The organism is Winogradskyella sp. HaHa_3_26 (assembly GCF_019278425.1).
GTDB classification, from domain to species: domain Bacteria; phylum Bacteroidota; class Bacteroidia; order Flavobacteriales; family Flavobacteriaceae; genus Winogradskyella; species Winogradskyella undariae.
Genome location: NZ_CP058981.1, coordinates 3,209,216 through 3,324,558, shown reverse-complemented (window position 1 = coordinate 3,324,558; position 115,343 = coordinate 3,209,216). Strand labels below are relative to the sequence as shown.

Annotated in this window: 98 protein-coding genes and 1 tRNA gene (2 of these 99 running past the window's edge); 47 read left to right on the top strand and 52 right to left on the bottom strand. The window is 32.4% G+C overall.

Annotated elements, in window-relative coordinates; all coding sequences use genetic code 11:
- From H0I32_RS14360 to H0I32_RS14335, 6 genes are all read left to right on the top strand, one after another.
- Positions 1-359 carry the 3' portion of a TIGR00730 family Rossman fold protein gene (locus tag H0I32_RS14360; protein ID WP_173588533.1) on the top strand. It extends 328 nt beyond the left edge of the window, so 359 of the gene's 687 nt are visible here — the last part of the coding sequence; its start codon lies beyond the left edge, outside the window; it ends in the stop codon at positions 357-359.
- Positions 360-597: 238 nt separating this feature from the next.
- On the top strand, positions 598-3,438 hold the full coding sequence (locus tag H0I32_RS14355) for a metalloprotease (protein ID WP_179314343.1): 2,841 nt from the start codon (positions 598-600) through the stop codon (positions 3,436-3,438).
- 304 nt (positions 3,439-3,742) lie between these two features.
- Positions 3,743-6,154, top strand: coding sequence for a thiamine pyrophosphate-dependent enzyme (locus tag H0I32_RS14350; protein ID WP_179314344.1), 2,412 nt, complete (start codon positions 3,743-3,745; stop codon positions 6,152-6,154).
- A 130-nt stretch (positions 6,155-6,284) separates the two neighbouring features.
- Positions 6,285-7,139 carry a polyphosphate kinase 2 gene (gene ppk2 / locus H0I32_RS14345; RefSeq protein ID WP_173588530.1) on the top strand — a complete coding sequence of 285 codons (855 nt, stop codon included), beginning with the start codon at positions 6,285-6,287 and terminating at the stop codon, positions 7,137-7,139.
- A gap of 17 nt (positions 7,140-7,156) precedes the next feature.
- Positions 7,157-7,966: a polyphosphate kinase 2 gene (gene ppk2, locus H0I32_RS14340; RefSeq protein WP_173588529.1), complete on the top strand. Its 810-nt coding sequence runs from the start codon at positions 7,157-7,159 to the stop codon at positions 7,964-7,966.
- Positions 7,967-8,041: 75 nt separating this feature from the next.
- The gene (locus tag H0I32_RS14335) at positions 8,042-8,518 is read left to right on the top strand and encodes a hypothetical protein (protein WP_179314345.1); all 477 of its coding nucleotides are present in this window, start codon (positions 8,042-8,044) and stop codon (positions 8,516-8,518) included.
- A gap of 109 nt (positions 8,519-8,627) precedes the next feature.
- Here the strand turns inward: H0I32_RS14335 and H0I32_RS14330 are convergent, their stop codons facing one another.
- Positions 8,628-9,791 (bottom strand): class I SAM-dependent RNA methyltransferase, encoded by a 1,164-nt coding sequence (locus H0I32_RS14330; protein ID WP_173588527.1) that lies wholly within the window; start codon positions 9,789-9,791, stop codon positions 8,628-8,630.
- A 201-nt stretch (positions 9,792-9,992) separates the two neighbouring features.
- Here H0I32_RS14330 and H0I32_RS14325 point away from each other — a divergent pair, with 201 nt between their 5' ends.
- From H0I32_RS14325 to H0I32_RS14315, 3 genes are read left to right on the top strand one after another with little or no spacing between them, the layout of a single operon-like run.
- Positions 9,993-10,724 carry a class I SAM-dependent methyltransferase gene (locus H0I32_RS14325; RefSeq protein WP_179314346.1) on the top strand — a complete coding sequence of 244 codons (732 nt, stop codon included), beginning with the start codon at positions 9,993-9,995 and terminating at the stop codon, positions 10,722-10,724.
- Between the two features lie 8 nt (positions 10,725-10,732).
- Positions 10,733-11,407 (top strand): ZIP family metal transporter, encoded by a 675-nt coding sequence (locus H0I32_RS14320; protein ID WP_179314347.1) that lies wholly within the window; start codon positions 10,733-10,735, stop codon positions 11,405-11,407.
- The gene (locus H0I32_RS14315; RefSeq protein ID WP_179314348.1) at positions 11,408-11,836 is read left to right on the top strand and encodes a DUF4268 domain-containing protein; all 429 of its coding nucleotides are present in this window, start codon (positions 11,408-11,410) and stop codon (positions 11,834-11,836) included. It abuts the gene before it with no gap.
- 152 nt (positions 11,837-11,988) lie between these two features.
- On the opposite strand, the gene H0I32_RS14310 is transcribed toward H0I32_RS14315, so the two are convergent.
- The 11 genes from H0I32_RS14310 to H0I32_RS14260 form a co-directional block, all read right to left on the bottom strand.
- The gene (locus H0I32_RS14310; protein ID WP_179314349.1) at positions 11,989-14,418 is read right to left on the bottom strand and encodes a fibronectin type III domain-containing protein; all 2,430 of its coding nucleotides are present in this window, start codon (positions 14,416-14,418) and stop codon (positions 11,989-11,991) included.
- Between the two features lie 228 nt (positions 14,419-14,646).
- Positions 14,647-17,160 carry a GEVED domain-containing protein gene (locus H0I32_RS14305; RefSeq protein ID WP_179314350.1) on the bottom strand — a complete coding sequence of 838 codons (2,514 nt, stop codon included), beginning with the start codon at positions 17,158-17,160 and terminating at the stop codon, positions 14,647-14,649.
- Positions 17,161-17,391: 231 nt separating this feature from the next.
- Entirely contained in the window at positions 17,392-18,210 is an 819-nt protein-coding gene (locus H0I32_RS14300; protein ID WP_173588521.1) for an enoyl-ACP reductase, read from the bottom strand.
- Positions 18,211-18,273: 63 nt separating this feature from the next.
- On the bottom strand, positions 18,274-18,534 hold the full coding sequence (locus H0I32_RS14295) for a hypothetical protein (RefSeq protein WP_179314351.1): 261 nt from the start codon (positions 18,532-18,534) through the stop codon (positions 18,274-18,276).
- Between the two features lie 9 nt (positions 18,535-18,543).
- On the bottom strand, positions 18,544-20,196 hold the full coding sequence (gene recN, locus H0I32_RS14290; RefSeq protein ID WP_179314352.1) for a DNA repair protein RecN: 1,653 nt from the start codon (positions 20,194-20,196) through the stop codon (positions 18,544-18,546).
- 124 nt (positions 20,197-20,320) lie between these two features.
- Positions 20,321-21,208, bottom strand: a complete 888-nt coding sequence (locus H0I32_RS14285; protein ID WP_179314353.1) for a DUF4835 family protein — start codon at positions 21,206-21,208, stop codon at positions 20,321-20,323.
- Positions 21,201-22,421: a bifunctional phosphopantothenoylcysteine decarboxylase/phosphopantothenate--cysteine ligase CoaBC gene (gene coaBC, locus H0I32_RS14280; protein WP_173588517.1), complete on the bottom strand. Its 1,221-nt coding sequence runs from the start codon at positions 22,419-22,421 to the stop codon at positions 21,201-21,203. The genes H0I32_RS14285 and coaBC overlap by 8 nt, the downstream gene beginning before the upstream one ends.
- A gap of 15 nt (positions 22,422-22,436) precedes the next feature.
- Positions 22,437-22,763 carry a DNA-directed RNA polymerase subunit omega gene (locus tag H0I32_RS14275; RefSeq protein ID WP_173588516.1) on the bottom strand — a complete coding sequence of 109 codons (327 nt, stop codon included), beginning with the start codon at positions 22,761-22,763 and terminating at the stop codon, positions 22,437-22,439.
- An 11-nt stretch (positions 22,764-22,774) separates the two neighbouring features.
- Positions 22,775-23,575, bottom strand: coding sequence for an outer membrane protein assembly factor BamD (locus H0I32_RS14270; protein ID WP_173588515.1), 801 nt, complete (start codon positions 23,573-23,575; stop codon positions 22,775-22,777).
- A 108-nt stretch (positions 23,576-23,683) separates the two neighbouring features.
- On the bottom strand, positions 23,684-24,568 hold the full coding sequence (gene dapA / locus H0I32_RS14265) for a 4-hydroxy-tetrahydrodipicolinate synthase (RefSeq protein ID WP_179314354.1): 885 nt from the start codon (positions 24,566-24,568) through the stop codon (positions 23,684-23,686).
- Positions 24,568-25,086, bottom strand: coding sequence for a DUF6913 domain-containing protein (locus tag H0I32_RS14260; RefSeq protein ID WP_179314355.1), 519 nt, complete (start codon positions 25,084-25,086; stop codon positions 24,568-24,570). Before H0I32_RS14260 ends, dapA begins: the two co-directional genes overlap by 1 nt.
- Before the next feature lie 103 nt (positions 25,087-25,189).
- Between H0I32_RS14260 and H0I32_RS14255 the strand changes: the two genes are divergently transcribed.
- Both H0I32_RS14255 and H0I32_RS14250 read left to right on the top strand, forming a co-directional pair.
- On the top strand, positions 25,190-25,915 hold the full coding sequence (locus H0I32_RS14255) for a 5'-nucleotidase (RefSeq protein ID WP_317166997.1): 726 nt from the start codon (positions 25,190-25,192) through the stop codon (positions 25,913-25,915).
- Between the two features lie 3 nt (positions 25,916-25,918).
- On the top strand, positions 25,919-26,833 hold the full coding sequence (locus tag H0I32_RS14250; RefSeq protein ID WP_179314356.1) for a bifunctional metallophosphatase/5'-nucleotidase: 915 nt from the start codon (positions 25,919-25,921) through the stop codon (positions 26,831-26,833).
- Between the two features lie 200 nt (positions 26,834-27,033).
- Here H0I32_RS14250 and H0I32_RS14245 read toward each other — a convergent pair whose 3' ends face one another.
- The 5 genes from H0I32_RS14245 to H0I32_RS14225 form a co-directional block, all read right to left on the bottom strand.
- Positions 27,034-27,735 carry a hypothetical protein gene (locus H0I32_RS14245; protein ID WP_179314357.1) on the bottom strand — a complete coding sequence of 234 codons (702 nt, stop codon included), beginning with the start codon at positions 27,733-27,735 and terminating at the stop codon, positions 27,034-27,036.
- Between the two features lie 140 nt (positions 27,736-27,875).
- Entirely contained in the window at positions 27,876-29,870 is a 1,995-nt protein-coding gene (gene ligA, locus H0I32_RS14240) for an NAD-dependent DNA ligase LigA (RefSeq protein ID WP_173588509.1), read from the bottom strand.
- 57 nt (positions 29,871-29,927) lie between these two features.
- Positions 29,928-30,509, bottom strand: coding sequence for a TIGR00730 family Rossman fold protein (locus H0I32_RS14235; protein WP_173588508.1), 582 nt, complete (start codon positions 30,507-30,509; stop codon positions 29,928-29,930).
- Between the two features lies 1 nt (position 30,510).
- Complete coding sequence (gene prmC / locus H0I32_RS14230) at positions 30,511-31,383, bottom strand: peptide chain release factor N(5)-glutamine methyltransferase (protein ID WP_256928774.1); 873 nt, start codon at positions 31,381-31,383, stop codon at positions 30,511-30,513.
- A gap of 2 nt (positions 31,384-31,385) precedes the next feature.
- Positions 31,386-31,877 (bottom strand): GNAT family N-acetyltransferase, encoded by a 492-nt coding sequence (locus H0I32_RS14225; RefSeq protein ID WP_179314359.1) that lies wholly within the window; start codon positions 31,875-31,877, stop codon positions 31,386-31,388.
- Between the two features lie 61 nt (positions 31,878-31,938).
- Between H0I32_RS14225 and H0I32_RS14220 the strand changes: the two genes are divergently transcribed.
- The 5 genes from H0I32_RS14220 to H0I32_RS14200 all read left to right on the top strand — a co-directional run bounded on the left by H0I32_RS14220 (position 31,939) and on the right by H0I32_RS14200 (position 35,601).
- Complete coding sequence (locus H0I32_RS14220) at positions 31,939-32,397, top strand: LEA type 2 family protein (RefSeq protein WP_179314360.1); 459 nt, start codon at positions 31,939-31,941, stop codon at positions 32,395-32,397.
- A gap of 2 nt (positions 32,398-32,399) precedes the next feature.
- Positions 32,400-33,446 (top strand): bifunctional diaminohydroxyphosphoribosylaminopyrimidine deaminase/5-amino-6-(5-phosphoribosylamino)uracil reductase RibD, encoded by a 1,047-nt coding sequence (ribD, locus tag H0I32_RS14215; protein ID WP_179314361.1) that lies wholly within the window; start codon positions 32,400-32,402, stop codon positions 33,444-33,446.
- An 84-nt stretch (positions 33,447-33,530) separates the two neighbouring features.
- Positions 33,531-34,148 carry an HAD family hydrolase gene (locus H0I32_RS14210; protein WP_179314362.1) on the top strand — a complete coding sequence of 206 codons (618 nt, stop codon included), beginning with the start codon at positions 33,531-33,533 and terminating at the stop codon, positions 34,146-34,148.
- Positions 34,145-34,996 carry an EamA family transporter gene (locus tag H0I32_RS14205; protein WP_179314363.1) on the top strand — a complete coding sequence of 284 codons (852 nt, stop codon included), beginning with the start codon at positions 34,145-34,147 and terminating at the stop codon, positions 34,994-34,996. The genes H0I32_RS14210 and H0I32_RS14205 overlap by 4 nt, the downstream gene beginning before the upstream one ends.
- A complete protein-coding gene (locus H0I32_RS14200) occupies positions 34,993-35,601 on the top strand; it encodes an IMPACT family protein (protein WP_394366315.1) in 609 nt (202 codons plus the stop codon). The genes H0I32_RS14205 and H0I32_RS14200 overlap by 4 nt, the downstream gene beginning before the upstream one ends.
- Here the strand turns inward: H0I32_RS14200 and H0I32_RS14195 are convergent.
- Complete coding sequence (locus tag H0I32_RS14195; protein ID WP_179314365.1) at positions 35,596-36,003, bottom strand: acyl-CoA thioesterase; 408 nt, start codon at positions 36,001-36,003, stop codon at positions 35,596-35,598. The two genes, H0I32_RS14200 and H0I32_RS14195, sit on opposite strands and share 6 nt — an antisense overlap.
- A 196-nt stretch (positions 36,004-36,199) precedes the next feature.
- Between H0I32_RS14195 and dnaA the strand changes: the two genes are divergently transcribed.
- The 3 genes from dnaA to H0I32_RS14180 all read left to right on the top strand — a co-directional run bounded on the left by dnaA (position 36,200) and on the right by H0I32_RS14180 (position 38,922).
- Entirely contained in the window at positions 36,200-37,627 is a 1,428-nt protein-coding gene (gene dnaA, locus H0I32_RS14190) for a chromosomal replication initiator protein DnaA (RefSeq protein WP_173588499.1), read from the top strand.
- A gap of 12 nt (positions 37,628-37,639) precedes the next feature.
- Positions 37,640-38,098 carry a low molecular weight protein-tyrosine-phosphatase gene (locus H0I32_RS14185; protein ID WP_179314366.1) on the top strand — a complete coding sequence of 153 codons (459 nt, stop codon included), beginning with the start codon at positions 37,640-37,642 and terminating at the stop codon, positions 38,096-38,098.
- Between the two features lie 107 nt (positions 38,099-38,205).
- Positions 38,206-38,922 (top strand): SAM-dependent methyltransferase, encoded by a 717-nt coding sequence (locus tag H0I32_RS14180; protein WP_179314367.1) that lies wholly within the window; start codon positions 38,206-38,208, stop codon positions 38,920-38,922.
- Between the two features lie 88 nt (positions 38,923-39,010).
- Here H0I32_RS14180 and H0I32_RS14175 read toward each other — a convergent pair whose 3' ends face one another.
- The 5 genes from H0I32_RS14175 to dapF form a co-directional block, all read right to left on the bottom strand.
- Positions 39,011-39,667, bottom strand: coding sequence for a peptidoglycan-binding protein LysM (locus H0I32_RS14175; RefSeq protein WP_179314368.1), 657 nt, complete (start codon positions 39,665-39,667; stop codon positions 39,011-39,013).
- A 117-nt stretch (positions 39,668-39,784) separates the two neighbouring features.
- Entirely contained in the window at positions 39,785-40,660 is an 876-nt protein-coding gene (locus tag H0I32_RS14170) for a DUF2279 domain-containing protein (protein WP_256928773.1), read from the bottom strand.
- Between the two features lie 31 nt (positions 40,661-40,691).
- A complete protein-coding gene (gene mltG, locus H0I32_RS14165) occupies positions 40,692-41,735 on the bottom strand; it encodes an endolytic transglycosylase MltG (RefSeq protein ID WP_179314370.1) in 1,044 nt (347 codons plus the stop codon).
- Between the two features lie 2 nt (positions 41,736-41,737).
- Positions 41,738-42,262, bottom strand: coding sequence for a GNAT family N-acetyltransferase (locus H0I32_RS14160; protein WP_173588493.1), 525 nt, complete (start codon positions 42,260-42,262; stop codon positions 41,738-41,740).
- On the bottom strand, positions 42,256-43,029 hold the full coding sequence (dapF, locus tag H0I32_RS14155; protein WP_179314371.1) for a diaminopimelate epimerase: 774 nt from the start codon (positions 43,027-43,029) through the stop codon (positions 42,256-42,258). Before dapF ends, H0I32_RS14160 begins: the two co-directional genes overlap by 7 nt.
- Before the next feature lie 177 nt (positions 43,030-43,206).
- On the opposite strand from dapF, the gene H0I32_RS14150 reads away from it, so the two are divergent.
- From H0I32_RS14150 to H0I32_RS14070, 17 genes are all read left to right on the top strand, one after another.
- Positions 43,207-44,616, top strand: a complete 1,410-nt coding sequence (locus H0I32_RS14150) for a trypsin-like peptidase domain-containing protein (protein WP_179314372.1) — start codon at positions 43,207-43,209, stop codon at positions 44,614-44,616.
- Between the two features lie 138 nt (positions 44,617-44,754).
- Entirely contained in the window at positions 44,755-46,203 is a 1,449-nt protein-coding gene (locus tag H0I32_RS14145) for a glyceraldehyde-3-phosphate dehydrogenase (RefSeq protein WP_179314373.1), read from the top strand.
- Between the two features lie 225 nt (positions 46,204-46,428).
- Positions 46,429-47,037, top strand: a complete 609-nt coding sequence (locus H0I32_RS14140) for a tRNA (guanine-N1)-methyltransferase (RefSeq protein ID WP_179314374.1) — start codon at positions 46,429-46,431, stop codon at positions 47,035-47,037.
- A gap of 216 nt (positions 47,038-47,253) precedes the next feature.
- Entirely contained in the window at positions 47,254-47,793 is a 540-nt protein-coding gene (gene hemG, locus H0I32_RS14135; protein WP_179314375.1) for a menaquinone-dependent protoporphyrinogen IX dehydrogenase, read from the top strand.
- Positions 47,794-47,892: 99 nt separating this feature from the next.
- Positions 47,893-48,570 (top strand): tRNA (guanosine(37)-N1)-methyltransferase TrmD, encoded by a 678-nt coding sequence (gene trmD / locus H0I32_RS14130; RefSeq protein ID WP_173588487.1) that lies wholly within the window; start codon positions 47,893-47,895, stop codon positions 48,568-48,570.
- Between the two features lie 18 nt (positions 48,571-48,588).
- Entirely contained in the window at positions 48,589-48,909 is a 321-nt protein-coding gene (locus H0I32_RS14125) for a hypothetical protein (protein WP_173588486.1), read from the top strand.
- A 147-nt stretch (positions 48,910-49,056) separates the two neighbouring features.
- Positions 49,057-49,407 carry a 50S ribosomal protein L19 gene (rplS, locus tag H0I32_RS14120; RefSeq protein ID WP_173588485.1) on the top strand — a complete coding sequence of 117 codons (351 nt, stop codon included), beginning with the start codon at positions 49,057-49,059 and terminating at the stop codon, positions 49,405-49,407.
- A 746-nt stretch (positions 49,408-50,153) separates the two neighbouring features.
- The gene (locus H0I32_RS14115) at positions 50,154-50,729 is read left to right on the top strand and encodes a pentapeptide repeat-containing protein (protein ID WP_173588484.1); all 576 of its coding nucleotides are present in this window, start codon (positions 50,154-50,156) and stop codon (positions 50,727-50,729) included.
- 147 nt (positions 50,730-50,876) lie between these two features.
- Positions 50,877-53,099, top strand: a complete 2,223-nt coding sequence (locus tag H0I32_RS14110) for an NADP-dependent isocitrate dehydrogenase (RefSeq protein ID WP_179314376.1) — start codon at positions 50,877-50,879, stop codon at positions 53,097-53,099.
- Positions 53,100-53,246: 147 nt separating this feature from the next.
- Positions 53,247-55,622, top strand: coding sequence for a TonB-dependent receptor (locus H0I32_RS14105; protein ID WP_179314377.1), 2,376 nt, complete (start codon positions 53,247-53,249; stop codon positions 55,620-55,622).
- A 3-nt stretch (positions 55,623-55,625) separates the two neighbouring features.
- Positions 55,626-56,441 carry a DUF4249 domain-containing protein gene (locus tag H0I32_RS14100; protein WP_179314378.1) on the top strand — a complete coding sequence of 272 codons (816 nt, stop codon included), beginning with the start codon at positions 55,626-55,628 and terminating at the stop codon, positions 56,439-56,441.
- A 204-nt stretch (positions 56,442-56,645) separates the two neighbouring features.
- Complete coding sequence (murQ, locus tag H0I32_RS14095; RefSeq protein ID WP_179314379.1) at positions 56,646-57,461, top strand: N-acetylmuramic acid 6-phosphate etherase; 816 nt, start codon at positions 56,646-56,648, stop codon at positions 57,459-57,461.
- Complete coding sequence (locus H0I32_RS14090) at positions 57,445-57,684, top strand: DUF6095 family protein (protein ID WP_179314380.1); 240 nt, start codon at positions 57,445-57,447, stop codon at positions 57,682-57,684. The genes murQ and H0I32_RS14090 overlap by 17 nt, the downstream gene beginning before the upstream one ends.
- A gap of 120 nt (positions 57,685-57,804) precedes the next feature.
- Complete coding sequence (locus H0I32_RS14085; protein WP_179314381.1) at positions 57,805-58,290, top strand: glutathione peroxidase; 486 nt, start codon at positions 57,805-57,807, stop codon at positions 58,288-58,290.
- A 6-nt stretch (positions 58,291-58,296) separates the two neighbouring features.
- Positions 58,297-58,761 (top strand): TspO/MBR family protein, encoded by a 465-nt coding sequence (locus tag H0I32_RS14080; RefSeq protein ID WP_179314382.1) that lies wholly within the window; start codon positions 58,297-58,299, stop codon positions 58,759-58,761.
- Between the two features lie 56 nt (positions 58,762-58,817).
- The gene (locus H0I32_RS14075) at positions 58,818-59,285 is read left to right on the top strand and encodes an SRPBCC family protein (RefSeq protein WP_173588476.1); all 468 of its coding nucleotides are present in this window, start codon (positions 58,818-58,820) and stop codon (positions 59,283-59,285) included.
- 27 nt (positions 59,286-59,312) lie between these two features.
- A complete protein-coding gene (locus tag H0I32_RS14070; protein ID WP_179314383.1) occupies positions 59,313-60,617 on the top strand; it encodes a cryptochrome/photolyase family protein in 1,305 nt (434 codons plus the stop codon).
- Positions 60,618-60,831: 214 nt separating this feature from the next.
- Here the strand turns inward: H0I32_RS14070 and murA are convergent, their stop codons facing one another.
- The 3 genes from murA to H0I32_RS14055 form a co-directional block, all read right to left on the bottom strand.
- Complete coding sequence (gene murA / locus H0I32_RS14065) at positions 60,832-62,148, bottom strand: UDP-N-acetylglucosamine 1-carboxyvinyltransferase (protein WP_179314384.1); 1,317 nt, start codon at positions 62,146-62,148, stop codon at positions 60,832-60,834.
- A 6-nt stretch (positions 62,149-62,154) separates the two neighbouring features.
- Positions 62,155-62,817: a DUF4290 domain-containing protein gene (locus H0I32_RS14060; RefSeq protein ID WP_173588473.1), complete on the bottom strand. Its 663-nt coding sequence runs from the start codon at positions 62,815-62,817 to the stop codon at positions 62,155-62,157.
- Between the two features lie 97 nt (positions 62,818-62,914).
- Positions 62,915-63,208 (bottom strand): DUF493 family protein, encoded by a 294-nt coding sequence (locus H0I32_RS14055; protein ID WP_173588472.1) that lies wholly within the window; start codon positions 63,206-63,208, stop codon positions 62,915-62,917.
- Positions 63,209-63,287: 79 nt separating this feature from the next.
- On the opposite strand from H0I32_RS14055, the gene H0I32_RS14050 reads away from it, so the two are divergent.
- The 5 genes from H0I32_RS14050 (at position 63,288) to H0I32_RS14030 (ending at position 67,839) form a co-directional block, all read left to right on the top strand.
- Positions 63,288-63,830, top strand: a complete 543-nt coding sequence (locus H0I32_RS14050; RefSeq protein ID WP_173588471.1) for an AAA family ATPase — start codon at positions 63,288-63,290, stop codon at positions 63,828-63,830.
- A complete protein-coding gene (locus tag H0I32_RS14045) occupies positions 63,830-65,725 on the top strand; it encodes an ATP-dependent DNA helicase RecQ (RefSeq protein ID WP_179314385.1) in 1,896 nt (631 codons plus the stop codon). The genes H0I32_RS14050 and H0I32_RS14045 overlap by 1 nt, the downstream gene beginning before the upstream one ends.
- A complete protein-coding gene (fmt, locus tag H0I32_RS14040) occupies positions 65,722-66,681 on the top strand; it encodes a methionyl-tRNA formyltransferase (protein ID WP_179314386.1) in 960 nt (319 codons plus the stop codon). Before H0I32_RS14045 ends, fmt begins: the two co-directional genes overlap by 4 nt.
- A 199-nt stretch (positions 66,682-66,880) precedes the next feature.
- Positions 66,881-67,153, top strand: coding sequence for an HU family DNA-binding protein (locus tag H0I32_RS14035; protein WP_173588468.1), 273 nt, complete (start codon positions 66,881-66,883; stop codon positions 67,151-67,153).
- Between the two features lie 131 nt (positions 67,154-67,284).
- The gene (locus tag H0I32_RS14030) at positions 67,285-67,839 is read left to right on the top strand and encodes a YqgE/AlgH family protein (protein ID WP_173588467.1); all 555 of its coding nucleotides are present in this window, start codon (positions 67,285-67,287) and stop codon (positions 67,837-67,839) included.
- A gap of 151 nt (positions 67,840-67,990) precedes the next feature.
- Here H0I32_RS14030 and H0I32_RS14025 read toward each other — a convergent pair whose 3' ends face one another.
- Together H0I32_RS14025 and H0I32_RS14020 are read right to left on the bottom strand one after the other, a co-directional pair.
- The gene (locus tag H0I32_RS14025; RefSeq protein ID WP_173588466.1) at positions 67,991-68,842 is read right to left on the bottom strand and encodes an aminotransferase class IV; all 852 of its coding nucleotides are present in this window, start codon (positions 68,840-68,842) and stop codon (positions 67,991-67,993) included.
- 153 nt (positions 68,843-68,995) lie between these two features.
- Positions 68,996-69,388 carry an START-like domain-containing protein gene (locus H0I32_RS14020; protein ID WP_173588465.1) on the bottom strand — a complete coding sequence of 131 codons (393 nt, stop codon included), beginning with the start codon at positions 69,386-69,388 and terminating at the stop codon, positions 68,996-68,998.
- A 178-nt stretch (positions 69,389-69,566) separates the two neighbouring features.
- Between H0I32_RS14020 and H0I32_RS14015 the strand changes: the two genes are divergently transcribed.
- Positions 69,567-69,640: transfer RNA gene (locus tag H0I32_RS14015), tRNA-Met, on the top strand.
- Positions 69,641-70,145: 505 nt separating this feature from the next.
- Here H0I32_RS14015 and H0I32_RS14010 read toward each other — a convergent pair.
- The 6 genes from H0I32_RS14010 to H0I32_RS13985 all read right to left on the bottom strand — a co-directional run bounded on the left by H0I32_RS14010 (position 70,146) and on the right by H0I32_RS13985 (position 79,172).
- Positions 70,146-72,449 (bottom strand): T9SS type A sorting domain-containing protein, encoded by a 2,304-nt coding sequence (locus H0I32_RS14010; protein ID WP_179314387.1) that lies wholly within the window; start codon positions 72,447-72,449, stop codon positions 70,146-70,148.
- A gap of 106 nt (positions 72,450-72,555) precedes the next feature.
- The gene (locus tag H0I32_RS14005; protein ID WP_218747079.1) at positions 72,556-74,193 is read right to left on the bottom strand and encodes a tetratricopeptide repeat protein; all 1,638 of its coding nucleotides are present in this window, start codon (positions 74,191-74,193) and stop codon (positions 72,556-72,558) included.
- Positions 74,194-74,475: 282 nt separating this feature from the next.
- Entirely contained in the window at positions 74,476-74,838 is a 363-nt protein-coding gene (locus tag H0I32_RS14000; RefSeq protein ID WP_173588462.1) for a hypothetical protein, read from the bottom strand.
- A gap of 164 nt (positions 74,839-75,002) precedes the next feature.
- A complete protein-coding gene (locus H0I32_RS13995) occupies positions 75,003-76,811 on the bottom strand; it encodes a cytochrome-c peroxidase (RefSeq protein ID WP_246293635.1) in 1,809 nt (602 codons plus the stop codon).
- A gap of 12 nt (positions 76,812-76,823) precedes the next feature.
- Positions 76,824-78,344 (bottom strand): alkaline phosphatase PhoX, encoded by a 1,521-nt coding sequence (locus H0I32_RS13990; RefSeq protein WP_179314389.1) that lies wholly within the window; start codon positions 78,342-78,344, stop codon positions 76,824-76,826.
- A gap of 315 nt (positions 78,345-78,659) precedes the next feature.
- Complete coding sequence (locus tag H0I32_RS13985; RefSeq protein ID WP_179314390.1) at positions 78,660-79,172, bottom strand: DUF421 domain-containing protein; 513 nt, start codon at positions 79,170-79,172, stop codon at positions 78,660-78,662.
- Positions 79,173-79,381: 209 nt separating this feature from the next.
- Between H0I32_RS13985 and gntA the strand changes: the two genes are divergently transcribed.
- The 3 genes from gntA (at position 79,382) to H0I32_RS13970 (ending at position 80,922) form a co-directional block, all read left to right on the top strand.
- Positions 79,382-80,074, top strand: a complete 693-nt coding sequence (gene gntA / locus H0I32_RS13980; RefSeq protein WP_173588459.1) for a guanitoxin biosynthesis heme-dependent pre-guanitoxin N-hydroxylase GntA — start codon at positions 79,382-79,384, stop codon at positions 80,072-80,074.
- Between the two features lies 1 nt (position 80,075).
- The gene (locus H0I32_RS13975; RefSeq protein WP_179314391.1) at positions 80,076-80,687 is read left to right on the top strand and encodes a DUF1989 domain-containing protein; all 612 of its coding nucleotides are present in this window, start codon (positions 80,076-80,078) and stop codon (positions 80,685-80,687) included.
- A gap of 73 nt (positions 80,688-80,760) precedes the next feature.
- Complete coding sequence (locus H0I32_RS13970; RefSeq protein WP_173588457.1) at positions 80,761-80,922, top strand: hypothetical protein; 162 nt, start codon at positions 80,761-80,763, stop codon at positions 80,920-80,922.
- 98 nt (positions 80,923-81,020) lie between these two features.
- Here H0I32_RS13970 and H0I32_RS13965 read toward each other — a convergent pair whose 3' ends face one another.
- The 14 genes from H0I32_RS13965 to H0I32_RS18145 form a co-directional block, all read right to left on the bottom strand.
- Entirely contained in the window at positions 81,021-81,365 is a 345-nt protein-coding gene (locus H0I32_RS13965; protein ID WP_179314392.1) for a hypothetical protein, read from the bottom strand.
- Between the two features lie 423 nt (positions 81,366-81,788).
- Positions 81,789-82,151 carry a hypothetical protein gene (locus H0I32_RS13960; RefSeq protein WP_179314393.1) on the bottom strand — a complete coding sequence of 121 codons (363 nt, stop codon included), beginning with the start codon at positions 82,149-82,151 and terminating at the stop codon, positions 81,789-81,791.
- 65 nt (positions 82,152-82,216) lie between these two features.
- Positions 82,217-82,504, bottom strand: coding sequence for a GIY-YIG nuclease family protein (locus tag H0I32_RS13955; protein WP_179314394.1), 288 nt, complete (start codon positions 82,502-82,504; stop codon positions 82,217-82,219).
- Between the two features lie 436 nt (positions 82,505-82,940).
- A complete protein-coding gene (locus H0I32_RS13950) occupies positions 82,941-83,855 on the bottom strand; it encodes a phospholipase D family protein (RefSeq protein ID WP_179314395.1) in 915 nt (304 codons plus the stop codon).
- Between the two features lie 82 nt (positions 83,856-83,937).
- Positions 83,938-85,131, bottom strand: a complete 1,194-nt coding sequence (locus tag H0I32_RS13945) for a PD-(D/E)XK nuclease family protein (RefSeq protein ID WP_179314396.1) — start codon at positions 85,129-85,131, stop codon at positions 83,938-83,940.
- Positions 85,132-85,156: 25 nt separating this feature from the next.
- The gene (locus H0I32_RS13940; protein WP_179314397.1) at positions 85,157-88,162 is read right to left on the bottom strand and encodes a type I restriction endonuclease subunit R; all 3,006 of its coding nucleotides are present in this window, start codon (positions 88,160-88,162) and stop codon (positions 85,157-85,159) included.
- A 217-nt stretch (positions 88,163-88,379) separates the two neighbouring features.
- On the bottom strand, positions 88,380-88,523 hold the full coding sequence (locus tag H0I32_RS13935; protein ID WP_179314398.1) for a DUF1737 domain-containing protein: 144 nt from the start codon (positions 88,521-88,523) through the stop codon (positions 88,380-88,382).
- A 13-nt stretch (positions 88,524-88,536) separates the two neighbouring features.
- The gene (locus H0I32_RS13930; protein ID WP_179314399.1) at positions 88,537-89,784 is read right to left on the bottom strand and encodes a restriction endonuclease subunit S; all 1,248 of its coding nucleotides are present in this window, start codon (positions 89,782-89,784) and stop codon (positions 88,537-88,539) included.
- Positions 89,785-89,790: 6 nt separating this feature from the next.
- Positions 89,791-91,797 carry an ATP-dependent nuclease gene (locus tag H0I32_RS13925; protein ID WP_179314400.1) on the bottom strand — a complete coding sequence of 669 codons (2,007 nt, stop codon included), beginning with the start codon at positions 91,795-91,797 and terminating at the stop codon, positions 89,791-89,793.
- 3 nt (positions 91,798-91,800) lie between these two features.
- Positions 91,801-93,423, bottom strand: a complete 1,623-nt coding sequence (locus H0I32_RS13920; protein ID WP_179314401.1) for a type I restriction-modification system subunit M — start codon at positions 93,421-93,423, stop codon at positions 91,801-91,803.
- A 307-nt stretch (positions 93,424-93,730) separates the two neighbouring features.
- Positions 93,731-95,479, bottom strand: coding sequence for a hypothetical protein (locus H0I32_RS13915; protein ID WP_179314402.1), 1,749 nt, complete (start codon positions 95,477-95,479; stop codon positions 93,731-93,733).
- A 442-nt stretch (positions 95,480-95,921) separates the two neighbouring features.
- Positions 95,922-96,722, bottom strand: coding sequence for a hypothetical protein (locus H0I32_RS13910; protein WP_179314403.1), 801 nt, complete (start codon positions 96,720-96,722; stop codon positions 95,922-95,924).
- Between the two features lie 904 nt (positions 96,723-97,626).
- A complete protein-coding gene (locus H0I32_RS13905; RefSeq protein WP_256928771.1) occupies positions 97,627-103,095 on the bottom strand; it encodes a choice-of-anchor L domain-containing protein in 5,469 nt (1,822 codons plus the stop codon).
- 208 nt (positions 103,096-103,303) lie between these two features.
- Positions 103,304-103,429, bottom strand: a complete 126-nt coding sequence (locus tag H0I32_RS18145; protein ID WP_411292369.1) for a hypothetical protein — start codon at positions 103,427-103,429, stop codon at positions 103,304-103,306.
- On the opposite strand from H0I32_RS18145, the gene H0I32_RS13900 reads away from it, so the two are divergent.
- On the top strand, positions 103,420-103,563 hold the full coding sequence (locus tag H0I32_RS13900; protein WP_179314404.1) for a hypothetical protein: 144 nt from the start codon (positions 103,420-103,422) through the stop codon (positions 103,561-103,563). The genes H0I32_RS18145 and H0I32_RS13900 overlap by 10 nt on opposite strands.
- Here H0I32_RS13900 and H0I32_RS13895 read toward each other — a convergent pair.
- From H0I32_RS13895 to H0I32_RS13880, 4 genes are all read right to left on the bottom strand, one after another.
- On the bottom strand, positions 103,544-105,445 hold the full coding sequence (locus H0I32_RS13895; protein WP_218747078.1) for an OmpA family protein: 1,902 nt from the start codon (positions 105,443-105,445) through the stop codon (positions 103,544-103,546). The two genes, H0I32_RS13900 and H0I32_RS13895, sit on opposite strands and share 20 nt — an antisense overlap.
- A 20-nt stretch (positions 105,446-105,465) precedes the next feature.
- Positions 105,466-106,371, bottom strand: a complete 906-nt coding sequence (locus tag H0I32_RS13890; protein ID WP_173588453.1) for a type IX secretion system membrane protein PorP/SprF — start codon at positions 106,369-106,371, stop codon at positions 105,466-105,468.
- 35 nt (positions 106,372-106,406) lie between these two features.
- Entirely contained in the window at positions 106,407-110,426 is a 4,020-nt protein-coding gene (locus H0I32_RS13885; RefSeq protein WP_179314537.1) for a choice-of-anchor L domain-containing protein, read from the bottom strand.
- Positions 110,427-110,554: 128 nt separating this feature from the next.
- Positions 110,555-113,620, bottom strand: a complete 3,066-nt coding sequence (locus H0I32_RS13880) for a T9SS-dependent choice-of-anchor J family protein (protein WP_179314538.1) — start codon at positions 113,618-113,620, stop codon at positions 110,555-110,557.
- Between the two features lie 608 nt (positions 113,621-114,228).
- Between H0I32_RS13880 and H0I32_RS13875 the strand changes: the two genes are divergently transcribed.
- A protein-coding gene (locus tag H0I32_RS13875) for a tetratricopeptide repeat protein (protein ID WP_179314539.1) crosses the window boundary here: on the top strand, positions 114,229-115,343 show its 5' portion. Its footprint extends 637 nt past the window's final position; 1,115 of the gene's 1,752 nt are visible here — the first part of the coding sequence; it begins with the start codon at positions 114,229-114,231; the stop codon falls past the right edge of the window.

The window sequence follows — 115,343 nt, the reverse complement described above, 5'->3', positions numbered from 1 at the left end:
ACAATCCTTATATCGACTCAGATAAAAGTCTTGATTTTGATTACTTCTTTGTAAGAAAAGTAATGTTTGTAAAATACTCTCAGGGCTTTGTAGTCATGCCTGGTGGTTTTGGAACTTTAGATGAACTATTTGAAGCTATTACGCTAATACAAACTCATAAAATTGAAAGTTTCCCTATTATATTAGTAGGAACTGAGTTTTGGGGCGGTTTGTTAGACTGGGTAAAAACAACTCTTGTAGCTGCTAAAAATATTAATGAAAAGGATTTAGATTTAATTCACCTTGTTGATACTCCTGCTGAAGTTATAGCCATCTTAGATGACTTTTATAAAGATTATGACCTTAGTCCTAACTTCTAAGAAAACCATATTTCTATTCATTACTTATTGAAACATTCAAATTTTTATGATTTTTTCAATAAGTAATGCATATAGAATTGTCAAATTTCACAAAACATTAACTTGGACACTACGCTAACAAATCATATACTTGCTATTCAAGTTAATAAAGTAGTTTTAAAAATGAATCGCTAGCCATTAATAATATGGTCAGTTCAAAAAAAACACTTTTAAATCTTTATAATTCAAAACTCTATAATTGAACAAGCTACATTACATATCTGTACTTTTCATTGTTTTCAGCACTACTCTTATTGCTCAAAACATAATTGATATTAATGCAAATGTTAGTGTAGAAACTAAAACGATTGCAATAACGCAAGCCATCGTTTATAAAAATGAATCTAAAGACACCTTAAAAACAATTTATCTTAGTGATTGGAACAACAGTTACTCTACTAAATCTACACCGTTAGCAAAACGTTTTGAAGAAGGGTTTAGTACCAAATTTCATTTAGCAAAAGATGAACAGCGTGGGTTTACCACAATAGCATCTATAAAAAATCCTACAGGTAATTCTCTAAACTTTGAACGTTTAGAATCTCATATAGATGTCATAAAAGTAGATTTACTTCACCCTGTTTTACCAGGAGAATCTTACAGAATAAGTCTTAACTATCAAATTACACTTCCTGATGCCACTTTCACGAATTACGGAGTTACAAAAGAGCAAGATTTCGATTTAAAATATTGGTACATAACTCCTGCTGTTTACAACGGTAAATGGAATTATTATAGCAATAAAAACTTGGATGATTTATTTGTTCCTAAAGCAGATTTATCAATAAACATTACATATCCTAAAAATTATAAAGTAACCACTGAGCTTGATTTTAATACTACTAGTTTTAATAACACAGAAAATACAAAAACCACTATTTTAAGTGGAGAAAACAGAATAGAAACCTACTTATCACTTCATAAATCACCAACATATAGTTCTGTTCAAACTGATGATTTTTTATTAACTACAAACATTAAAGAAAAAGGATTAATAGGACCACAAAAAGCTTTAATTACAGATAAAATTACACAATACTTAACTAAACATCTTGGTAAATATCCGCACAAAAAGTTATTAGTTACCTCTATAGATTATCAAAGAGATCAGCTTTATGGATTAAATCAGTTGCCTTCATTTTTTAGACCTTTCCCAGATGAGTTTCAATATGAATTAAAACTACTTAAAACCTCATTAAAAAAATATATTGATAATATTCTATTACTTAACCCAAGAAAAGAGCATTGGTTAAGTGAAGGGCTTCAGGTTTATTATTTAATTAATTATGTTGAAGAGAATTATCCTGATATGAAACTGCTAGGAACCTTAGCTGATGTTTGGGGAATTAGAGCTTTTCATGCTGCAGATTTAGATTTCAATTTTCAGTATTTTCTATATTCTATGGAAATTGCAAGAAAAAATAGAGATCAGCCTTTAACCACTTCTAAAGATTCTCTTACCAAATTCAACACCAATATTGCAGGTAAGTATAAAGCAGGTGTAGGACTTAACTACCTAGATCAATTTACAGACGATATTAATTTACCTGATCATCTTACTGAATTTTTAAAAACCTATCAATTAAAAACAGTTTCTCTTAATGATTTTGAAACCTATATAAGTTCTAAAACAACAAAAGACATTCGTTGGTTTTTTACTGACTATTTGGATACGCGCAAAAAAATAGACTTTAAAATTTCGTCTATTAAAACTTTAGAAGATTCTTTACAATTAACTCTAAAGAATAAAAGAGATAACACTATGCCAATATCAGTTTTTAAACTAAAAAACGATTCTGTAATTGGCAAATTATGGGTAGAAAATATAGAAGGTAAAAAGACAATAACTTTACCTAAAGATAGTACTGATAAATTTGTTCTCGATTATGATAATGTTATCCCAGAATATAATCAGCGTGATAACTATAAAGCTGTAAACGGTTCTTTTTTAAACAATAAGCCTTTGCAATTTCGTTTATTTAAAGACATCGAAGACCCTAATTACAATCAGATATTCTTTATGCCTTTGGTAGAATTTAATAATATTTATGATGGCTTAACCTTAGGTACAAAAGTATACAACAAGACCATCTTAAGAAAGCGTCTTAATTATAGGTTCTCACCACAATACGCAACAAAATCTAGAACACTTACAGGCTCTACGTCCATTTTTTACTCACACAATATTGAAGATCAAAATCTATACGATATTACCTATGGGATTTCTGCAGGTTACCAATCTTTTGCTAAAGATGCCTTTTTTACAAGAATAAGACCTTCTATATCATTAAGTTTTAGAAATGACGATTACATAAGATCTAACCAAACCGATCAAATTTCTGCGAGATATGTAAGTATTAAAAGAGAATTGGGAGATGATGCTACTGTTATTTTAGATGAACCAAATTATGGTGTATTTAGCTTAAGGTATTCACATTCTAATCCAGGAGTTATTAATTATTCTAAATTATTTACAGACATACAGATTGCCGATAAGTTTAGTAAAGTTACTTTTAATTACGAATTTAGAAAGCTCACTAAAAGCAATAGAAATATTAACTTTAGATTTTTCGCAGGTTATTTCTTAGAAAATAATACGAATCCTAATTCTAATTATTTCAGCTTTGCCTTAGACAGACCAACCGATTATTTATTTGATTTCAATTATTTAGGACGCTCTGAAGCTGCCGGTTTATTTAGTCAACAAATTATTATTGCAGAAGGAGGATTTAAATCTAAATTAGACACACCATTTGCAAATCAATGGATGACTACAGCTAATTTTAGCACGTCCATTTGGAGATATATTCAAGCTTATGGAGATCTAGGTTTGGTAAAAAACAAGTTTACAAATCCTCAATTTGTTTACGACTCAGGCATACGCCTTAGCCTTGTTGAGGATTATTTTGAAATCTACTTCCCTATTTACTCAAATTTAGGTTGGGAAATTGCACAACCTCAGTACAGTCAGCATATACGTTTTATGTTCACCGTTGACCCACAAGTACTTCTAGGACTCTTCAGAAGAAAGTGGTATTAATACATTCTTAATTAAGCGTTAAAATAAACTCTTACATTAAATTATTTTCAATAAAAACGACATATTAATAAGAATTCATCAACAACATAACACAAATCTATATTGTGTAAAATTTTTATTTTTTGTACTTTTGCAATAAGCTAGATAAATTATAAAATACAGATTCTACTTCTAAAAATAGTTTTGGTTTAGAATCGAAAACTCTAATTCATATATAATTATATGTTTTCAATTCGTTTTAAAACGAACTATTACATTAATCTAAATTATTTATCTAGTATTATACAAAAAAACGTTTCCAATAATGAATACAGATTCTAAGACTAAAACAGAGATTACTTTTGACGATTTTAAAACGGAAGTTTTAAACGATTACAAACTGGCAGTTACTAGCCGAGAATGTAGTTTATTAGGTCGTAGAGAAGTACTTACTGGTAAGGCAAAATTCGGAATATTCGGTGACGGAAAAGAAATCCCTCAAATCGCATGGGCAAAAGCCTTTAAAAATGGTGATTTTAGATCGGGTTATTATAGAGATCAAACCTTTATGATGGCTATTGGTGAGTTAACCATTGAGCAATTCTTTGCGGGTTTATATGCCGATACCGACCTAAGTAATGAACCAATGTCTGCAGGTCGCCAAATGGGAGGCCATTTTACAACACATAGCTTAGATGAAAACGGACAATGGAAAAACCTCACTGAACAAAAAAATTCAAGTGCAGATATTTCTCCAACTGCAGGCCAAATGCCAAGACTTTTAGGTTTAGCACAAGCTTCTAAAATATATAGAGAAGTTGATGGTATAGACACTACTAAATTCTCTAAAGAAGGAAATGAAATTGCTTGGGGAACTATTGGTAACGCGAGTACAAGTGAAGGTTTGTTTTTTGAAACGATAAACGCAGCAGGTGTATTACAAGTGCCAATGGTAATTAGCATTTGGGATGACCAGTACGGAATTTCAGTACACGCAAGGCACCAAACAACAAAAGAAAACATTTCTGAAATATTAAAAGGATTTCAGCGCAATGAAAAAGAAAAGGGTTACGAAATTTTTAGAGTAGATGGATGGAATTATCCTGAACTTATAGACACTTACCAACGTGCCGCTAAAATCTCTAGAAAAGAACATATCCCTGTAATGATTCATGTTCAAGAATTAACGCAACCACAAGGACATTCTACTTCAGGATCTCATGAACGTTACAAAAATCAAGAACGTTTAAAATGGGAAGCAGAATACGATTGTAATGCTCAAATGCGTCTTTGGATGATTGCAAATAATATTGCAACAGATGAAGAATTAACAGCGCTAGAACGCAGTATTAAAAAAACCGTAAGAGAAGGTAAAAAAGCAGCTTGGGCAGCCATAATTAATCCTATTATAGCAGAGCGAAAAGAAGCGCTTGTTTTATTAGAAAACTTAGCAACCTCTAGTACTAATAGTGCTTTTATTACAAAATTAAAAAACGAATTAGAAAGCTTTAATGAGCCATTAAGAAAAAACATCCTTTCTGCAACAAGAAAGGCATTACGCTATGTTGTTTCTGAAACATCACCAGAAAAAGTAGCACTTCAAAATTGGATTACAAACTATTTTGAAATTATACAACCAAAATACAGTTCGCATCTACATAGCCAGTCAGAACAAAGTGCTTTAAATCAAACTGAAATACTCCCAACTTACGATCCTTTAACTGAAGAAGTTGATGGACGTGTGGTTTTAAGAGAAAATTTTGATGCAATTTTCAGCAACTATCCTGAAGCTTTAATTTTTGGAGAAGACGCAGGCTATATCGGAGATGTAAATCAAGGACTAGAAGGACTTCAAGAAAAACATGGAGCACTTAGAGTTGCAGATACGGGCATTAGAGAAGCTACAATTATCGGACAAGGAATTGGGATGGCAATGCGTGGACTAAGACCTATTGCTGAGATTCAGTATTTAGATTACATTATGTATGCGCTTCAAATTATGAGTGATGATTTGGCAACTGTTCAATACAGAACAAAAGGACGCCAAAAAGCACCATTAATTGTAAGAACAAGAGGGCACCGTTTAGAAGGTATTTGGCACTCGGGCTCACAAATGGGCGGGATTCTAAACTTAATTAGAGGAATCCATTTATTAGTGCCAAGAAACATGACAAAAGCAGCAGGTTTTTACAACACACTTCTAGATAGTGATGAACCTGCCTTAGTTATAGAATGTTTAAATGGTTACCGTTTAAAAGAAAAATTACCAAATAATATTGGTGAATTTAAAACTCCAATAGGTGTTGTAGAAACAATTAGAGAAGGTAATGACATTACTTTAGTCTCTTACGGTTCTACGCTACGTCTGGTAGAAAAAGCTGCAAAAGAATTGGTACAAGTAGGCATTGATGCAGAAATTATTGATGTACAATCGCTATTACCTTTTGATATTAATCATGATATTGTGAAAAGTATTTCAAAAACTAATCGTGTAATGATTATCGACGAAGATGTATCTGGTGGAGGTTCTGCATATATTTTAAATGAGATATTAAATAAGCAAAATGCTTTTCAATATTTAGATAGCTCACCAAAAACATTAACATCTAAACAACACCGACCAGCTTATGGTACAGATGGTGATTATTTTTCTAAACCATCAACCGAAGATATTTTTGAAGCAGTTTATGACGTTATGAATGAATCAAACCCTTCAAACTATCCTAAACTGAGATAACAATCTTATTTACAACAAAAAAAACCTTCCTTTAATTTAAAAGAAGGTTTTTTTTTGTAGAATAATATTTCAAATTTTATCATTAATTTATTTTTTATAACTTTCACACTCAATTATTAACCCACAACATATGCTTACAGAGGAAATTCTTAATACGTTTAAAAAGAAGGCCGATTTGGTCGATTATATTGAAAAGCACCAAGATGATAACCCAACATTTAAAATTGCTTTAGAAAAATATGCTTATGAACAAGAATTACTCCCTTTACAAGCAGAACTGGTAGATTTTCAACATTGGGTACAAAAAGAAAAGAAAAAAATAGCCATTATTTTTGAAGGTAGAGATGCTTCAGGAAAAGGAGGAACAATTAAACGTTTTACAGAACACCTTAACCCAAGAGCTCGTAGAATTGTTGCCTTAAACAAACCGACTGAGATAGAAAAAAGTCAATGGTATTTTAATCGCTATATAAAAGAACTTCCTAATGCCGGAGAAATTGTTTTCTTTGACAGAAGTTGGTATAATAGAGCTGTTGTAGAACCTGTTATGGGCTTTTGTTCTAAAGAACAGTATAACCGCTTTATGATTCAAGTACCAGAATTTGAACATATGCTCTACGAAAATGGAACTATAATAATTAAATTTTGGTTTTCTGTATCTAAAGAAGAACAACAACGTCGGTTTGAAAAACGCTTAAAAAGTCCTCTCAAAAAATGGAAATTTAGTCCTGTTGATGAAAAAGGCCAGGAACTTTGGAATGAGTTTACAACTTACAAAAATCAAATGTTCTCTAGAACTCACAATTCATTCAGTCCCTGGGTCGTTATTAAATCTAACGACAAAAAACGTGCACGATTAGAGAGTATTAAATATGTTTTAAGCATGTTTGATTACGATAATAAAGGAAGTAATTGCAAATCACTTTTACCAGATCCCAATATTGTACAGCGTTATTTTAGAAACACAGATCAACTTGACCAATAATAAAATTCTCTTTAAAGATGACCGAAAAAAACTTACAACTTCTAAATACAAAAAAGGGAATTGAAGCCTTATTGCGCCAAAAGCAACTAAATATTGAAAAAACGCTTAACAATGTAAAATATGAAAAGCGCCTAGAAAAGCTTCAAGAAGAAATGCTTATTCTTCAACAGTGGGTTGCTAAGAATAATAAAAAGGTAATTATTCTTTTTGAAGGAAGAGATGCCGCAGGAAAAGGTGGTGCTATAAGACGTGTTATTCAACATTTACCGCCACGTGCCATCCGTGTTGTAGCTTTACCTAAACCAAATGAAACCGAAATGGGACAATGGTATTTTCAACGTTATATAAACCGCTTACCTAATGATGGTGAAATTGTATTTTTTGATAGAAGTTGGTATAATAGAGCTGTTGTAGAACCTGTTAATGGATTTTGTACAAAAAAAGAGTACAATATCTTTATGGGACAAGTGAATGAATTTGAAAAAATGATTCAAGATTCTGGTATCTATTTACTTAAACTCTATTTTTCTATAACAAAGAATGAACAAGAGCGAAGATTTAAAGACATTGTAAGTACACCTATAAAAAAATGGAAATATAGCGATGTAGATAGGCGTGCTATTTCATTATGGGATGAATACACAAAATATAAAGAGGTTATGTTTGAAAAAACACAAGTTTCAGCACCTTGGAAGGTTATAAAAGCCAACCGTAAAACTAATGCAAGAATCACTGCTTTTGAATATATTTTAAAAAAAATACCCTACGAAACTAAAGACCTAGATGGAATTAGACATAAATCCATGAAAAAACTTTTGAATGAATAAAATAAAGTAATTGATTTCAATAAAATTAGAGAAGGCATTATTGCCTTCTTTCTTTTTTAACATTAATTTTATAAAATGAAGATAGAATCTATTGTCACTATAAAAAAAGAGTTAAAACACCTTTCTCAAGAAGAGCTCTTAGAATTATGCTTACGTCTAGGGAAATTCAAAAAAGAAAATAAAGCACTACTCACCTATTTATTATTTGAATCTCATGACGAAGAAGGATATATAGCGAGTGTAAAATTAAGCTTAGACGAATTATTTATAGGCATCAACACAGATAGTTACTTCTATATGAAGAAAACAATCCGTAAAATTTTAAGGGAAATTAGAGTTTATAGCCGCTATTCTTTAAAGAAAACCACAGAAGTAGAGCTTCTACTCTATTTTTGTGAGCAAATGAACACTCTAAAACCTTCTATTCATAAAAATATAACCTTAAGCAATTTATATGAACGTCAAGTATTGTCTATTAAGAAAAAAATAAGTGTGCTACATGAAGATTTACAATATGACTATAACCTACAACTAGAGGAATTAGAAAACTAAAATAGACTTCATTACTACCAACTATAACACAAATTTACATTGAGGAATCACTGAGATTGATAAAGCGATTCCTCTAAAACAAAATTACTAACTGATTATCTATTTAAGACTAATCAACTTGCTTCTTAGTCTTTTTACTTCCTTCGTACATTTCGTATTTTACTAACCTAGCTTCAAGTTTAGCATTAAATACTTTTATCTTTCTTGAAGGTCTTAATCCTACAAATTTTAAAGCTTCAAGATTAGAAGTGATTAACCAAGCGTTGGTATTTGGGTAACCATGCTTTAAAGTAGAACCAATATCTCCGTAAAATTCTTCAACATTTAAATTATCTAAACGTTCTCCATACGGAGGATTAAAAACCATATGTAGTTTCTCATCACCTGATTTTTGAGTTTTGAAAAAATCTTCATGCTGAATATGTACAAATTCATCTAAATGAGCATTCTTCATATTTTCCTTAGCTTTAACAACGGCTGAAGGAGATTTATCGTAACCTAATATTTTATGATGAAAATCTCGTGTTTTCTTAAGTAACGATTCTTCTATTTTTTCAAATAAATCTACATCCCAATCTTCCCAACGTTCAAAACCAAACTCTTTTCGCATTAAATTTGGAGGAATATTACAAGCAATCATCGCTGCTTCTGCTAACATAGTTCCACTACCACACATCGGATCCATAAAATCAGATTGACCATCCCAACCGCTCAACATTATTAATCCTGCTGCTAAAACTTCATTAATCGGTGCAATATTGGTAGCCGATTTGTAACCACGTCTGTGTAATGATTCTCCAGAAGTATCTAGAGAAATTGTACAACGTTGGCGATCTATGTGGACATTAATTTTTAAATCCGGAAAACGTAAATCTACATCAGGACGTACACCTTCTTTTTCTCTAAAACGATCTACAATAGCATCTTTAGTTTTTAAAGCTGTGTATTGCGAATGTGTAAACACACTATTATGAACCGTAGCATCAACCGCTAAAGAACCTGTAGCCTTTAAATATTCTTCCCACTTCATATTCTTTACGTTTTTGTAAAGATCCTCTTCTCTTGTCACTCTAAAAGAATGGATAGGTTTCAATATTTTAATAGCTGTCCTTAGACCAAGGTTTGCTTTATACATAAAACCTTTATCGCCTACAAAACTTACATTTCTAACTCCTTTTTCTACTTGCGTAGCACCGAGTTGTGTAAGTTCATTTGCTAAAATATCTTCGAAGCCAAATAAAGTCTTGGCTAACATCTTGTAATTATTGTCCATGAGTTCCGTCAAATAAATTGCAAAAATACGCTATTTTTGCAGGATGACATCCTAAAACATCAACTAGGATATATCATTATAAAACTTAAACTAAAAATGATGATCTTTTTTTTAGCTACAAAGAGGTTATACGCACGTTATAATCGTAATGATTACTAATTATATTAACTAAAAAGGCTCCTATTTTCATAGGATATAAATATGACTAAATCAGCAGAACATTGGTACGCATCATGGTTTGACACACCTTACTACCATATTTTATATAAAGATAGAGACTATACAGAAGCTCAAAATTTTATGGATAATCTTACGGATTATCTTAATCTACCGGAACAAGGCAAAATTTTAGATTTAGCATGTGGTAAAGGAAGGCACTCTGTGTATCTAAATTCTTTAGGATATAATGTTACAGGAGTTGATTTATCTGAACAAAGTATTACGCATGCCAAACAATTTGAAAATGAAACTTTAGAGTTTAAGGTTCATGATATGAGTAAGCCATATCCTGAAACTTTTGATGCCGTTTTTAACCTATTTACTAGTTTTGGTTATTTTGATGATGAAAAATGTAATCTTGAAACCATTAAGTCTATAAAATTAGAATTAAATGAATTTGGTTTTGGTGTCATTGATTTTATGAACACAAACTACATTATTGAAAATTTAATTCCCGAAGATGTAAAAACTGTTGATGGAATTGATTTTCATCAAAAACGTTCTGTAAAAGATGGCTATATTCTAAAGGATATTAGTTTTGAAGCAGATGGACAACATTTTGAATTTCAAGAACGCGTAAAGGCATTCACCTTAAAAGATTTTGAAAAACTTTTTGAAGAAGCAGGTGTATATTTGTTAGATGTATTTGGAGATTATAAATTACATAAATACCACTCACAAACATCTGAACGCATGATTATGATTTTTAAGTAAATTACTACATGAATAGTTATTTATTACCTCTACTCGCGGTTATTATAGGTGTCGTTATTGCTTTATTAACTAAAAAGCAAAAACCAATTTACACCAAATTACTACTATCATTTAGTGGTGCTTTTTTATTAGCGCTAACACTTTTTGATTTGTTACCAGAAGTCTATGAACATGTAGAAGCCAAACTTACAGGTTTGTATATTATGTGTGGTATTCTGCTTCAAATTATATTAGAATTCTTTTCTAAAGGAGCAGAACATGGGCATGTGCACATTCATAAAAATGATAAAATGTTTCCTTGGATGCTTTTTATCAGTTTATGCATTCATAGTTTCTTAGAAGGTTTTCCTATTCATAAACACAATGATATGGTTTATGGTGTTTTAATACATAAAATACCAATCGCCATATTAATTACTACGTTTTTACTAAAGTCTAGTTATAGTAAATTTCAGATTGTAACATTTTTGGTTATTTTTTCTGCTATGACTCCTATTGGTACATTGATTTCAAACCATTCTAGCTTAATGACGACTTATGTAGATGTTATAAATGCCTTTGTTATTGGTATCTTTTTACATATTTCTACTACTATTTTGTTTGAAACAGGTGAAGGGCATAAGTTTAACTTATCTAAACTTGTAGCTATTTGCTTAGGAATATTAATCGCTTATTTTATTTAAATGTTTTCAAAAGAAGAATCAAGATTATTAAGACAAGAATTCTGGATTAGTTTCGGAAAATCATTCCCTAGAAAATGGCTTTTATATGATACAAAAATCAAAGGGTTTTCATTTAAATTTTATTTCGATACAAAGTCAGCTTTAATTGCCTTGGATATTGAAGATGATTTAGAAAACCGAATTAAATATTGGGAAAAACTAACATCTTTAAAAGGGATTTTAAAGAGTGACTATTTACCTGAAATTATTTTTGAAGAAGAATATTTACTTGAAAACGGTAAAGAAATCTCTCGTATTTATCTACCATTAGATCAAAAAGTATCAATCCATAATAAAAACACATGGCAAGATGTTATGGTCTTTTTTAATGAGAACATGGATTTACTTGAAGGTTTTTTCCATGAATACAGCGATATAATTAAGGATTAATCATTTTAAATATCCAAAAACTTATTAAAATTCTTATTTAAAAAGAACTTTCAAATAAGTTATTGATTAATATATACTTTAAAATTGACTCATAAAAAAGAGGCTGTCTATATATAGACAGCCTCTTTAAATTATAATAGGTTTTAATTAAACTATTGCTTAATCACTCTTATTGTTTCTGTAGCATTACCAATTGTTACTCTAACAAAATAAGTACCTGTTTGTAAGTTAGACATATCTAAATCACTATCAACAGTATTTGGAGTAGCTCTTAATACTTCTTGACCTAACATATTATACATTACTACCTGCTCTATTGTATTTTGAGCATTTAATGTTAATGTATTTTTTACTGGGTTAGGGTAATATGTAAAAGTAGCTTCACTTTCAAAATCATTTACAGATAATGCTGCGTTACTAACCTCAAATACTCCTACATGAAAATCATAATCAAATGAATCATCAGTTTCACCATCAGATGCAAAGAATGCAAACTTTACACTACCAACCATGCTACTTAAATCTACAAGATAATCTGTACCCGTTACTAATGGTTGATTGGTAACATTCCAAGTTGTAATATTTGTCCACGTTACACCATCATCTGAAGTCATTAATAACTGTACTTCATCATCCGACCCCATAACATCAGTATTTGTTTCTGTACTTACCCCTGAGGATCTATAATCTGTGACAGCAACTTTAACCAAAAGTGCAACTGCTCCCATAGCATCTAAATCAAAAGAAGGAGAAACCAACCATTCTCTATCATCGTTGTCGTAAAGATTAATTACATTACTATCTATTATATCTCCATTATCTGTAGTAAAAGCTCTACCACTTTTCCAGTCTGAAGCACCAAAGCCAGAAGGTCCATCTATAACTTCTCCTATGCCTGCTTCTTTCCAACATAAATCTGGAACATTAGAAGACATATCTGCAGTATAGTCTACTGAAATTGCTTCGCAAGGTGTTTCAAATTCAAAAGGACCTACCCATATTGATAAATCACCACCAGTACAATCAGCCTGAACATAAAATTGATAAACCGTTGTTTCTGTTAAACCAGATTTAGTAAATCCACTTGCAACACTAACGTCTGTAGCAGTACCTGTTGGTACCTCACCAGAAACAACAACCTCTACATTATATAAAGACGTAGTACCATTTTCAGTCCAAGATAAATCTGCTGTAGTTGTTGTAATATTTGTAGCACTTAAATCTGAAGCTTCTAAACAAGAAGGTATAGGCTCAACAACAATATTATCTATATTATATGATTTATAATCCGCTGTTTGCCCATGCTTAAAGCCCAAATACATATCTGTACCTGCAGGAATGTTTACAATAAAACTTTCATAATCTGATGTTAATAAAGTAACTGTTTCAATTTCTGTGAAGGTTGTAGGATCTGAAGGATCAGTTAGTGTACCAACAATAAATTCATTTGCTAAACTGCCATCTAAATCAAATCTAACTCTATTATCACCTGAGGATAAATCTGTAGTTTGAGGACTTACTAAAATGTAATCTCCAGAAGAATCATAACTATTATACATATAAAATGAGTTACCATCAGTAGAGTTCACATAACCATAACCTAAACCACCATCTATAAATGACCAACAATTTGGTACAGTAGAATTATTTGATGTACCTGCAGCTGTTAAATCAAAGTTTTCAGAGTAAGGTACAGTGAACAATTCACAGTCTGTTGCAAAAGTAAATGGACCAGCCCATCCACTTAAATCTCCACCTGTACAGTCTGCTTGAACATAATAAAAATAGCTTGTACCTGAAGTCAATCCTGTTTTTGTAAATCCGTTAGCAATACCTGTATCTGTTGCAGTACCAGTTGCAGCTTCACCTGCTTCTAAGACTTCTATATTATATGAAGTTGCTGAACCATTTTCAGTCCAAGCTAAACCTGCTGTAGTTGTTGTAATGTCAGTTACTGTTAAATCAGAAGGAACTGGACAAGTCTGATTAATACCATTTAATATAATATTTGGTATATAAAAAGGCATCTGACTTGCTGTTTCTGGACTAGCAGGATCAAAAACTGAACTATCCCTATATGAAACAATTGATTGTACTGAAGAAACAGCCGTTGATAAGAAATCATCACCTGAACCATCATAACTTGGGGCTGTTTCATTTACTGCAATCACAAGGTTATCTGTACCATTATAGTTAAAATCTGTAATATCAATGTTTATCCACTCTGAACTTCCTGCTCCAACAACAGTTATTGTTCCCTCAAAAACCTGAGTTAAAGTACTTACATCTACCCAATCAGTGTTTGATGTGAATTCAGTTTTTGTAGTATATCCTATAAAAACAGTCCATTCTTTTGAAGCATCAATTGTAGAATTTCCATCAAATTGATATGAAATGTCCGTAATTGTGCCATTAGCATTAATTTGATTAGATGTATAAATTGTTTGTGAATAGCTATACCCAAAATATGGATTTATAGGAAGATTTTGGGATTGATTTGTGCCATCACCTATTTGTACTTGTGCATTAGATTGCCAACAAAAGGTTACTAATACAAATAACATCAATGTAATTTTTTTCATAAATTTATATAATTAAGTTAGTATTCTTTAAAAATATGTTAAATCATAAAAAGAAAACTATCATTTAACAATGTAATCGACTAAGCGAAAATATCAAAGATAAACGGCATTAATAGAAATAATGATTAAGAGAAAGTCATTTTTACTTTAATTAACTCTTAATTTATAACAATAAAAAAAGCCGCTAAATTAGCGGCTTTTAATAAAAAATTATAAAGGTTAATTAAACTATTGCTTAATCACTCTTATTGTTTCTGTAACATTACCAATGGTAACTTTTACAAAATAAGTACCTGTTTGTAACTGCGACATATCTAAATCACTATCAACAGTATTAGGTGTTACTCTTAATACTTCTTGACCTAGCATATTATACATTGCCACTTGCTCTATTGTATTTTGAGCATTTAATGTCAATGTATTTTTAACTGGGTTTGGATAGTAAGTAAATGTACTAATAGCAAAATCTGAAGTAGAAAGAGCATTCTCAACAGTTATTTTATAATCTTCAACTTCTCCTCTTCCATTGCCAAAAGAACAAGCGTCATTATCACCAGGTTCATTATCATTCCAATCAATAAGCACTCTCATTCTATAATCGCCATCGGCTGTTCCTGCAGGTACTTCTATTGTTCCTGTAAAAGGCCCATTTCCATAAGCTGTTGTTGTAAACATAACTTCAGAAATATCAAAAACATAATCATTGTTCCAATCTACCCATATAGCAGCACCAACAGAACCTCCTTCGATTTCTAAACTAAAGTCAAAGCTTTCTTCTGGAGCAAGACTAACGGTATGTGTATCAAAATAATTACCATAGTTATCCGTTGCAAAACCAGAAGCAGAATTATCAATATTCACACCAGAAGCATCTGTTGTAGTGAAAATATCAATATATGTACTAGCATTTGTTCCGGAAGGAAAGCAATAACCTACATTGAATGTAAATGGACCTGCCCACGCACTTGTATCACCACCTCCACAATCAGATTGAATATACAAGTCATACAATGTATTTTCAGTCAATCCAGAAACTGTTGTGGTAAGACTAGTTACATTACCAGAATCTATAGTACCAATACCTTGCTCATTTCCAACAGGAACGACTTCCCAATTATAACTTTCAGGCGTTCCATCATCAGGAGTTCCCCAGCTTAATTCAACTGAATCAGGAACAACAAAAGCAGCACTAAAGCTTTCTGCTTCTGGTGCAAAACACGTTGGCGCTGGATAAACACAAAGTTCAAAATCTATAGAACTAGAATTATAAGTAGCCACAGAAATCAAATACGTTTCACCTGCCGTAAGAGTTTCATCCAGTGAAGAGGAATAACAACTTGAATTAATTTGAGTTAAACTACCACAACTACCAGAATAAATAGATAAATAAGTAGATGATGTAGCTGAAACTAAAGTTCTTTCTACATTATAAACACCAGATGTTGTAGGTGTAAACTCATACCAAACTTCGTTATATAATGTTGAGCAACTATAATCTGCAGAGTTAGTAGCACTCTCCGTTGTTCCTGCTACTGAATTATTACAAGATGCATCAGACTCATTAATGACAATAGCATTAGCACAGTCATCATTAGCTGGTGGTGGTGCTGGTGTTCCTACACAGATATCAAAGGTAGTCTTAGTAATAGAATATCCATAAACTCTTACTAAGTATGTATTTCCAACTGTCAATTCTGAAACACTAAAAGAATTGGGATCAGAATCCTCAACAACAACTAAATTGGCACAATCTCCAGTAGCATCATAAAGTCCCATTGCCATATCAACATTAGTTCCTTCAACTGCAACCACATTGTTTAGCTTAATTTCATGTGATGTCGAAGTAGCTACAAAACTAAACCAAACATCATCATCAGGAGTACCTACAACATCATCTTCTTGAGAAGAAGCTGTAGCACCATAATTTGTTCCACTTGTTACTACAGCACACTCTAAATCAGCATTTACTGTTAATGCTATGGCATTATCACAATCGTCATTTGCTGGAACTGGTGGTGGGCATGTAAACTCAAATGTACCGACAAATGAATCACAAAATACACCATCAAGAACATCTAAAGTAATCGCTACTTCTTCTCCACTAGTATAAGGTCCTGCTATAATAGTACCTACAACTACTGGATATGTGTTTGTTCCATCGTCAAAAACACTACCTGCATCACCAGCATCAGATACCACTATTTCTACATTATATGTTCCTGTTCCATCTGGGTTACAGCTATCTTCTACTGCTATAGAACTGTCAATTGTTGGTCCTGTACATGTTGGTGGGGGACCACAAATAATATTTGCTTCCCAACCTGTTTCTTGAACTGAAGAATCAGAAGAAAACTCAATAGTTAACGCACCAGATGCATCTGTAGATGTAAATGAATCCCCTAAATTAATCCTATAGCTGTCACCTGGATCACCTCCGTCACCACTTACTTCTCCACACAAAGTCTCAGCTAAAATAGGATAAGTATTATCTGGGCCATTATAGATAGTTAAATAATCATAACATCCGCCAGAAGTACTATTTGATTCAATATCAACATATGTAAATACAAGCGTTACAACATCTCCAGAGTTTTCAGGTGTAATAGTTGTAGAAGATGATTCATTAGAACCATAACTAGCTTCTATTCCTCCAGAATCCATAAATACTTCGCCACAAACCTGGGCGTTACTTGCATAACCTACAAGTAACATTGCAAAAAACATTAGCGTAATTTTTCTCATTTAAATAAAAATTTTAGTTAGTAATTCTCTAAAAATATGTTAATTATTTAGAACAATCTTAGCTTTAACTTTTGAATCGTTTAAATGAAGAAAACATCGACAAAAAAAACACTAATAAACTAAAGTGTTAAATATTTAACACAGTTTTTAGTTCTGTATTAAAATTAAGAAGCATAAAAAAGCCGTTATGAATAAACATAACGGCTAAAAGTATATAGATTATTAAACTTGTTATTGCTTATCTACAAAGGCTTCCATAACAGCATCACTAACTCCCATATTACTAAAACCACCATCATTATATAAGTTTTGTAATGTAACACGTTTTGTTAAATCACTAAATAATGTTATCGTATAATTAGCACAGTCCATTGCTGTAGCGTTTCCTAACGGAGACATCTTATCTGCATAGGCAATAAAGCCATCAAATCCTTTAACTCCACTACCTGCAGTGGTTGGTGTTGGTGACTGAGAAATTGTATTAACACGAACTTTTTTATCTTTTCCGAAGAAATAACCAAAACTACGCGCTACACTTTCTAAAAAAGCTTTGTTATCTGCCATATCATTATAATCTGGAAAAACACGTTGTGCAGCCATGTAAGTTAAAGCAACAATACTTCCCCACTCATTCATTGCATCTGCCTTATAAAGTGTTTGCATTACTTTATGAAAAGACATTGCAGAAACGTCTGTTCCTTTTTGTGTCCAAGCATAATTTTGATCTGTATAATGCTTTCCTTTTCTCACATTAATAGACATACCAATAGAGTGTAAAACAAAATCAATTTTACCTCCTAAAATCTCCATAGATTGCTCTACTAAGTTTTTTAAGTCTTCTTCTGATGTAGCATCAGCAGGGATTATTTGTGATCCTGTTTTTTCTGCAAGTTCATTAATTTGGCCCATACGCATTGCTACTGGTGCATTTGTTAAAACAAACGTTCCTCCTTCTTCATGCACACGTTCTGCTGTTTTCCAAGCGATAGAATTTTCATCTAATGCTCCAAATATGATTCCTCTTTTTCCTTTTAATAAATTATAAGACATGTTATTTTTTTATTTATTGATAAGCTATATTAAGAGTTCAAAGTTAATAAAACTTTAAACTTATTAATCGGTTTTAATTTCTAAATCTTTAATTACATCATTCCGCTCATCCAACCAATGACCGTCACTATATGTAATGACACCAAATTCTTTATGATAATATTTATCTCCGTTTTGTAAATTTTCATTATTCGGAAAAATATAATCAGGAATGCATTCATCATTAACAATGATGTGATTAACATCACAAGGATCTTCATCATCATTACAAGACACTGATAATAAACTTGTAATAAAACACAGAATTAGAAAATAATTTTTCATCTCTAAAAGTTAATTCAACAATTCTTTTGCATGCGCCATGGCAGAATCTGTAATTGCTAAACCGCCTAGCATCTGAGCAATTTCTACCACACGTTCGTCTTCTGTTAATTTCTTTAGATTTGTGTGAGTAACGTCGTCTATATCTGTTTTAAAAACTTTAAAATGCGAACTTCCCTTGGCAGCAATCTGTGGTAAATGCGTAATTGTAAACACTTGCATTGTACGACTCATCTGCTTCATTATATCTCCCATTTTGTTAGAAATTTCTCCAGAAACTCCGGTGTCAATCTCATCAAACATTATGGATGGCAATTGTACATATTCTGCTAAAATAGATTTTATAGCTAACATAATACGCGACAACTCACCACCTGAAGCTGATTTTTTAAGTTCATTGAAACTAGAACCTTTATTTGCCATAAATAAAAATTGCAAATTATCTTTTCCGTTTTTAGCAAAATGATCAAGTGCTTCTAACTCTACTTTAAATTTAGCATTTGGCATACCTAACTCAGCAAGAATAGCTTCTAATTTAGAAACAAATACAGGAATGACCTTTTTTCTGTTTTTATGTATTTTTAAAGCTATATGATTTAACTTATCATTAGCTTTTAAAATTTCTTGCTCTTTATCTGCTATAGATTGATCTAAGCTTTCTGTATTATTAATTTTTAATTGTAATTCGTTTCTAATTTCAATTAACTCATTAATATCTAAAACAGAGTGTTTTTGAAATAGGTTATTAATTATCTGAAGCTTACTATTAATACGTTCTAGTTCTTGAGGATCTGATGATAATTTTTCTTCTAAATCATCAATTTCTATAAGAATATCATCTAACTCAATACCGATACTAATAATTCGTTCCTTTAAGTTTTCATATGAAGTACCAAAAGTTGCAATTTTAGACAATTCTTGTTTTACTGAATTAAGCTGATCTGTAACTCCTAAATCTTCAGCACTTAATATTGCTTTTGCACTTGTTAACTTCTCTCCTATTATTTCAACATTATTTAATTCTTCAAATTGTGCTTCTAAATCTTCAAGATTTATTTTCTCTAAATTAATTTCATTTAATTCTTTAGATAAAAAGAGGTTATAATCGTATTCTTTTATCAATTCAGATTTAGATGATTTTAATTCTTCTAAAGATTTCTCAAGTTTTTTATAAACTTTTAATTGTTTAGAAAATTCACCTAAATTCAATTTATTTGCAGCCAAAGCATCAATAACCTTAAATTGATAATCGTCTTGCGTTAATTGTTGTGTTTGCTGCTGTGAATGGATGTCAATAAGATTACTACTTAATACTCCTAAGCTTTCTAATGTTACTGGTGTATCATTTATAAATGCTCTAGATTTTCCTGATGGTAAGATTTCTCTTCTTATAATGGTTTGCACATCATAATCTAAATCTAAAGCTTTAAATAGAGTTGTTAAATCATAATTAGCAACATCAAAAACAGCTTCTATTACACATTTCTCCTTGGCATTTTTTACCTGACTTAAATCGGCGCGTTTTCCTAAAACTAATGACAAACCTCCTAAAAGAATAGATTTACCGGCACCTGTTTCTCCTGTAATAATAGTTAAACCATTATTAAATGATACTTTTAACTCATCTATGAGCGCGTAGTTTTTTATGTAAAGTGATGTTAACAATCGTCTATAATTTAATATTGTAAAATTAATATTTTACGGATTAGTAAAACACAAAAAGAATTTAAATATTCTATCTTAACAAGAAGAATAAATTGGTCATATAAACACGTAAATAATGTGTGTTTTAAAACTTAATATTTCTCCATTTTTGAGAGTGAATAGGCGCAATTTTATTTAAGATATCCACAGCGTCAGTAATATTAACACTTGGTCCTCCTGATAAAATATCCATAATTTCATCTGCTTTTGCATCGAAAAAGACGCGCATTAAATAAGAATTTGGTCTTAGGCTATGTACTTTATTTAAATCTTCTAATGATGCAATGATTTGAGACTTGCCTTCTTTAGCACCATTATTCATTAAATCTAATCCTTCAATATGATATTTGTACATCGCCGATCTCATACCTTTATATATCGGAGAGGTTAGATTGTTTATTAAAGAAAAACGAGACTGTAATCCGTCTTCTAATTTCCAACCTTGACCACTTAACTGTTGTGAATAACTTGCTATTGTTTGTGCCTGATTAAAATATTCATCACCTCCATTTAGTTCAAAAGAATCTGCATCCATTCCTAAAATCATATACACATGAAATGATAAGACTGAAATTAAATTAGATTCGAATTGCGTTGGATTAAAAACTAAATTTTGAAATTCTAAATATTCGAAATTAAAAGTTCTATCATTATAATTATAAACAGGTGTACTGTAAGTAGAATTAAAAACGGGTCTTGATGAAGATACTTGAAGCGTAGCAGAAAATAAATTGTTACTCTGTTCTGTAACATTAATTACCATACTGCAATTAATACGCTCTTGCTGACCAAACTTTTTATCTGTCCATTTAGTATTATTTACAAACTCTGTAAGCTGATTACCTAAAGTTTTAAAAATAACATCATTTTCATTACCTGTCTGTTGAGCTAAAACAGTTACTGTACAATTCAATTCCTGTGCTATAACAACAGAACTGCATAAAAAAGCAAATAATAAAAATAGGTTACGCATGAGTTTGTTTTAATATAAGGTGCATTAAATCTTGAGCAACTTCTGCTTTTGATTTTAGTTCATTTTCAATAACAACATTAGCTGATGTTATAAATGTAACTTTATTTGTTGACACTCCAAAACCTGCGCCTTTATCTTGTAATGAATTAAGCACAATAAGATCTAAATTTTTAGATTCTAATTTTCCTTTTGCATGTTCTAATTCATTGTTTGTTTCTAGAGCAAAGCCAACTAAAAATTGATCTTTTTTAATTTCACCTAGTGACTTTAAAATGTCTTTAGTTTTTTCTAACTCAATAGTAAACGTTGAATCTTTCTTTTTTATTTTCTGAGTAGCAACATTCTTAGGTTTGTAATCTGCAACTGCAGCAGATAAAATAGCAATATCTGATGTATTGAAATGTTTATGCACTTCGTTATACATATCTTCTGCACTAACCACAGATTTTATACTAACAAGATTGCTGATTAAGGTTTGATGCGTTGGCCCAGATACTAAAATAACTTCTGCTCCTAAATTTGATGCTGCTTTAGCGATTTCAAATCCCATTTTACCACTAGAATGATTTCCTATAAAACGTACAGGATCTATAGCTTCATGTGTTGGTCCGGCTGTAATTAAAATACGCTTGCCTTGCAATGGTAATTGATCTAAAACATCCTTCTCTATAAAACTAAGTATATCCTCTGGCTCAGCCATACGACCTTCACCAACTAAACCACTCGCTAATTCGCCAGTGCCAGCAGGAATCATTTTATTTCCGTAAGAGATTAATTTTTCGAAGGAGTTTTTTGTAGATTCATGTTTATACATATCCAAATCCATTGCCGGAGCGAAATAAACAGGACATTTAGCAGAAAGATACACCGCTAAAAGTATATTATCACAAACACCATTGGCCATTTTAGCCATAGTATTAGCTGTGGCAGGAGCAATAACAAAAAGGTCTGCCCAAAGCCCTAAATCTACGTGGTTGTTCCAAACTTCATCATCTTCATTTTCATCTGATTCACCAACAAAAGTGGAACATACAGGATTTTTAGATAATGTTGAAAGCGTAAGAGGAGTTACAAATTCTTTAGAAGCAGGTGTCATAACGACTTTAACGTTAGCACCTGCTTTAATGAATAATCTGACTAAATTAGCAGATTTATATGCGGCAATACCAGCGGTAATACCTAATAAAATATTTTTATCCTTAAGAATAGACATCTAAGGCTTTTTTATTTATGACTGAGTATCATCAGCATTTCTGTGATAAATTTTATTATCAAGCCATTCTTGAACAGCTAAAGCATGAGGTTTTGGCAATTTTTCATAAAACTTAGAAACTTCAATTTGTTCTTTGTTTTCGAAAACTTCCTCAAGACTATCATTATAAGTTGCAAACTCTTCAAGTTTGTCAATTAACTCTCTTCTGATATCTGTATTAATTTGTTCAGCACGTCTAGCAATTACAGAAATGGCTTCATAGATATTATCTGTTGGAGCATCAATTTCGTTCTTATCATAAGTTATTGTACTTACTGGTGCATGTGTCTTTTTTAAATCCATCATTATAATGTTCAACTTTTAGTAGTAAACGTATTTAATTGTTGTTGTAATTCCTCTTTCATTTCAATCGAAATCTCCGAATGATCCGAATTTGGATATGCTTTTATTAAAGCGTCATAATAAGATATCGCATCTTTAATTCGTTCTTCTTTTAAGTAATTCACACTTAAAATAGCTAAATTATATGCAGAATCATATCTATAATAAAAAGCTTCACTTCTTAAAGAAGCTCCTGGAAACTCAAGTAAAAAATTATTAAATGATTTAATTGAAGCTTTATATTCAGCAATCGTATTATATTGTTTAGCGATTTCAAACGCTTTTTTCTCTAATTTAAAATCTAGTTCTTTAACTAAAGTATTAGCTTCATCTAAATATTGAGAGTTTGGATACCTATTTACAAATAATTGTAACTTCTCAATAGCCTCAATAGTTTCTTTCTGCTCTTTAGAATAAACTGGAGAATTAAAATAATATCCTTTAGCTGCTAAAAATGCTGCTTGTTCTGCTTTTTCACTTTTAGGATAGATATCTGCAAATTTATCAAAGTGAAAACTTGAAATATAATGATCCCCTAGTTGATAAGAACACATGGCATGCATGAATGTTATTTTCTCCGCTTGTGGTTTCCCTCTATACTGTTGAAGAATTTGTTCTAATAGTTTGTAAGACTTGCTCCACTTCTCAGCATTGTATAGCTCTGTAGCCATATCATACTTAGCAGCTGTATCTTCAGATTTCAGTGCTTTTTGATAATCGCTACAAGAAACAAAAAAGATACTTATAAGTAATATGTAAATTCCTCTCTTCATAAATATTAAACAGTGTGCAAAAGTAAACATTATTAACGGATTTTAAAAACAATTATTATATGCTAAAGTAAGCCTTGTAAATAGGCCTAAAATCAATTTATATAAAATTTAACTTTTACCTAAAACTTTTAGCTCAGATTCTATTTTAGATTTTAACTGATCTGTAGCTTCTACAAGAGGTAAACGCACATCTGGTTTTGAAATATTTAAAGCACTTAAAACAGCTTTAATTCCTGAAGGATTATTTTCAGAAAAAATAAGAGCAGTTATAGGCATTAATTTAAAATGAATATCATAAGCTTCTTTAGCTTTACGTGCAATACCTAATCTTATCATTTCAGAAAATTCTTTAGGTAAAGCTTGCCCTATTACAGAAATAACACCAGACCCACCAGCTAAAGCAACGCCTAAAGCTAAATCATCATCACCAGATAAGATTAAAAAGCCTTTTGGTTTAGATCTTAATAATTCTAAATATTGATGCACATTATTTCCTGCTTCTTTTACAGCTACAATATTATCAAAGTCTTTTGCTAATCTTAAAGTTGTTTCTGGAGACATGTTTGATGCCGTTCTACCAGGAACATTATATAAAATAATAGGTTTTGGTGCTACTGCAGAAATCGCTTTAAAATGCTGATAAATCCCTTCTTGTGTAGGTTTACTGTAATAAGGAGTTACAGATAATATACCATCTATAGTTGAGAAATCTGTAGATTTAATTTCTTCAATGACACTCAAAGTATTGTTTCCACCAATTCCTAATACCAATGGTAATCTTCCATTATTAATTTTAGAAATAAATGTTATAAGTTCTTTTTTTTCTGCTGGCGTAACCGTTACACTTTCTCCTGTTGTTCCGCTTATTACTAAATAGTCTGTACCATTAGCAATATTATATTCTACTAAACGCTCTAAAGCATCAAAATCTATGCTTAAATCTGCATTAAATGGTGTAATTAAAGCAACACCTGTCCCTATAAATTTGGTCATTATAATTTTTTTAAAATATTTAAGTATTTTTTTAATTCTTGTTTAAAAATATTGATATCCTTTAAATCTACATCAATTATTAAATCATATAAACGTTCATCTTCTGATGAAATTCCTACTTTAAAAGCAGCTTTAGATGCTGCGGTTATTAAATTTAACTGTGAAACATCATTTTTATAAAAGCATATTAACAAATCAAAAGGCGTATTAATAAAAGTCTCTAAATCCGCATTTTTTATTTTCCCTTTCCATCCAAAATCTTTAGGACTAAAATGAGCATTCCATTTATTATGCTCTAATTTATCATCTAAAGTAAAAGCTACAATTTTATGCTTAGTCGAATTTAATCCTAATTCTTTAAAATAAACTCTGAAAACTTCAAATTCATGAAATTCACTTGAGTTAAGCAGAACGGCAACGGTCTTTATTTTATTACTATTAACATTAGATTGACGTGTAGTCAATAATTTGTTAATATATTTTCGATTAGATTTTTCTTTAAATGCTTTTAAAATCATTTACCTTTACATTTCTGCAAATTTAATAAAAGCACTCATATATTATTACAAACTTCATATAAGTTATTCAATGATACTTAAACATATTTTTAAACTCTGCTTATTGTTGCTCATTTTTTCTTGTGCATCACCTAAATTATCAAAAATAGAAGGAAAACGTATTGTTATAGATAATGACATAAAATCTGATCAAGCAATAGAAGATTACATCAAACCTTATAGATTACATGTTAATAAAGATATGGATAGTGTTATTTCTTATGCACCAGAAACATATACTAAAACGGACGGTAAATTAAATACAGCTATTGGAAATTTAATGGCTGATGCAGTTTATAGCGAAGGAAATATTATTTTTAATAAACGAACTCAAAAGAATATTGATTTTGTTTTACTTAATCATGGTGGTATTCGTTCTATAATTTCTAAAGGAAATATTACAACAAGAACAGCTTTCCAGGTAATGCCCTTTGAGAACTCTATTGTTGTAGCGGCACTAAAAGGAACACAGATTAATTTAATGATGGAGTACCTATCTAAAGCAAAACGTGCCCATCCGATATCAAGTCAATTACAATTAACTTTAGATAAAAATGATGCTGTGAGTTCTGCTACTATTAATGGAGAACCTATAGATAGTAACAAAATATATTATGTTGCCACCAACGACTACCTTTATGATGGTGGTGATGGAATGACATTTTTTCACCCAAATGAAGGGTTATATTCCTTAGACTACAAAATAAGAAATATTCTTATTGATAATTTCAAAAAGAAAGATACTATCAATCCTAAACAAGATCAACGTTTTATTAAATTAGAAGATTAAATTATGAAAAGAAGAGATTTTATACAAAAATCAACTGCAGCAACTGTTTTAGCAGGTGTTGGAGCTCTAAGTTTACAGTCTTTTAGTTCATCTAAAACGAAAAAAATCACCATTTTACATACTAATGATGTACATAGCCATATTGATCCTTTTGGACCTGAAGATGGTCGAAATGCTAACAAAGGAGGAGTCGCAAGACGTGCAACATTAGTTGAATCTATAAGAAAAGAAAACCCTAATACCTTATTATTAGACGCTGGTGATATTTTTCAAGGAACACCTTATTTTAATTATTACGGTGGTGAATTAGAGTTTAAACTAATGAGCATGTTAAAATATGATGTTGCCACTATTGGTAATCATGATTTTGATAATGGTATTGATGGTTTATATAATCAAATTCCTCATGCTGATTTTGAATTTGTTTCTGCAAATTACGACTTTTCAAATACAGTAATGGATACACATGTTAAACCTTACAGAATCATAAGTAAAGATCGTATTAAAATAGGCATATTTGGTTTAGGTATTGAACTCGATGGATTAGTTGGTAAAGACATGTATAAAGAAACTGTTTACCATAATCCGATAGAAAAAGCACAAGATATGTCTCGCATATTAAAAGAAGAAGAATCTTGTGATCTAGTGATTTGTTTATCACATTTAGGTTATGAATATAAAAATAGCCCAAACAAAGTTAGTGACATAAGTTTAGCGAGAGCAACAAAAAACATAGACCTTATTATCGGTGGGCATACGCATACTTTTTTACCGAAACCAACAATTGAAAAGAACAGCCTAGGTAAAGATGTGCTTGTAAATCAAGTGGGATGCTTTGGTCTTTATCTTGGTAAAGTTGATTTTTACTTTGAACCAGGGAAAAAAGTAGCTTCAGAAGGTGTATCTATTGTGGTTTGATGACCATATTGAATTTCATAGGGTCAAAAAAAGTTCTTATGTAATTATATGATTACAAATTCCGCTTCTAAATTGAAGAATTACAATAAAATATGAATAATTCATATTACAAAAACTTTATTTATAAAGGCTGAAAACATATTGATTAAGCCATAAAGCACAAAATCAATAATTTAGTAAGTATAGTATGTGTTTTATTTCTATAAAACATCCAAGTCTTCATCACTATATTCTGTAATCGGATCAGTAACAGGATGTTGTGATTGAATGTAGAAAAACGAAAATGCGACTACTAGAAATGTAGAATAAACGAAACCTAAAATATTAATATCTAAAATATAAAAATAGGCTAACTGAATTATTTCTGAAAAGACCATAAATATAGCTCCTATTAAAAAAAGCATAGATTTATTATTATTTCGATACATATAATTAATCAATGCAATTGATAAAAGCATCATTATAACTGCATTATAAAAATACTCAAGTATATATTCATAATAAGTAAAAGCACCTTCTGTAGTACTTGAAATTAACGTCACACAAAAAATATCTAGAATCACTAAAATTACTATAGGAACAGTCAATTGAGACAAAACTGCTTTCAAATTAAAGTGAATAAACATCTTTATGATAAGTAAAGTATAAGACAATATACAAAGCATATTAGCTACATAATAGAGATAATCTGGCTCTCCGTCTTCAACCATTGGCATAAACCAAATTATAAAACTTATAATATGTGCAGATGTAAACAGTAATAAAAATGATGAGAATAGTTTTGACTTATTCTCTGTCCAGCCCAAATAAAGATATGTGAGCAAAATAAATGCTAATGTTCCTACAGCATCTCCCTCTACTTCTAAAGCTAAGCTTTGAAGAAGTATATATACAGACCCCAAGAGCAATATAATTATTTTTAAAATTCTATGTACTAACATTTAATTAACCCCTTAATTACAACAACAAATATAAATATTTTTAACACATTAACGCATATTAACGTATTTAATCGATAAAATATTTGTATTAACGTAAGAATTTACTTGAAATCAGCTAAAAACGCCTCTTCTGTTAAAATACTGATACCCAAACTCTCTGCTTTTGTACGTTTACTCGGCCCCATTTTATCTCCTGCAATTAAAAAGCTTGTTTTAGATGAAATAGACGAAGACACTTTGCCGCCATTATCTTCTATTAGCTTTTTAAGCTCATTTCTAGAAATTGTTTCAAATACTCCTGATACTACAAATGTTTGTCCTTTTAGTTTTTCTGTTTGGTTGGCTAATTTATCTGCTGATATTTCTAATTGCACACCAAAACTTCTTAATCGTTCAATAATCTGTTTGTTTTCTTCAGAACTAAAAAACGCAACAACACTTTGCGCAATACGTTCTCCTATTTCATCTACTGTCACTAAATCTAATATAGAAGCAAACATTAAAGCATCAATAGATTTATAATGCTTAGCTAGTTTTTTAGCCACTGTTTCTCCTACATAACGAATCCCTAAAGCAAAAAGCACACGCTCAAACGGAATTTGCTTCGAAGCCTCAATACCATTTACTAAATTAATGGCACTTTTCTGTGCCATACGCTCTAATGGAATCACTTTCTCTACCGTTAACTCGTATAAATCAGAATAGTTATTTATAAGACCTTCTTTAACTAATAAAATCACAGTCTCACCTCCTAACCCATCAATATCCATCGCTTTTCTAGAGATATAATGCTGAATTCTTCCTGCAACTTGAGTTGGACAGCCATTATAATTAGGACAATAATGTTTTGCTTCTCCTGCTAATCTTACGAGTTCAGTATCACATTCAGGGCAATGCTTAATGTATTCTGTAGGCACAGAGTTTTCTGGACGTTGCGTTAAATCTACCGCAATAATCTTTGGAATAATTTCACCGCCTTTTTCTACAAATACAGTATCTCCTATTCTTATATCTAATTTCTCTATTTGGTCTGCATTATGAAGCGAAGCGCGCTTAACAATAGTCCCAGCCAATTGCACGGGTTCTAAATTTGCTACAGGCGTAATTGCTCCTGTACGCCCTACTTGGTATGTAATTTCGTTTAATAAAGTAGAAACCTGTTCGGCTTTAAACTTATAAGCCATAGCCCAACGTGGTGCTTTAGAGGTAAACCCTAATTCATCTTGTTGGTGCAAATTATTTACTTTTACCACAACGCCATCAATTTCAAATGGTAAATTGAATCGATGCTCGTCCCAATAACTAATGTATTCTAAAACTTCATCAATTGAATGTACTAATTTAGCTTCTTGTGGCACTTTAAATCCCCAAGATCTCGCCTTTTCTAAGCCATCAAATTGCGATTCTAAATTCAGGTTATTACCAATAATACTGTATAATAAACATTCTAAAGGGCGTTTAGCAACTTCTGCACTATCTTGTAGTTTTAAACTTCCTGAAGCTGTATTTCTAGGATTCTTATAAGGTTCTTCTTCATTTTCAACACGTTCTTCATTCATTTTTAAGAAGCCTTCAATAGGTAAAACAATTTCACCTCTAATATCAAAACGCTCCGGAAATTCGCCTTTTAATTGCAAAGGCACCGTATTTATCGTTTTAATGTTCGCTGTAACTTCATCGCCTTGCACACCATCACCACGTGTTACCGCTCTTAATAATTTTCCGTTTTCATAAGTTAAACTTATGGAAGCTCCATCGTATTTTAATTCACAAGTATAACCAACATCACCATCAACCATTTTTTTAACGCGGGCTTCCCAGTCTAATAAATCTTCTTTAGAATATGAATTATCTAAAGAATACATTCTAGAATCGTGAACCGTTGTTTTAAAATTCTTGGTCACAGAACCACCTACACGTTGACTTGGTGAATTAGCATCAAAAAACTCTGGATGCGCTTCTTCTAAAGCCTGAAGTTCTTTTAATTTAATATCAAAATCGTAATCACTGATCGTTGCATCATCTAAAATGTAATAATTATAGTTATGCTGACGTAATTCTTCGCGAAGTGTATTTATTTTCTCTTGTGTATTCATTCTTTAGGGATGTGTGCTATTAATATTAAAAAGGTTAATTTCTGCTTACGCCAGAATTTAAAGCCCTTCCTTATTTAACCATTTTGGTGCTGGCAATGGTTTGTAATTATTCATTTTTTCTAATAAACCTTCAATAGTGCTATCTACAACAACGGCTTCTAAATTTTCTTGAGATAAGAAACCACGCTTTACCATCATTTTACTTTGCTCAATTAAAGCGTCGTAATAACCATTGGTATTTAAAATACCGATAGGTTTGGTGTGTAACCCGAGTTGTCCCCAAGTGGTGATTTCAAAAAACTCGTCCATGGTTCCAAAACCTCCAGGAATTATAATAAAACCTTCACTCTTTTCATACATAATCACTTTACGGTCGTGCATATTATCCGTAACAATTAATTCAGAAAGTTTTGTATGTACAATTTCTTTTGTTTTTAGGAAGTTTGGAATAATTCCGATAACATTTCCATTATGCTTTAAAACGCCTTCTGCTACTTTTCCCATAAGGCCAATTTTAGCAGCACCATAAACTAAAGTAATATTTTTATGCGCTAAAGTTTCTCCTAATTGGTAGGCTTCATTTAAGATTTCAGGATCGTTACCTTCACTACTTCCACAAAAAACGGCTATACTTTTCATATTATAATTTTCTTCCTTTAAGCATTCTATCATTTCCATTTAAATCTTTCAATAACGCTACATCTTCAAAATGCTTTTCTTCTAACAAAGCTTTCGTCTCTTCTCCGAGATATTGATTAATTTCAAAATAAAGAACACCCTTTGGTTTTAATTTTTGAATTGCGAAGTTAGTAATGGCTTTGTAAAATAACAAAGGATTATGGTCTTCTACAAACAAAGCTAAATGAGGTTCGTTTTCTAAAACGTTAGGCAGAATTTCTTCTTTTTCTAATTCTCTTACATAAGGCGGATTAGACACAATAACATCGAAATAAGATTCGCCTTCAAATTGAGATATAGAATTATAATCTAGAATGCTAGCTTCTACAAATGTAATATTCACTTTGTTGAGTTCCGCATTTTGCTTTGCCATATTTAGAGCCTCACGACTCACATCTAACGCATAAACTTGAGCATTAGGTAATTTTTTAGCCAAAGAAATTGCAATACAACCAGAACCAGTTCCGATATCTAAAATCTTAATTTTAGCAGCCTCACTTTCCTTTGCATGAGATTTAATAATTAAATCTACTAATTCTTCGGTTTCTGGTCGTGGAATAAGAACATTTTTATTCACTTTAAAAGTCAAACCAAAAAACTCTGTTTCCCCTAATAAATATTGAATCGGTTTTTGTGCTTTTAAATGCTTTATTGCTTTAATAAAAAGTTTTGTTTTAGAATTTTCAATCTTAAGTTCAGGCTCTAAAGTCAATTGAATTCTAAGAATATTCAAATAATGTTCAGAACACAAATAGAAAAAGCTTCCCACTTCGTTCTTTCCGTAAATAGCATCTAATTCTGAATGAAATTTATTTTTAAGGTCTAATAATCTCACAACTACAAATCTTTTAGCATCCAAACGGTGCATGAATAATGTCCGGTATTCCCCATTGGTTTTTCAATAGATTTAAAACCTACTTTTTCATAAAGTTTTCTAGCGTCATCCATGTAAGGCATCGTTTCTAAATAACATTGATCAAAACCAGATTGCTTAGCAAAATTGAGACATTTAGCCATCATTTCACTACCTAAACCTTTTCCTCTAGCTTCTGGCATAAAATACATTTTTTGTAATTCGCATATATTACCATCGTAATTATCTAAAGGCGAAATTCCAGCACCTCCAATAATTTCATCTTCATCTTCTACTACAAAATAAGCTTTCTTTGCCTCTTCATAGGTTTCTGTCATACAATCTAATGCAGAATCTTCATAAGCCGTGCCCACTTTAGGAACACCCATTTCTATTAAAACACTCCTTACCGCTTTTGCAATTTTAGGATTATCCTTGGCTTCAATTTCTCGAATAACAATAGTATCTTTACGCACTAAATTTTGATTTTTAAGGCTGAATTATTTTCGGCATGAAGATACATATAAAAAGAATTTTATGTCAAAAAGACTCTTAATGTTTTCCTTAATTTTTACACTCCTATTTAACTGTTCTTTTACCAAAAAGCCTGAATTTGTTAGGTTAGAGAATATTGAAGTTATAGATTCTAATTCTAAAAACATCACGATTAGAGCTGAAGCATTATTTCTAAATAAAAATGATGTTGGCGGTACTTTAAAAACCGACGACCTCAAAGTATACCTTAATGATTTAGAACTGGCTTCTGTAATTTCGGATGAATTTGATGTTCCTAGAAGGAAAAATTTTACCATTCCGCTAACGGTTAAAGTAGCGACAGCAAGCCTTACTAGTGATAAAAACCTAGGAAGCCTTTTAGGTAGTTTACTAACCCAGAGTTTAAAATTACATTACAAAGGCGCTATAAAATATAAGATTATGGGATATTCTTCAACCTATACCGTTAATGAAATCCAGGATGTAAAAATAAAATTCTAAAATTGACTACTCACGAAACATACATAAATCGCTGTTTACAAATTGCAAAAAACGGATTAGGAAGCACAAGACCCAACCCAATGGTTGGCGCTGTCATTGTGTATAATAACACTATAATTAGCGAAGGTTTTACCTGTGAATACGGTGGAAACCACGCTGAAGTTAACGCAATTAACGCCGTAAAAGACAAGTCGCTTTTAGCAAAAAGCACCATTTATGTCACTTTAGAACCTTGTAGTCATTTTGGAAAAACACCTCCTTGCAGTGATTTAATTGTATCTCATAAAATTCCGAATGTGGTTATTGGCTGTATCGATGATAATCCGGAAGTTGCAGGAAAGGGAATAGCAAAATTAAAAGCTTCAGGTTGTAATGTTACTGTTGGTGTTTTAGAAACAGAATGTAAGGAACATCACAAACGCTTTTTTACCTTTCATAATAAAAAGCGTCCTTATATTATATTAAAATGGGCGGAAACCAAAGATGGTTTTATTGCACCAAAAACTAGAGACGAGCAAAAACCAGTTTGGATTACTAATCCTTATTCGCGTCAGCTTGTGCACAAATGGCGAGCCGAAGAACAAGCTATTTTAGTTGGAACGAATACGGTTTTAGAAGATAATCCGAGTTTAACCGTTAGAGATTGGACAGGCAAAAATCCGATTAGAGTGGTTTTAGATAAGGATTTAAAACTCAATACAGATGCTAGTATTTTTAATGATGAGGCCGAAACGATTGTAATAAATTCAGAGAAGAACAAATCTCAAAGCAAGAAAATAGAATTTATAAATTGGGACTTAAAAGACGCAATAGCGAAACAAATCTGTGACGTTTTACATCATAAAAACATCAATTCTATAATTATTGAAGGTGGTGCAAAAACATTACAAACCTTTATTGATGAAGAGCTTTGGGACGAAGCACGAATTTTTGTTGGTCATTCTCAATTTAATGAAGGCACAAAAGCACCTGAACTAAAAGGACAATTAATTTCTGAAACTGATATTTTAGAGGATAAGCTAAAAACAATAAGACCTAACAGGTTTTAAAAACCTAACAGGTATTTAAATAAAATTAATAGATTACAATAACAAAAAAAGCATTTAGACTCTACTAAGTGCAACCAAGAATAAATGAGTAAAATTAAAACACTAATTTTCGATTTTGGCGATGTATTTATCAATTTAGATAAGCAAGGCGCTATGCAAAATGCTTTAGATTTATTTCAAATTGAAGCGTTAGATGCAGAAATGAATGCAACCAATGAACTTTATGAAGTTGGAAAAATTTCGACCTCAGAATTTGTTGATTTTTATAAAAGTAAATTTTCAAATATAGAAGAAACACAACTCATTGACGTTTGGAATTCTATCTTGAAAGATTTTCCGAAATACAGATTAGAATTTATTCAAAATTTAGCAGAACAAAAAAAGTACACGCTTATACTGTTAAGCAACACCAATGATTTACATATTGATTCTGTAAAATCTACAACACCATTCTTTCAGGAATTTAAAGCTTGCTTTGATGTCTTTTATTTATCGCAAGAAATTCATTTTAGAAAGCCAAATACTGATATTTTCGAATTTGTGTTAAAAGAAAATAATCTTATAGCTAACGAATGCCTCTTTATTGACGATACTAAAGATAATACAGACACTGCTGCAGCAATGGGTTTTCATACTTGGAATATAGACGAAACCAAAGAAGACATTATTACACTTTTTGAAACTAAAAAAGAGCTTTTTTGATATACTTACTCATTAGTATTTTATCTTCTACTGCAATTTTTGTGGTATTTAAACTATTGAAGAAATTTAACATTGACACCTTACAAGTTATTGTTATCAATTATTTTGTTGCCTTCTTTTGTGGATTCTTTTTATACGAAGACAACATTAACCCTACCGAAATAGTTCAATCTAATTGGTTTGTAGCCGCTATAATGTTAGGATTTCTATTTATAGCGATATTTAACGTTATGGCACTAACGGCTCAGAAAAATGGCCTTTCAGTAGCCTCCGTTTCTAGTAAAATGAGTGTTATTATTCCTATTGTATTTGGTATTTTAGTTTTCAAAGAAAGTATAGGCATTCAAAAAATCTTAGGAATTATATTAGCTTTAGTTGCCGTATATCTTACTTCAATAAAACAGAAAGAAAATGGTATTCTAAAACAATCTATTTACTTACCTATCATTTTATTTTTAGGTTCTGGCACAATAGATACTTCTATCAATTATTTTGCACCAGATGATAACATTCCTTTATTCTCAGCAACAATATTTGCAATGGCAGCTGTAATTGGCGTATCGCTTTTAATTTTTAAAGCTTTAAAAAACAAAAGCATTTTTAAATTAAAATGCATTCCTTTTGGCTTCGCTTTAGGTATCGTTAATTATGGATCTATACATTTTTTATTAATGGCCTTACGTGTTGAAAACACAGAAAGCTCTACTTTATTTACAATAAATCATATTGCAATTTTAGCACTCTCTACATTAATCGGTTTAATATTCTTTAAAGAAAACATCTCTAAGAAAAACTGGATTGGTATTATTTTAGCCTTAATTGCAATCTTATTAGTCACTTTAGCATAATGGAAGACGATATTTATAAAACAATTACAAAGCCTGCTCAAGGCGAATTATTTAAAGACAAAAACAGTAAGTTCTACGGCTTTGCTTTTCCTGTTACCAATGAAGAACAAATAAAGCAACATTTAGAAGCCGTTAAAAAAGAACATTATGCAGCCAGACATTGGTGTTACGCCTATCAAATTGGAACAGAAACGATACAGTATAGAGCTAATGACGACGGGGAACCAAATAATTCTGCAGGAATGCCAATTTATGGTCAAATTCAATCTTTTGAAGTTACTAACATTTTAATTATAGTTGTACGTTATTACGGCGGCGTAAAACTTGGTGTTGGCGGATTAATTAACGCTTACAGAACAGGTGCACAATTAGCGCTTGAAGCTTCAAAAATTGTTGAACGAACAATAAACAAAGAATTCCAACTTCAATTTGAATATAAAAATATGAGTAAAGTGATGCGCATTTTGAAAGAAAATGACGTAGAAATTACAAATCAAAAATTGGAACTCGATTGTTTGTTAGAAATATCTGTCAGAAAAAACCACAGTTCAAAAATATCTGATCTCTTTTCACAATTTTTCGGTGTTGACATCAAAGAATTATAACGAGTAATTTTGTAGTTGGTCTAAAATATATTTTGGACATCTTGTAGGTCTATTCCTTTCCTTGTTAATAAATGCCAAAACGGTATTTCCTGTCGCTAGCAAAACGTCAGATTGGTTACGTAATTCGTACTCAAATTCAATAGACGCAGTTGGCATTTTTTTAAGTGTAGTTTTCACTGTAATTACATCATCATAACGCGCTGAATTTTTATAATTTACAGATAGAGAAACAACAGGAAGCATTACTCCATCTGCTTCCATATCACTATAATTAAGCCCAAACTCCCGTAACCACTCGGTTCTTCCTACTTCAAAGTACGCTGCGTAATTAGCATGGTACACAACTCCCATCTGATCAGTTTCCCCATAGCGAACTCTTAATTTAGTTTCATTATAATCCATAGTATATACATTTATTTGGTAATAATTTTGTAAATTTAAAAAGTATTAAACATGGGAAAAAAAATCCAAATATTCATTAAAATTATATTTTTTTTTTAAGAATTTTGTTCACATATTTGTGCTGTTAAAAACTACAAGAGAATTCACTTCTCTTTTTTTTTGCTAATCTAACTATCAATAAAATTTAAGTTAACGAATGGATATCACCGCGCAATCTGTATGGAGTAATTGTCTCGCTTTTATAAAAGATAATATACAACCACAGGCCTATAAAACTTGGTTTGAACCTATAGATGCGGTAAAACTTTCGGGTAATGCATTAAGTATACAAGTACCTAGTAAGTTTTTCTACGAATGGTTAGAGGAGCACTATGTTAAAATATTAAAAGTATCTCTAAGTAAAGAATTAGGTGAAGGTGCTAAATTGGTGTACGTAATCAGAATGGAAAACACCTATGGTAACAAACAGCCATTTACAGAAAAGATTCCAAGTTCTAACCGATCTGCATTAAAATCTCAAGATGTTGATGTTCCTTTTAATAACAAAAGTCCAGAACTTAGAAATCCATTTATAATTCCTGGAATTAGAAATGTTAAGATAGAATCGCAACTTAACCCAAGTTATAGTTTTGAAAACTTCTTAGAAGGAGATTCTAATAGGTTGGCTAGAAATGCAGGTATTGCTGTAGCAAATAAACCAGGGGGAACTTCTTTTAACCCACTATTAATATTTGGTGGTGTTGGTTTAGGTAAAACACACTTAGCACATGCTATTGGTGTTGATATTAAAGATAAATATCCTGAAAAAACAGTTTTATATATTTCTGCTGAAAAATTCACGCAACAATATATAGACTCTGTTAAGAAAAATAATAGAAATGATTTTATTCACTTCTATCAAATTATAGATGTACTTATTATAGATGACGTTCAATTCTTATCTGGTAAAACAGGTACACAAGATGTTTTCTTTCATATATTTAATCACTTACACCAAAACGGAAAGCAAGTTATTTTAACAAGTGACAAAGCTCCTGTAGACATGCAAGACATTGAACAACGTTTATTATCACGTTTTAAATGGGGACTTTCTGCAGAATTACAAACTCCGGATTTTGAAACTAGAGTTTCTATTTTAAAGAACAAGCTTTATAGAGATGGTGTTGAAATGCCTGAAGATATTATAGAGTATGTTGCAAAACATATTAAAAGTAATGTTAGAGAGCTAGAAGGTGCTATTATTTCATTAATTGCACAATCATCATTTAACAAAAAAGAAATTACAATAAGCTTAGCAAGAGAAATTGTAGAGAAGTTTGTTAAAAACACAAAACGAGAAGTTTCGATTGATTACATACAGAAAGTAGTCTCTGATTATTTTCAAATGGATGTAAACACACTACAATCTAAAACTCGTAAACGTCATATTGTACAAGCCCGTCAACTAGCGATGTTTTTTGCGAAAAAATATACAAAAGCATCTTTAGCTAGTATTGGTTCTCAAATAGGACAACGTGATCACGCTACTGTATTGCATGCTTGTAAAACTGTCGATAATTTATCTTCAACAGATAAACAATTTAGAAAATACGTTGAAGATTTATCTAAAAAATTAGCGCTTTAATTCCTCTTTATTATGATACGTATTTTAATGGTGTGCTTGGGTAATATTTGCCGATCGCCATTAGCTCATGGAGTAATGCAATCTAAACTCACTGAAGATCATTTTTATGTAGATTCTGCCGGAACAGCCGCTTATCATATAGGTAATTCTCCTGATAAACGTTCTATTGCTGTTGCTAAAAATAACGGCTTAGATATTAGTACTCAAAGTGCACGGAAATTTAGTGTTTCAGATTTTGATACTTTTGATTATATCTATGTCATGGATCAATCAAATTACTCTGACATTATCAGTTTATCTCGAAATGCAAATGACACTAAAAAAGTGAAGTTATTTTTAGATATCAATACTTCAATTCAAAATAAAAACATGCCTGATCCTTATTATGGAGATCATAGTGATTTTGAATATGTGTATAATCTTATTAATGAAACTTGTGATATCTTGGCCAAACAATTAAACCAAGATTAACATCATAAATACTTTTAAAACATCATTTTCGTAAATTAGTACCAAAGCAATTTATAATCATATAATTTAATAGACCTAAACTCTATTAATATAAAAGTTTCTTATACATGAGCACTAACAAAGGTAAATTATATCTTATACCTACAAGATTAGGTGATAATCCGCCGCTTGAGGTATTACCAATTTCAATAAAAAAAATAGTTGAAGAACTCGATTATTACATTGTTGAAAATGAAAAAACAGCTCGCCGGTTTATAAAACGTATATCACCTAATAAATCACAACCTAGTTTAAAACTTCAGGTTTTAAATAAATATACTACAGTAGAAGAACGAAATACATTTTTAAACCCATGTTTAGAAGGAATTTCTATCGGGTTAGTTTCTGAAGCTGGTTGCCCTGCTATTGCAGATCCTGGCGCAGACATTGCTAATTTAGCACACCAAATGGATATTAGAGTTGTACCACTTGTTGGACCATCTTCTATTTTATTAGCTTTAATGGGCTCTGGTATGAATGGACAAAGTTTTACATTTAATGGTTATTTACCTATTGATAAAAGTGAACGCAAATCAAAATTAAAAACCCTAGAACGTATATCTGCTGAACATAATCAGTCTCAAATTTTTATTGAAACACCATATAGAAATATGAAGATGCTTGAAGATCTTGTTAGTATTCTTCATCCTAACACTAGAATTTGTGTAGCATGTGATCTAACTTTGCCTACCGAATATATTAAAACAAAGATTGCAAAGGAATGGAAAAACAATAAAGAAGATTTTCATAAAAGACCTTCAATATTTATCATCCATAAGGATTAACTAATATTTACACATAAAAAAAAGCTCTAAATTTTAAATTAATTATTGAAATTTAGAGCTTTTTTTTTATAAATGATACAGACAATACTTAAAGCATTACTCGTGCTTTTTTGTCTGGTGCAATCATTGAAGTATCATAACCAGAAAACTTCTTCATATAATATTTTACAGAAGAACCGTAGGCATCAGAAAAGTTTTGAACACCATAACTTCTTAAAAATTTCTTTACACTTCCTGGTCCAGCTAAATGTGCTGCTGCTAAAATACCAGATTCAGTAATCTTAACACCTCCAATTTTTTTACCTTCAAAACGTGTAATATCTTTTCTAAGTACCCACTTGTTACGTTCTGCATTTGCTATAAATGCTTTTTCTTGTAATTCTGGATTATATAAAAATTGATTAGGATCATATATCCCTATCACTTTTAAGGTTTCTGCACCAAATTGATACTTCCCTAAATATCCTAAAGTGTTTACTGTAAAATAATCTCCTCTAGATTCTTTAAAAGCTAAAGCTTCTTTAAAGCCTTCAAATGATTTTCCTAAATATGGAGTAAACACATTAGGTTTTACAGAATGTTCTTTAGTCACTGCCACTAAATTTTCTGAAACAGTAAAATCTAAATCTAGTCCTTCTGTAGAATAGATATCAGGATTTAATGCAGAATCTGGATACAAGGCCAAAGCCATAAGTAAACAAATTGAAAATGGTAATAAAATATTCTTAACGCTATTTTTAATCATAACAGCTAAATTTTAATAGCAAGATTGTTAAAAAAACCCTCTCGCAAAATTCGCGTGCAAATATACGACATATTTTCAATTACTGAAAATCAATCGATTAAGTGTTAATTTTTTAACTTAAAAGTAGATATAGTGCCACTTTACCCGACCATCGTCGTTCATTTCTATCGTCGGAAAAGGGATCTTAATAACATTAAAAACGTCAAATAAAGTTTTTAAGAAGTGAGAATTTGTTTCAATTCGACTTAAATCAATGTCTAAACTTAGATAATATTGTCGTTTTCTATTCTGATTTAAAAACAAAGGATCATTAGCTTCTCCTGTTAACATTCCATCAGCTCCATAACCAAAAGCTAAGTTTAACCAATTAGGAATTGTTTCTGTTTTTAAGAATGAATTAATGTTTGCACTTAACCAATAAGTTTGTCCATTGTAATCTTTAAGAAATTCTTCAGTAATACCACTTCCTAATTTATTAGGTCGCTGTTTTGCAAATTCTGTTTGATGAAAAGAGTACTTTAAAACCAAACGTTGTTCGTCCCAAAGTAATTCTTGGCCAATATGTAACCCTGAGCCTAAAGTATTCGCTGCAATATCTGACCAAGAGAATCCCCATTCTTCAGAAAAACCATCCAAAACTTCAACAGCGGTAAGAAAACCAAACCCTAATGTAGAACCATAAATTAATTGGTCTTTTTTACTGACTCCTGCCCATTTTAAGGTATTAGATCCAAGCCTACCTAATTGATAAGACGAAAACATATGTCCCATTTTATCCATCTGTAACCACTCTTCACTATCGTTTAATACTTTAAAATTAGAACGTGGATAATCTGCATACCATAATTGATTTAAACCAATCAATGTGATGGTCGCCAGTGAAGCTTCAGTAATAAAAACCGTATTTCTACGCGATTTATTAAGGGTGTCACTAGGTTTTAAAAACTGATTAAATTTAGATTGTGAATAAAGCGAATTGCTGACTAATAACAAAAAAACTATATAGCCAAAAAAACGATTCACCTTATTTGTTAATTCCTTGAGAAGACAAGTATCTATGATATTCTCTTGCATTATTATTATGTTGCCCTAATGTTTTTGCGAACTTATGATATCCTAAACGTTTTGCGTCTGCCGCAAAATAAAGGTAACTATGAGATTCAGGATTTAAAACCGCTTTTATAGCAGATAAATCTGGCATAGCAATTAGCCCTGGAGGCAAACCTAAATTTTTATATGTATTATAAGGAGAGTCAATATCTTTATGAATATTTAAAACACGTCTAATAATTGTGTTTTGATATTGTGGCAATTGATAAGCTGCAAACTTTAAAGTAGGATCTGCCTGCAATGGCATACCAATACGAAGTCTATTTAAATATACACCTGCAACTCTTGGTTGTTCATCAGCTTGCTTAGATTCTTCATGAACTATTGAAGCTAAAGTGATCACTTCATTTGGTGTTAAATTCAGTTTTTCCGCTTTTGCCTTTCTTGCCTCTGTCCAAAAACGGTTGTATTCTGTTAGCATTCTATCTCTAAAAGTTTCGGCAGATGTATTCCAGAAAAACTCATAGCTATTTGGTAGATACATGCCTAAAGCTGTAGCTTTAGAGAAACCATTTTTAGATAAAAATGATTGATCAGACATTGCTTTAAATAAAGACAAACTATCAGCTTCAATTTGCATACTTACTCTTCCTGCTAAGTCTTTTAAACTATGCTGATTATTAAATGCAATCTTAATAGGAAGATTTTTACTTCGGATTGAATTAATAATATCATTATTATTCATCCCCTTAGAAATAGCAAAACGTCCTGCTTTTATATTTGACGTATATTTTTTCTGTTTAGCTAAAGCATCAAAAGCATTAATATCTGCCAAAAGTGGTTCTAACTGAGATCTAACCATAGAATAATTAGCATTGGTTGGCACAAAAATATATGCTGCCTCGTTTTCAAAACTTGTATTTGGTGAAAACATAGCATTATAAATATAATAAGCAAATCCACCAAAAATCATTAAACCAATAAGAGCTACTGCCCACAGAACTTTTTTAATATACATAGTTAATTATTAATCTGTTGTAAAATATACTCGTTGGTATAATTTTCACCATCGAAACTCCAATCTTTTTTTAATCCTATAATTTTAAAGCCATTACCTTCAAATAAGTTTAAACTAGCTAAATTATTTTCCGAAATATTAGCATATACTTGATGTAAATGTAAAGTTTGAAAACAATAATCTACAAGTAATTTTAAAGCTTCTTTACCATAACCTTGATTTCTATTTTCTTTATCTTGAATCAAGATACCTATGCCTGCACGTTTATTTTTTATGTCAAAATCAAACACATCAATTAATCCAATAGTATTGTGTTTATGATCACAAATTGCTAATCTTAATTGTTTAGCTTCAAAAATATCTTGCTGTGCATTTTCTAGATATTGCTTTATTAAAAATCTAGAATAAGGTGTTTGTGTATCACTTAACGACCAAAGCGCTGTGTTATTTTCAATATTATACACAAAATCGAGATCTTCGGGTTCTAATGCTCTTAAATAAATATCAGTTCCTTTAAGGCTTACCATACAAATTCACCTTTAAAAACTTGCTCAGCAGGACCAACTAACCAAATGTTATTATAGCCATTTTCACTGCTATTAAAAGACACTTTAAGTTTACCACCTTCAGTATCTAAATTTACAATTTGAGCTTTAGTTTTTTCACTCTTATGCATTGCTAATGCCACAGCTGTTACACCTGTACCACAAGATAAAGTTTCGTCTTCTACGCCACGTTCGTAAGTTCTCACTGCAAAACAATCTGACTCTAATTGTGTAACAAAATTCACATTAGTTCCTGCTTCATTATAAGGTTCGCCATATCTAATTTTAGCACCATTAGCTTTTACTTCAAAAGTTTTTAAATCTGAAACAATTTCTACATGATGAGGAGATCCCGTATCTAAAAACAAATGATTATCAAATGACTCAATTACAGAAACATTTTGCATTTGAAGATGTACCAAACCATTTTCAACTTTAGCTTTATGAAGTCCGTCAATAGCGATAAATTCAGTTTCATTATCAATGATACCTAAAAATTTAGCGAAAGCCACAATACAGCGTCCACCATTACCACACATCGTACTTTCGTTACCATCTGCATTATAATAGACCATTTTAAAGTCTACATTTTCATCATTTTCTAATAGTATAAAACCATCTGCTCCAATGCCAAAACGTCTATCGCAAATGGTTGCTATACGTTTGGTATCCTTTTTGTTTATGAATTGTAAACGGTTGTCTACAATTACAAAATCGTTCCCTGTTCCTTGATATTTATAAAATGTCATATGTAAAAATAATGCACAAATATAAGCATATTAGTCTGTATTTTGCGATGTTAATAGGGCGTTAAATTTGGCGTTAAAAACCCGTTAAAATCAAAATCGAAATCAATAAATTTCTAATTTTAATCGTTCATTAAACATAAATAATAATTAAATAGTTAAACTTAAATCTGAAAAATTATGAAGAAGATTATAACATTGGTGTTTGTTTCTGCATTAGGTGGTCTATTAACTTTAGGTGGCTACAAATTTTTTGTCGAAAATGACACACAACTTTTATCCGTTGATCAGTCGTCTGATTATCCTGTATTTGTACCTACTAATAATTCAAATTCTATTAATGTAAGTAAAGTTGCTACACCAGATTTTGTAAACGCAGCAGAAAAATCTTTAGATGCCGTTGTTCACGTAAAAAATACATCTGTAATATCCTCTCCAACTACAATGCAAGATTTGTTTTATGGTAGACAATCGCAACATGCACAAGTAGGAACAGGAAGTGGAGTCGTTATTTCTCCAACAGGTTACATTGTAACCAACAACCATGTTATTAAAAATGCTAATGAGATTAGTATTACATTAAACAACAATAAGTCTTATATCGCTGAATTAATTGGAACTGATGAAACAACCGACATTGCCTTATTAAAAATTGAAACAGATGAAGATTTACCTTTTATGGCATTTGGAGATTCTGATAATGCTAAAGTTGGAGAATGGGTTTTAGCCGTAGGAAATCCTTTTAACTTAACCTCTACTGTTACTGCTGGTATTATTAGTGCAAAAGCAAGAGATTTATCTGGGCAAAATATGCAATCTTTTATTCAAACTGATGCCGCTGTAAACCCAGGAAATTCAGGTGGTGCTCTAGTAAATACTAATGGTGATTTAATAGGAATTAATACCGCTATTTCATCTCAAACAGGATCTTATATTGGTTATTCGTTTGCTGTACCAAGTAATATTGCGCGTAAAATTGTGAATGATATCATGGAATATGGTAATGTACAAAATGGTATTTTAGGAGTTGTTGGAGGGGCTTTAAATAGTGCTGCTGCTAAAGAATTAGGAACTGATATTACTGAAGGTTTTTATGTTAGTGATGTACAAGAAGATACAGGTGCTGATAAAGCAGGAATTAAAGAAGGTGACATTATTAAAAAAATTGATAAAGTTAAAATCCATAAATTCTCTGACTTAACAGGCTATTTAAAAACAAAAAGTCCAGATGATGTTGTTAATGTAACTTTATTAAGAGATGGTGATGAAGAAGTTATGCCAGTAACATTATTAAAACCTACAAGTTACACTTTACCAACAATTGGACTTATTAAAAATCCATCAGAAAAAGACTTAAAACGTTATGACTCAGAATATGGTGTTAAAATTTCTGAATTAGATGAAAATTACAAATCTAATTGGATTAGAAGTGGTGTTGAAGAAGGAAGTATAATTACTCGAATAAATGGTAAAAAATTATACAATGTTGAAGATGCTCAAACAGCAATAAAAACACGTCGTTATAATGAACCGCTTCAAATTGAAGTAATCAATAAAAATGGAGAAAAAGTAGTATACAATTTTAGATAAATAAAGCTCTTCACTTTATAAAAAACCCTTTCAAAATATTAGATTTTGAAGGGGTTTTATTTTTGATAAAAGGATTTACGAAAACGTTTGAAATATGCTATTTTTGCGCAAAATCTAAATCACTTAAACCAAGAAAACATGGGATTTAATGCCATTTACGAAAAAGAATTAGCATTTCAAGCCGATCGCCGCAGAGCAACTGTAGAATTTATTAAAATTGTTAGCGATTTATGGTATGATAAATCAATAGAATTGGTCTTGTTTAGAAACCAATTAATTGATAGAAATGTGAGCGAAATATTAAACTTGCACGAGTATGCGGGGAAGTTTGTTCAAAAACCTATTTCTATTTTCGATTCTGTTGAAATTGCACAAGCCATTAGCGCTTTAAACTTACCACCTGCTAAATTAGATATCGGAAAGTTAACTTATGAATATCATTTAGAAGATCAAAAATATGGTAATGCTACAGCTTTTATTACCTCTAAATTAAAAGATGCAAAAGATAACAAAGGCATTGAGCCAAAAGATGTTGTTCTCTATGGATTTGGTAGAATTGGTCGTTTGGTTGCAAGAGAATTAATGACGCGCACAGGAAAAGGAACACAATTAAGACTAAGAGCTATTGTTACTCGAGGTACTGTTGATAAAACTGTTCTAGAAAAACGAGCTTCTTTATTAAGAAATGATTCTGTACACGGAGATTTTTCTGGAATTGTAAATATCGATGTTAAAAATTCTGCTCTAATTATAAACGGTACAACTGTTAAAATTATTTCTGCAAATGCGCCAGAAGATATTGATTATACTAATTACGGAATTAATAATGCTCTAGTTATCGATAATACAGGTGCGTTTAGAGATAAAGAGGCTTTAAGCAAACACCTAAAATCTAAAGGTGTAGAAAAAGTATTAATTACTGCGCCTGCAAAAGGAATTCCAAATATTGTACATGGTGTTAACCATTTAGAGCACCACCCTGATAAGGTTCAGATTTTCTCAGCTGCGTCTTGTACAACTAATGCTATTACACCTGTTTTAAAAGTTATTGAGGATTCTTTCGGCATTAAAACTGGACATTTAGAAACCATTCACGCCTATACTAACGATCAAAATTTAGTAGATAATTTTCACGGTAAATACAGACGCGGTCGTGCTGCTGCATTAAATATGGTAATAACAGAAACCGGAGCTGGTAAAGCAGTCAGCAAAGCGCTTCCTTCTTTAGAAGGTAAATTAACGTCTAATGCAATTAGAGTTCCTGTACCAAATGGATCTTTAGCTATTCTTAACTTAGAATTAGAAAAAGAAACCTCAGTAGAAAGCATCAATACTATTATGAAAAAATATGCTTTAGAAGGTGATTTAGTTGAGCAAATTAAATATGAAATGAGCGATGAGTTAGTTTCTAGCGATATTGTAGGCTGCTCTGCACCTTCAATTTATGACAGCAAAGCAACGATAGTTAGAAAAGATGGAAAAAATGCTATTCTCTATATATGGTATGATAATGAATACGGCTATAGTCATCAAGTTATTCGTTTAGCAAAATATATTGCTAAGGTTAGACGTTATTCTTATTATTAGAGCTTTTTTAAGTTCTTTAATTTATTATTAGAGCTTTTTTAAGTTCTTTAATTTAAAAAAAAAAAATAAAAAAAATTAAGATCTAAATTAAATTGTGCATCGTATATAATTAGCCTTACCTAATATGTAGGGCTATTTGTTTTTATAATTGTTATATGAAGTCTTCATAAAATCATTATCTTGGCATACTTTTTTAAACTAACACAACCATAAATTAAACCTAAGATGAAATTCTTAACCAAACTTGCTTTTATTCTTTTAGTTACACTTAATTTACCCTCAATATCTGCACAAACAGATGATGATCAAGATGAAAAATTATCTCTTAATAGTGGTACAATTGACAACCAATTTGAATACGTTATTCAAAAATCTGGAAAATTTCAAGAATATAAAGTTGTTAAAAGAACTTGGTTATTCTCACTAAAGGCTCATGTGCTAGATTCATTAAAAGCAGTACATAAAGATTTAACAGATACACAAGCTGTAGTTACTAAACAAGCTGATGAAATTGAAAATCTAAAATCTAATCTATCAAATACAGAATCTACATTAAACGCTACTAATGACGAAAAAGATAATATTTCTTTATTTGGAATACAAACCAATAAAGCGAGTTATAAAGTTTTAATGTGGGCCATTATTGGTGGACTTCTAGCTTTATTATTATTATTTATTTATAAGTTTAAGGGAAGTAATTCTGCTACGCGTGAAGCGAAATTTAAACTTACAGAAGTAGAAACTGAATTTGAAGAACACAGACGTAATGCATTAGAAAGAGAACAAAAAGTAAGACGCCAATTACAAGATGAATTAAATAAGCATAAATCTTAATAAGCTTCTTAAATCAAAATTTAAATCCGCAATTGAATTGCGGATTTTTTTTGTGCCAAAAATTTATTCTTTAGGTAATTTTACTTCCATTTTTTAAGCTTTATAAATTCACAATATCTAAAAAAACGATTATTTTTATCTATTATATGAATCATAGATCCCCTCAATATAATATCTCTCATTTTATATAAAACATCTACTGAGTAAATTAATATTATGACACAAAAAATTGGAATAATTTATTCATCTGTTGATGGACAAACCAAAAAGATTTGCGAAAAATTATGCGCTCATTTTAATAATCAAAAAATTGAAGTTGAACTGTATTCAATTGAAACTTTTAATGAAGATATATTAGAGTTCCATACGTTAATAATTGGGGCAAGTATTAGATATGGTAAGCACCATAAAAAAGTCTATGAATTTATACAGAAAAACATAATAATTCTCAATCAAATAACGACAGCTTTTTTCTCTGTTAACCTTGTTGCAAGAAAAGAAGATAAAAATTCTGCTAATACAAACCCTTATCTTATTAAGTTTTTAAACACTATTGATTGGAAACCCGATATTTTAGAAGTATTTGCAGGGAAATTAGATTATAAATCATATCCTTTAATTGATCGATTAATGATTAAATTAATCATGAAATTAACTGGGGGTCCCACAAAATCTGTCCAACCTATAGAATACACAAATTGGAAAAAAGTAGATGATTTTGGATTAAGAATCCAAAAAAGTCTTGAAACAAAATAACAAGAAGCCTATAATACAGACACTTTAAACAATCTCTATAAAATATAGAGATATTAATCGCACCAATTATATATCTTCGCATCCTTATATAATTGAATTATGCGTATAGATATTATCACTGTATTACCAGAACTTTTAAAAAGTCCGTTTGAAGCATCAATCTTAAAACGTGCTATTGAAGCAGGTCTAGTGGAAGTACACTTTCATAATTTAAGAGATTACGCTACTGGTGGTTACAAATCTGTTGACGACACTCAATTTGGAGGAGGTGCAGGTATGGTAATGACTATAGAGCCTATAGATAAATGTATTTCTAAACTACAAAAAGAACGTCATTACGACGAGCTTATCTATATGACGCCAGATGGTGAGCAGCTTAACCAAAGTATAGCGAACCAAACGTCTTTAAAAGAAAACATTCTTATTTTATGCGGACATTATAAAGGAGTAGATCAGCGTGTACGCGATAAATTTATAACTCGCGAAATATCTATCGGAGATTATGTGTTATCTGGAGGTGAATTAGGCGCTGCTGTTTTATGTGATGCAGTAATTAGATTAATTCCTGGTGTTTTAGGAAATGAAACTTCTGCCCTAACTGATTCTTTTCAAGATAATTTATTAGCACCACCAATTTATACAAAACCTAGAGAATATGATGGAATGAAAGTTCCTGAAGTATTATTTAGTGGAAATTTTCCTAAAATTGAAAAGTGGAGAGAAGAACAAGCTTATAAAAGAACTTTAGAAAGACGACCAGACCTTTTAGAAGATTAATTACTAAATTTATATAGAATGCTTAGTTCTACTGAAATGCTTTTTACAATAGGTTCAATTATTAGTGTTTTTTCAACTCTTATTATATTAATGGCCTCAATTATTCTTTTTATAAAGAAGAAGACTCTAGCAACATGGATCATTTTAATAGGTACTATCTTAGTATTTGTTACTTACATCGGAAATATAATTCTTAACGTTTTTGCAAGCAGAGGGAATATGGATACTTTATTACTGTTACAAGGTGTTTCTAACATCATTCAGAGTTTATCTTATTTAATATTTACTGTAGGATTAACAATCCTTGCTATAACAGAGTTTTCAAAAAAGAAACCATGAGGTTGTAATTGTCTTATCATTTTAAAAATAATGCACTAAAGTATTGTCTATATTATAAATATCATTACTTTTGCAAACCAATTTAGACCAACCTCTGGCGAGAACCGTGAATGTTGCTTTAAATCAAACTATTATAAATAAAATAAAATGAGTTCTTTAATAAAATTTGTACAAGACGAATTTGTAACCCGTAAAGACTTTCCAGAATTTAGTGCTGGTGATACAATCACAGTATACTACGAAATTAGAGAAGGTGAAAAAGTACGTACACAGTTTTTTAGAGGTGTTGTATTACAACGTAAAGGAAGTGGATCTTCTGAAACGTTTACAATCCGTAAAATGTCTGGAACAATTGGAGTAGAGCGTATCTTCCCAGTTAACTTACCTGCTTTACAAAAAGTAGAAGTTAACAAACGTGGAAAAGTACGTAGAGCTAGAATTTTCTACTTTAGAGGTCTTACTGGTAAAAAAGCAAGAATCAAAGAAGTTAGAAGATAATTCCAACTTATATATTACAATAAAAAAGCCTTCTGAAAAGAAGGCTTTTTTGGGTTATTAACTTTTGTTAATAAGTACAGTTCATAAACTATTGATATATAAAATGTTAAAAAAACAAAGAAATCTATAAAATTTATGTAAATTAGTATAACAATTAAAAACATGAACTGATTGGTTTTTAATAATTGTTCTAATTAGTATTTAATTGTTATCGAAGATTCGTTCTTTATGTATTGAGGTTGTTTTTAGAGGTTACATTGCAGTTGCGTAAGCAAGTATTTTAGCAATAGACCATGAAACTTAATAATAACATGCTTTTTTAACTAGTATATTATTAAGGTGGAAAGCTCAGAAAATTTAGCGTGAGTGAAAATAAACACTAAAAATGAGCAATGCTTTATTCTAATATTTATTTAGTTGAATAACATAGATACTGCATCAAGAAAAACAAACCTAAGAAACAAAGTCATATCAAGTCAATACATTTTGAAAGATATGAAATGTTTCGAATTGGAAACAGAAACTCTTGAACCAAAAAGGTTTATGACATTGTCCATACAACTGAAATAGCAAAAGCTACAAGGTTTTGTAAGTACTGTTTCTAAAAAAGCCATATAACACAGATATTTCTGAGTGATATGGCTTTTTGTTTTTAATATATTGCAAATTGATGTTAGAATAATATCCTAGTAAATTCACATAACCTACTAAGTTTACTTACCAAATTGTTTTCGTATTCTTGTAATATGAATCTACCTCCCATAGACGAACAGCATTTTAAGGCAATAGATTATACAAAAAAAACCTTGCCAAAAACAGAATACACAGATTGTACATTTACTAATTGTAATTTTGAAAATTCAGACCTTTCAAATATCACTTTTTTAGAATGCGATTTTACAGACTGCAATTTTAGTAATGCCAACGTAATGAACACCACTTTTAGCGCTATAACTTTTAAGGGTTGTAAGATTATGGGCGTTCTATTTCAAAACTGTAACACTTTTTTGTTATCCTTTAATTTTACCAATTGCATTCTAAATCTAAGTAGCTTTTATCAATTAAAAATAAACCATACTAAGTTTAACTCTTGTACAATGCAACAAGTAGATTTTACAGAATGTGAAGCTAAACAAGTCGTTTTTAATGATTGTGATCTAAAACAATCTATATTTCAATTAACAAATATTGTACAATCAGATTTCTCAACGGCTTTTAATTTTGCTATTAATCCTTCAACAAATCAAGTAAAACAAGCTTCTTTTTCTAAAGAAAATATCTCAGGTTTATTATACAGCTATAATATTAAGATAAAAGACTAAATTTAATATTTTAAGAGTTTATTTGCTAATTTCATAAAATTAAACACTCTTAAGTAACAATCTTATACGTGTAAAAATCAAACGTTTTCGTATATTTGCTCAGCTCAATTTCGAGCACAATTATATTCATTTTTATTATCAAGACTTATGACGAAAACAGCAAAGATTGTTTATACAAAAACGGATGAAGCACCAGCTTTAGCAACACGTTCATTTTTACCGATTGTGGAAGCATTTACAAAGTCTTCAGGTATTGTTATAGAAACAAAAGATATATCATTAGCAGCTAGAATTTTAGCTACTTTTCCTGATTTTTTAACAGACGATCAAAAAGTAACAGATGCTTTAGCAGAATTAGGCGAATTAGCTAAAAAACCTGAAGCAAACATTATAAAATTACCAAATATCAGTGCATCAGTACCACAACTTATTGCTGCAATTGAAGAATTACAAGCTAAAGGATTTAAAATCCCTAGTTACCCAGATGAGCCAAAAGACGATGCGGAAAAAGAAATTAAATCGCGTTACAATAAAATTAAAGGAAGTGCTGTAAACCCAGTACTTAGAGAAGGAAACTCTGACAGACGTGCTCCAAAAGCTGTTAAAAATTACGCTAAGAAAAACCCACATAGTATGGGGGCTTGGTCTCCAAATTCTAAAACACATGTTTCAACAATGTCTAAAGGAGATTTTGCTCATAATGAGAAATCTGTAACTTTAGACGAAGCGACTTCAATTAACATTGTACATACAGACGCTAAAGGAAATAAAACAAACTTAAAAAGTGATTTAGGTTTATTAAAAGGTGAAATTATCGATGCAACGATAATGAGTAAAAAAGCCTTAATTGAATTTTTAGAAGAACAAGTAGAAGATGCTTTAGATAAAAGTGTTTTGTTTTCTTTACACATGAAAGCAACCATGATGAAGGTGTCAGACCCTATCATTTTTGGTCATGCTGTACGTGTATTCTTTGATGATTTATTCAAAAAACATGGGAAAACTTTTGAAAAAATTGGTGTCGATGTAAACAATGGATTTGGTAACTTACTTGAAAAATTAAGCGAACTTCCAGAAGAAAAAAGAGACATTATTAGAGAAGATATTCGTTTTGCATTAACTCATGGAGCAGATGTTGCAATGGTAAATTCTGAAAGAGGAATTACAAATCTTCATGTACCTAGTGATGTTATAATTGATGCTTCAATGCCTGCAATGATTAGAACTTCTGGTCAGATGTGGAATGCAGAAGGGAAACAACAAGATACTAAAGCAGTAATACCAGACAGTAGTTATGCTGGTGTTTACAGTGCAACAATCGATTTCTGTAAAAAGAATGGTGCTTTCGATCCAACAACAATGGGAACTGTACCAAACGTAGGACTTATGGCTCAAAAAGCTGAAGAATATGGTTCTCACGATAAAACTTTCGAGATTGCTTCTAAAGGAAAAGTAGAAGTTATTGATGCTGATGGTAAAGTGCTTTTAACTCATAAAGTAGAAGAAGGTGATATTTGGAGAATGTGCCAAGCTAAAGATGCACCAATCCAAGACTGGGTAAAACTTGCCGTTACAAGAGCAAGAGCTTCACAGACACCTGCTGTTTTCTGGTTAGATAAGAAAAGAGCACATGATGCTGAATTAATTAAAAAAGTAAACTTATACCTTAAAGATCATGATACTGAAGGTTTAGATATTAGAATTCTTTCTTTAGTTGATGCAACTAATTTTACATTAAAAAGAATTAAAGAAGGAAAAGATACTATTTCTGTAACAGGTAACGTACTTAGAGATTACTTAACAGATTTATTTCCAATTTTAGAAGTTGGTACAAGTGCAAAAATGTTATCTATTGTGCCATTAATGAATGGTGGTGGATTATTTGAAACTGGAGCTGGTGGATCTGCACCTAAGCATGTTCAACAATTCCTTGCTGAAGACCATTTACGTTGGGATTCTTTAGGTGAATTTTTAGCGTTAGCTGTTTCTTTAGAACATTTTTCTCAAGTAAACTCTAATGATAAAGCGAGTATTTTAGGTAAAACTTTAGATGATGCTTCTGATAAATTATTAGAAAACAGAAAAGGACCTTCAAGAAAAGTGAATGAATTAGACAACAGAGGAAGTCATTTTTATTTAGCACTTTACTGGGCAGAAGCTTTAGCAAACCAAGATAAAGATGCTGATTTAAAAGCTGAATTTACAAGTATCTTCAATGCTTTATCTTCTAAAGAAGAAGAGATTGTTAAAGAACTTATTGATTGTCAAGGTGAGTCTGTTGATATAGAAGGATATTATCTTCCAAATGAAGATTTGATTTCTAATGCTATGCGTCCAAGTAAAGCTTTTAATGCTATCATAAATGCATAATTAATATTATAATATTGATATACTAAAAAGCTTCCTTCGGGAAGCTTTTTTTATTTATTATATTTATTCTTTATTTCATGTAACAAACAGTTACGTCAATCGTCAAACGTAAAATACCCCATCAATCAATTAGATCATTCATAAATTATGATATTAGTTCTCAAAAGAATCCTTTATCTTTTTTTACTCTTCCCTATTCTACTTCAAGCTCAAGAAAATTTCACTCTTAGCGGTACAATAGCAGATAACCAAAGTAACGAAACACTTATTGGTGTTAATGTCATTATTCCCGAGCAACAAACCGGAACTGTTACCAACGAGTACGGCTTCTACTCTATTACATTACCTGCCGGAACCTATAACATTAAAATAAGTTACTTAGGATTTAAAACAATTTCCGAAACGTTAATCCTTGATGACAACCTTACAAAAAACTATAAACTTGACGAAACTACTGAAAGTTTAGATGAAGTTGTTATTACTGATAATATTGAAAGATTAAACATAAAAAAACCGCAAATGAGCGTCAATTCTTTATCCATAAAAACGATAAAGAACATGCCTGTTGTTTTAGGAGAAGTCGATGTTATAAAATCTATTACCCTTTTACCTGGTGTTACCAATGCTGGCGAAGGCTCTTCAGGCTTTAATGTTAGAGGTGGTGCTGCTGATCAAAATCTTATTCTTTTAGATGAGGCTACAATTTTTAATTCGTCTCACCTTTTTGGGTTCTTTTCGGTTTTTAACCCTGATGCTATAAAAGACATTAAATTATATAAAGGCGGAATACCTTCTAAATACGGTGGCCGTATATCTTCTGTCCTAGATATTTATCAGAAAGAAGGGAATAGCAAGTCTTTTCATATGAATGGTGGAATCGGACTTATATCTAGCCGTCTATTAGCTGAAGGTCCAATTAAAAAAGACAAAGGTTCCTTTTTAATAGGTGGCCGTAGCAGTTATGCACATCTTTTCCTCCCCCTTTTTGACTTAGATAATATTGCTTATTTCTATGATGTCAACACAAAATTAAGTTACAACATAAACGATAATAATAACATTTATCTTTCGGGTTATTTTGGCCGTGATGTTTTTAAGTTTTCTGACACTTTCGAGAATACATTCGGAAATTCAGTAGTTAACTTTAGGTGGAATCATCTTTATTCAGACAAAATATTTTCAAATTTATCACTTATTTATTCAGACTATTACTACGGATTAAAATTAGATTTCGTTGGCTTTGACTGGGTTTCAGGTATAAAAAACGTCAACCTTAAATACGACTTCAAACATTACATCAGTAATGATTTTAAACTAGAATATGGTTTAAATAGTATGTATTACAAATTTAACCCAGGAGATATTCAACCTATTAATGACGATTCGGGTATTAACCCATATAAACTTATTGATAAATATGCATTCGAAAATGCCATTTACATAGATGCAGAACATAAAATAAGTGATAAATTATCGGTTAGTTACGGCGCCAGATTAAGTATGTTTCATCGATTAGGGCAAGATGAATTAAATGTATATGAAAACGATAGTCCATTAATATTTAATGAAACTTTTGGCATTTACGAAAAAGCAGATCCTATAGGTACAGAGACTTTTAGTAAAAATGATGTTATAGAATCTTTTGCAAACCTTGAGCCTCGTTTAGCTATTGCTTATCAATTAAATAACAAATCTTCGGTAAAAGCAAGTTATAATCGTATGAGTCAATATTTACATTTACTATCTAACACAAGCTCACCAACTCCTTTAGATGTTTGGGCTCCAAGTGGAAAATACATTAAACCCCAGTTATTAGATCAAGTTGCTTTAGGGTATTTTAGAACATTCAATAACAATGCTTATTCCTTAGAAGTCGAAAGTTTTTATAAAACCATAGAAAATCGAATTGATTACATTGATGGTGCCGATTTAATTGCAAACGACGCTATAGAACAAGTGATTCTTAATGGTGAAGGGCGCGCTTATGGTTTAGAGGTTCTTTTCAAAAAAAATGAAGGCAAGTTTACAGGTTGGGTTGCTTACACATTATCAAAATCAGAACAAAGAACACCTGGAAGAACAGCCATTGAAACTGGAATTAACAACGGACAATGGTACAACACACCTTACGATAAAACACATGATATTTCTATTACAGGCAGTTATGAGTTAAACAAAAAATGGTCATTTAGTTCTAATTTTATTTTTCAAACTGGGCAACCAAGCACTTATCCAAACGGACAATATCAATATAACGATATCATTATTCCAACTTATGAAACCCGAAATTCTAGCAGGCTTACCTCCTATCACCGTTTAGATTTAGCTGTTAATTACAACCCAAATCCAGAAAGCACAAAGAACTTTAAAGGCGAATGGGTATTCGGATTATACAACGTCTATAACAGAAAAAATGCTGCAAGTATTTCCTTTAGCGAAAACAGAAACTCAGGCACTAATGAAGCTACACGCTTATCTATTTTTGGTGTCGTGCCATCATTTTCTTATAATTTCAAATTTTAAACCATGAAAAGATTACTATATATAAGTCTCATTTTAATCCTTTTTACTAATTGCGAAGATGTCATTGACGTCGATTTAAATACTGCAGAACCTAGATTGGTTATAGAAGCATCTATCAACTATTTTAAAGGCACCACAGGTAACGAACAAAGTATAAAGCTAACTTTGTCAGCACCTTTTTTCGACGAAACAGTCCCTCCTGCAAACGGTGCAACCATACAGATTTCAGACACCTCTGGCAACACGTTCAATTTTATAGAAACAGACAATACAGGCATTTACAATAACAGTACTTTCATCCCAACAATAGATGACGTTTATACCTTAACTATAAATTACAACGGTGAAACTTATACTGCAACCGAGACTTTAACAGCCGTAGTTCCTATAGATTATATAGAACAAAATAATGAAGGAGGATTTTCGGGTGACGATATAGAGCTTAAAGCCTATTATACCGACCCTGCTGAAATTGATAATTATTATTTATTTGAATTTATTAGTGATATCCCAGTCGTTCCAGACTTAAATGTTAATGATGATACTTTTACAGATGGTAATCAAATTTTCGGCTTTTACACAGAAGAAGATTTAGAATCCGGAGATATTGTAACCATAAGAAATTATGGCATCTCTAGTCAGTTTTACAATTTCATGTACATTCTGCTACAACAAGGAGGAGATTCTGGCGGAGGACCTTTTCAAACACAGCCCGCAACGGTACGCGGAAATTGTATTAATACAACCAACCCTGATAATTACCCTTATGGTTATTTCAGATTGTCAGAAGTAGATGAAGTTATTTATACGGTAGAATAAATTATTTTTTAGGGCATTACCCACCTTAGGGTGGGTCGTGTCATCCACTATATCTTTTTACAAATTACTTAGTCGCTATTAAAAATAGTTTGTCTATGTATAGATTATACAGTAGTGCCAACCACATATTTTATTTTGTAAAAAGGATGCCGTTACTACCACTAATGCAGCCTATCCGCCAAAATTATTTCTTACCTTTAAGGCATGAATTTTATAAAAACAACAGAACAAGACTCAAATTATAATAATCTCGAAAATATGTCTATTAACGAGATTATACATTCTATAAATAAAGAAGACCAAAGTGTTCCATTAGCTGTAGAAAAAGCATTACCACAAATAGAAGCTCTTATTCTTCAAATCGTTAATAAATTAAAAGAAGGAGGTCGCCTTTTCTATATGGGAGCTGGTACGAGTGGACGTTTAGGAATTTTAGATGCCTCAGAATGCCCTCCTACTTTCGGAGTTTCACATGATTTAGTGGTAGGAATTATAGCTGGCGGAGACAAAGCCATAAGAAAAGCAGTAGAAAATGCAGAAGATTCAACCACTCAAGGCTGGAAAGACTTAGAAGCATATAAAATTTCAGAAAAAGATGTCGTTATCGGTATTGCTGCTTCTGGTACCACTCCTTATGTTATTAGTGCTTTAGAAACATGTAACGCAAAAAATATTATAACAGGCTGTATTACATGTAACCAAAACAGTCCTTTATCTTTAACAGCTCAATTTCCTATCGAAGTTATAGTAGGTCCAGAATTCCTAACAGGAAGTTCAAGAATGAAAGCTGGTACGGCCCAAAAACTAGTTCTTAATATGATTACTACAACAGTAATGATTCAATTAGGAAAGGTAAAAGGAAACAAAATGGTAGATATGCAGCTTAGTAACGACAAATTAGTTAATAGAGCTAAGCAAATGATAATGAACGAACTTAACATTTCAGAATCAGAAGCATCCACATTATTAAGTCAACACAAAAACGTTAGAGATAGTATTACTCATGGAAGAAGATCATAGTACAGACAGAGACATTTTAGCAAAAGGCTTAAAACGATTAGCAATCTGTTTAGGTCTTATGTTTGCCGGCCCAACATTGTTACATTTAGCATTATCCAACAGTGAAAAACCACTTTATATCCCATTGCTTATCATTGCTTTTATACTTTGTATTGGAGCCATATTTTTTTTGTTTTTAGGAATTAACACCGTATTAGATAGTATCTTTAAGAAAAAGAAATAATTATTGTTAGCACAAATCATAATCTGCCAACAACCGCATTTTTCTTAATTAGCGTTATGTTAAAGTCTTACTTACAGCATACAAAAATAATTATCTTTATAATACTAGATATAAAATCATATGTCGTCTGCTATAAAAAACATATACAATATAAAGATTAACAGTTTACAAGGAAACCCGATAGATTTACTACAATTTAAAGGAAAAAAAATACTGTTTGTTAATGTTGCATCTAAATGCGGATTTACAGCGCAATACAAGGATTTACAAAAACTACAAGATATATATAATGATACGTTAGTAATTATAGGTCTTCCTTGTAATCAGTTTGGAAAACAAGAACCCGGAAACTCGAGTGAAATACAAGAATTTTGTAAAGTTAATTATGGAGTCACCTTTTTAATTACTGAAAAAATTGAAGTCAAAGGAAAAAATCAACATCCACTTTATAAATGGTTAACAGATAAAAATAGCAACGGAAAGCAAAATTCTACAGTTAAATGGAATTTTCAAAAATATCTTATTGACGAGAAAGGTGAATTTTTAAATTATTTTTATTCTATCACAAACCCTTTGAGTTCTCGAATTACAAAATATCTAAATTAAACTATTGTGAAAAAAATATATAGCTTTTTATTATTCTTAATTATCAATTTTGGCGGATTAGCTCTTGGCAGTTGGTTTATGGGAGACGCAGTTACCGGAGAATGGTATTCTAACCTCAATAAAGCACCATGGATGCCACCTGGATGGGTTTTTGGAGCGGCTTGGACATTAATTATGCTTTGTTTTTCAATTTATTTAAGCTTTTTATTTTCCATTAGACATTCAAAATTTGTTATGACTATTTACTCCATAGCAGTACTTTTAAATGTGAGTTGGAATTACCTCTTTTTCAACCAACATTTAACAACATTTGCATTCATAAATATCATTTTACTAACCTTAGTCATCATCTATTTATTTATCACTTTTGGAGATGACAAACTACGATATATAAAATATCTATTACTGCCATACATCATTTGGCTCTGTATTGCAACATCATTAAATGGTTATGTTCTTTTTAATAACTAGCCTCTAAACACCGCTTAACTAAACAGATATTAGGCGTATAATGAAATAAAATCACCATGAAAATATACACCTTACATAAAAAACAAAAATTACCAATCACCGTTGATCAGGCGTGGGAATTTCTTTCAAGTCCAGAAAACTTAAAAACAATAACTCCAGATTATATGGGCTTTCATATCCTTTCTGGTGCAGATAGACCTATGTTTTCAGGTCAAATTATCCAATATATAGTTACACCTGTGTTAGGCATTAAAACAAAATGGGTCACAGAAATAACACATGTTAAAGACCATGAATATTTTGTAGACGAGCAGCGTTTTGGACCTTATGCGCTTTGGCACCATAAGCATTTTATTAAAGAAATTGAAGGTGGTGTTGAAATGGAAGACATCATAGATTACAAAGTTCCTATGGGAATTTTAGGACAACTCGTTCATCCCATATTGGTTAAACCTAAATTAGAAGAAATATTTAATTATAGAACCAAAAAATTAGAAGAATTGTTTGGTAAATACGAAGGGTAAAAATTCAATTCATAAAGCGGAATTTATATGAGTAAAAAAGTAAATATTTTTTGGTTTAGACGCGACTTAAGACTAGACGATAATCACGGTTTTTTTGAAGCGTTAAAAAGCGATTTCCCAGTATTACCTATTTTTATATTCGATTCAGAAATACTAGATCACTTGCCAAAAAATGACGCTCGCGTTACTTTTATTTATGAAACACTTCAAAATATAAGACAAACTCTACAAGATAAATATGGCAGCAGTTTAGCGCTTTATCATGGTAAACCAGAAGCTATTCATAAGCAATTAATCAAAGATTATAATATTAATACAGTCTATACTAATCATGATTATGAACCCTATGCAAAAGAGCGAGATAATCATATTAAATCCTTATTAGACGAACAAGGAATAGAATTTAAAACTTATAAAGACCATGTTATTTTTGAAAAAGATGACGTTGTAAAAAAAGATGGCAATCCATATTTGGTTTACACACCTTATATGAAAACATGGAAAGCGAAGTTTAAAACTATAGATTTAGAAATATTTGATACCAATCCTTATTTAGATCGTTTAATTAAAAATGATAAATTACCTAATTTAAGTTTATCAGACATAGGATTTGAAACCTCTAACCAAAAGATAGAACCGTTTGAAGTTACACCTCATTTAATTCAGAATTACGAGGAAACTAGAGATTTCCCAGCAAAAGATTCTACGTCTAAATTAGGTCCACATTTAAGGTTTGGAACTGTAAGTATCCGAAAAATGGTAAAAAAAGCCATTGCAGAAACCAATGAAATATTTTGGCAAGAACTTATTTGGCGTGAGTTTTTCACACAAATACTTTGGCATTTTCCACATACGGTAAACCAAGCTTTTAAACCCAAATACGACCGTATTGAATGGCGTTACAATGAAGAAGAATTTAAAAAGTGGTGCCAAGGACAAACCGGTTATCCTTTAGTAGATGCAGGGATGCGCCAACTTAATGAAACTGGTTTTATGCACAACAGAATACGCATGCTTGTTGGTAGTTTTCTCTGTAAACACTTATTAATGGACTGGCGTTTAGGAGAAGCGTATTTTGCAGAAAAGCTACACGATTACGATATGGCAAGTAATGTTGGTAATTGGCAATGGGTTGCTGGTTGTGGTGTAGATGCAGCTCCTTATTTTAGAATTTTTAATCCTACAACTCAAATTCAGAAATTTGATAAAAAGCATGAATATCTAAAAAAATGGGTTCCAGATTACCAAGAACTAACGTATCCACAGCCAATGGTAGATCACAAAGAAGCTAGAGAGCGATGCTTAAAAACTTATAAAACCGCACTAAATTAACATATTTTTGGTTATTTAATTTTTTATTCCATTAAAAAATGATAAATTCACTACCTCTATAAATAAGACAATAAATGTCTTAGCTAAATAACAATATAAAACAACAATTTTTAAAAGCTCTGTTTAATTTCAGAGCTTTTTTATTTTTCAATTCTAAGCAAAAAAAAAAGCTTCAAGTTAATACCTGAAGCTTATTATGATTTTATATTTTTTTCTAGTTTCCTTCCACACGTTCTATTTTGGCTCCAATAGCTCTTAAGCGTTCATCAATATTTTCGTAACCTCTATCAATTTGTTCAATATTATGAATAATAGATGTTCCTTTTGCAGATAATGCAGCAATTAGCAGAGAAACTCCGGCTCTAATATCTGGAGAAGTCATTGTTGTTGCTTTTAATGTTGACTTAAAATCATGACCAATAACTGTTGCTCTATGCGGATCACAAAGTATGATTTTGGCTCCCATGTCTATTAATTTATCGACAAAGAACAAACGACTTTCAAACATTTTTTGGTGTACAATAGCACTTCCTCTTGCTTGCGTTAAAACCGTTAATACAATACTTAACAAATCTGGCGTAAATCCTGGCCATGGTGCATCTGAAATAGTTAATATAGAACCATCTATATAACTTTGAACTTCATAACCATCTGTATGAGCAGGGATATGAATATCATCACCTCGACGTTCAACCGTAATTCCTATTTTTCTAAAAACACTTGGTATTACACCTAAATCGTCCCAACTTACGTTAGTAATTGTTAATTCACTTTTTGTCATTGCAGCTAAACCAATCCAGCTACCAATCTCAATCATATCTGGCAACATTCTATGCTCTGTACCACCAAGACGATCAACACCTTCAATTGTTAAAAGATTAGAACCAACACCTGAAATTTTGGCCCCCATACGATTCAACATTTTACAAAGTTGTTGTAAATAAGGTTCGCAAGCCGCATTATAAATTGTTGTAATTCCTTCAGCTAAAACTGCAGCCATAACAATATTTGCAGTCCCTGTAACAGATGCTTCATCTAAAAGCATGTAAGTCCCTTTAAGCTTATCTGCCTCTACACCATAAAATAAATCTTCTTTGTTGTAGCGAAATTTTGCTCCAAGATTAATGAATCCTTCAAAATGAGTATCTAAACGACGACGACCTATTTTATCACCTCCTGGTTTTGGAATATATCCCTTACCAAAACGTGCTAATAAAGGACCTACAATCATTATAGAACCTCTTAAACCTTTTCCATCTTCTTTAAATTCAGCTGACTCTAAATATTTTAGATTAACCTCATCTGCTTTAAATGTATAAGATCCTTTGTCTAGTTTATTGATTTTTACACCTAACTTTTTTAATAAAGCAATCAGTTTATTAACATCAATAATATCAGGAATGTTATCTATCTTAATTTCTTCTGCAGTTAAAAGCACTGCACATAAGATTTGTAAAGCTTCATTTTTGGCTCCTTGAGGTTGAATTTTACCTTTAAGTTGGTGACCTCCTTCAATTTTAAATGTACTCATGCGTTATTAGTAACGTTTTCTGTTATTAGTATATTTTTTCTTACTTGTAGTACTATTGGTCTTTTTGTTAGTGTTGCTTTTGCTACCATATTTAGATTTGGTACGCATTAAACTTGTAGAATCGCTTAAATCTTCTTCACTCTCTTTTAAGTTTATTTTACCTTCAGAAAGCTCATATAAATGGTTATAAATAACAGCATCTTCAACTGTATCTTTATTCCAATTTAAGAAACATTTTTTCATATGATTTGCAATCGTAAACATTAAAGCTTCCTTTAACTCACCATCTTCCCAACTTACAGCAACATCAATCATCGTTTTTATATTATTTCCGTAGAAACGATATTTTGGATAATTTTGAGGATACTTTAAAGGTTCTGGCTTAGCTAAAATAACTTCTTTTGAAGGTTCACCATAAGGTGCATCAACATCAATTTCAAAGTCAGCCATGATAAACAATTGATCCCATAATTTATGTTGAAAATCTGGAACATCCCTTAAATGTGGCTGTATATTTCCCATGACAGAAATTATCGCTTTCGCCAATTTATTACGTTCTTCTTTCGTTTCGCGAGATTTAGCATGATTAATCATCTTTTGTAGATGACGTCCATACTCTGGAATAATTAAATGCTCGCGCTCTGTGTTGTATTCTAAATCGTCAATCAAAATTATAAAATGTAAAAAGTGTAGTGTATAAATTTAAACCCGTAGTCTTCTAGGTTTGGTTGCAAAGTACAAAAAAATAATAAGCTTAAAAGAAATATTATAAGGAAATTACGCCTTCTACATTTTCTGTCACTTCTTTATATTTAGTAATAACAGCTTCAGGAGTTTTCATTTTTACATTTATAGAAACACTGGTGTATTTACCGTTCTTAGATTCTGTAGTGGTAATTACAGCACCTAAGTTGTCAAATAAGCTATCTATATGATTAACACCTGGACTTTTAGTAAGTACAATGAATTTGTATAAATATGTCGATGGCCAAGTAGCCGTATCATAAAGTTGAGATTTTAGTTTTTCGTAAAACTCATCTGTTTTTTTAGAATTATCCATATTGAAATTTTTCAGTTGTAAAGATACGCTTAACTTTACATTTTTATATTTTATTTTTATTATCAAAAATATTGCCAATTTGAATCCAAAAAAAATAATTATCGCTGGTGGACCTGGAACCGGGAAAACCACCATTATTGACGAATTAAAAAATCGTGACTTAACATGCTATGATGAAATATCTAGACAAGTAATTTTAGACGCTAGAAAAGACGGTATTGAGCAGCTTTTTTTAACAGAACCACTTCTATTTAGTCAAAAACTGTTAGAAGGTAGAACTAAACAATATAAAGATGCTGCTAAAGAAACAGAATCTATTGTGTTTTTAGACCGAGGCTTACCCGATGTTATTGCTTACATGGATTATATTGGTGACACATATCCGGACCATTTTGTAGAAACTTGTGACAGTCATAAATACGATTCTATCTTTATTTTATCGCCTTGGCAAGAAATATTTACAAGTGATAGCGAACGCTATGAAAGTTTTGAAGAAGCAATAGAAATTCATCATCACTTAATAAAAACATATGAGCGTTTTGGTTACAATTTAATTGATGTGCCTTTTGGAACTGTAGAAACTAGAGTAGATTTTATTCTAAAGTCCTTAAATTTGCAGTAATGCATCCTTTAGAAGTTTTAGAACGGTATTGGAATCATACTTCATTTAGACCGTATCAAGAAGAAATAATTAATTCGGTTTTAAACCGAGAAGACACCTTTGCTTTATTGCCAACAGGTGGAGGTAAATCTGTTTGTTTTCAAATTCCTGCTTTAATACAAGATGGTATTTGTATTGTTGTTTCTCCTTTAATTGCTTTAATGCGAGACCAAGTTAATACCTTAAAAGCAAAAGGAATAAAAGCCATTGCTTTAACTTCTGGTATGTCTTACAAAGATTTAGACACGCAATTAGACAACTGTATTTACGGCAACTATAAGTTTCTATATCTTTCACCTGAGCGTTTACAACAATCTCTTGTTCAAGATCGAATTCAGCAAATGAAAGTCAATTTAATTGCTGTAGATGAAGCGCACTGTATTAGCCAATGGGGAAATGATTTTAGGCCCGCTTACCAAAACATTACTGTATTACGACAAATGCACCCGCACGTTAACTGTATTGCTTTAACGGCAACTGCAAAGTATAATGTGGTTGATGATATTGTTGCTAATCTCGATTTTATAAATCCTAATATCTTTAAAGCCTCTTTTGCTAGACCAAACATTGCTTACAATGTAATGCATACGGACGATAAATTATTTCAACTCGATTATTTGTTAAAAACCTATTCGGGATCATCTATTATTTATGTCCGAAATCGAAGAGCAACTACTAATATTCATAATTACTTAAATTCTAAAGGATTTTCATCTACATTTTATCATGGTGGAATTACCAATAAAGAAAAGCAAGAACGCTTGTATGAGTGGAGTCATGGTCAAAAACAGATTATGGTTGCGACTACTGCTTTTGGAATGGGGATTGACAAAGCCAACGTAAAAACCGTTATTCATTTTAACTTACCCGAAAGTTTAGAAAGTTATTATCAAGAAGCAGGACGTGCAGGACGAGATGGAGAATTAGCACATGCTTTTATACTAAAACAACATATTGACGAAGAACATTTACGTAGTCAGTTTTTAAGTACTTTACCTTCTGTAAAATTCGTAAAAACAGTTTACAATAGATTATGTAATTATTTTCAGATCTCTTATGGTGAAGGAGAAAACACCATTCATCAATTCGATTTTAGATCTTTTTGTAGTCATTACAAGCTAAATACAACAATGACTTACAATACTTTATTATTGTTAGATCGTAATGCCATTATTACTTTAACACAGCACTATAATTTTAGAACTAAAATTCGGTTTATAACAACTAATGCTGTTCTATTTAAATATTTAGAAACGCATCTCGATTTAAATATTTTGGTTAAAGTATTATTAAGAACCTATGGTGGTATTTTTGATTATGATACAAAAGTGAACCTCAGCTTAGTAATCAATAAAGCTAAACTTCCTGAAAAGCAAGTCATTGCTCAGTTACAACGCTTAGAAAAAGATGACGTTATTAGCCTTCAAATGGCCGATACAGACTCTGAAGTTACATTTTTGAAACCACGGGAAGACGATATTACCATCAATCCTATTGCAAAAACAATAAATCATCAACATACTTTAAAGCATCAACAAATTGAATCGGTTATAAATTATATTAAGAATGATTCGGTTTGTAGAAGTCAACAACTCCTACTCTATTTTGGAGAAAAGTCTAATAAGGCTTGTGGAATTTGTTCCGTTTGTACTTCAAAAGCTTCAAAAAGACATAGAGGTTCTGATGACAGTATTGCAATTAAAATTATAAAATCCTTAGAAAAAGAACCTTTAAGCTCTAGAGAATTATTACATCAAATTAAATGTTCTGAACAAGATCTTTTACAAAGTCTGTCAGAACTTATAGCATTAAAAAAAATAAAATTAACACACGCTAACACTTATATACTAGCATGACAGATAAACGTGATTTACGAATTGTATTTATGGGTACGCCCGATTTTGCAGTTGCCACATTAAAAGCATTAATTGACCATAATTATAATGTGGTTGGAGTTATTACAGCACCAGATCGCCCAGCAGGACGAGGACAAAAATTAAGAGCTTCTGCAGTAAAAGAATTTGCATTAGCACAAAATTTAAACATATTACAACCTACAAACCTAAAAGCTGAATCTTTTTTAGAAGAATTAAAAGCATTAGAAGCTAATTTACAAATTATAGTAGCCTTTAGAATGTTACCAAAAGTTGTTTGGCAAATGCCAGAATATGGCACATTTAATCTTCATGCATCTTTACTTCCTCAATACAGAGGAGCTGCACCAATACATTGGGCAATTATTAATGGCGAAACAAAAACAGGAGTTACAACATTTTTTATAGATGAAAAAATTGACACAGGAGCTGTTATTAAAAGTGAAATCACAGAAATAGGAACCAGCACTACCGTTGGTGAATTACACGACACCTTAATGACTATAGGAAGCGCCTTAGTGGTTAAAACGGTAGAACAAGTTGAAAATAATACTATAACAACTACTATACAACCACAAACCGAAGATTTAAAAACAGCCTATAAATTAAATAGAGATAATTGTAAAATTGATTGGTCTCTATCTATTGATACGATATACAATAAAATAAGAGGCTTAAATCCATTTCCGGCTGCTTGGTGTTACTTAGATAATAATGAAGAAAAGCCTTTATCTGTAAAGATATATGGGGTTGAAAAAGTTGAAGAAGAGCATGATTTTGAATCAGGACTTTTATTCGCTTCTAAAGACGAATTAAAAGTGGCTTGCAAAGGAGGTTATATTAAGATTTTAGAAATTCAACTACCAGGAAAACGTAAAATGGATGTTAAATCATTATTAAATGGATTTGAATTTTCAAACACATCAAAACTCTTGTAAACCCTTATTATCATTGGTTTGACAATAAATCCGATAAAACACATACCCTTTATTAACAAATAACAGAAGTTATTAACAATAAGCTGTATTTCCCTTGTTATTACTTGTATAGCTTAATAATCCTAATAATTTTGTGTAAGGTTTTTAAAGTACTATCACTTTGTGAATCTAAAATTTAAACAATTTAAACTTAATATTTATGAACAAAACAGATTTAATCAATGGAATGGCAGAAAATGCTGGCATTACAAAAGCAGCTGCTAAAAAAGCATTAGATTCATTATTAATTGATATCGAAGGATCTTTACAAAAAGGAAACAGAGTTTCTTTAGTAGGGTTTGGTTCTTGGTCAGTATCTAAAAGAGCTGCAAGAGACGGAAGAAATCCTCAAACAGGAGAAACTATAAAAATTAAAGCTAAAAATATAGTGAAATTTAAGGCAGGTTCTGACTTAAGTAACGCTGTAAACTAAGACAATTTTTGTTTTAAATATAGAACCTGCTCAATGAGCAGGTTTTTTTTTGCTTTAATTTAAACAGGCTATTAGTTGCATTTTTAACAAAAAAAACATAGATTTAGTGAACTAACTTTAGAAAAACTAAGATGAACAAACCCGAAAAAGGCGATTTACTAATTGCCGAACCTTCTATTATCGGTGATATTTCATTTAATCGCGCCGTGATACTTTTAGCAGACCATAATGCTTTAGGATCTGTTGGCTTTATTTTAAACAAACCTTTAGAATATAATCTTAAAGACCTCATTGAAGGCACCGAATCTGACTTTCCAGTATATAATGGAGGACCTGTAGAACAAGACAACCTTTACTTCATCCATAAATCACCAGAGCTTATACCTAACAGTGTAGAAATATCTCATGGTATCTTTTGGGGTGGAGATTTTAATACTGTATTAAACCTTATTAATCGCGATGAAATTTCTACAGAAGATATTCGTTTCTTTTTAGGATATTCGGGTTGGGATGAACAACAATTAGATAATGAATTAAAATCTAATGCTTGGTTAGTTTCAGAAAACATCTATAACAAGGAAATTATTTCAAAATCATGCAATACCTTTTGGCGTGAAAAAATGATAGAGCTTGGTGGAGATTATAGTATTTGGTCTAATGCACCAGAAAACCCGAGTTATAATTAACTTACAGTTTGACCCAAATTAAGAAACGATACACAAATAGATTTTTAAACCTAATAGGCTAAGTAAATAAAAACATATTGCTGATTTATTTAAAACAGACTTTTAGATGGTTATTTAGCTAATTTTCATTTGATCGTAAATCAGTAATTACTTATAACAGCCTTAACTTTGCATTTAATTTTACTACGAGTTTCTGAGAAAAATCACTACCATAAGTTTTTTTACGATATTTAGTAATAGGTATAATTCCTTTTATCACATTAGTAATAAATAATTCGTCCGCTTTTTGAAGTTCAAAAGGACTGATTGATGTTTCTTCTATAATTAGATTTAGATCTTTAGCTAAAAGTTCTAAAATTTGCTTTCTCATTACGCCTTTAAGTCCGCCTTCTTCTAATGGTGGTGTTTTAATCTTATCTCCTTTTACTAAAAATAAATTCCCGTTTAAAGCTTCAATAATACTTTTATTAGTATTTAAAACTAAACAGTTATCAAGATCATTTTCTTTAGCATAAATACTACCAATAACTTGAATAGCCTTGTTATTAGACTTTAATCCTGATAATAATCCTGGAGCAATAAAATAATCCTTATATAAATCAACAACACAAGTTGCTTCAGGATCTATAGAATAAAATGGATCATCATGCTTTTCTACACTAATATTAAACTGAACTTGAGTACTCTCTAAAGGCAAATACTTACCACCTTCACCTCTATCCACGTTTATACGAACACGTGCTGCAGATTCTAATAAATGATTAGCTTCTAAAGTCTTCAGAACTTCTGACTCTAAAAATTCCATTGTAAAACTCATAGGAATATTCATTCTCAGAATACGCATAGAAGACATCAGTCTAAAATAATGATCTTCCCAAAAAAAGATTTTACCATTCACAACTTTTAGAGTTTCAAAAAGAGCATCGCCATATTTGTATCCTCTATTTGCAATTGTGATTTTAGCTTCTGATTGAGAAAGCAGAGTTCCATTAAAATTTATCATAAAAAAACACTTCTAAAGTCCCGCTGAAGAGACAATCCTTAAAAAATTAATAATTATAGTATTCTTACTAGAATTACAGTATTAAATAAAAAATCTCGATTTAGTTTTAAAACTAAATCGAGACAAATATATAATAGAATAGTTATTTAGTTCTTATGCTGAACCTAAAACTTGTTTTAAACTAGAGATTTGATTAGACCAAAGCATTTTACCTTCTTCAACTTCATCTTCTTCTGCAAAGTCTGTAATCATTAAAGACACATCTTTAGTGATTTCATCTACTTGAATTCGGATTTCAAAATAACATGTTGCTCCGTCTTCATCATCATGTAACCAACGGAATTTAATGCGTTCACCACTCTTTTTACTTAACATTTTTGCCTGTTCTTCAGAGCCATCCCATATAAAAGTGTAGAGCTCTCCTCTAGAATTTACATTATCAGCAAACCATTCTGATAAGCCAGAAGGTGTTGAGATATACTGATAAATTAGAGTTGGTGATGCTTGAATCACAAACTCCATTTCAAATTTTTCTTTGTCGTCCATATTAGTACTTGTATTATGTGCTCAATATATACAATTAAACTTGAGTTTTAAACTTTTTAAATTAATTTTATTTTTTTAGTTTTTATTGCTTGCTGTATTCAGAAATCTTTATATCTTTGCACCCGCAATTATAAAGATGTTTTTTTTACTTAATTTATCTTATTTAATTGTTATTTATGGCGAGGTAGCTCAGTTGGTTAGAGCGTTGGATTCATAACCCAGAGGTCACGAGTTCAAATCTCGTTCTCGCTACAACAGTTAAAGTCTAGTACGAAAGTACTGGACTTTTTTTATGCATTGCGCTGAAGCGCGCTTCAAAGCGCAAAAGCATAAAAAAAGCCCAAAGCAATGCCCTAACATTATGGACTTCTACTATTGTACAGCTCACCTTGCGAAGATTCAGAGAAGCTAAACGAGTAAAACAAAAGCGCAAAAGCATAAAAAAAGTCCATAACAATGCCCTAGCATTGTAGACTTCTACTATTGTACAGCTCACCTTGCGAAGATTCAGAGAAGCTAAACGAGTAAAACAAAAGCGCAAAAGCATAAAAAAAGTCCATAACAATACGCCAGCATTATGGACTTATAAAAAAGTAAAACATTACTACGGAGATACTTTTATATCTACATCCAATTAAAACTAAATGTGAAAGAAAGATATTAATAAATACTTACGCGCATATATATCAAAAACCCTCATAAATTAATAATGAGGGCTTTCTCGCAGCACAATTAGTAATAAGGGGATAATTAGTAATTAATGCTTAGCAAAACGTTTAAAAGCAACGATATTGTTAGAATCTTGTACACGTAACACATAAATTCCGGCTGCTAATTTAGAAATATCAAGTGTTGCTGCTCCTTTAAAGTCCATCACCCTTGAGCCAGACAAGTTATATACAGTAGCTTGAGCAACAAAAGCATCTTTTAATTGAATGTGAAGCACTCCTGACGTCGGATTAGGGTAAATGGCCATCTTATTATCATCTTCTGTAAAGTCAGGTGTTCCTAGCACCTCTAGATCTATACTATATTCCATAAGTCCTATATCAAACGTACCAACATATACTGTAACAGCAGCATCTTCGAACCTGTACGATGCAGAAGACGACCTGATACTTAACAATTGTTCATTGTAAATTACATCCCAAGTCTCCCCATAATCTGTAGAAGAAAACAATTCAAACACTGTGAAGTCGCTAGTATACTTAGTAGCAACCATAGCTCCTACTGTTTCTGTTGAAAAGGCTATTTTATTAACTAGTTCGGTTGATTTTTGAGTCCAGGTCACCCCAGAGTCCTCAGACATAAAGATACCTTTTGATGACGCAATAGCAAATGTTCCTGGTGTTAACGGATCCTCTTCTAGATCGAAAATCACATCATAAGCATCAAATACCTCTAAACCTGTAGTTGAGGCTTCCCAAGTACTACCATCATCTGTAGAACGGTAAACCACAGTTCCTATAGGTAAAGTGATAGTCCCACTAGCATCGATTACAATACTGTTAATAAAATCTACCGAAGGCATAACAATATCTGTAACTGCAACGGCATTTATATCGCTAAAATCAATCTTTTTTAATTGGGTTTCACCTGGATCATAACCTGCAAAAGCCACAATTATCGCATCGGTATTAGAAGGATAGGTTGCTAAAGCCGACACTCTATTGGTAAATACACTTAGTAATTGCGTACTGGTTACCCCATTATCTGTACTTATATTAAAACTACTTCCTATAAAACTTGACGTAAAACTATAGATGCGATTAGCGACATAGTTATCAATAAAATAGGTTGTACCACCTGTAGAATATGAATTTAAAGGCATCAAATTGTAAGGTGTATCTACTCCTGTGGTTAGGTCTCTATGTACCCAACCTTGTTGTACTCCGTAGTATAAACTAGACGTATTAACATCTGAAAAAATAGCATTAGTACCTGTACTTACAAAGTAAGGATTAGCAATAGCACTGAGCGTCTCACCGCCATCGTTGGAGAACAATGGAATATAGTTAGAACTGATTACAATCTCATCGGAGTTATGTGGGTTATAGCTGACATTTAAACCGTAATAATAACTATCGGTGTTATCATATGGATAAACATAGTTGACAAAGGTAACACCTCCGTCTTCAGAAATCACGATTTCATTTTCTTCTAAAACAATGATTTGCAACGGATTATTCTCGTTAAATTTAATAGCTATAATATCTCCTAATATACCTGTTGTCCAAGCAATTGGCACTACACTAAACGTTGCGCCTCCATCCGTAGATTTAAATAAATTTTCTGGTGTCGCTCCAAAACTAATACCTGTACCGACATAGATCGTTTGATCATCTGAAGGATCAAAAGCTAAAGTACTTAAAACATTACCTGACAAGGTTTCTGTATACGTTGTACCAGCATCTGAAGATACATATAAACCTCCATCAATTTCGGTACTACCATTTGCTCTAACTAAAAATACAGTGTCAGGATCTGAAGGACTTATGGCGACCTTACTTAAAAAAACCGTATCATAATCGTTGGTATAATAAATCATATCCCATGTTACTCCACCGTCAGCAGTATAAAACACTTTAGATTCCCTATCCCATCCTACAGGAAAATTAGTATCCATAATAAGCACATCCATATTGCCATCATAAAAATCGTAAGAGGATACATGTGCGAATTCGTCTTGATTAGGTACCGGAATAGTTCTAACAACCTCATCTAAAGCTAAGTCATAAACCAAAACAGTATTTTCTGTTGTGTTTGGCGCATAGAGTAAAAAGGTTAAAGCCGAGCCATCTGCAGACAACTTTAATTGACTTACGAGTGCGTTATCCACTAAATCCAAGGTATAAAAAAGAGACCAAGTGGCACCGTTATCTTCCGAAACTACAATATGATTCCCTAAAGTAATGCCGTAAATCTTATTGGGTATATGAGCATCATACGTAAGGTCGAATATTCTACCGTAGTCTGTAGACCCTGTAATTTCAACTTGAGCAAAAGTGCACTGCACTGCAAAGACGAGTACCAATAAAAATCGTGTAATTGTTTTAGTCATAATGAATTGTTTTAGTGAACTTCAATATTCTCCAATACTAATTACAATTACTAAATTTTTCAAACAATTAGTGCGACAGTAAAAATAAAAAGTGTGACATTAACACCTAAACACCTGACAAATAATGATATAAATCCAAACTCTCTGAGAGTCCCATTTTCTGACTTATACGTTCTTTGCGCTTTCTAGAGGCGACAGCGGTGATGTTAAAGAGCGACGAAATCTCTTTATTTGTAAGATCCATATACAAATAACTGATGTAACGAATGTCATTTGCTGTTAATTCTGGGTGGCGTCGTTTAAGTTCTGAAATAAAATTTTGGTTGACTTCTTCAAAATGTTTTAAGAAGCTTTCCCATTCATTATCATTTTTTAGTAAACTTTTTAGCTCTTTTATTTTGCGTGTTAGAAAAACATTCTTGGAAATTTCGGTTTGGCTAGACAACGAATTAATCACATCCTTTAACAATTCATTTCTACTGGAAATCTGTAAGGCTTTGGCTGCCAACTTTTGGTTTTGCGTTTCAATTTCGTTTTTAAGCTTTTCTTGTTCTAACAATAAAAAGGCTTCTTTAGCATGCAATTGCTTTTCTAACACCAAATTATCACTCTTTTCTTTTTCGAGTTCTAAGGCTATAATTTCTTGACTTCTGTCATGTAGTATTTTGCGTTGTTTGTTCTTTATAAAACTATTCCGTAAGGCCCAAGATATTAACATAATAACCAAAGCACAAAAGCCCAACAAGGTATAAAGTCGTGCACGTTCTTCACGTTGCTCGGCACTGCTTTGCTGTAATTCTCGGCGGTAATTGGCAATTTCAAATTTTACTTTATTGGCTTCAAAAAAGCGGCCGTTCTTAATGGTGGACAAGGTGTCATTCAGCGCTATGATAGAATCTTTAGCAACTAGCGCTGCATCCATTAAGCCATGGGCTTTGTACAATTTAGCCAACTGTTCATACATTGAGATTTTAAGATCTAGATTTGTCGCTACTTCAAGCGCCTCTTCAGCATAGATAATGGAGGTAGAAAGCTCTCCCTTTTCCTGATACACATTAGATAATACGGTAAGTGTAGAAATTTTTTCTTCTGTAAATTCTATAGCACTTAAACTCGGCAATACTGTTTTGGCTATGGTTTCGGCTGTCTCTAAATCTCCACGCTTATAATAGTTTTCAGCCAATGCAATATCGACCATAAGTATTAAATTCGCATGACCTTTAAGATGTTCTTTCGCCTCTTCTAAATACACTAAGGCTTCATCTGGCTTATTGAGCTCATTTGCTGAGAGCCCTAAATTAACAGCGTAAAGTCCTGTTTTAATTGTATCGTCGTGTTCTTTTGCCATAAGATACGCCTTATAAAAATAGGCTTCAGCTTTCTCTGGCTCTCCTTCTTTACTGTACAGAATAGCGATATTGTTCAATACCGTCATTTCCTCATTCTCATCGAGGTGTTTTAAGGCAATGGTGTAGGCTTCTAAATAATAGTCTAGCGCTTCTCCGTAATCTAACATGGAATAGTAATTGGCTCCAATATTATTTAAAGCTAAAAACTGCTGCTTGTACCAATGGTTGTCTTCGGCAACGGTACGTACTTCTGTTAATAGCTCTAAAGAGGTCGCGTAATCCTTATTGCTTCGAGCGGTAATGCCCGCAATTAACAAGCTGTCTAAGCGTTCGGTTTGTTGTGCACTTAGAATCATACTTAAAAGAATAACGATGCCCCCTAAAATACGCTTCATACTTTGTTTACCTGTGAATCCTTAGCTTATAGCCAAAACGTTAAATATAGTTTTTTTTTAGTTCAAGGAAAAACGCGACTGTACCCTCAGTTCCTTTTTCAATAGGGCGACATAACGTTATACACGTAATGTAAGTTATAATAGTCGTACATCTATACACCAATTGCAGTGTAGTTGTGAATCTCTTTTGTAAATCTAATTAGGGTTCCTAACTTACGCGTTAACGCCGCTAACTTCATAAGTTTACTAAGCGGCTACACGTAGCAGAAAAAAAACAAAATCTCAATTAACCAACTCAAGCTGTTCAGTCCCTACCCTATAGCAACCTTCCTCACCAAGATACAATGGATTGCCATGCTTCTCAGACCAAAAGCCATCTAATAGGTCTTTAGTGATACACTTGTATACCACAACTCCTTTATAAGTACGAGCATCATCTCCTTTGTAATTAAAATTAATAATCAAGATATTGTCCTTAAAAAACCCAGTACCTAATTGCTCTCGGCTATCATTAATCAACCATGTCGCCTCTATCCTATTGTTTTGATTTAAGGCTAATTCTAATAGCCCTTTGTAAGCGATACCGTCTTCATCTTGGTTGCTTCCAATAATAGTATAAGTGCCTGGTAATTCGTTTATGGTCATATGATTTTTAATCTATATTCCTTAACACTAGCCAAAAATAATTAATCTATAAAATTCTACCACCCCCAAAACCTCAACAATCCTAAAAACAAATCGCTTCATATCACTTATGTAAAGTGATATGAAGCGATAACGCATTCCAAGTCAAGCGTAATAATTACAACTTATTTTTCTATAAAATCAGCATCGGTTAAGGTTTTCATAAATGCCACTAAGTTCTCTTGTTCTGCCTTAGTAAGATTTAATTCATCAAAAGGTAAGGTTTGAAATTCTTCATGTATCCCTATTCCTTTTCCTCCACCACGATTATAAAAATCAACCACTTCTTCCAAAGTATTATAAACACCATTATGCATATAAGGGCCTGTTACATTACTATTTCTAACGGTAGGGGTTTTAAAAAAATGTTTTCTCTGATTGGTTTTAAACACATTATAACGTCCTAAATCATCACTAATAACAGCATTAATCGTATCATTTGTTCCCGGTACGCCAATCAATTCTACCTCAGTATCATTATAATGAGGTGGTACAGTACCATTAAATAATGGTGGAAAATGACAAGTGGCACAAGCAGCCTTCCCCATAAACAGATTAAATCCTTGCTTTTCTTCTGCTGTTAAAGAGGACTCGATGCCTTCTATATTCTTATCAAATTTAGAATTAAAACCATTTAAACTACGCACATAACTCGCAATAGCATGTCGTATATTAAAATCAATACGCTTGTTGCCATACAAACTATCTATAGCCGCTTTGTATGCTGGATTTTTTAATACACGACGAACTATAGAATCCATCGGTAAATTAAATTCATCATGATTTTCAGCGACACCTACTACTTGCCCTTCTAAACTCGCAGCTCGACCATCCATAAAAAAAGATTGTTGATACGCACTGTAGGTAAGCGTTGGTGAATTTCTTACTTGTCGGTCATCAAAGGTCTTTCTACCATCGGTAAAAGCCTTTTCTTTAATATGGCAACTTGCACAAGCCATATTGTTACTTCTTGATAGTACTTGGTCATTAAAAAGTGCCTTTCCAAAGATCTCCTTCTGTTTTAAGTGAAGCGTATCGCTCTTATAGTCTGAAAAATAGAGAACATTCACCGTATTAGCTCCAAAAAAGGAAGAAGCAGTATTAGAAATCGCCATTTCAAATGGAAAATTCACTTCCCAATCTTCCTGAGTTTTTACTAATAATTTTAATTGCGTATCTGTATGATTTTTTATAAAATTAAAACGATCAAAAGTATCAAAATCCGAATCCAGAGCTACAATCCCTTCTTTAAAAGAAGCTCTCAAGTCTTCATAAATTTCTTTAGAACTAAACTTAGCTTTACAGATATCTATCAACGCTATAAGTGTCTGAGTGGTATATTGACTTTCGGTTAATGCTTGTCCTAAAACAGGCGAATCAAATCCTGTGATACCAGTAGCTGCAGTTCTCATAATTTGATCTCTAAGCAACCAAATAAGATGATAATCTTTTAATTTAATATGGGTATTACGTTGTAACAACTTCAACCGATCAGACGTAATTGTTAACGCATTATGTAATGCTGCATCATCCCCTTCCTCTTCGTGCAACAACTCTTCAATTACCTGAAAACCAAATGGATTCCTAATTTTTACATCCGTCAAATCCTCTTCTTGTACCTGCAAGATATTTGGAGCATTTAAAGATTTAAAATTATTTTTATCTATAGCAGCCAATACAGGCTCCATTGCTTTAAAATGCTTACGTGCTTGCTTATAATAAGCAATACGCTCCTCTGCATTTTTAGATATAAAGATGGAATCTAAAAAATTAATACAACGTTCTAATTCAGAATTATAAAACGAAGCTATTTTTTTATCTGTTGAATCTATATTTACGGGTTCCGTATGCTTTTTGCACGACACCGTAATGAAAAGCAAAAGACATATACAAAATGTATATGTCTTAGCTTTCATAAATATTTTATTATTCATGCTTATATTTTATTATCTATCTAAACCTTTAATAACGTAAAGCATTGAACCTTCTTTAGCATTAGATAAGTTAGGATTTGCCAATGGATCTGTAAAAGACGTTCCGTCAGCAGGATTCCAGCCATGATTTTGTGTCATTACTAAAAATGTGTTTTCTCCATTATTTACCACATCAGTAACATCAATCATACCTGTAATTTCCCAAGTACTTGAAGTGGAACCATATCCTAAATCTTCAGCTCTTGCTTGGTCTGCTTCTAAAACTGTTTTTAATTCTCCTGTATTTAAGTTGTACTGGTAAAGCTTAGCATAACCATTAATTGAAGTATCTAAATATCCATTAGGATCTTCTTGAATGTAAGCATAGTTTTCAGTCACTAAAATATTATCTGGAGAATGGAATCCATCAGCTACACCACCAACAATATCACCATCTAAAACACAAGTAATTGTTGCAGGACCTGTTGGATCTGTTTCATTTAATGTTACTTTATACACACGACCTAAAGCAGATCCTTTTCCTGTTAAACTAGCTGAGATACGCCCTGTAACACAAAAATATATTTCTCTTTGATTTGCAGCAGAACCTCTTCTCCAATCAATATCTTCTAATCTAGAGAATCCCATAACACCTTTCGTTTTTGCTTCCGCATCTAAAGCATTAATTTCTGTTTCATCTAAAGAAACAAATTCAGCACTATATGATGTTCCTTGTACCATATCCATTTCAAAATCGATACCTGCAGCAGTTACTTTTAATCCGTATAATTGACCACCATATAAATCTCCACGATTACCAACATACATTCCTAATTGACCAGAAGGTACTGAGTTATCTGCATGATCATCGCCAATAAAAACAACTGTTTTATCTGCATAAGCATCTTTTCCGATTGGAACAGCGTTCTCTGTAGACCACTGGCCTAACGCAGCTAATGTTTCTCCTACACTAGCATCCTCAGCACTTTTAGTAGGATCTACTGCAAATACTCCTTTTGAAGCTCCACCCCATTCTCCTCCTGAAAGGTATAATGGTCCAAATCCATGTTCTTCTGGAGTTACTAAAGTTCCTGAACACATTGCTGTTTCTGCCGTTGCTGTAGCGTTTAATATATACTCCCCATTATATGGTCTTAAGTTTTCATTTAATAAAATTCTAGCGATAGAATAATCAGCTTCAATATTATTAATTAAAGTAAAGGTATTATCACCATTATTAATTAGTCCTGCTCCATCGGCCATAGACCCATAAATAAAATTAGGAGTGTTTGGAATAATATCTTCTGAAGTTAAAAGTGTAGAAATTCTTAGGTTGATAAACTGATCCGTAACCTTTAAAAAACTAGGCGTCTTAGATGCCGTTAAATAAACAGAAGCATCGCTACCATCTTCTCCGTCAGTACCGTCAGATCCATCAGTTCCGTCAACACCATCAATGCCATCTTTTCCGTCTTCAACTTCACAACTTACAACAAGCGCGCCTGATGCTGTGATAACAAATGCTAATAAAAATAATTTAATAATTTTGTTCATAATTTAAGGTTTTTTTAGTGGTTATACTGTGTCCACAAATCTACCTTCAGACTCTTAAAAACATGTTAATTAATAAAAACCGTTTGATTAACTTACCGCTAACTAAGCGTTAACGGTATTACTTTACTATTACTAATATTTAAAATTTTAAACCCTAATGTTATCTTAAAATTAAGAACATAGACTAAAAGTTATAGTACTTCTAGAGTTTATTAAAATCCTATTAACCTAAAAATTGGGTACAAAAAAAAGAGAAATGAAGTTGCTATCCGTTTCATTTCTCTAAATAAAATTATTAAGACTAATAAAGTTACATTACAAACTTTCTGTATTTACATCAGATAACATTCTAGACTCAACAGCCCTATTTTCATCGTTATGAATTACAGATACATCACCTGTACTTTCAAAAACAACAGCTTTAACCTCGTTAAAATCGTGCACATTAGCTTCTCTTAATTTAGCTATTAAATCACTTTCTCCCACATTACAGCTTTTTAACTGCTTGTATAAAATTTTCCCATTCCACATTATAATCTGTGGTTTATTGGTAAATAATTGCTTCATAAATTTATTCTTACGCACTAAAAAAGAGAATAATGTTTGAAATGCGATGATAGTCGCTAAAACAATCCCACCTTTTAAAAGTGAATAATCTGTATTAAGAATAATGGAGGCCAACACGGAACCCACGGCAATGGTAGATGCAAAATCAAAGCTAGACATTTTTGCAAATGTTCTAAGTCCAAAAACGCGAGTAATCACAATTATAATTGTAAATATTCCTAATACCGAGAGTATTAACCAAAGAATGTCTTGTAGCGTCATAATATATAAAGTTGAGTTAGAAGGTAAAATTAAGACTACTCTGATAACTTTATTAATCCAATTACCATACAAAATAGCTCAAATGATTTGTTCAACGCTCCTCTTATCAACACATCTTGAAATGAGCTAATTATAATATTAATAGAGTAAATCCTTTGTTTTTATCCCTCTTAAATTTGAGTATACAGTATAATTAATAAGATTTTGTTATGAATACAATTCCAAAAAACCATCCTTTATACCTTGCTATAGATGAAGATTATAAGGATTTTATACTAACACAAAAACATCCTTGTGTTATGGCTAAGACCTTATTTATGACAGACAAGTACCATCTCAATGTATACCGTTCTTCTCAACAGATTGATGGTTTAAAATTGCTATTAAACGATTTAGAGTCTTTTATTGACCAATATGATTTTGAGTCTCCTTTATTTGAATCGTTTTTAGCGGTCTTTCCGTTTGATCATTATGATTCTGAATTAGATTTCGAAAAAGCGTTGTGGCATACCCTTCAACAATTGCATGCTTTAGACGATTGCGAATGGGACACTTCCGTAAGTGATAACCCTCAAGATCCTAATTTTAGTTTTAGTTTAAAAGGGAGTGCTTTTTATATTGTCGGACTTCATCCGCAAAGTTCTCGCAAGGCACGCCAAAGTCCCTACCCTACCATTGTTTTTAATCTACATTCTCAATTTGAGCAATTACGAGCCATGGGGACCTATAAAAAGGTCAAAAAGCGGATAAGAAAACGAGATAAAAAATTACAAGGACATATCAACCCTGTACTTAAAGATTTTGGAAAAGAATCGGAAACGAAACAGTACAGTGGCAGAGCTGTAGACAGTACTTGGAAATGTCCTTTTCATAAAACTACTAAAGAAAAAACACTAAAATAGTATGAAACCATTAATTAATGTTATCGATAAACAATCGGGTGCAGCTTTCAAACTCAACAAGAATGACATCCTTACAGTAATAGATCCTATGGGCAAACAAGTGAGTGATATGGTTCTATTTAATGCTGACGATTATAATGAGAAATTATCCTCTGGAAAATCCTTAGACTTTGAAGAAAATTTATTGCTCACCAAAGGAAACGTTCTCTGGTCTAATAGGTCGCACAAAATGATGCATATCTTAGAAGACACCAATGGACGTAACGATTTTCTATTGGCTCCATGCAGCCCTGAAACTTTTAAAATTATGTACAATTACAAAGGTGAACATCCTAGTTGTCTTGGTAATTTAGAGCATCATTTAAAACCGTTTGGTATTGATCGAGACAGCATACCAACGGCCTTTAATATTTTTATGAATGTACAGTTTAATACCAATGGTAAGCTATCAGTTCTACCTCCTACATCTAAAGCTGGTGATTACATCCAATTTAAAGCAGAGATGGATCTATTGGTTGGTCTTACAGCTTGCTCTGCCGAAGATAGCAATGGTGGCTCATTTAAACCAATTCATTATTACATTGAAACGGCATCAAAACACACAACGCCATAGCAGTTATAGAATATTAATTTAGATAACAATTATTTATAAAAACAATCGATTACTAATTTAAATACATTAAACCATGAAGAAAGATAAAAAAGACCATCAAGAAACAGAACACGAGAAGCGTTTACATCAAAATGCAACAGATGAAAAAGGGGCATTAAAAGAAGAGCATTACAACCAATACGGGAAGCAAAATGAAACACGTCGAGAACGCGCCAACAAATTAAAAGAAGATTAAACTATTATAACCCACTACTTAAAATAGTTTAAGTACAATAAAAAAATCCAATAACTAAGCTATTGGATTTTTTTCTGATTAAAAGTTCCTAGTGCTTATCAATTTTCATCTAAATTAATATTGGCTTTATCAGATATTTGAGATTCTGGGATGCTATTAAAAAATTCAGATAATTCTAAATCGGAATTTGGTCCAAATCCTAACAACATGGTCCCTTTTTCTCCTTTATTGGTTTCAATAATATATAAAATTGACATATCCGAAGGATCACTCATACCTTCATACCGGTGTTCAGCAACTATAGTAAGATCTGCGGGTTCATATACGTTAGAAGAATCATTTCCTAATAACTTACCTTCTTTAAAATGAAAGCCCGCTGTATAGCCTTTTTCCTCATAGATTTTCATATAATCCTTTTCATGTTTTGCAAATTCATTATCCATAATTCTCAAATTTTATATTCACTTACAATGTATTTCAAACAACTTACATAAGATAACTTCATCCATTATATTATTAACTTAAACGCATAATAACAGCTTATGACCTTCATATTTTTATAATGATACCGCTACATTTATTAAATGTTCCTTTTATCATAAGCTTTCCTATAATTAACTTGTAATAACCTTATAAATAATAATAATCAGCTGCTAACAAATCGCACCGAACCCACGTCATTGCGAGCTAGTCATTGCGAGGCTTAGCCTGTTGCGAGGAACGAAGCAAAAGCAACCTGTTGAATGCTTACGTCATCTCAAAGCACAAAGCAATCTGTTAACCCACGTCATTGCGAGGACAAAGGACGAAGCAAACTCATAATCACTACCACCAATCCCCCTTACGTCATTGAAAACGAAGCAATCTCAATTCACCATCTCAAGCTGTTCCTCACCCACCCTATAACAACGTTCCTCACCAAGATACAACGGATCCCCATGCTTCTCAGACCAAAAACCATCTAACAAGTCCTTAGTAATACATTTATAAACAACAACACCTTTATAAATTATCGCATCATCACCTTTGTAATTAAAGTTAATGACCAAGATATTATCCTTAAAAAACCCAGTGCCCAACTGCTCCTGACTATTATTAATCAACCATTTTGCTTTAATTCTGTTGTTCTCATCTAGGGTTAAGTATAGAGTTCCTTTATAAGTTACTCCTTCTGAATCTTGGTTGCTTCCAATAATATTGTAGACTCCTGGTAGTTGGTTTATAGTCATTTTCTTATTTTACGTCTCTATTTACTAGCCTGTCATTACAAGGACGCAGGACATGGCAATCTCAACTACAAAGCATCAAACAAATCCGTCCATTCCGGATTTTCTGATTCTATCAATGCTATTTTCCGAGCCCTGTTTCCTGCTTTAAGTTGCTTCTCTCTACCTATTGCATCGCCTATCGTTTGATAAACTTCGTAATACACCAATTTATTCAAATTGTAACGAGCAGTAAAAGATCTAGGATAGCGTTTTTCTTTGTGTTGCTGTATGCGATTAACCAAATCAGAAGTGACACCCACATAAAGTGTAGTATTATTTTTATTGGTCAGTATGTAAACATAGCCTGGTTTCATAATAATAATAATAATAATAATAATAATAATAATGTCATTGCGAGCGCAGTAAAGCAACCCACGTCATCGCGAGCTAGTCATTGCGAGGCTTAGCCTGTTGCGAGGAACGAAGCAAAAGCAACCTGTTGAATGCTTACGTCATAGCAAGAACAAAGCAAACCCTAACCTCATCGCGAGCTAGTCATTGCGAGGAACGAAGCAAAAGCAACCTGTTTAACGCTTATGTCATTGCGAGGACGCAGGACGTGGCAATCTGCTCACCGTTAATCACACCATAATCGAGTAACTCGCCACATCCTCTTTTACCATAACGATTTGAATTAGCGTCATGCTTTTGCATCAACCAATTATACACTTGCTTTTCGTAGTCTCTATAATTAATCATTTTACTTTTCAGTTTTATTAGCCACAAACATTGAGATAATTATTTTCTATTTTAATCTTCTAATATCGGATGAGCCATAGATGTTTTGCCATTAGAAGCTTCCCCTGTTTTATGACAGTATTTCTCAGGGAAATCATAGTTTTCAAACTTTGCCCAAGACTTATACGCTTTATAACAGAATGGTCTTTTAGGGTTAAAAGCAATCTCTTCTCCTGTTCTTATACAATATCCTTTCTCTGGAACTTGAGACTCTACTTTTTCTTTCCTAGTTTCCTTCTTATTTTTAACAAATGGCTTTTCTGTTTTTTGTAACCTCTCTTCAGATCTAGACTTTAATACAGGAACAACTTCTTTATCTTCTAAACTAATAACATCTACATCTTGGTAAACGATACGTTTGTATCCTTTTTCACTTGGATCGAATGACTCAAATATATCTAATAACACCTCTGACCTTAAATAATTTTTACTTAAACCTAATAACGTCGTTTTAAAGACAGGTCGTTTTATAAACACACAATGGGCACTTTTCTCTAATAATTCAAAATGATGAGCTTCATGCTCTTGGTAAATTTTTTCAGTTAAGGTTGTTTTAGAAAAAGCTACTCCATATTCTACATTATTTACAGCTGAATAATCGTATAAATTCATAGAAGTAATAATACCCTCAGATTCGTTAACATAACTTTTAGCATGGAGTCTTGGCTCATAAATAATAGATACATTAGGAAAAGATTTAAAATAGTCTAAATCTTCACTTTTCATGCTACGGTAAAAATTATCTTCATTTTTACCAAATAAAATTTGTAAATAGATAGATGGATTATTTTTGATTAGATTAAAGCGGTTTTTAAAATGATCGTCTAACTTTATATAAGGTGACGTAACGATAATAAACTTTTTGGTGTTTTCAATGACACCATCAATAGCATCATTAAGTTGATCAGCGGTTAAAAATGTACTCATAATAGGTTAATACTTTAATTTGGTTTTAAATATTTATTACAAAATTCCTTGAAAATTAATAAAACAAAATATTTTATCCCTTTTACAGGCCTTGTTTCTTTAAGCAATAATCTTGGTAGCTTTCTATAAAAGCTGCTGTTTGCTTTACAACTGCACTGACCATTTCTTCAAAATAAAGACTATCACTACTTAATTTTTCTAAGGTTATAGTACTAGATAAATTTAATGGATTACCTGATGGGGTTTTAATATTTCTAATAACTGGCCAATACGAGTTTAAACGTGTATCCCCTTCAATTAAACAATCATATTCATTTTTATTATCAAAAATACCTACAAACATTCTCCCTTCATTATTTCCATGTCCTGAGAATGACTCTATTCCGAAACTAAAATCATCATCTAAAGCTACTGGATTATTCAACCATATTTGAGAATAATTATGGCTACTGTCATTTCCTAATTTAACATCTAGCGGCAGTTTTAATGTTTCTAATTTAGAAGACACAGCTAACCTCAACTTTTCTTTTATATTATTTACTGCTTTTTGATAATGGGCATGAATGTACTTTGCTTCTTCAAGGTTATTAATAATTAAGGTGTTAAACTGTGCTTCTAAATTATCGTCCATAGTATGCGTTAATTTTTTTAATAAAATTTGATATTGTTTTAGCGAGGTTTCAATTATAGATCCCGGTTTTACGACTTCTATACATTCTTCTAACCAGTTTAAAATTTCATTAGAATAGGTTATAATTTGGTAATCATCTTTTGACAATGTCTTAAGACTTTTTTTTGATGGTTGACGTCCAAATAAATTTAAATAATATAAAGTTGACTTTCCTTTATTAAACAAACTGTACCTATACATTTGTTTAGGTTGGTCCCCTGCATATATTTTGTTTTCTATAGTTATAGTCCTATCTGATAAAGGAAATGTGATTAATATATCTATAAAACCACCACTTTCATAATCTTTAGAAATGGTACCTAAATGATGCTCGGCCTTAACTCTAACGAGGTTTAAATCCTCTCCCTCATAATCATATTCAATTTCCTTTAAAAACAATTCCAAAAATTGTGTGTCATAATAATGATTCCCTTTCGGGTCTAATAATGCGACTAGCATTCCAGAATGCGTTTTAGTTTCATCGGATTCCATCCCTAAAACCGAAAAAATATTAAAGTCTTCTCCTTTTTCTTTAGTCGCTTTGCGATGGGTTTCTACAACATGTCTTGATGAACTAAGTAATGTTTCTAATTTTGATTGATTCATATGTTTTTATTTCACTTTACTATCCTTAAGCACTCCAATCACTATACTGACCTTCGGCTTGTTGCATAATCTCTTCTAAGATCTCATTAAGCTTCGATAAACTTACTTTTTTCCGTAATTCTTTCTTTACGGATAACCGTATCGCAGCTTTTGCATTTTCTTTTTTAACCCAATCTAATTGCAAATTAGATTTCACGGCCTTAACCACAGCATGTACAATATCTTGAATAGGACCTTCCTCCTTTATAATATCTTTTTTAGCCGCGAGAATATCATAAAAAGCCAATTCCTCATCACTTAACCCTAATTCTGCCGTACGCTTATCATCGTTTTGAAGGTCTTTGGCGCGTTCTACCATTTCTGCAATCGTGGCATAACTATCTAGGGCGTTATTATGGTAGCGGTCTATTACTTTTTCAAGTTCTTCTCTTAGAGACGTGTACTTTTTAATATTTTTATGAAGACGTAATTTAATTTCATCTTTAAGAATATTTTTAATCAATTCTATTTTTAAAGCGTGTCCATCCTTTTCATTTTTAGCACCTAGTAAAAAGGTGTCATCTAAAATGGAGATGTCTGGTTTTTCTATTCCAGCCATCGCAAATACATCTACAATATCTTCAGAATCGATACTCTGACTAATCAATTCTTTAATTTTTTCTTTTTGCTCGCCTCGACTCGATGTTACCGATTTTGCGTTACGCAAAGCTTTAGAAACATGTTGCGCAAACAACACATCTACTGCGTAATCCTGTATTTCGGTCTGACTTTTTACAATAGATAACAAACTAGACAAGGTTTTCTCAGCCTTCATATAATTGTTGGCGTCCTCATCGTATTTAATCACATGGTTTAAAGCTGCCTTTACTAAAAGTACCTTATCAGCATCACGCAAACGTTTCCAATCGGAATAATCAATAGATTCAGGAATAAAGGCTTTGCATAGCTCTACTTGATTGAAAAACAATTCTAAAGCTTGCTCCATATCAATAGTTGGTTTGCCTTCTCCTCCACTACCTGTATATTTACTAGTTGCTGTTTTTAAGTTATCGCCAATACCTATATAATCTACAATAACACCGTTTTTCTTATCTTTCAAAACACGGTTGGTTCTCGTAATGGCTTGCATTAAATTATGACCTTTCATAATTTTATCTACATACATGGTGTGCACACATGGTGCATCAAAACCTGTTAACCACATGTCTCTAACAATCACGATTTTTAAAGGATCATCTTCCTTTTTAAATCGTGCTTTTATACCTTCTGTAGCATCTTTTGTTCTAAAGTGTGGATTCCAACCTACGGGATCTTTAGAAATATTACCCGTCATTACTACGGCGACTTCAGGACAACCGTCTAAAGCGGTTAGTGCATTATACATTTTCACACAATTACGTCTACTCATGCAAACTACCATGGCTTTTCCTGCCAAAGTGTTGGTTCGGTTGGTGTAATGGCTTAGGATATCTTTTGCTATTTTATTAACACGATCTTCGCTTCCTGCGGCATCTTCAATAGCAGCCCATTTTAGATTGCTATTATCTTCTTCGCCTTCTGCCAAAGCATCAACTTCATCATCAATACTTTCATTCCATAAATGCAATTTTGCTAAACGGGGTTCGTAAAAAATATTTACAGTGGCATTATCGGCTACGGCTTGCTTTATATCGTAAGTATGGATTACAGAACCAAACACTTCTTGGGTGTCTGCATCTTTACTATCTACTGGTGTTCCTGTAAAACCTATAAAGGATGCATTAGGCAAGGCTTTCCGTAAATTAGAAGCAAAGCCATCTAATAAACCATATTGTGTGCGATGCGCTTCATCTGCCATAACGATGATGTTTTCGCGTTCCGACAAAATAGGATGCTCTAATTCCCCTAAAGCCTCATCTGTGGTTTGCTTTAATCTAAACTTTTCTATGGTGGTGAAAATAACGCCTCCTGCGCCTGCACTTAATAAGTTGCGCAAATCTTGTGTAGTATCGGCATGTTGCACATCGCCAACCAAATCTTTAGCTAATACAAAGTTGTCATACAGTTGCCGGTCTAAATCACTACGATCGACTTGAATGACGATGGTTGGATTTTTTAATTCTTGAAGACTGCGTAAAATACCGGTATAAATAGCCATAGAAATACTTTTACCAGACCCTTGCGTATGCCAAATAACACCAATACGACCATCACCAAACGGACGCACCGATGTTTTAGCGGCTTCTACTGCAAAGTTAACACCGAAAAACTGATGGTATTTGGCTCCTTTTTTAATAAGCGTTCCATTATGATCTTCATGAAAAATAAAGTTCTTTATATAATTAAGGATTCTGTCTTTAGGGAACAAACCAAATAACAAGGTGTGCATCTGGAAATCGTCTTCCTGTACCGTATCTCTACCGTTAATACTTTTCCAAGCAGCAAACCATTCCATACCCGAACTAAACATACCATGTTGCGCCTCGTTACCATCACTAATAATAGTTAAGGCATTATACTCAAACAACAACGGAATATCTTTAATGTAATGTTGTATTTGGTTGTGCGCTTCTTTTATGTTGGTGTTTTCGTCATACCAGTTTTTCAATTCAAATACAATTAATGGTAAACCATTAATGTATATGATGATGTCTGGACGCCGTTTGTTTTTTCCTGTAATACTAAACTGATTGACGGCCCAAAAGGTATTATTTTCTGGGTTTGTAAAATCTATGGGATAAATATGAACGGCCTTTTCCTTACCCGAAGCATCCTCATAAGCAAACTCAATCCCTTTGGTGAGTTTTAAATGAAAGGTACGGTTACGATGCTCTAAATCTGCACCCGCATTATTAGTAAACTCAGATACTGCTAAAGTTTGTATCTCTTTCGGAATATCAGGATACTGCTGTTCTATAAACTGAAGTAACCGATCTTTTAAAACCACTTCCGTCGTATGGTTTTGTGGTAAAGTAGTACCTAATTGGTGTTTGTAACCTAAATCGGTTAACCAATCTATAGTCGCTTGTTCTATGGTGGCTTCTTTGGTCATATTTTATGGTATTCCGTCATTGCGAGGACGCAGGACGTGGCAATCTGTCTATTATTTACCGTCATTGCGAGGACGCAGGACGCGGCAATCCGTCTATTATTAGTCATTGCGAGCGCAGTGCGGCAATCTGCTTATTATCTTCCGTCATTGCGAGGACGCAGGACGCGGCAATCTGTCTATTATTAGTCATTGCGAGCGCAGCGCGGCAATCTGCTTCTTATTCCTTTATCATTGGCTGAAAGTACTCTCCCCCAAGAGTTTCCCCAACACCTCCTTGTGGTTGCCATCCATTTTGTATGGCTTCATTTACACTAGCGGCTAACATATCTATATGACGTACTTTGATTATTTTGTATTCCATAATATTTTTCGTTTTAAATTATTGTTTCTACTTGTGCTCTAAATTCTTTTAAGCGCACCTCTCCACTTATTAGTTTTGGTAATAGAGTGTCGCGAAGCTTTGTTAGCGTTTGGTTTTCTTGAGAATTAATAAGTATTTGTTCATCAAATTCGTTTAATTGGCATTCAAAGTTATTTAAGTTTACCTCTCCTGGATACAATATTTCTATAGCTTCAAATGTAGATTTATTAATTATCGGCATAGTCGTTCCATCTCCTGCTAACCTCTTTAAAAGTGAATAATTATAAACAAAGAAGCAATACATGTAATGATAGTTATTACATTTTAGTGAATTGATTTGTTGATTTGTTAAGCAAGAAGCTTTTGAAATTGCAACTTTTCCCATATCAGAACCAATGCAAGTGACTATTATTGAATTTACAGGAATAATATTTCTTTGATGCTTCTCAATTCCCAACTTAGAAATAGAACGATTCGCGTCTAATATATGCTTTCCATAATTTTTAAAATCTGTTGGCGTTACAAATGGCATTTCATTTCCAAAATGCTCCGGAAACTTCTTAGAAGGTGTTTTACCTGTAATAGTATCTCCAAAATCTTTAACACTTTTCACCTCCCAACCTTTAGGAATTAATCCCAATTCACTATCTACAAACTCGCCATCTTGAAAAGGACCAAAATCTACAAACCAATGTTTGTACAATGCCATAGCCATGTCTTCTAAGGTTTTGTTTGTGGCTAGATTGTTTTCTATTTTATCGTCTATGACTGATAGGATGTTTGCTATTTGGATTTGTTCTTTTAACCTAGGTGCCTTAATTTCAATTTCTTCAAATCTTCCCTTATTAATTATAGGCATAGTTGTGCCATCACCTGCTAACATTTTTAAATAATCATAAATACTATTTAAATAATAATAGATATAATCAACATCAAAAAACTCTTTATCTATTTTAATCGAATTTATTTGCTGGTTAGTTACACAAGGAATTTTATTAATAGCCACCTTTCCCATATCTGAACCAATACAAGTAACAATTACTGAATTATTAGGCAATAATTTATTTTTAAGTCGATTTACCCCAGTCTGCGATAAATATCTTTTTGCGTTTGAGATTGATTTGTGATAATCTCCAAAATCTGTTGGCGTTACAAATGCAAACTCATCACCAAAATCCTCAGGATGTTTTGAAGAAGGTGTTTTTCCTGTAACTACATCTCCAATTTCGGCTAGTTTATATGTTTTCCAGTTATTGGGCATTAAATTTTATAATTTTCTAGTTTTTTTTATTCCTTTATTATCAATATCTGTTGGTTTTCTTTTTAAAGTTTTACCACGAGTTTGTTTCTTGGTACTTTTGTTTAAGGTGTTTTTTATAGTACTTATCCATTCTAATTCATCGTTATGACATAAATCATTATATATCAAAGCTAAACGTGTTTTCAATGGTTCTATAACACCACTTAATTGCGTCATTAACGCTACTTTTTCAGCACCTTTCTTATCCGTTTCAACAAAAGAATAATCTCCTCCAAACTTGCTTAAAGTAAAATCCTTTTGGTGCTTAAAATCAGCTAACACCGACTTTAAACCCTCTTCTGAATCTGCTAATTTGTTTAAGGCTTCCCACATGATTTTGGGATTCATTACATCCTCAATTCTTATTTCTTCTCCATGTGTATTCTCGATGTAATCTATTAATTCCACATTTCCGTTTTTAAAAAGATATCTTTTAAAATAAATAATTTCAGATTCAGTGATTATTGAAGATTTATATTCTCTATCATTATCAGACAAAAAGATAATTTTGTTTTTAGTGTAATTTTTTTCGCTTTTATTCTTTAATGGAATTGACAAAAAATCAACTAAACTAATTAGCCTGTCTATTCCTCCAATTGATAAAAATTTGACTTTTTCGAGATCAAAATAAGATTGTAAATAAATTTTATCAGAATGTCCTTCAACAATAATCCAGTCCTTATTTCCATTTCTTAAGGAAGCTAAAATGGAAGATGCAAGATCATAAATACTCTTAAAGAATATATCTTCAACACGATGCGCTTCATGACTATCAAATAAATTAGAAGAAGCAAAATTTGTTATTTGGGGTATCTGCTTTTCATCCTCTAATGTATGAGATATTGTCGCATTGTCTACAATCGGTAATGCTCCATACCAATGTGTAGTCGCAAATGTTTGGATATTGCTGTTTGCTATTTTTTCTATTTTTTCGAATTGATCAAAACAATTTGTAACATCTAAAGATGATTCAGGTTCATCAATCCCTAATATGATATTACTTTCTGTATCAGAATTATTAACGAGTAAAGAATAAATAATATCTATTAGGGCTTTCTTTCTTTGACCAGAACTCATTGCCGAAATTTTAGTATCATTTTTGCGTAATGTTCTATTTCTAAAATATTCTTCAATTACTTTACCTCTTAAATCCTTTGATGTAACTTTTTTCTTTACGTTTGGATCTGTTTTAAAAGAATAATTATTATCTATTTTTTGAACTCTATTTTCTACTTTAGTTACAAAATCTTCTAAATTCTCATTTATAATTGTAATAATTTTCTTTTCACTACCATCAAAGGTTACTTTTTCATCAAAAATATCATCAATTTTCTTTTTAACATCTTGACCTATTAAGTGTTGTAAACTGCTGTTTTCTAATCTTAAATAATCATTTAAATCTGTTTCTACTGGGATAAATATATAATTGTATGAATTTCTAATTGCAGTAGATAGCTTATTTATCTTTTTCTTGTCAAATGTAATTTCTAATACATTCAATAATTCTTCAAATGGTCCAAATTTTATTGTTGAATCAACATCTATTCCGTCGACTAAAAAATAATGTGTTTCCCTTTTTATTGAAGGATTAATTCTATTTTTTAAATTTTCAAATGCAGCTTGTGGTTTACTATTATTTGGCGCCTTTAAATTCCATAAGAAATCACTAATTATATTTAGCATTTCTTCAAGCTCTCTTTTTGTACCATTAAAGTTTGAATGTAATTTATCTATAAAGGTTTTTTCTATAATAAAAACAGGTGCAATGTATGCGTCTAATCGATTTGCATCATGAGATAATTGAAAGCTGTTTTTATTAAAGTAAACATCAAGTATTTCTAGTATTGAAGTTTTTCCAGATCCATTTTTACCAATAATTAAATTAAGATTAGCATTTTTATAATTTGTTGTAAACGGTATGTAATGCAAATTCTTATAGCATTTATAATGTCTTAAAAAAACTCCAAATATCATATATTAAAATTTTTCAAAATTCGTTAAAATCTGTTGCTGCAACGCATTCCCTTTTTTAAACTGCATTTGCAATTGCGCTTTTAAAGTTTCCATTTTATCCTCAAAAGGAATACCATCATCTTCAACTGCTTCTGTACCTACATAAATACCTGGCGTTAATTTGTAATCTTGTTTTTGTACTTCTTCTAGAGTTGCGCTGTAGCAGAAGCCGTCTGTGTTTTCATAAGAGACAGATGGCGTCGCGTTGCTCGCAATGACAGTGTCATTAATGTTTCTCCAAGCGTGGTAGGTATCCGTGACTTTTTGGATATCCTGGTCAGTAAACACACGTAGCTTTCTACTTTCCATAGTCCCCATTTTAGAAGTATCTATAAAAAGTATTTCGTTAGTACGTTCGCGATGAATGCCATCTTTACCATCTCTATTTTTACTGAGTATAAAAATACAGGCAGGAATCCCTGTAGTTAGAAACAATTTGTCTGGTAAACGTACAATACAATCTACCATACTATTGTCTACCATGTGTTGACGCACGTTTTTTTCACCTTTATTGTTAGAGGTCATGGCGCCATTTGCCATTACCACACTTGCTGTGCCTTTATCGCTAAGGTGACTCCAAAAGGTTTGCATCCACATATAATTGGCGCTACCATCGGTGGTAAACTCATCTTTAGGCCCAAAGAGTCGAGGGTCATTTTCAGGTAAATCTTCTGGATGCCATTGACTCACATTAAACGGTGGATTGACGATAATGAAATCGGCTTTTAAATCTGGAAACTTATCTTGTAGTAAAGAATCGCCTAAACGGACATCAAAAGACAAGTCACGCAAAGCGAGGTTCATTTTGCATAAACGCAATGTACCATCGTAACGTTCTTGTCCGTAAATGGAAATGTTCTTTTTATCTCCGTTGTGCGCTTGTAAAAACTTTAAGGATTGCACAAACATACCACCAGAACCACAAGCAGCATCAAAAATTTTACCTTCATAAGGTTCTATCATTTCCACCAATAAACGTACTATACTTCCTGGTGTAAAGAATTGTCCTGCACCAGAACCTTCTGCTATAGCAAACTTACCAATGTAATACTCATACACACGACCTAGAATATCGCTATCTGGGTTTTCTTTTTCAGATAATTTAGGATTGGCTAAGAGGTTAATTAAGCCAGCGACTTGTTTAGCTGTTAATTGACTTTTAACAAAGATGCGAGGCAATATCCCTTTTAGGTCGGGTCTATAGGTAGCTAAGGTGTCGTCTAAAATATCAAACGCATTATCTACCAATACTTTTATATTATCTTGTTCCGCACTATCCTGTAGAAATTGCCATGTGGCTTTTTCTGGAATGATATAGGTGTTTTTAGACAGGTACTCGTCCGGATCTTCAAGGACATAATTTTGTTCTTCGCTATCCTCCGTATAATAATCCGATTTAGGATCTTGCAATAACGATTTTAATCCATCGCGTCGCAACTCATACCGTTCAGAGACATGCTTTAAGAATATGAGAGGTAAAATGTAATCTTTATATTGGTTTTCGGCTACTGCACCTCGGAGTTCATTGGCAGCTTTCCAGAGTTCTTGCTCAAAATTGATATCGGCCTTAGTTAGTTTTTGGGTCATAAATATGCATTACTAATTCTGCGTTAGATAAACGCAAAACGATCTGTCAGTTAATATTAAATTGTAGGGAACACTAAAGGTATAAAAAGCTTCCATTTTTCAAAGTGAAAAGTAAGATACTTTTTGATGCTGTGTTTACGGTATCCCGTAAAATAAACGATATATAAACTTCTACTAGGCTATTTAGTTTTAACATTAAATACCAAAATTGCTTTTATAATTTAATACAATAAAAAAAGCCCACTATTTAAGGGCTTTTTTTATCAAGTATTAAGGGGTAATTCATTTAAAAAAATCAATGCCCTATTTATTTTTCATTCTGTTTTAATAAGTAGAAAGAATAACCAAATTGAAATTGAGAGAAATTATTATCCCAATCTTCCATTTCAGTCATTAAATTATATCTTATAAATAACTTCCCTGTAGTAGATGTATTAACAAAAAACTGAAATTGAGTTTGGTTAAACCATTGATTGGGTCTAACCAAACTATTATTATTTAGAGACATAACATTAAAACCATCATCATTATAAATTTGAAAATATTGAGCTTTAATACTAGCTAAAAAACCATAACGTTTTTCCGGAATAAATTGAAAACCTAATTTTGCTGTTGTAGTAATACTATTAAAAAACTCTTGGGTGTTCTCGTCTATTTGCAATCCACTTCTACCATAACGCAAACCTATATCAAAATTTGTGTTTATTTTTTTATTTTGATTTTCTAAATACAGAATATTAAGATCTGCACCTATAGAAAAAGATTCGTGTTGCATAATTTTAAGTGGCGAAAAATACCATTCCCCATTAAGGGTATCTGCATTTAAAAACTTATTATTTTCTTCAAGCTTAGATATTTTAGCACTAACATCTAAATATTCAAAAAAACCATAGCCTTCTGCAAATAACGCAGGTAAAAATGGTGATAATAAATAACTTCCAATTTTAGAGACTTCTCCACGGTTGGTATTAATATAAAACTTTTTAGCCACTTCCGTTTGAAGAATACCATTTGGGTTTTCAGCATCAAAGACACCTAAAAAATCCGAATATACAATCGCTTCAAAAAGTTTAGTAGATTCTTCTTTGTAGAGTACTGTTTTATCGTCTAAACTAGTTAATACTAATTTTGTTGGTTCTGGACTTATATCATTCGCATTAATATCTATTTCTCTATCATAATCTATAACATCTGCAAAATTTATAGATAACATAGAACCCTCAGAATCCCTTACTAACGTATCACCTGCTTCTTCTTTATAGCTATAAAAACTTTGAATATTATTTTTTACAAACTTTCTGATACCACTTGTAGAAGAAATCCCAATTGAGTAAAGATTTGTAAATCTTACTTTCGCAGATTTTATTTCTGCCTCTAATTCTATTTTTTCTATAAACCCATTGTAAAATGTAAGTTCTAATTTAGCACTATTAATTTTACATAACTCTACCAAACCATCGCCTTCTTCTTCTAATGCTTTTCTCTTTTTATCTTTTTCTTTTTTAGCTTCATCTGTAGCATCATCAGCTAGTTTTAAGTCTTCTATTTCTCTATTATATTGTGGAGTATACTTGTATTTTATCTTTACAGGTATATTTTTTTTTAAAGTAATATTTGCTACAACTGGTCTTTCATTTTCTGTACGCTCAAAAGCTATAAGTTCTACAAAAAGTAATGAAATTTCTAAATCTTTAAATTGAGTAGAACTATCCACAGTAATTAATTCACTTTTCTCAACCAAATCTTTATAAGCTTGTTTAAAACTTGTAGAAAAAACTTCAATGGATAAAGGATATATTTTAAAAGATTCTTTTTTTTGTGTATCATCAGCATTATCCGGATCATCTGAAATAAGATCTATAATAAGATAATCAGTAGCCTCATCCTTTTCTGCTCTAACATAATAGTTTTTTGTTAGCTGATGAGTTGTCCCTGATCCATCTATAAAAATTTTTTGATTAACAACAATGTCTTTATTAATAGATTTAGAAAAGGTCTGAGAATGTAGACCTAATGAAAAGATCAGAAGAGTAAAAATTAGTAATGTAGTTTTCATAATACAGTTGGTTTTAAGTTAATATTTAAAATTAATTAGATGCATTAGCACAAACAATACCCAATAAAAGGGATATTACACAACAGCCACAGCTTAAAAAAACCAAACAAAAAGGCCTTTTAAAAGCTACAGCAATACTCATATTAATTTAGGGGGATTAACAACACATCTACAGAAATAACCACAGGTAAATAACTATAGAGCAACACAACATGTTATTGTTAGGTGTACGGTTAAGGAAGCCGTATCTCAGGGATGAAATAAAACTAATAAAAACACATAAACCACTAACAATAAACAAGATAAAATACAAAATTACTCTTTATAATGCGTTTTTCAGAGACAGAGGTTTTATAATAAAACAAAAAAAATCTCGCAAAGGATCAACCAATGCGAGACTTCTCAATAAAAAGGCAACAAAATAAAAATCAGATACCAAGCACTACCCAGCCGCGGCAATTTTCATACAATGGCCTTGGGCTAGCTCATAAAAAGCGCCATTAACCTCTTGGTAAAATACAATAGCTGTACTGGCAAACAAAGCCGTAGTTACAGGTATAGGCGCATTAGCAGTTAAATCTACAGTCAAATTGGTAGCTGCACCAACCATCCCTGTTAAAGGGATAGCAGCACTATAACTCACCTCTCCAATACCATTTGGGGTATCTTCTACAGGCTCGTAAGACTTCAATACTGCTTCCCACTCGTAATTGCTAGTGTAACCTGCACACAAAGCCAACTTGCAATGCGTCGCGCCCTCTGGCGCATTAATATATGTATCAGTACTAAAGTCGGGTACAGACCAAGTCACCGTATCACGGCTAGCAGCAATAACAGGCCCTGTAGATGGGGCATTAAAATGACGATCAAAAGGTTTACTTTCATTAAAATTTAAACCTACTAAAGAGGCGGCGTTATCAACCAAATTAATGTCTCGCTCTCCTCTTAACCCTACGCCATTTGGCAAAATACCGCGTAGCTTTCCTGTAATTCTAGCACTCAAATAAGTATCTCCTACAAGCCGAGCTATTGATGCAAAACTATCTCTAAAAGCTTTACTACAACGCGCTGCGCCTCCAAACTCTTGCATGTTCTCTCGGGTACGTTTATAAGCGGGGTCATTAAGTATGCGGTTCCTACTAACGCCACTTTTCGTTTTCACAAAGTTCTTACCGTTCTTTCTAAAAAAGGTCAAACCATCTAAGGTTCCTTCTAGTCTAATAAATGAATTGTTCTTGGCCATAATTAAAAGGTTTAAGACAACTATAACCTATGGCATAAAAAGATTATAGCATATCGGATTGAATTCCCAAAACGATTTTGGGATATAAAGTAAATAGGGACGAAATACCAATCTAGAATTGGTTAAATCTAGCCGACTATAAATCCGGATCTTATAGCGCGCAAACGATCACTTTTCCAAACGACTAGAAATCAAACATATAAAAAATATTTTAATTCGCAAACAATTCATTTATAGCCTTTTACAATAAAACACACCTTTTTAAGATAATGTTCTAAAATTGAAACAAAAAAACAGCCCCTAAATTGAAGAATTAGCACCACACCCCGAAATCCCATTAAGAATTCAATAAAAATGAAGACCACCCAATTTACCAATAACACAAAAAAGCGATTTACCAACACCTTAATCAAGAACAACATCGAATATGCGTCGGTTGTACCTCGGGTAAACCGAGGGGCAGACCAATAGCTTCTTAACAAATCGTACAACCACAAAAAACAACACGATCAAGCCACCATGAAGCCACTATAAAGCCACTATGAAGTAAGATTAAGGAGGAAATATATTAGGTATTCTTACTGTTTTATAATGCATTTAAAGAACACATTTTTGTTAGAATCTGCCCCACCCTGATGATAAATTAGAAATAGTGTGGCATCGGTAGCGCATTCATAAACGCCCAAGGACTTCCATAAGCCATAGAGAAATAAAACCAGGCCCCTATCAACAATATCAAACGGAGTTTCAACACGCGTTCAACCTGCAACAGTTACTAATAATGTTTAGGTAGTAGCCAGAAAAGTGGCTATTCTTTATAGCGCAAATTGTTAACGTTTTAAAATAAATAGAAAAAGCCTGAACATAATTAAATGTTCAGGCTTTTTCTTAATTTAAATTTACTTTAGCGTTTCAATGTAAAATGAGCTTTAAATACTTTACGTTCGCCTGTACTTGGCTCATCGTATTCTACTGTAAACCAATATCCATCTGTTGGCATCAGTTTACCGTTATACGTGCCGTCCCAGCCATCACCATCTGGACTTAACTGTTTTAGCAGCTTACCGTATCTATCATAAATATAGATCTCAGCACTATCACCAATACCTTCAATGTTCCAAGTTTCATGAGCTCCATCTCCATTTGGGGTGAAATACAATGGATAATCTAGTACAAACTTAGATGATGATCTCAATCCACATCCGTTTCTATCTCTTGCAGTGATCTCATGATCTCCTGATGATACGTTGCTAAAGATCCCTGAGTCTTGCCATGGACCGCCATCTAAACTGAACTCATAGACTCCGATTCCTACTGCTGTCGCCTTTAAAACGTGATTATCGGCAAAAGCTTGTGTTAAGAGTTCTATGGTTACACTTGGCGGCTCACTTTCTATAACTTCTGTACGATCACTGATAACGCAATTAGTCTCACTTGATGTACTGATATCAGTAACAGCAACGCTATAGGTTCCTTCTTCTAATGGAACTATACTCGGTCCTGTTTCGCCTGCCATTTCTACAGCATTAAAATACCATACAAAACTGTAATCTGCAGCTGATAAATAAGTATCTATAACTAAAGGCCCTAATACTTCTGTAGCGTTAGTATTGATACAAAGAATATAACGATCGTCTAAATCTAAATCTGGTAATGGATTAACTTCCAAGGTTAATTCGGCTACAGCATAACAGATAGAAGTGTCGTTACCCGTTACCGCATCTGGGGTGTCATTATCGACTCTTGCATAAATCACTTGTGGATTTACCGTGTTTTCATACAAGGTTGGTAATGGATTCTCTTTTAAATCCGCATCTTCTTGAGTCCCATAATAGGTTACAATATAATTTAAAGGATCCTGAAGGTCTAAAATATCTTCATCCATCGTGGTTAAATCGAATTGAGCACTACCATTGGTATAATCTACATCAATATCATCATCACATATCTCATATAATATTGGATTTATATCCGGGTTGGCTTGTGCCGCCTCATCTACTTCAATATAAAAACGTTGTGTACTGATTGAACAACCTGTTTCATTGTTTGTGATTCTAACAAAGATTTCTTGTGGGTTACTTGTGTTACTAAAAGGACTTAATAATCCATTTTCTCCTGCTTCTGCATCAGCTAAACTTTCGTGATAACTCACGCTGAATTCTGTAGCATCTTGAACGCCTAAGACTTCTTCATCTTTTGTGGCTAAATCAAAACTATCTATTCCGTCAGTAAACAATTCACATTGTACAATATCTGTAACAGGAACGACTGTTGGTAAAGGATGCACTACAATAGTAAAGTCTACTAATGAATAACAACCTGTACTGTTTCTTGTTATTCTTACATAGATCTCTTGTTCTGGCGTATCTATATTAGTGTACTGTGTTGGATCGGGTATTTCATTAGAGTCAGTATTCGCATCTTGCTGAGTTTCATAATAACTTGCCGTTACACCTGCTTCTCCGTTTAGAATTAAAACTTCATTTTCTGTTAGATCAAAAACCGCTACACCATCTCCTGTATTTACATCATCACATAACTCGATGTTTGGAATATCTTCACTTGGTGTTGGCGTTGGATTTGGTAATACACGGATGGTCAATGTTACATAATCTACACAACCTGTATTTGTATCCGTAACTACCGCATAAAGCGTTTGTGGGTTCGCATTTAATCCATCTACAGAGGTATTAGTATATTGTGTTGGGTCTTCAATAACATTGATTTGAGACTGTGCATCAGCATTAGTTTCATAATACGCTACTGACAAACTTCCATTACCTCCTGTAATTTCATCATCTTTAACGGTTAAATCAAAAACTGTAAACTCATCTCCTGGTGTTTCTCCTAAGTCATCACATAAACTTAATTGTGTCGGCTGGATTGCAACAGGTAAAGGATTAACGATTAATTCTAAACTTGTTATTTTATAACACCCTCCTGCACTTGTATGATATTCCACTCTTATCCATATAATTTGATTAAAAGGAACACTATTAGTATAAGCTGAAGGATTAGCAATTACATCAGTCCCTGACTCTGCATCAGATTCACTGGTATAATAACTAAGAAGGTATTGCGTCTCATCTTGACCGTTTAATACTTCTGACGTTTTACTTGTAAGATCAAAACTAATAGATCCATCTGCTGATGATATGTCATCACAAAATTCTAGTGCGCTTGGTACTGTTAATTGTGGGGTTTCTTCTACTATCAATTCTACGACAACAATCGTAGCACAGGCTGTAGTTATTGTTGAGCTTTCAATACGTGCGTATAAGGTTTGAGCATCTTGAACAATATTTTCATAATCAAAAGAGGTATCTATCGCATTTACTCCAGTATCTGCATTGATTTGTGTTTCATGATAAGTAACATCTAATCCTGAAGCACCTCCAGTAATTTCAGCGTCTAAATCACTAAGCATAAATATCCCATATCCATCGTTATCTGGATCACAATAAATAAGAGGTTGGGGTGTATAAGCTACAGGGGCTTGTTGCACAACTAATTCTAACCGCGTTGTCGCATAACATCCTGTAGTGTTATCTTCTACGCGTGCGAAAATAAATTGCCCATTACTTGTATTTGTATACAGCGTTGGTAATGGATTAGTACCTAATTCTGCTTCTGTTATTGACGCATAGTAAGTAATTGTATAATCTGGATTGTCTCCTGTGATTTCTGAATTCTTCAAACTTAAATCCATTTCAGTAAGACCATCCGGTGTACCATCGTCACAAACTTCTAAGGCTGATGGATCAGTGATCACAGGTAATGAATTAACTATTAAATTAAAAGATGTCGTTGCATAACAACTTGGATATAATGGATCTTCTACTCGAACATAAATCGTTTGTGTATTTGGTGAACTTGTATTTTCATAACTCGTTGGTAAGACTCCAACATTATTTTCTGCATCATCTTGACTAGCATGAAAACTAACATCAAAAACAGAAGCATCTTGTGCTCCTAAGATTGCTGCTTCTTGATGACTTAAGTTAAACGTCGCAATCCCATCTCCACTAACATCATCACACATGTCTAAATCTATTGGAGCTGTGGCCAATGCTCTGGTATGAACAACCAAATTAAATAATGGTGTTGCTGACGAATTATAACATCCTGAATCTCCAATACGCGCTACTCTTACATAAATAGGTTGTGAATTTACAGTATTAGTATATGTTAGCGGTAAAGCGTTGCTTCCTAAATCAGCATCTTCTGCTGTTAAATAATAAGTGACTTCAAAATTTGCCGCAGCTTGTGATCCTAAAATTGTAGCTGTTTGATCGCCTAATTCAAAAGTTGCTAATCCATCATTTAATTCATCATCGCAGGTCTCTAAATCTGATACAGCGTTGATATCTGGAGCCAAAACTACAAACAACTCAAATGAGGTCGTTACGACACAGGTTTGAGATACATCTGCTAATCGCACCCACAGAGTTTGCGGATTAGACACGTTAGTGTAAAGGTCTGGTAACGGATTTAAATTAGCAATTGCATCGTCTTCGGTAAGATGGTAGGTAACGGTGTATGCTTCAGAACTTTGTTCGCCTAATACATGATCATTATTGTCAGACAAATTAAATTCTTCAGTACCGGTACTACTACATATAACCAAATCTGGAGCTAGATTTACTACTGGATTCTCTATAAACTCAACTAAAATAGAATCTGAAAATTGACATATGGCCCCAAACGCTACATCTACCGAGTATAGACCCGTTTCTGTCACTGTAAGCATAGAACTTGTTTCCCCTTCAATCTCTATTCTATTATTTGGTACTGAAGGATCTGCAGCGTAATACCAAACATGATCTGCGAAAGGTGCTGAGGTATCTAATATAATTTCTGCTCCTCCACATTGTGCACTACCTGCTTCAATAGTAATATCATCACCTAAATCACCTCCTAAATCAAAGCTTCCTGCTTTTAGAAATACTCCTGAATCATAATTATTATCTCTATCATCAGCAATGACTAATTTTATAGTATAATTTTCTCCAGGGACAACAGCAGATTGTGCTGTAAATACTGCGGTTCTACCATCAAATGCTATTGGTGGTTGATTGTAGGGTATATATTCCCCAAAATAGTCCTCATTTGCCCCTCCACAACTTTCTCCATTATCAGGGTGAATATTAGTCACCAATACAGGTAAGTTGGTCTCTGGAATTACGGCTAAATTAGAAACATTACCATCGGAATCTGTTAATAAAAAAGCGAAAGCATCTGAATAGATACACTCAAAAGAGCCCATATCATACTCTTCTGAAGCCATTAAAAACTCAAAATTTATAGTATCTGCTAAAGGAATAAAATTGAATTGGATAAATGTAGCATTATGAGAATTGACACCCAAAGCTGCATCTAATTCATCGTCTCCACCCCAAACATTAGAACCATTACTTAAACTAAGATTATTAGGCCCTCTTGCATCACTGGCCTCGCCTGAACTTAAAAGAATCCCATCACTAAAAGGAAAACTTAATCCATCTCCAAAAAAGTAGCCAATACCATTAGGCTGAGAGCTAGTAATACTCGAGCCTGTAGACCAAGTGACATCAGACACAGAGGCACAAGGACTATTAATTAGCACGTCAGCAATTAACTCTTCTGGAGTAAATATAGTTTGATCTATTATGACATTAGGCCCCATGACAAAAACAGGAATTGTTGTAACTTCAGAACACCCTAATGGATTACTATCGGCAACTGTTAATGTTACGATAAAAGTACCATCAGTTGAAAATGTATTTGAAACTTCTGTTCCTGTTGCTGTATTTCCATCTCCAAAATCCCAGTCATAAGTGGCGCCTGAGTCATCCAAAGGAAATATTGCGCTTCCTAAAAAATTAACCGTTTCCCCTGGTAATATACCAATTACACCAGATTCATTTGGTGCAGGTGTTGTATTATTAATTAACGGCGTAATTTCCTGACAAGGTGTAATACACAATAGTTCTGCCTTCCATCCATTTATAGTTCCTGTTTCATTACTTGTAAACGCAAAAGTTAAACAGCCTGAAATATTACTTTCTGATGCCGAAACAAAACCAGGTGAAGAAACCCCCGTATATACTCCAATAATATCAGCCGATACATCATCACCATCATAAATGGTTAAAAAATCTACATTAAGTTGTGTTAAAAATTCGACGAAATTAACGTTAAGACGATCACCACTATTTTCTGGACATATCGTAGTGACATAACTTTCATTATCTGAATAAGAATCTAATGCTCCACCTGAATCATAAAAGAAATCTGGAGCACAGCGATTAAAGGTGCCATCTTGCATTAAAAGATCTTGCGAGAATCCTACTTTAATAACTAAAAACATAAATATGCATATAATTTTTTTCACTCTAAATTGATTTTAAAATAAATAGTAAAGCCGCTTATTAATAGAATTGGAATAAATACACTCCCTCCGTTAGCGACATGAGTTAGTGGTATAGTATAACATAAATAATGTGTCAGATGGAAAGCTAATCATTTAAAGGTGCTCAGCTTAGAAAGCTTAAGCACCCTAGAATTAAAATAAGTTAAAAGACGAATAACCTTACACTTACTTATTTTTTTCTTATTATTCTGCGCTTGTTTTTTAATAAAGACTTAAACATCTCATTTTTTTCTTTTGTATTGAAAAAGGCTTCAATTCGTTCTTTAAGCTGAATTTTATTGCCCTGTGTACACAATTCATTGTTCTTACAGAATTCAATTAATTCAAATTTCAACCAATGATGATGATGATGATGATGATGATGATGATGTTCTAATTTTTCTTTCACAACTTATCGCTTTAATTATTGTTATAGAGGATCTACAATAATAAATTCAGAACGTCTGTTTTCAGCGTGTTGTGCTTTAGTACATCCAGTAAAACAATCTACTTTAGGTTCTGTTTCACCTTTACCTTCACCTGTAATACGAGATGCGTCAATACCTTTAGAGATTACATACTGTACCGTAGTTTTAGCTCTACGATCAGAAAGACCTGTATTATAAGATTCAGGTCCTCTAGAATCTGTATGAGAGGTTGCATAAATTTTCATTTCAGGATATTTGTTCATAATCTGAACCAATTTATCCAATTCAAATGCTGCTTGTGCTGTAATGTTTGACTTATCAAATTCGAAGAAAATCGGAGCTAAATCTATTGTTTCAGCTAAGATTAATTTTTCGATAGGATCTAAAGAAATCTGAACATTGTTTTCTTCTTCGTTAGTTCCTTTGACTTGTACTTTTTTACTGTCAAAACCATCTTTCACAACTTCTAATTCTGTGTTTTCTTCACATTCTATCATGAATTCAACAAGACCTTCTGCGTTTGATGTTTTAGAAACAACCTTATTACCTTCTGCATCAAATAATGTTACTGTTGCACCTGCAATTGGCTCACGTGTTTTATCATCTAAAACTGTAGCATTAACTAATACATCACAAAGAGGTTGTAGTTTTTTAAATTCATAAATATCATCACTTCCTTTTCCGCCAGCTCTGTTAGAAGATACTAAACCTTGGTCATTTTCTTCGTCAATTATAAAGGCAAAATCATCAGTATTACTGTTTATAGGAACTCCAACATTACGAATTGTAGCCATTTTACCATCGATTTCTTTTGTATAAAACACATCTAATCCACCAAGACCTAAATGCCCGTTAGATGAGAAATATAATGTATTGTTACTACTGATATATGGGAACATTTCTTGTGCTTCAGTATTTACTTTTTGTCCCATGTTAACAGGTGCTCCTAAAGTACCATCTATATTAATAGGAGCTTTGTAGATATCAAAGTTTCCATATCCACCTGGCATATTAGAGGCAAAGTATATTGTTTTTCCATCGGCACTTACTGAAGGATTTTTTACAGAATAGTTTTCACTGTTAATAGCTAAAGGTTCTACAGTATCCCAATCATCACCTAATTTAGTGGCTTTAAATAAATAAAGTTGACTAAATCTAGCGCTGCTAATTGAATCTTTTTCGTAGTCTTTTTCAAAATAACTTTCTCTTGAAAAATACATTGTTTTACCATCTGGAGAAAAAGAGACTAAACCTTCATGGTATTTTGTATTGATCTCATCGTTTGCTAATGTAGCTTCTTGAGAAGTACCATCTGTATTTTTAGTAATGGTATAGATATCTAAAAACGGTTGATCATTCCAACCATAGTTTTTTCTATGATCATTACGACCAGAAGTAATGTATAATTTACCATCATTCGTTAGTCCACCAAAGTCTGACTGTTCAGAGTTATAATCTGCATTTTGCACATTAAACTTTTTACCTTGTTCTAAAATTTTAGGGAGGTAATCAGGGTTTGCTCTATAAGCTGTAGCTCTATTATCAGCAGGGCGCAAGGTTGCAAACTTATCCATTTGCACATTAGATGCTTCATACTTTCCATTAGCCTTAAGCATTTGTGAGTACTTAAAAACCATTTCAGGATCACTTGAAGTTCCTAAAGCTTTAGCATACCAGCGTTCTGCTTCTACGGTATTAAAAATGTTATAATAACTTTCTGCTAATTGTCCGTAAACATAGCTGTCTGCCTTTCCTTTTTCAACAAGCTTATTATAATCATCTACAGCCTTTACAAATTCGTAACGGTCAAAATGTTTATCTGCTTTTTTTGTGTCTTTGTTTTGAGCAGTTAAGCAAAAGCCACTCATCAACGTAATAAGTAATAATGTATTAAAGTTTTTCATAATTGTTTTAGCTTAACTGATTAAAAGTATCTAGGTGAACGAGAAACACGTTTTGGGAAATTAAGATCAAATAATAACATGATCTCATGAGATGCAGGCGCGTACGCTTTAATGTCTGATGTTATAGCATCGTATGCGTAACCAATTCTTACAGACGGTGTAATAGCAAAGTTTACTAAACCAGAAAACGAATCATCTAATCTGTAAGAAGCTCCTATTTCAAATTTCTTAAAGAATCTAGCATTTAAGTTAACATCAAAAGACGTCGGTGCATCAAAAGCAGATTTTACCATTACAGAAGGTTTAAGTTCTGTATTAGGTGAAATATCAAACACATAACCACCAGATAAGAAGTAGTGTTGCGTTTCAGATCCTATTTTATAACCATTTGCATCTAAATGCACTGATGATAATAAGTTAGGTGCAGATAAAGACACATAGTATTTATCGGTATAGTAAAATAATCCAGCACCAACGTTTGGAGTGACCTCATTAACATCTTGAGAAAAGAATGCATCAGTTGGATCTACAACATCTAAACTTGTTAAACCGATATCATGAAATGTAGCACCGGCTTTTACACCAAAGGCAAGGCGGTGTTCACCGCCAAGCTTTAGAGTGTATGAAAGATCTACATAAGCATTGGTTTCTGTAACTGGCCCAATATGATCTGAGATTAAAGACAGACCTAAGCCTAGGTTATTACCAAGTGGTGTATGTCCAAAAAATGTTCCTGTTTCAGGTCCCCCATCAATCTTAGTCCATTGATTTCTGTATAATAGTCCAAAAGAAAGATTTTCTTTTGATCCTGCATAAGCAGGATTTACGATGTTCATATTATACATGTACTGCGTGTACTGAGGGTCTTGTTGTCCGTGCATTTTAAATGCTAAAAGCAAGACCACTATAATAGTGAGTTTTTTCATTATAAGTATTTGATTCGATTAGTTTTTTATTTTGATTATCTGTTAATATAAACCCAAGCACTTTTAGATTTTGCTCCACCTTCATAAATAACGGTGTAGAAATAAGTGCCTACAGGTAAATCATCCCCATCGTTTGTTTGACCGTGCCACTCATTTCTATAATTATCTTTAGAATATACAAGTGTTCCGTATCTATTAAATATTTCTAGCTTAGTGACTCCAAAACTGCTTAAGTCAAAAGTATCATTTTGACCTGGTGTAACACCTGGTGAAATACCTTCTGGGAAAACACAAGTCTCTAACTCTATTATTGTAAACTCAGCAACACCTATACATCCTGTAGCATTAAATAGGACTTCAATCTCATATAATCCAGCTTCTAAAACAGGGAGAGTCAAACTAGTTTCATCAGCAATTAAACCACCATCTCGATACCAGCTTATAGACACTTCAGATAATGAATAATTTTCAGGAATGGCTTCAATATCTATGGGAGATGAAGCATTAGAACAGACTTCATAATCTACATCTGATGAAAAATTGGTTATCGGCTGATTGCCAATGATTAAATCAAAGCTATTGGTAACATAACAATCTGAGAAATCGACAGACTCTACTCTTACAAATAGAGTTTCACCAGTACTGTCATAAGAACCTGACAGTGCATTTGTAGCGGATATAGCTTCGGCTTCTGAGGTGTAATAAGACACATGATATTGAGAAGCTTCTTGACCGTTAAGAATTTCGAAATCATGATCCTCTAAATTAAAACTAGCAAAGCCATCATTATCAAAATCGCATGCTATAAAATCTACACTCAACGCTGTATGTGAGGGAGCTGTAGTCATTAGAGAAAATGAGGTTGTAGAAAAACATCCCGAATTATTATCTTCTATTCTCGCATAAACAACTTGAGGATTTGAAATGTTACTATAAACAGATGGTAATGGACTTAACTGATCTATAGCATCTTGTTCTGAAACATGATAGGTTATAGAATAATCTGAAGCATTCTGAGATCCTAAAATATAACTGTCATTCTCTTCAAGGTTAAATAGCGCTTGATTGGTTGTTGAACATTCTATTAAATCAATGGCTGGATTAGCGACTGGGACAGACAAAAACTCAACGACAATTTCATCACTAAGAATACAGTTACTAGAAAATATGACTTGCGCTGTATAGACTCCTGGTTCTGTAGCCGTTATAACAGATCCTGTAGCATCTGCAAGAAGTAACCCATTTTTAAACCAATAATGTTCAAGATTTGGCAAGTTGGTGTCTAAAACCATAGGTTCATTTAAACAACTTGCTGTACCTGCTTCAATAGTAATATCATCACCTAAGTCTAACTCTCCAATATCAAAACTACCTGACTTAAGAAAAATACCGGTATCGTATTGTGTATCTGTATCATCTGCTACAACCAATTTAATATGGTAGGTTTCCCCAATAACCACAGGAGATTGAGCTGTAAAAACAACGGTTCTACCATTAAAATTCATTGGTGGTAAATCTTCAGTGATGTATTCTCCAAAATACTCCTCATTAATCGCTGGACAAGACGCATTTTCTGGATGAATATTTGTTGTTAAAATCGGTGTTGTAGTCCCCGGAATAACAGCTAAATTGGTGGTATTGTTTTCTGCATCCGTTAAGAGAAAAGCAAAAGCATCCGAATACGTACACTCATCTGTTCCGCCTGTTGCGCCTGTGTATTCTTCTGAAGCCATCATAAAATCAAAACTGATAGTGTTTGATAATGGCACAAAATCAAATTCAATTATAGTTGCATTTCTAGAGGATACCCCTAAAAGATCGTCTAAATCAGAATCTCCAGGCCACGATGTTCCTCCCGAATTTATTAATTCATCATTGGGTCCTGCGGCCTCTACAACATGTCCTGTGCTTAATAATAGGCCTTGCTCAAAAGGAAAACCATCACCATCCATAGAGAAATAACCAATACCATTAGGCTGACTATCATTAAAATTAATACCTGTAGAATAAGTAATATTAGAGACTTGAGCACAGGGACTATTAAACAAGATATCGCGTACTAATTCGTCTACAGTATATACATTATCGCTTACTTCTATACTATTAAAACCTTTTCTTATACATAAATCAAAAGTGACGTTTTCATCTTCAGAGCCTGCTGAGAATACTCTAATATAGTAAGTGTCACCAATGGTCAATTGAGGGGTAACACTAGAGTTTGAATCTGAACAATACAATTCATTAAGACTCCCACAAGCACCTTCGTAAACGGCATGATTAAGACCTGAAGATACTTCGTTTTCTACAATATTTATAAACTCTATGATTTGAATATCATTTAAAGCGACAAACTGAAACCACACATCATCATCTGGGTCTCCTTCACAAGATGTTCCTGAGACATTAGATGGCGTTGCAGATAATATAGTCCCATAATTTAATAGCGTACAATCATCACCTGTATTTACTACTGCTATTTCTGCATTTAAACACTCATCATTGTCAGGGAGACAAGCTCTTACCTCTATGGGTAAACTATCATATACACAATTAATATCTTGATCATTACTTAAAGTATAGATGACATCGGTAAGGAAAGGAAATGGTCCTATTTGATAAGTTCCAACGGCATTTATAGTGGTCGTATTTAAATCTATGTTATTAGATAAAGTTAATGATGAAGCAGTACCTAAAGAGGTAACATTAACATCTAATAAAAACTGATCACCAGTATCACAATCATCTACTATTGTAAAGGTTGATTCTGAATTTGTACAGGTAGCACAATTAACGGTATAAGTAATACCGCCTCTCATAGGATCATCTCCATTAGCACAACTTGATGGTACAAAATCATCTGAAGCAACATAAAAAGAAATTCTATTTCCTGTAGACGTATAGGTCACACCTGTTAAATCACCTTCGTCTCCGAAAAAATAATCCTCAAAAGCAACTATAGAAGAGCCATCAGTATCAATAACAACCAATGGATCCCAGCCTTGTTGAACATAACCAGACTGAAAAGTTAATGTTAAAGGGGTACCATCTGTACTCGTAAAAGTAAATACTTCAGGATTAGTCACGCCTCCATCTCCATAACACAGTGACTCGACTAAAGGACCTGCACTACAATCTACTATAAAATTCGTTTGTATAGGCGTCGTAAAAGTTAAGGGGCCTGCCCAAATACTATTCCCATTGGTACAATTTGCTCTTACATATACTTCATACGCCGTTCCAAACAATAAATCATTTGCAATAATATTGGTTACTGTAGACACTATACCCGAAGCTGGAATACCAGATCCTGAAGGTTGTACAACATACTCCCAAGACGTTTCACTATCATTTGCGTCCCAATAAAAACTAGCGGATGCACTTGAAGCATTAGAATTCACATAGTTAAGAGATAGTGTTGGTGAAATACAAAATGTCCCACAGGTTTCTACACGGACTAAATCGATAGACATGTCTGCTCGACCACTAAAAGTAGCTCGTGTATTCTTAAATTCAAGATATATAGATTGTCCGAGATAAGCATCCAAATTAACACCTACCGGAACCCAAGCTTCAGAACTAGAAGTCTGTAATTCACCTGTCCATGTAAATACATTTGTAAAGGGACCCGAAATTGAAGTAGAAACCCCAACTTCTAATTCTCCCATATTATCACCATAAGCATGCAGATAAAAAGACAATTCTGCCCCATCTGTAGCTGTAGTAAGATCAATAACGGGACTAATTATTGATGATGAGGCCTGGTTAACATTACCTGATGCTTCATAATTCATATAATGTGAACCACTAAATGCTGAACTTGGCCCGGTTCCACTACTATCAGAATTACCTGGCACTTCCCAATTACCACCAATATTATTAGTTGTGATATCCCCTACCCATCCATCAGAATCATCAAATTCTTCTGTAAATACGTAAGTAGAATTATTAGAAGAACAAGACACCCCAACTGGTGAGGGTATGGTTTGACATAAAGCTATTGAACTCCCAAGCAAACAGAAAGCTAAAAAGGTCAGTTTGAAGATATTCTTTTTCATTTTATTTTTTATTTAATTCGATAAAAAAATTAGTCAATTTTTAAACAGACAACTGTTAAACCCTAAATCAATAAAAACAACAAAAGCCACATAGTAAAATTAAGTGGCTTCTGTATGCTTTAATAAATTTATTGTTTAATTACGCGTATCGTTTGCGTCACACTTTCAATAGTAACCTTAACAAAATAAGTACCAGTACTTAAGCTAGACATATCTAACTCACTTGCAATACTATTAGGAGCTGTATGTAACACCTTTTGCCCCAACATATTGTACACTATTATAGTTTCAATACTTTTTTGAGCATTCAATGACAACGTGTTTTTAACTGGATTAGGATAGTAAGTAAATGCAGATTCGTTAACCAGATCGTCAATACTTAAAGTAGCACAAGACACTGTGGCTTCCCAACCTGTTAAATTAGTATAAGGATTAGATCTAAACTCAATAGTTAAGGCTCCTGATGCATCTGTAGAGGTAAAAGAATCACCAACATGAAGTTCACTATCGGCTACAATTGTATTATCGCCATTACTACTGTCTTGCCCACACAATGTTTGTGCTAAAACAGGATAGGTGTTATCTGGCCCATTATAAATAGTTAAGTAGTCATAACAACCATCTTGCTCACCTGTACCAAAAGTATCAACCTCTATATCAACATATGTAAATGTAATAGTTACGGCTTCTCCGGCTGAATCTGGAAGAATAGTCGAAGACGAAAATTCAGATTCCGAATAATTACCATCGCTACCACCACCATCTACAAATATACCACCACAAGCTGGAGGAATAATTGCAGTTGCAAATGGATACGGACCTACCCATAAAGAAACACCATCTGTACCACAATCGGCCTGCACATAAACTTCGTAATGGTTATCAGCTGTTAAACCTGTAAGAGTATACGGATTTGTAACTCCTGTTACTGTTGCTACTCCTGTAGCTGTTTCACCTGCTGTTAAATTAACAACTTCAATATTCCAAGTAGTACCAGCACCATTAGCTGTCCACGCGACGTCTGCTGTAGTCAATGTAATATTAGATACAGATAAATCTGTAGGAGCCATACAAGCAGGCGCCTCTCCAAAAGTAACATCATCAATAGCAATATCATCGTCAACATCACCAGGGGCAATAACTTCAGAATATGTAAAACGCGCTTGTGCTGGTCCGGTAAACGTTAAACCACTAATGTCTAAAGTTTTCAATTCCCAACCTACTGTATTTGTATTATAAGTTGCCATTAGATTCCAAGCTGCACCATCCCAAACTTCAACATCTAGTTGTGCATTTTCTGAATCTTCAGAATTACTTATTTCATAAAAACTTAATGCTGGTGTTGTCAATGTACTTACATCTACAAAAGGACTCAACAAATATCTAGGACCATGATCCTGAGAAGCATCTGCTGCGGCATAGAAACCTCCTGTCGCTGTACTTCCTATTATGACACCATGATCACCAACATGACTTAATCCTGAATCTTGAAAAATCCAATCTTCCTCTCCCGAATCACTATACATTCTCCAACATTCTGGTATAGCACCACCATTATCAAAACCTTCTGTATATGGCGCTGTCAGAGCTTCACAATCAGTTATAATAGACACTGGTCCTATCCAAGACGAATTTCCATCGGTGGTACCACAATTGGATTGAACATAAAATTCATAAACGGTATTTGGCAATAAACCTGTTGCTGTATATGGGTTGGTAACTCCTGTTAGTGTTGCTACACCGGTTACTGTTTCGCCAGCAGTTATATTTACGATTTCAATATTCCAAGCTGCTGCACTACCTGTTTCTGTCCATGCCAAATCTGCTGTTGTAGCAGTAACATTTACAACTGATAAATCCGCAGGAAAAATACAAGGTATAGGGTTATCAAAAATTACATCATCAATAGCAATATCATCATCACTACCGCCATTAGGTTCTGAAAAAGTAAAACGAGCTTGTGCTGGTCCTGTATAGGTTAACGTACTTATATCTATTATTTTTAACTCCCAACCATCTGTATTGCTATCAAATGTAGCCATAAGATTCCATGTAGCTCCATCCCAAATTTCGACATCTAGTTGTGCATTTTCAGAATCTTCAGCATTACTAATTTCATAAAAACGTAATTCAGGCGTAGTTAATGTACTTACATCTACAAAAGGACTCATTAAATATCGAAGACCATGGTTACTAGACGCATCACAAACAGCATAATAGCCATCTGATAATGTACTGCCTGAGAGCTCGCCTCCATCGCCTACATGACTTGGACCAGAATCTCTAAAAAACCAATCTTCTTGTCCTGAATCGCTAGACATTGTCCAACAAGCTGGAATAGCTCCTGAATTCTCAAAATTTTGTGTGTAAGGTGCTGTAAAAGTATCACAAACCGTCGTAAACGACATTGGACCTCCCCAAATAGAAGCTCCATCAACAACACCACAATCGGCTTGCACATAAAATTCATATTGGGTACCAGACGCTAAACTAGTTGCCGTATAAGGATTAGTAACGCCACTGAATGTTGGAACACCAGTTACAGATCCTCCTGCAGTAACATCTACAAGTTCTATATTCCATGCTGAAGCTGTACCGTTCTCTGTCCAAGCTAAATCTGCTGTTGTAGTACTAATAGCATCTACGGTTAATTCTGTAGGTTCCATACATGCAGGAAATGTGTCATTCACAAAATTATCTACATACAACTCCCAATTATCACTTGACGTTGATTTAATAGCAACATAAATTGATTGCCCATTATAAGCAGATAGATCAAAAGTCACTTTAGTCCATTCATCAGAAGCATCGCCTTCTGGCTGTAGAATAACAGTAAAATCCGCAGCAGTAGCTGTGGCTGTAGACAATAATACTTCATAAGGGTCTAAAAACAAACCACTTCTCGATTTTACATAAAATGTTAACCTATCGTTTAAACCAGAAGTCACTGAAATTTGAGGTGTAACTAAGTAATCATCGTTAGCATCAGGATAGCCAGATCCAATCTTTGCTACGGAAGAACCATCTTGTGCACCATTTTCTGGTGAACCTTCCCAAACCCACGATGTTGTACTAGCAAAATCTAAAACAGTCCATGTCGCTGGTATTTCGGTTTCAAAGCTCTCTGTAAATTGAGCATTAGACTGCCAACAAAAAGCAATCATTAGAATAAATAGAAAAGTAATTTTTTTCATAAAGTCAAGATTAAATAGTTAGTGTTTTTTTAGAGTTTAAAAACGGAATCTTCTTAAAGAGGATTAAATATTTTAAACTTATGAAGCTCAAGTTGAACATTATCTTCCTTATTTTTGAATTTCAAGGGTTATCAAAAGGTAATCATGTTAAAATTTATAAAAAAAAATTAGCACAACAACCTGTAAAACAACTTGTTAACAAAATAAATAAATTACAGTAAAAAATGAATAGATATTACTAAATAAATGAGAATTAAGTAAAACTTCGAGCTTTTACCTGAATTTATCTTAAAAAAATAACAGCAACCAAAGTAGTACTTACCTCAAAAAAAATAATAACAAGCAAAAAAATTAACATATAAACGACTCTAAAAAACAAAAACATTAGAGTTCAATATAAGGCTTAAAAACACATTAATTTCAATAAAAAAACATTCCAAAATCATGATTATCACAAAAAAATCCATATAAATTTAAATGCCTTAATTATATGATAAACTTTCATTATCATTATAAGATTTAAATAATCTCTGAATTCAAAAAGAAAAATAACAACTCTTTTTTGGAGAAGAATTAGCATCTCAAACTAACAAAATCATAAAGTAATTATGTTTTTAAATACCTTAAAAAAATCAAGCATACTCTTTATTACCCTCCTTTTTGGTAACACATGCTATGCGCAAAATAATGAACCCTTAATTAAAATTAGTGATTTAGACAGTTTACACAATCAATTTTACGGACAAGCTTCTGAAGAAGCTTATTTTGTGCACAACAAACTTTTAAGACAATCAAAAAAACTCTCTTACAACCAAGGCATACTTTCTGCCTATAAGGCATTAATGTGGTATTATGGCGTAAATTCAAAACCAAATATTGATAGTGTTTTACATTATGCCGATCTTTTTGAAACAAAAATGGCTACAAAAAGTATAAAAGAAGATACCCTACTAATTAAAAGATTAAAACTTCCTCAATATTATTTAAATAAAGGGCAAATATTAGCTAATGGATTTGGATTGCCCGAACAAGGCTTAAAAAGCTATTTTAAGGTTTATCCATTAATTTCAAAGGGAGATACAAAATTATTTATAGCCTACAACATCTCAATCGCTGAAATTTACTACCACAAATTCCAATACGATAAAGCACTCGAAGTACTGACCCCGTTATTAAAAGATACTGTTAATGTAGGCGATTTTACAAAAAAGCTTTTATTAAAAAATATTTCTGCAAATTATGTTCACAAAAAAAGACCTGAAAAAAGCTATCCTTTACATGAAGAACTATTAAAATTAGCCATAAAAAATAATGACATTCCAGAAATCTGGTGGTCTAAAAATAGGTTAGCAAATGATTATTATAACTTAGGCGATATCCAAAAGGCCATTGACTCGGCCCTAGCTGTGAGAAAATATTGCTTAGAAAACAAAGACTATCAGCTTATTTTTAATAACACGGCTTATTTAAGCACATTCTATTATGCGGCAGGAAATCTTGATAAAGCAATTACCTACAGAAAAGAAGCCTCTAAACTTGCACATGGCTCTGAATATAAAAAAGATTCCTACGATAGACTGGCTGAATATTACACAGAGAATAAGCAATATTTAAAAGCTGTAGATATATATCAAAAAAAAGATGCATTAGTAGACAGTTTAAGATCTAATGAAAAAAAAGCGCTTTCCAATTATATTGACTCTAACATAAAACTCCTCAAAGA

Coding starts and splice junctions, on each gene's coding strand:
- H0I32_RS14350 (WP_179314344.1), top strand. CDS start 3,743: ATGAATACAGATTCTAAGACTAAAACAGAGATTACTTTTGACGATTTT.
- ppk2 (WP_173588530.1), top strand. CDS start 6,285: ATGCTTACAGAGGAAATTCTTAATACGTTTAAAAAGAAGGCCGATTTG.
- ppk2 (WP_173588529.1), top strand. CDS start 7,157: ATGACCGAAAAAAACTTACAACTTCTAAATACAAAAAAGGGAATTGAA.
- H0I32_RS14335 (WP_179314345.1), top strand. CDS start 8,042: ATGAAGATAGAATCTATTGTCACTATAAAAAAAGAGTTAAAACACCTT.
- H0I32_RS14330 (WP_173588527.1), bottom strand. CDS start 9,791: ATGGACAATAATTACAAGATGTTAGCCAAGACTTTATTTGGCTTCGAA.
- H0I32_RS14325 (WP_179314346.1), top strand. CDS start 9,993: ATGACTAAATCAGCAGAACATTGGTACGCATCATGGTTTGACACACCT.
- H0I32_RS14320 (WP_179314347.1), top strand. CDS start 10,733: ATGAATAGTTATTTATTACCTCTACTCGCGGTTATTATAGGTGTCGTT.
- H0I32_RS14315 (WP_179314348.1), top strand. CDS start 11,408: ATGTTTTCAAAAGAAGAATCAAGATTATTAAGACAAGAATTCTGGATT.
- H0I32_RS14310 (WP_179314349.1), bottom strand. CDS start 14,418: ATGAAAAAAATTACATTGATGTTATTTGTATTAGTAACCTTTTGTTGG.
- H0I32_RS14305 (WP_179314350.1), bottom strand. CDS start 17,160: ATGAGAAAAATTACGCTAATGTTTTTTGCAATGTTACTTGTAGGTTAT.
- H0I32_RS14300 (WP_173588521.1), bottom strand. CDS start 18,210: ATGTCTTATAATTTATTAAAAGGAAAAAGAGGAATCATATTTGGAGCA.
- H0I32_RS14295 (WP_179314351.1), bottom strand. CDS start 18,534: ATGAAAAATTATTTTCTAATTCTGTGTTTTATTACAAGTTTATTATCA.
- H0I32_RS14285 (WP_179314353.1), bottom strand. CDS start 21,208: ATGCGTAACCTATTTTTATTATTTGCTTTTTTATGCAGTTCTGTTGTT.
- coaBC (WP_173588517.1), bottom strand. CDS start 22,421: ATGTCTATTCTTAAGGATAAAAATATTTTATTAGGTATTACCGCTGGT.
- H0I32_RS14275 (WP_173588516.1), bottom strand. CDS start 22,763: ATGGATTTAAAAAAGACACATGCACCAGTAAGTACAATAACTTATGAT.
- H0I32_RS14270 (WP_173588515.1), bottom strand. CDS start 23,575: ATGAAGAGAGGAATTTACATATTACTTATAAGTATCTTTTTTGTTTCT.
- dapA (WP_179314354.1), bottom strand. CDS start 24,568: ATGACCAAATTTATAGGGACAGGTGTTGCTTTAATTACACCATTTAAT.
- H0I32_RS14260 (WP_179314355.1), bottom strand. CDS start 25,086: ATGATTTTAAAAGCATTTAAAGAAAAATCTAATCGAAAATATATTAAC.
- H0I32_RS14250 (WP_179314356.1), top strand. CDS start 25,919: ATGAAAAGAAGAGATTTTATACAAAAATCAACTGCAGCAACTGTTTTA.
- ligA (WP_173588509.1), bottom strand. CDS start 29,870: ATGAATACACAAGAGAAAATAAATACACTTCGCGAAGAATTACGTCAG.
- H0I32_RS14235 (WP_173588508.1), bottom strand. CDS start 30,509: ATGAAAAGTATAGCCGTTTTTTGTGGAAGTAGTGAAGGTAACGATCCT.
- H0I32_RS14220 (WP_179314360.1), top strand. CDS start 31,939: ATGTCAAAAAGACTCTTAATGTTTTCCTTAATTTTTACACTCCTATTT.
- H0I32_RS14210 (WP_179314362.1), top strand. CDS start 33,531: ATGAGTAAAATTAAAACACTAATTTTCGATTTTGGCGATGTATTTATC.
- H0I32_RS14195 (WP_179314365.1), bottom strand. CDS start 36,003: ATGGATTATAATGAAACTAAATTAAGAGTTCGCTATGGGGAAACTGAT.
- dnaA (WP_173588499.1), top strand. CDS start 36,200: ATGGATATCACCGCGCAATCTGTATGGAGTAATTGTCTCGCTTTTATA.
- H0I32_RS14185 (WP_179314366.1), top strand. CDS start 37,640: ATGATACGTATTTTAATGGTGTGCTTGGGTAATATTTGCCGATCGCCA.
- H0I32_RS14180 (WP_179314367.1), top strand. CDS start 38,206: ATGAGCACTAACAAAGGTAAATTATATCTTATACCTACAAGATTAGGT.
- H0I32_RS14175 (WP_179314368.1), bottom strand. CDS start 39,667: ATGATTAAAAATAGCGTTAAGAATATTTTATTACCATTTTCAATTTGT.
- mltG (WP_179314370.1), bottom strand. CDS start 41,735: ATGTATATTAAAAAAGTTCTGTGGGCAGTAGCTCTTATTGGTTTAATG.
- H0I32_RS14160 (WP_173588493.1), bottom strand. CDS start 42,262: ATGGTAAGCCTTAAAGGAACTGATATTTATTTAAGAGCATTAGAACCC.
- dapF (WP_179314371.1), bottom strand. CDS start 43,029: ATGACATTTTATAAATATCAAGGAACAGGGAACGATTTTGTAATTGTA.
- H0I32_RS14150 (WP_179314372.1), top strand. CDS start 43,207: ATGAAGAAGATTATAACATTGGTGTTTGTTTCTGCATTAGGTGGTCTA.
- H0I32_RS14145 (WP_179314373.1), top strand. CDS start 44,755: ATGGGATTTAATGCCATTTACGAAAAAGAATTAGCATTTCAAGCCGAT.
- H0I32_RS14140 (WP_179314374.1), top strand. CDS start 46,429: ATGAAATTCTTAACCAAACTTGCTTTTATTCTTTTAGTTACACTTAAT.
- hemG (WP_179314375.1), top strand. CDS start 47,254: ATGACACAAAAAATTGGAATAATTTATTCATCTGTTGATGGACAAACC.
- trmD (WP_173588487.1), top strand. CDS start 47,893: ATGCGTATAGATATTATCACTGTATTACCAGAACTTTTAAAAAGTCCG.
- H0I32_RS14125 (WP_173588486.1), top strand. CDS start 48,589: ATGCTTAGTTCTACTGAAATGCTTTTTACAATAGGTTCAATTATTAGT.
- rplS (WP_173588485.1), top strand. CDS start 49,057: ATGAGTTCTTTAATAAAATTTGTACAAGACGAATTTGTAACCCGTAAA.
- H0I32_RS14115 (WP_173588484.1), top strand. CDS start 50,154: ATGAATCTACCTCCCATAGACGAACAGCATTTTAAGGCAATAGATTAT.
- H0I32_RS14110 (WP_179314376.1), top strand. CDS start 50,877: ATGACGAAAACAGCAAAGATTGTTTATACAAAAACGGATGAAGCACCA.
- H0I32_RS14105 (WP_179314377.1), top strand. CDS start 53,247: ATGATATTAGTTCTCAAAAGAATCCTTTATCTTTTTTTACTCTTCCCT.
- H0I32_RS14100 (WP_179314378.1), top strand. CDS start 55,626: ATGAAAAGATTACTATATATAAGTCTCATTTTAATCCTTTTTACTAAT.
- murQ (WP_179314379.1), top strand. CDS start 56,646: ATGAATTTTATAAAAACAACAGAACAAGACTCAAATTATAATAATCTC.
- H0I32_RS14090 (WP_179314380.1), top strand. CDS start 57,445: ATGGAAGAAGATCATAGTACAGACAGAGACATTTTAGCAAAAGGCTTA.
- H0I32_RS14085 (WP_179314381.1), top strand. CDS start 57,805: ATGTCGTCTGCTATAAAAAACATATACAATATAAAGATTAACAGTTTA.
- H0I32_RS14075 (WP_173588476.1), top strand. CDS start 58,818: ATGAAAATATACACCTTACATAAAAAACAAAAATTACCAATCACCGTT.
- H0I32_RS14070 (WP_179314383.1), top strand. CDS start 59,313: ATGAGTAAAAAAGTAAATATTTTTTGGTTTAGACGCGACTTAAGACTA.
- murA (WP_179314384.1), bottom strand. CDS start 62,148: ATGAGTACATTTAAAATTGAAGGAGGTCACCAACTTAAAGGTAAAATT.
- H0I32_RS14055 (WP_173588472.1), bottom strand. CDS start 63,208: ATGGATAATTCTAAAAAAACAGATGAGTTTTACGAAAAACTAAAATCT.
- H0I32_RS14045 (WP_179314385.1), top strand. CDS start 63,830: ATGCATCCTTTAGAAGTTTTAGAACGGTATTGGAATCATACTTCATTT.
- fmt (WP_179314386.1), top strand. CDS start 65,722: ATGACAGATAAACGTGATTTACGAATTGTATTTATGGGTACGCCCGAT.
- H0I32_RS14035 (WP_173588468.1), top strand. CDS start 66,881: ATGAACAAAACAGATTTAATCAATGGAATGGCAGAAAATGCTGGCATT.
- H0I32_RS14030 (WP_173588467.1), top strand. CDS start 67,285: ATGAACAAACCCGAAAAAGGCGATTTACTAATTGCCGAACCTTCTATT.
- H0I32_RS14025 (WP_173588466.1), bottom strand. CDS start 68,842: ATGATAAATTTTAATGGAACTCTGCTTTCTCAATCAGAAGCTAAAATC.
- H0I32_RS14020 (WP_173588465.1), bottom strand. CDS start 69,388: ATGGACGACAAAGAAAAATTTGAAATGGAGTTTGTGATTCAAGCATCA.
- H0I32_RS14010 (WP_179314387.1), bottom strand. CDS start 72,449: ATGACTAAAACAATTACACGATTTTTATTGGTACTCGTCTTTGCAGTG.
- H0I32_RS14005 (WP_218747079.1), bottom strand. CDS start 74,193: ATGAAGCGTATTTTAGGGGGCATCGTTATTCTTTTAAGTATGATTCTA.
- H0I32_RS14000 (WP_173588462.1), bottom strand. CDS start 74,838: ATGACCATAAACGAATTACCAGGCACTTATACTATTATTGGAAGCAAC.
- H0I32_RS13995 (WP_246293635.1), bottom strand. CDS start 76,811: ATGAATAATAAAATATTTATGAAAGCTAAGACATATACATTTTGTATA.
- H0I32_RS13990 (WP_179314389.1), bottom strand. CDS start 78,344: ATGAACAAAATTATTAAATTATTTTTATTAGCATTTGTTATCACAGCA.
- H0I32_RS13985 (WP_179314390.1), bottom strand. CDS start 79,172: ATGACGCTACAAGACATTCTTTGGTTAATACTCTCGGTATTAGGAATA.
- gntA (WP_173588459.1), top strand. CDS start 79,382: ATGAATACAATTCCAAAAAACCATCCTTTATACCTTGCTATAGATGAA.
- H0I32_RS13975 (WP_179314391.1), top strand. CDS start 80,076: ATGAAACCATTAATTAATGTTATCGATAAACAATCGGGTGCAGCTTTC.
- H0I32_RS13970 (WP_173588457.1), top strand. CDS start 80,761: ATGAAGAAAGATAAAAAAGACCATCAAGAAACAGAACACGAGAAGCGT.
- H0I32_RS13965 (WP_179314392.1), bottom strand. CDS start 81,365: ATGGATAATGAATTTGCAAAACATGAAAAGGATTATATGAAAATCTAT.
- H0I32_RS13960 (WP_179314393.1), bottom strand. CDS start 82,151: ATGACTATAAACCAACTACCAGGAGTCTACAATATTATTGGAAGCAAC.
- H0I32_RS13955 (WP_179314394.1), bottom strand. CDS start 82,504: ATGAAACCAGGCTATGTTTACATACTGACCAATAAAAATAATACTACA.
- H0I32_RS13950 (WP_179314395.1), bottom strand. CDS start 83,855: ATGAGTACATTTTTAACCGCTGATCAACTTAATGATGCTATTGATGGT.
- H0I32_RS13945 (WP_179314396.1), bottom strand. CDS start 85,131: ATGAATCAATCAAAATTAGAAACATTACTTAGTTCATCAAGACATGTT.
- H0I32_RS13940 (WP_179314397.1), bottom strand. CDS start 88,162: ATGACCAAAGAAGCCACCATAGAACAAGCGACTATAGATTGGTTAACC.
- H0I32_RS13935 (WP_179314398.1), bottom strand. CDS start 88,523: ATGGAATACAAAATAATCAAAGTACGTCATATAGATATGTTAGCCGCT.
- H0I32_RS13930 (WP_179314399.1), bottom strand. CDS start 89,784: ATGCCCAATAACTGGAAAACATATAAACTAGCCGAAATTGGAGATGTA.
- H0I32_RS13925 (WP_179314400.1), bottom strand. CDS start 91,797: ATGATATTTGGAGTTTTTTTAAGACATTATAAATGCTATAAGAATTTG.
- H0I32_RS13920 (WP_179314401.1), bottom strand. CDS start 93,423: ATGACCCAAAAACTAACTAAGGCCGATATCAATTTTGAGCAAGAACTC.
- H0I32_RS13915 (WP_179314402.1), bottom strand. CDS start 95,479: ATGAAAACTACATTACTAATTTTTACTCTTCTGATCTTTTCATTAGGT.
- H0I32_RS13910 (WP_179314403.1), bottom strand. CDS start 96,722: ATGGCCAAGAACAATTCATTTATTAGACTAGAAGGAACCTTAGATGGT.
- H0I32_RS13895 (WP_218747078.1), bottom strand. CDS start 105,445: ATGAAAAACTTTAATACATTATTACTTATTACGTTGATGAGTGGCTTT.
- H0I32_RS13890 (WP_173588453.1), bottom strand. CDS start 106,371: ATGAAAAAACTCACTATTATAGTGGTCTTGCTTTTAGCATTTAAAATG.
- H0I32_RS13885 (WP_179314537.1), bottom strand. CDS start 110,426: ATGAAAAAGAATATCTTCAAACTGACCTTTTTAGCTTTCTGTTTGCTT.
- H0I32_RS13880 (WP_179314538.1), bottom strand. CDS start 113,620: ATGAAAAAAATTACTTTTCTATTTATTCTAATGATTGCTTTTTGTTGG.